102 protein-coding genes, 1 tRNA gene and 1 pseudogene (1 of these 104 running past the window's edge) are annotated in these 115,343 nt (G+C 66.0%); 33 read left to right on the top strand and 71 right to left on the bottom strand.

Going from position 1 to position 115,343, the window contains the following annotated elements:
• Positions 1-945, bottom strand: the start of a protein-coding gene (locus tag J7I89_RS22805; protein WP_214975271.1) for a S41 family peptidase. Its footprint begins 2,568 nt before the window's first position; 945 of the gene's 3,513 nt are visible here — the first part of the coding sequence; the start codon lies at positions 943-945; its stop codon lies beyond the left edge, outside the window.
• Between the two features lie 74 nt (positions 946-1,019).
• On the opposite strand from J7I89_RS22805, the gene J7I89_RS22800 reads away from it, so the two are divergent.
• A complete protein-coding gene (locus J7I89_RS22800) occupies positions 1,020-1,913 on the top strand; it encodes a TIGR01777 family oxidoreductase (protein ID WP_214975268.1) in 894 nt (297 codons plus the stop codon).
• Between the two features lie 35 nt (positions 1,914-1,948).
• On the opposite strand, the gene J7I89_RS22795 is transcribed toward J7I89_RS22800, so the two are convergent.
• Complete coding sequence (locus J7I89_RS22795; protein ID WP_214975265.1) at positions 1,949-3,730, bottom strand: serine/threonine-protein kinase; 1,782 nt, start codon at positions 3,728-3,730, stop codon at positions 1,949-1,951.
• A 130-nt stretch (positions 3,731-3,860) separates the two neighbouring features.
• Here J7I89_RS22795 and lipB point away from each other — a divergent pair, with 130 nt between their 5' ends.
• The 4 genes from lipB (at position 3,861) to J7I89_RS22775 (ending at position 6,877) form a co-directional block, all read left to right on the top strand.
• A complete protein-coding gene (gene lipB / locus J7I89_RS22790; RefSeq protein ID WP_214975250.1) occupies positions 3,861-4,529 on the top strand; it encodes a lipoyl(octanoyl) transferase LipB in 669 nt (222 codons plus the stop codon).
• On the top strand, positions 4,526-5,533 hold the full coding sequence (lipA, locus tag J7I89_RS22785; RefSeq protein WP_214975247.1) for a lipoyl synthase: 1,008 nt from the start codon (positions 4,526-4,528) through the stop codon (positions 5,531-5,533). Before lipB ends, lipA begins: the two co-directional genes overlap by 4 nt.
• Positions 5,534-5,622: 89 nt before the next feature.
• A complete protein-coding gene (locus J7I89_RS22780; RefSeq protein ID WP_214975244.1) occupies positions 5,623-6,369 on the top strand; it encodes a DUF4191 domain-containing protein in 747 nt (248 codons plus the stop codon).
• Positions 6,370-6,475: 106 nt separating this feature from the next.
• Positions 6,476-6,877 (top strand): DUF3817 domain-containing protein, encoded by a 402-nt coding sequence (locus J7I89_RS22775; protein ID WP_214975241.1) that lies wholly within the window; start codon positions 6,476-6,478, stop codon positions 6,875-6,877.
• 13 nt (positions 6,878-6,890) lie between these two features.
• On the opposite strand, the gene J7I89_RS22770 is transcribed toward J7I89_RS22775, so the two are convergent.
• Positions 6,891-7,328, bottom strand: coding sequence for an RDD family protein (locus tag J7I89_RS22770; protein ID WP_214975238.1), 438 nt, complete (start codon positions 7,326-7,328; stop codon positions 6,891-6,893).
• Positions 7,329-7,603: 275 nt separating this feature from the next.
• Here J7I89_RS22770 and glnA (J7I89_RS22765) point away from each other — a divergent pair, with 275 nt between their 5' ends.
• Positions 7,604-9,028, top strand: a complete 1,425-nt coding sequence (glnA, locus tag J7I89_RS22765) for a type I glutamate--ammonia ligase (RefSeq protein ID WP_214975235.1) — start codon at positions 7,604-7,606, stop codon at positions 9,026-9,028.
• A 153-nt stretch (positions 9,029-9,181) separates the two neighbouring features.
• Here glnA (J7I89_RS22765) and J7I89_RS22760 read toward each other — a convergent pair whose 3' ends face one another.
• From J7I89_RS22760 to glnA (J7I89_RS22740), 5 genes are all read right to left on the bottom strand, one after another.
• Positions 9,182-9,763, bottom strand: a complete 582-nt coding sequence (locus tag J7I89_RS22760; RefSeq protein WP_214975232.1) for a hypothetical protein — start codon at positions 9,761-9,763, stop codon at positions 9,182-9,184.
• A 246-nt stretch (positions 9,764-10,009) separates the two neighbouring features.
• Entirely contained in the window at positions 10,010-10,525 is a 516-nt protein-coding gene (locus tag J7I89_RS22755; RefSeq protein ID WP_214975229.1) for a GNAT family N-acetyltransferase, read from the bottom strand.
• A gap of 31 nt (positions 10,526-10,556) precedes the next feature.
• Entirely contained in the window at positions 10,557-10,985 is a 429-nt protein-coding gene (locus tag J7I89_RS22750; protein ID WP_214975226.1) for a VOC family protein, read from the bottom strand.
• A 75-nt stretch (positions 10,986-11,060) separates the two neighbouring features.
• Positions 11,061-14,072, bottom strand: coding sequence for a bifunctional [glutamine synthetase] adenylyltransferase/[glutamine synthetase]-adenylyl-L-tyrosine phosphorylase (locus J7I89_RS22745; protein ID WP_214975223.1), 3,012 nt, complete (start codon positions 14,070-14,072; stop codon positions 11,061-11,063).
• Positions 14,073-14,081: 9 nt separating this feature from the next.
• Positions 14,082-15,422, bottom strand: a complete 1,341-nt coding sequence (gene glnA / locus J7I89_RS22740) for a type I glutamate--ammonia ligase (protein WP_078028948.1) — start codon at positions 15,420-15,422, stop codon at positions 14,082-14,084.
• 266 nt (positions 15,423-15,688) lie between these two features.
• On the opposite strand from glnA (J7I89_RS22740), the gene panB reads away from it, so the two are divergent.
• Positions 15,689-16,594 carry a 3-methyl-2-oxobutanoate hydroxymethyltransferase gene (panB, locus tag J7I89_RS22735; RefSeq protein ID WP_214975210.1) on the top strand — a complete coding sequence of 302 codons (906 nt, stop codon included), beginning with the start codon at positions 15,689-15,691 and terminating at the stop codon, positions 16,592-16,594.
• An 8-nt stretch (positions 16,595-16,602) separates the two neighbouring features.
• On the opposite strand, the gene J7I89_RS22730 is transcribed toward panB, so the two are convergent.
• Positions 16,603-16,767, bottom strand: a complete 165-nt coding sequence (locus tag J7I89_RS22730) for an SPOR domain-containing protein (RefSeq protein ID WP_214975207.1) — start codon at positions 16,765-16,767, stop codon at positions 16,603-16,605.
• 126 nt (positions 16,768-16,893) lie between these two features.
• Between J7I89_RS22730 and map the strand changes: the two genes are divergently transcribed.
• Both map and ppgK read left to right on the top strand, forming a co-directional pair.
• On the top strand, positions 16,894-17,772 hold the full coding sequence (map, locus tag J7I89_RS22725; protein WP_214975186.1) for a type I methionyl aminopeptidase: 879 nt from the start codon (positions 16,894-16,896) through the stop codon (positions 17,770-17,772).
• 85 nt (positions 17,773-17,857) lie between these two features.
• On the top strand, positions 17,858-18,661 hold the full coding sequence (ppgK, locus tag J7I89_RS22720) for a polyphosphate--glucose phosphotransferase (protein ID WP_214975183.1): 804 nt from the start codon (positions 17,858-17,860) through the stop codon (positions 18,659-18,661).
• A 132-nt stretch (positions 18,662-18,793) separates the two neighbouring features.
• On the opposite strand, the gene nrdR is transcribed toward ppgK, so the two are convergent.
• The 3 genes from nrdR to J7I89_RS22705 form a co-directional block, all read right to left on the bottom strand.
• On the bottom strand, positions 18,794-19,306 hold the full coding sequence (nrdR, locus tag J7I89_RS22715; protein WP_214975180.1) for a transcriptional regulator NrdR: 513 nt from the start codon (positions 19,304-19,306) through the stop codon (positions 18,794-18,796).
• A 119-nt stretch (positions 19,307-19,425) separates the two neighbouring features.
• A complete protein-coding gene (hisD, locus tag J7I89_RS22710) occupies positions 19,426-20,832 on the bottom strand; it encodes a histidinol dehydrogenase (RefSeq protein WP_214975177.1) in 1,407 nt (468 codons plus the stop codon).
• A gap of 81 nt (positions 20,833-20,913) precedes the next feature.
• Positions 20,914-21,477 carry a hypothetical protein gene (locus J7I89_RS22705; RefSeq protein WP_214975175.1) on the bottom strand — a complete coding sequence of 188 codons (564 nt, stop codon included), beginning with the start codon at positions 21,475-21,477 and terminating at the stop codon, positions 20,914-20,916.
• 180 nt (positions 21,478-21,657) lie between these two features.
• Between J7I89_RS22705 and J7I89_RS22700 the strand changes: the two genes are divergently transcribed.
• Entirely contained in the window at positions 21,658-22,116 is a 459-nt protein-coding gene (locus J7I89_RS22700; RefSeq protein WP_251045741.1) for a flavin reductase family protein, read from the top strand.
• Between the two features lie 9 nt (positions 22,117-22,125).
• On the opposite strand, the gene dnaE is transcribed toward J7I89_RS22700, so the two are convergent.
• The 23 genes from dnaE to dinB form a co-directional block, all read right to left on the bottom strand.
• A complete protein-coding gene (dnaE, locus tag J7I89_RS22695; RefSeq protein WP_214975169.1) occupies positions 22,126-25,683 on the bottom strand; it encodes a DNA polymerase III subunit alpha in 3,558 nt (1,185 codons plus the stop codon).
• A gap of 50 nt (positions 25,684-25,733) precedes the next feature.
• Complete coding sequence (locus J7I89_RS22690) at positions 25,734-26,660, bottom strand: RluA family pseudouridine synthase (RefSeq protein WP_214975166.1); 927 nt, start codon at positions 26,658-26,660, stop codon at positions 25,734-25,736.
• Positions 26,653-27,225 carry a signal peptidase II gene (gene lspA / locus J7I89_RS22685; protein ID WP_214975164.1) on the bottom strand — a complete coding sequence of 191 codons (573 nt, stop codon included), beginning with the start codon at positions 27,223-27,225 and terminating at the stop codon, positions 26,653-26,655. Before lspA ends, J7I89_RS22690 begins: the two co-directional genes overlap by 8 nt.
• An 81-nt stretch (positions 27,226-27,306) precedes the next feature.
• A complete protein-coding gene (locus J7I89_RS22680) occupies positions 27,307-27,993 on the bottom strand; it encodes a DivIVA domain-containing protein (protein WP_214975162.1) in 687 nt (228 codons plus the stop codon).
• 171 nt (positions 27,994-28,164) lie between these two features.
• Positions 28,165-28,452, bottom strand: a complete 288-nt coding sequence (locus tag J7I89_RS22675) for a YggT family protein (protein WP_214975159.1) — start codon at positions 28,450-28,452, stop codon at positions 28,165-28,167.
• 130 nt (positions 28,453-28,582) lie between these two features.
• Complete coding sequence (locus J7I89_RS22670) at positions 28,583-29,113, bottom strand: cell division protein SepF (RefSeq protein WP_214975156.1); 531 nt, start codon at positions 29,111-29,113, stop codon at positions 28,583-28,585.
• An 89-nt stretch (positions 29,114-29,202) separates the two neighbouring features.
• Positions 29,203-29,943 (bottom strand): YggS family pyridoxal phosphate-dependent enzyme, encoded by a 741-nt coding sequence (locus J7I89_RS22665; protein WP_214975144.1) that lies wholly within the window; start codon positions 29,941-29,943, stop codon positions 29,203-29,205.
• A complete protein-coding gene (locus J7I89_RS22660) occupies positions 29,936-30,625 on the bottom strand; it encodes a polyphenol oxidase family protein (protein ID WP_214975143.1) in 690 nt (229 codons plus the stop codon). Before J7I89_RS22660 ends, J7I89_RS22665 begins: the two co-directional genes overlap by 8 nt.
• Positions 30,626-30,694: 69 nt before the next feature.
• A complete protein-coding gene (gene ftsZ, locus J7I89_RS22655) occupies positions 30,695-31,927 on the bottom strand; it encodes a cell division protein FtsZ (protein ID WP_214975141.1) in 1,233 nt (410 codons plus the stop codon).
• 189 nt (positions 31,928-32,116) lie between these two features.
• On the bottom strand, positions 32,117-33,094 hold the full coding sequence (locus tag J7I89_RS22650) for an FtsQ-type POTRA domain-containing protein (protein WP_308160011.1): 978 nt from the start codon (positions 33,092-33,094) through the stop codon (positions 32,117-32,119).
• Positions 33,087-34,466 carry a UDP-N-acetylmuramate--L-alanine ligase gene (gene murC / locus J7I89_RS22645; protein WP_214975139.1) on the bottom strand — a complete coding sequence of 460 codons (1,380 nt, stop codon included), beginning with the start codon at positions 34,464-34,466 and terminating at the stop codon, positions 33,087-33,089. Before murC ends, J7I89_RS22650 begins: the two co-directional genes overlap by 8 nt.
• Positions 34,463-35,563, bottom strand: a complete 1,101-nt coding sequence (murG, locus tag J7I89_RS22640) for an undecaprenyldiphospho-muramoylpentapeptide beta-N-acetylglucosaminyltransferase (RefSeq protein ID WP_214975136.1) — start codon at positions 35,561-35,563, stop codon at positions 34,463-34,465. Before murG ends, murC begins: the two co-directional genes overlap by 4 nt.
• 10 nt (positions 35,564-35,573) lie before the next feature.
• A complete protein-coding gene (ftsW, locus tag J7I89_RS22635; protein WP_214975133.1) occupies positions 35,574-36,914 on the bottom strand; it encodes a putative lipid II flippase FtsW in 1,341 nt (446 codons plus the stop codon).
• Positions 36,915-36,916: 2 nt separating this feature from the next.
• A complete protein-coding gene (gene murD / locus J7I89_RS22630) occupies positions 36,917-38,506 on the bottom strand; it encodes a UDP-N-acetylmuramoyl-L-alanine--D-glutamate ligase (RefSeq protein ID WP_214975130.1) in 1,590 nt (529 codons plus the stop codon).
• Positions 38,488-39,597 carry a phospho-N-acetylmuramoyl-pentapeptide-transferase gene (gene mraY / locus J7I89_RS22625; RefSeq protein WP_214975127.1) on the bottom strand — a complete coding sequence of 370 codons (1,110 nt, stop codon included), beginning with the start codon at positions 39,595-39,597 and terminating at the stop codon, positions 38,488-38,490. Before mraY ends, murD begins: the two co-directional genes overlap by 19 nt.
• Positions 39,594-41,063 (bottom strand): UDP-N-acetylmuramoyl-tripeptide--D-alanyl-D-alanine ligase, encoded by a 1,470-nt coding sequence (gene murF, locus J7I89_RS22620; protein ID WP_214975125.1) that lies wholly within the window; start codon positions 41,061-41,063, stop codon positions 39,594-39,596. Before murF ends, mraY begins: the two co-directional genes overlap by 4 nt.
• Before the next feature lie 6 nt (positions 41,064-41,069).
• Positions 41,070-42,740 carry a UDP-N-acetylmuramoyl-L-alanyl-D-glutamate--2,6-diaminopimelate ligase gene (locus J7I89_RS22615; RefSeq protein WP_214975122.1) on the bottom strand — a complete coding sequence of 557 codons (1,671 nt, stop codon included), beginning with the start codon at positions 42,738-42,740 and terminating at the stop codon, positions 41,070-41,072.
• Positions 42,741-42,824: 84 nt separating this feature from the next.
• On the bottom strand, positions 42,825-44,633 hold the full coding sequence (locus J7I89_RS22610) for a penicillin-binding protein 2 (protein ID WP_251045725.1): 1,809 nt from the start codon (positions 44,631-44,633) through the stop codon (positions 42,825-42,827).
• Between the two features lie 44 nt (positions 44,634-44,677).
• Entirely contained in the window at positions 44,678-45,328 is a 651-nt protein-coding gene (locus J7I89_RS22605; RefSeq protein ID WP_214975116.1) for a hypothetical protein, read from the bottom strand.
• Positions 45,325-46,323: a 16S rRNA (cytosine(1402)-N(4))-methyltransferase RsmH gene (gene rsmH, locus J7I89_RS22600; protein ID WP_214975113.1), complete on the bottom strand. Its 999-nt coding sequence runs from the start codon at positions 46,321-46,323 to the stop codon at positions 45,325-45,327. Before rsmH ends, J7I89_RS22605 begins: the two co-directional genes overlap by 4 nt.
• Before the next feature lie 165 nt (positions 46,324-46,488).
• Positions 46,489-46,917 (bottom strand): division/cell wall cluster transcriptional repressor MraZ, encoded by a 429-nt coding sequence (gene mraZ, locus J7I89_RS22595; protein ID WP_078028973.1) that lies wholly within the window; start codon positions 46,915-46,917, stop codon positions 46,489-46,491.
• 347 nt (positions 46,918-47,264) lie between these two features.
• Positions 47,265-47,636 carry a DUF3040 domain-containing protein gene (locus J7I89_RS22590; protein ID WP_214975110.1) on the bottom strand — a complete coding sequence of 124 codons (372 nt, stop codon included), beginning with the start codon at positions 47,634-47,636 and terminating at the stop codon, positions 47,265-47,267.
• A gap of 298 nt (positions 47,637-47,934) precedes the next feature.
• Positions 47,935-49,161, bottom strand: a complete 1,227-nt coding sequence (gene dinB, locus J7I89_RS22585) for a DNA polymerase IV (RefSeq protein ID WP_308160010.1) — start codon at positions 49,159-49,161, stop codon at positions 47,935-47,937.
• Positions 49,162-49,235: 74 nt separating this feature from the next.
• Here dinB and J7I89_RS22580 point away from each other — a divergent pair, with 74 nt between their 5' ends.
• Together J7I89_RS22580 and J7I89_RS22575 are read left to right on the top strand one after the other, a co-directional pair.
• A complete protein-coding gene (locus J7I89_RS22580; protein WP_214975107.1) occupies positions 49,236-49,769 on the top strand; it encodes a hypothetical protein in 534 nt (177 codons plus the stop codon).
• On the top strand, positions 49,766-50,860 hold the full coding sequence (locus tag J7I89_RS22575) for a polyprenyl synthetase family protein (protein ID WP_214975105.1): 1,095 nt from the start codon (positions 49,766-49,768) through the stop codon (positions 50,858-50,860). The genes J7I89_RS22580 and J7I89_RS22575 overlap by 4 nt, the downstream gene beginning before the upstream one ends.
• A gap of 123 nt (positions 50,861-50,983) precedes the next feature.
• Here J7I89_RS22575 and J7I89_RS22570 read toward each other — a convergent pair whose 3' ends face one another.
• On the bottom strand, positions 50,984-51,337 hold the full coding sequence (locus J7I89_RS22570) for an Rv2175c family DNA-binding protein (protein ID WP_214975103.1): 354 nt from the start codon (positions 51,335-51,337) through the stop codon (positions 50,984-50,986).
• Positions 51,338-51,591: 254 nt separating this feature from the next.
• On the opposite strand from J7I89_RS22570, the gene J7I89_RS22565 reads away from it, so the two are divergent.
• Complete coding sequence (locus tag J7I89_RS22565) at positions 51,592-52,908, top strand: lytic transglycosylase domain-containing protein (RefSeq protein ID WP_214975101.1); 1,317 nt, start codon at positions 51,592-51,594, stop codon at positions 52,906-52,908.
• Between the two features lie 115 nt (positions 52,909-53,023).
• Here J7I89_RS22565 and J7I89_RS22560 read toward each other — a convergent pair whose 3' ends face one another.
• Positions 53,024-53,947 (bottom strand): LysR family transcriptional regulator, encoded by a 924-nt coding sequence (locus J7I89_RS22560; RefSeq protein ID WP_214975099.1) that lies wholly within the window; start codon positions 53,945-53,947, stop codon positions 53,024-53,026.
• A gap of 205 nt (positions 53,948-54,152) precedes the next feature.
• On the opposite strand from J7I89_RS22560, the gene J7I89_RS22555 reads away from it, so the two are divergent.
• From J7I89_RS22555 to J7I89_RS22545, 3 genes are all read left to right on the top strand, one after another.
• Positions 54,153-55,193 carry a nitronate monooxygenase gene (locus J7I89_RS22555; RefSeq protein ID WP_214975096.1) on the top strand — a complete coding sequence of 347 codons (1,041 nt, stop codon included), beginning with the start codon at positions 54,153-54,155 and terminating at the stop codon, positions 55,191-55,193.
• 70 nt (positions 55,194-55,263) lie between these two features.
• Positions 55,264-55,563, top strand: a complete 300-nt coding sequence (locus tag J7I89_RS22550; RefSeq protein ID WP_214975093.1) for a muconolactone Delta-isomerase family protein — start codon at positions 55,264-55,266, stop codon at positions 55,561-55,563.
• A gap of 68 nt (positions 55,564-55,631) precedes the next feature.
• On the top strand, positions 55,632-56,216 hold the full coding sequence (locus J7I89_RS22545) for a mismatch-specific DNA-glycosylase (RefSeq protein ID WP_214975091.1): 585 nt from the start codon (positions 55,632-55,634) through the stop codon (positions 56,214-56,216).
• Positions 56,217-56,258: 42 nt separating this feature from the next.
• On the opposite strand, the gene J7I89_RS22540 is transcribed toward J7I89_RS22545, so the two are convergent.
• Positions 56,259-56,816, bottom strand: a complete 558-nt coding sequence (locus tag J7I89_RS22540; protein WP_214975089.1) for a TetR/AcrR family transcriptional regulator — start codon at positions 56,814-56,816, stop codon at positions 56,259-56,261.
• Positions 56,817-56,991: 175 nt separating this feature from the next.
• Between J7I89_RS22540 and J7I89_RS22535 the strand changes: the two genes are divergently transcribed.
• The 3 genes from J7I89_RS22535 to J7I89_RS22525 all read left to right on the top strand — a co-directional run bounded on the left by J7I89_RS22535 (position 56,992) and on the right by J7I89_RS22525 (position 60,883).
• Positions 56,992-57,951, top strand: coding sequence for a transporter (locus tag J7I89_RS22535; protein ID WP_214975086.1), 960 nt, complete (start codon positions 56,992-56,994; stop codon positions 57,949-57,951).
• A gap of 264 nt (positions 57,952-58,215) precedes the next feature.
• Positions 58,216-58,356, top strand: coding sequence for a hypothetical protein (locus J7I89_RS22530; protein ID WP_374102038.1), 141 nt, complete (start codon positions 58,216-58,218; stop codon positions 58,354-58,356).
• A gap of 319 nt (positions 58,357-58,675) precedes the next feature.
• Entirely contained in the window at positions 58,676-60,883 is a 2,208-nt protein-coding gene (locus J7I89_RS22525; RefSeq protein ID WP_214975083.1) for a Stk1 family PASTA domain-containing Ser/Thr kinase, read from the top strand.
• A gap of 76 nt (positions 60,884-60,959) precedes the next feature.
• Here J7I89_RS22525 and J7I89_RS22520 read toward each other — a convergent pair whose 3' ends face one another.
• A complete protein-coding gene (locus J7I89_RS22520; protein WP_214975067.1) occupies positions 60,960-62,351 on the bottom strand; it encodes a class II 3-deoxy-7-phosphoheptulonate synthase in 1,392 nt (463 codons plus the stop codon).
• Positions 62,352-62,767: 416 nt separating this feature from the next.
• A pseudogene (locus tag J7I89_RS22515) lies at positions 62,768-63,455 on the bottom strand (lysophospholipid acyltransferase family protein); the annotation flags it as partial.
• Positions 63,456-63,566: 111 nt separating this feature from the next.
• Between J7I89_RS22515 and J7I89_RS22510 the strand changes: the two are divergent.
• The 3 genes from J7I89_RS22510 to J7I89_RS22500 are packed head-to-tail and all read left to right on the top strand — an operon-like array spanning position 63,567 to position 65,762.
• A complete protein-coding gene (locus tag J7I89_RS22510; protein ID WP_214975053.1) occupies positions 63,567-64,355 on the top strand; it encodes a carboxylesterase in 789 nt (262 codons plus the stop codon).
• Positions 64,352-65,161 (top strand): carboxylesterase, encoded by an 810-nt coding sequence (locus J7I89_RS22505; RefSeq protein ID WP_214975050.1) that lies wholly within the window; start codon positions 64,352-64,354, stop codon positions 65,159-65,161. The genes J7I89_RS22510 and J7I89_RS22505 overlap by 4 nt, the downstream gene beginning before the upstream one ends.
• Positions 65,154-65,762 carry a hypothetical protein gene (locus J7I89_RS22500; protein WP_214975048.1) on the top strand — a complete coding sequence of 203 codons (609 nt, stop codon included), beginning with the start codon at positions 65,154-65,156 and terminating at the stop codon, positions 65,760-65,762. Before J7I89_RS22505 ends, J7I89_RS22500 begins: the two co-directional genes overlap by 8 nt.
• 28 nt (positions 65,763-65,790) lie before the next feature.
• On the opposite strand, the gene J7I89_RS22495 is transcribed toward J7I89_RS22500, so the two are convergent.
• Entirely contained in the window at positions 65,791-66,792 is a 1,002-nt protein-coding gene (locus tag J7I89_RS22495; protein WP_214975388.1) for an ROK family glucokinase, read from the bottom strand.
• A 288-nt stretch (positions 66,793-67,080) separates the two neighbouring features.
• Between J7I89_RS22495 and J7I89_RS22490 the strand changes: the two genes are divergently transcribed.
• A complete protein-coding gene (locus J7I89_RS22490; RefSeq protein ID WP_214975045.1) occupies positions 67,081-68,901 on the top strand; it encodes a long-chain fatty acid--CoA ligase in 1,821 nt (606 codons plus the stop codon).
• A 74-nt stretch (positions 68,902-68,975) separates the two neighbouring features.
• Here the strand turns inward: J7I89_RS22490 and J7I89_RS25850 are convergent, their stop codons facing one another.
• The gene (locus J7I89_RS25850; protein WP_308160009.1) at positions 68,976-70,361 is read right to left on the bottom strand and encodes a MinD/ParA family protein; all 1,386 of its coding nucleotides are present in this window, start codon (positions 70,359-70,361) and stop codon (positions 68,976-68,978) included.
• Between the two features lie 226 nt (positions 70,362-70,587).
• Positions 70,588-73,980, bottom strand: coding sequence for a pyruvate carboxylase (locus J7I89_RS22480; RefSeq protein ID WP_214975042.1), 3,393 nt, complete (start codon positions 73,978-73,980; stop codon positions 70,588-70,590).
• A 305-nt stretch (positions 73,981-74,285) separates the two neighbouring features.
• Between J7I89_RS22480 and J7I89_RS22475 the strand changes: the two genes are divergently transcribed.
• On the top strand, positions 74,286-75,107 hold the full coding sequence (locus J7I89_RS22475) for a ParA family protein (RefSeq protein WP_214975040.1): 822 nt from the start codon (positions 74,286-74,288) through the stop codon (positions 75,105-75,107).
• 106 nt (positions 75,108-75,213) lie between these two features.
• On the opposite strand, the gene J7I89_RS22470 is transcribed toward J7I89_RS22475, so the two are convergent.
• From J7I89_RS22470 to gcvH, 5 genes are all read right to left on the bottom strand, one after another.
• Complete coding sequence (locus J7I89_RS22470; protein ID WP_003801807.1) at positions 75,214-75,810, bottom strand: MerR family transcriptional regulator; 597 nt, start codon at positions 75,808-75,810, stop codon at positions 75,214-75,216.
• 242 nt (positions 75,811-76,052) lie between these two features.
• Complete coding sequence (locus J7I89_RS22465) at positions 76,053-76,565, bottom strand: bifunctional nuclease family protein (protein ID WP_214975038.1); 513 nt, start codon at positions 76,563-76,565, stop codon at positions 76,053-76,055.
• On the bottom strand, positions 76,565-77,281 hold the full coding sequence (locus J7I89_RS22460) for a MerR family transcriptional regulator (protein ID WP_214975035.1): 717 nt from the start codon (positions 77,279-77,281) through the stop codon (positions 76,565-76,567). The genes J7I89_RS22465 and J7I89_RS22460 overlap by 1 nt, the downstream gene beginning before the upstream one ends.
• Before the next feature lie 22 nt (positions 77,282-77,303).
• Positions 77,304-77,780 (bottom strand): FHA domain-containing protein, encoded by a 477-nt coding sequence (locus tag J7I89_RS22455; protein ID WP_214975032.1) that lies wholly within the window; start codon positions 77,778-77,780, stop codon positions 77,304-77,306.
• 133 nt (positions 77,781-77,913) lie between these two features.
• Positions 77,914-78,300, bottom strand: coding sequence for a glycine cleavage system protein GcvH (gene gcvH, locus J7I89_RS22450; RefSeq protein WP_214975029.1), 387 nt, complete (start codon positions 78,298-78,300; stop codon positions 77,914-77,916).
• A 141-nt stretch (positions 78,301-78,441) separates the two neighbouring features.
• Here gcvH and J7I89_RS22445 point away from each other — a divergent pair, with 141 nt between their 5' ends.
• Positions 78,442-79,314 (top strand): Fpg/Nei family DNA glycosylase, encoded by an 873-nt coding sequence (locus J7I89_RS22445; protein WP_214975026.1) that lies wholly within the window; start codon positions 78,442-78,444, stop codon positions 79,312-79,314.
• Between the two features lie 89 nt (positions 79,315-79,403).
• Here the strand turns inward: J7I89_RS22445 and J7I89_RS22440 are convergent.
• The 10 genes from J7I89_RS22440 to J7I89_RS22395 form a co-directional block, all read right to left on the bottom strand.
• Positions 79,404-79,477, bottom strand: a tRNA-Pro gene (locus J7I89_RS22440).
• 139 nt (positions 79,478-79,616) lie between these two features.
• Complete coding sequence (der, locus tag J7I89_RS22435; protein WP_214975024.1) at positions 79,617-81,167, bottom strand: ribosome biogenesis GTPase Der; 1,551 nt, start codon at positions 81,165-81,167, stop codon at positions 79,617-79,619.
• A 10-nt stretch (positions 81,168-81,177) separates the two neighbouring features.
• Positions 81,178-81,861 carry a 1-acyl-sn-glycerol-3-phosphate acyltransferase gene (locus tag J7I89_RS22430; RefSeq protein ID WP_214975384.1) on the bottom strand — a complete coding sequence of 228 codons (684 nt, stop codon included), beginning with the start codon at positions 81,859-81,861 and terminating at the stop codon, positions 81,178-81,180.
• 58 nt (positions 81,862-81,919) lie between these two features.
• Positions 81,920-82,633, bottom strand: a complete 714-nt coding sequence (cmk, locus tag J7I89_RS22425) for a (d)CMP kinase (protein WP_214975022.1) — start codon at positions 82,631-82,633, stop codon at positions 81,920-81,922.
• Entirely contained in the window at positions 82,634-83,743 is a 1,110-nt protein-coding gene (locus tag J7I89_RS22420) for a prephenate dehydrogenase (RefSeq protein WP_214974995.1), read from the bottom strand. It abuts the gene before it with no gap.
• A gap of 3 nt (positions 83,744-83,746) precedes the next feature.
• Complete coding sequence (locus tag J7I89_RS22415) at positions 83,747-84,973, bottom strand: pseudouridine synthase (protein WP_214974993.1); 1,227 nt, start codon at positions 84,971-84,973, stop codon at positions 83,747-83,749.
• 107 nt (positions 84,974-85,080) lie between these two features.
• Positions 85,081-85,650, bottom strand: a complete 570-nt coding sequence (locus J7I89_RS22410) for an SMC-Scp complex subunit ScpB (RefSeq protein ID WP_251045730.1) — start codon at positions 85,648-85,650, stop codon at positions 85,081-85,083.
• Positions 85,651-85,751: 101 nt separating this feature from the next.
• The gene (locus J7I89_RS22405) at positions 85,752-86,654 is read right to left on the bottom strand and encodes a ScpA family protein (RefSeq protein WP_214974977.1); all 903 of its coding nucleotides are present in this window, start codon (positions 86,652-86,654) and stop codon (positions 85,752-85,754) included.
• 5 nt (positions 86,655-86,659) lie between these two features.
• Positions 86,660-87,559, bottom strand: a complete 900-nt coding sequence (locus J7I89_RS22400; protein WP_078028999.1) for a ParA family protein — start codon at positions 87,557-87,559, stop codon at positions 86,660-86,662.
• A 262-nt stretch (positions 87,560-87,821) separates the two neighbouring features.
• A complete protein-coding gene (locus J7I89_RS22395) occupies positions 87,822-89,171 on the bottom strand; it encodes a cation:dicarboxylate symporter family transporter (protein WP_214974974.1) in 1,350 nt (449 codons plus the stop codon).
• 140 nt (positions 89,172-89,311) lie between these two features.
• Between J7I89_RS22395 and J7I89_RS22390 the strand changes: the two genes are divergently transcribed.
• Positions 89,312-90,958, top strand: coding sequence for a sensor histidine kinase (locus tag J7I89_RS22390; RefSeq protein WP_214974972.1), 1,647 nt, complete (start codon positions 89,312-89,314; stop codon positions 90,956-90,958).
• Entirely contained in the window at positions 90,955-91,668 is a 714-nt protein-coding gene (locus J7I89_RS22385; protein ID WP_214974969.1) for a response regulator, read from the top strand. The genes J7I89_RS22390 and J7I89_RS22385 overlap by 4 nt, the downstream gene beginning before the upstream one ends.
• 13 nt (positions 91,669-91,681) lie before the next feature.
• Here the strand turns inward: J7I89_RS22385 and J7I89_RS22380 are convergent, their stop codons facing one another.
• Positions 91,682-93,589, bottom strand: a complete 1,908-nt coding sequence (locus tag J7I89_RS22380; RefSeq protein ID WP_214974966.1) for an AMP-binding protein — start codon at positions 93,587-93,589, stop codon at positions 91,682-91,684.
• A gap of 173 nt (positions 93,590-93,762) precedes the next feature.
• Between J7I89_RS22380 and J7I89_RS22375 the strand changes: the two genes are divergently transcribed.
• The 4 genes from J7I89_RS22375 (at position 93,763) to J7I89_RS22360 (ending at position 98,049) form a co-directional block, all read left to right on the top strand.
• The gene (locus J7I89_RS22375; protein ID WP_214974953.1) at positions 93,763-94,404 is read left to right on the top strand and encodes a GntR family transcriptional regulator; all 642 of its coding nucleotides are present in this window, start codon (positions 93,763-93,765) and stop codon (positions 94,402-94,404) included.
• Between the two features lie 12 nt (positions 94,405-94,416).
• A complete protein-coding gene (locus J7I89_RS22370) occupies positions 94,417-95,937 on the top strand; it encodes an MmgE/PrpD family protein (protein ID WP_214974950.1) in 1,521 nt (506 codons plus the stop codon).
• Positions 95,938-96,843 (top strand): methylisocitrate lyase, encoded by a 906-nt coding sequence (gene prpB / locus J7I89_RS22365; RefSeq protein WP_214974948.1) that lies wholly within the window; start codon positions 95,938-95,940, stop codon positions 96,841-96,843.
• 66 nt (positions 96,844-96,909) lie between these two features.
• Positions 96,910-98,049 carry a bifunctional 2-methylcitrate synthase/citrate synthase gene (locus J7I89_RS22360; protein WP_214974946.1) on the top strand — a complete coding sequence of 380 codons (1,140 nt, stop codon included), beginning with the start codon at positions 96,910-96,912 and terminating at the stop codon, positions 98,047-98,049.
• A 78-nt stretch (positions 98,050-98,127) separates the two neighbouring features.
• Here the strand turns inward: J7I89_RS22360 and J7I89_RS22355 are convergent, their stop codons facing one another.
• The 12 genes from J7I89_RS22355 to J7I89_RS22300 form a co-directional block, all read right to left on the bottom strand.
• Positions 98,128-99,075, bottom strand: a complete 948-nt coding sequence (locus tag J7I89_RS22355) for a hypothetical protein (RefSeq protein WP_214974943.1) — start codon at positions 99,073-99,075, stop codon at positions 98,128-98,130.
• Between the two features lies 1 nt (position 99,076).
• A complete protein-coding gene (locus tag J7I89_RS22350; RefSeq protein WP_214974941.1) occupies positions 99,077-99,586 on the bottom strand; it encodes an RNA polymerase sigma factor in 510 nt (169 codons plus the stop codon).
• Positions 99,587-99,660: 74 nt separating this feature from the next.
• Positions 99,661-100,152, bottom strand: a complete 492-nt coding sequence (locus J7I89_RS22345; RefSeq protein WP_214974939.1) for an 8-oxo-dGTP diphosphatase — start codon at positions 100,150-100,152, stop codon at positions 99,661-99,663.
• Between the two features lie 99 nt (positions 100,153-100,251).
• On the bottom strand, positions 100,252-101,292 hold the full coding sequence (gene xerD / locus J7I89_RS22340) for a site-specific tyrosine recombinase XerD (protein WP_214974937.1): 1,041 nt from the start codon (positions 101,290-101,292) through the stop codon (positions 100,252-100,254).
• Positions 101,292-101,954, bottom strand: a complete 663-nt coding sequence (locus tag J7I89_RS22335) for an NUDIX hydrolase (protein WP_214974935.1) — start codon at positions 101,952-101,954, stop codon at positions 101,292-101,294. Before J7I89_RS22335 ends, xerD begins: the two co-directional genes overlap by 1 nt.
• Positions 101,955-101,981: 27 nt before the next feature.
• Positions 101,982-103,805 carry a CTP synthase gene (locus tag J7I89_RS22330; protein ID WP_214974933.1) on the bottom strand — a complete coding sequence of 608 codons (1,824 nt, stop codon included), beginning with the start codon at positions 103,803-103,805 and terminating at the stop codon, positions 101,982-101,984.
• A 140-nt stretch (positions 103,806-103,945) separates the two neighbouring features.
• Positions 103,946-105,685 (bottom strand): DNA repair protein RecN, encoded by a 1,740-nt coding sequence (gene recN, locus J7I89_RS22325; RefSeq protein ID WP_214974923.1) that lies wholly within the window; start codon positions 105,683-105,685, stop codon positions 103,946-103,948.
• Between the two features lie 3 nt (positions 105,686-105,688).
• Positions 105,689-106,714, bottom strand: coding sequence for an NAD kinase (locus J7I89_RS22320; protein ID WP_214974920.1), 1,026 nt, complete (start codon positions 106,712-106,714; stop codon positions 105,689-105,691).
• A gap of 12 nt (positions 106,715-106,726) precedes the next feature.
• Positions 106,727-107,539: a TlyA family RNA methyltransferase gene (locus J7I89_RS22315; protein ID WP_214974918.1), complete on the bottom strand. Its 813-nt coding sequence runs from the start codon at positions 107,537-107,539 to the stop codon at positions 106,727-106,729.
• A 2-nt stretch (positions 107,540-107,541) separates the two neighbouring features.
• Complete coding sequence (locus J7I89_RS22310; RefSeq protein ID WP_214974916.1) at positions 107,542-107,814, bottom strand: hypothetical protein; 273 nt, start codon at positions 107,812-107,814, stop codon at positions 107,542-107,544.
• A gap of 9 nt (positions 107,815-107,823) precedes the next feature.
• A complete protein-coding gene (locus J7I89_RS22305) occupies positions 107,824-108,813 on the bottom strand; it encodes an HAD-IIA family hydrolase (RefSeq protein ID WP_214974914.1) in 990 nt (329 codons plus the stop codon).
• A 6-nt stretch (positions 108,814-108,819) separates the two neighbouring features.
• Positions 108,820-110,463, bottom strand: coding sequence for a hypothetical protein (locus J7I89_RS22300; RefSeq protein WP_214974912.1), 1,644 nt, complete (start codon positions 110,461-110,463; stop codon positions 108,820-108,822).
• 331 nt (positions 110,464-110,794) lie between these two features.
• Between J7I89_RS22300 and J7I89_RS22295 the strand changes: the two genes are divergently transcribed.
• Positions 110,795-112,699, top strand: coding sequence for a cytochrome c oxidase assembly protein (locus tag J7I89_RS22295; protein ID WP_214974910.1), 1,905 nt, complete (start codon positions 110,795-110,797; stop codon positions 112,697-112,699).
• 194 nt (positions 112,700-112,893) lie between these two features.
• Positions 112,894-114,894, top strand: a complete 2,001-nt coding sequence (locus J7I89_RS22290) for a multicopper oxidase family protein (protein WP_214974908.1) — start codon at positions 112,894-112,896, stop codon at positions 114,892-114,894.
• Positions 114,895-115,343 lie beyond the last annotated feature (449 nt).

The following is a 115,343-nucleotide window of genomic DNA, read 5'->3' as shown; positions in this document are numbered from 1 at the left end:
CCGCAGCCAGTGGACGGTGCCGTGGGCCTCGACGGCGGCGGCGGCTCCGGTGTTGTCCGGGCGGACGTCGCCGAGGTGCTTGGTGGCCTGGAGCATGGCGGGACGCCGGCCCTGCGAGGCGGACCCGAGCTTTATTTCCAGCCGGACGGCCTCGGATGCCAGGTCAGGCAGGATCCACAGCTCGCCGGCGGATTCAAAAATGACACGCTTGCCGTCGGTGGACGCGTGGCGCACGTAGAAGTCTTCGTGGTCAGTGTGGCGCCGGAGGTCTGCGCCGCCGGGCAGCACCGAGTAGAGGTTGCCGTACCCTTCGTGGTCCGAAAGGAACGCGATCCGCCCGTCGACCCACATGGGGTCGGCCAGGTTGCCGTCAAGGTCCGGGAGCAGCCGTTCAAACTCGCCGTTGCCGTCGGCGTCGATCCACAGCTTCCCGGCAGTGCCGCCGCGGTAGCGCTTCCACCAGGCTGGTTCGCGGGACAGGACGCTGCCCACCACCACCGGCTTTTCATCCCCGACTTCAGGTCCGAAGGCCACCGATTCAACCGGCCCGAACGGGAGTTCCTCGGCCCAGCCGCCGTCGGTGGACAGCCGGTAGGCATGGGTGTGGCGGCTCTCCGCCTGCCGGAACGCGCTGGTGACCACGATGTCCCCCGCCGGCGTGAAGCCCTTTACCCTCGTGGTGCTGTGGCCAAAGAAGGTCAGCTGGCGGTATCCGCCACCGTCGACGTCGGCGATGACAACTTCGGGGGCGGTTCCCTGTACGACCGTCCAGACCAGCCGCTTGCCGTCCGGGGTGAACCGGGGATTGCGGGCCGGCAGCTGAAGCGAGGAGACGCGCCAGGCGCGGCCGCCGTCGAGCGGCGCGATCCAGACGTCGTCCTCGGCCACAAACGTGACCAGATCGCCGTGAACATGCGGGAATCGGAAGTAGCTCGAAGAGGTCATCGTTCGATCATAGTCAAAGTCAACAGAGGCTTCCGGGAGGTGCCGTCCCGTGCCGGGGCATGGTGAGATGGATCATGCGAATCGTCATGGCCGGCTCCTCGGGGCTCATCGGATCCGATCTCTCCTCACGCCTCGTCTCGGACGGACATGATGTCTCCCGGCTGGTCCGGAGGCCGCCCAGATCCGCGGCCGAGGTCCGGTGGGATCCGGCCGCCGGCGGCCTTGACCCGGCCTGCATTGAGGGTGCCGACGCCGTCATCAACCTCTGCGGGGCCGGCATCGGCGACAGGCCGTGGACGCGCCGCCGGATCGACGAGCTTTTCCGCTCACGGCTCGATCCCACCCGGACGCTCGCGGCCGCCATGCGCCACCTCGACGCTCCGCCGAAGGTCTTCATCAGCCAGTCGGGCGCCGGGTATTACGGCGACGCCGGCCAGGCCTTTGTCACGGAGGAGTCACCCGCCGGTGCCGGCATCATGGCACGGATCTGCCTTGAGTGGGAGGCCGCGGCCCGGGAGGCGCCGCCGGGCGTCCGGGTGGTGACGCCGCGCTCGGCCGTGGTGCTGAGCAGGTCCGGCGGTGCGCTGGGCCGGCTCCTGCCGCTGCTGCGGGCGGGCCTCGGCGGACCCCTCGGCAACGGCCGTCAGTATTGGCCGTGGATCACGCTTCCGGACATTTCCTCCGCCTTCGCTTTCCTCCTGACGTCCCGCCTTACCGGCCCGGTCAACGTCGCAGCGCCGGAAGCCGCGAATGTGAATACCCTCGTGGCCGGGCTCGCCGCAGCACTGCACCGGCCTGCACTGCTCCGCGCGCCGGCGCCCGCGCTGCGGCTGGTCATGGGCAAGCTGGCTGATGAGCTCCTGCTTGCCAGCCAGCGGATGGAGCCCGCACTGCTGAAGGGTGACGGGTTCACCTGGCAGCATCCGTCGGTCCGGGATGCAGCCCGCTGGGTGGCCGGCCGCTCCTGACCGCAGGTCCGCCGTCATCCCGCCGCGACCCGTCGTCATGCCGCCGGCAGAATGTCGGCAATCCGCCAGGTGCCGTTCACAGGCACCAGGACCAGCCGCAACTCTTGCCCTTGCAGCGGACCGCTCACGGCAATCACCGTGCCGTTGGCCAGCCGTTCCTCGTATCCGGACGTCGCCGACGTCACCGCAACCACCGCTCTCGCCCCCGTGCTTTCCGGCAGGGTCCGGACCGACGTGAGGTTTGTGGTGAACCCGGCAAGGACGCTCCCGGAATCCTGCAGCCGTGCGCTGATCTTGCCGTCGGCCTCCGCCGCCGGGGAGTTGCCCGCATTGACCTCGGCCAGCAGCTCCGGCTTTCCGTCCCTGAAGGCCATCGAGCGCAGCCAGGCCAGGCCCCTGACAGCTTCATCCGGATTTTTCGCGCGGAGCTGGTTCCGGACGGCGTCGGGAACTGCGGCGGGTCCGGGGGCCGGAGCTCCCTGCGCCGCTGGCGGGTGGCCGGTCTGGCTTCCCACGGAATCGTTCGACGACTGCGCCCACGGCACCAGCAGGAACGCTCCGGCAATAGCCGGAGCAGTGAGAATGCCGGCCATGGCTGCTGTGCGACGACGGCGGCGGGCCGGACTGGCAGTTACGGCCCGCCGGGAGGAGCGGTGCTGACTGTCCGTCACGGCCCGCCGGGCACGGTGGCGCGGCGCGGCGGGCGGCTCCGGGCCCGTCACTGCGGCGACCGCGTCGGCGGCAGGCTCGGCGGCCGGGAGGCCAGCGGCTGCTGCCGACCGGCTCCGGAACCTAAGCGACGGCGCAACGCCGCCGCCACCGCCGCGTCGCTGCCCGACGGCGAGGAACAACCGGGATGTGGACAGGCGCCGCCACCAGGCCAGGACCCGTTCCCGGTGCGGGCCGCGGGGCGGCATGCCCTGCCGGCGCGTCAGGAGCTCGGGCAGCACGGTCGTGTGCACGGAGCGGGACAGGTCTACCGGGGTTGCGCAGGCGCTGCGGTACACGGCAGTGGCCAGCTCCGCGGCGGCCGGCCGCTGCCTCCGGTCTTCGCTCAGGCCCGCCTCCAGGGCCGCGGCCAGTTCGGCCGGAACTTCCGGAACGAGCGCCGAAAGCGGAGGCCTGTCGGCCGCCGGCAGGGGTGGCTCGCCGGTGAGGCAGTACCAGCCGACCGCGGCCGCAGCATAGACGTCGCGTTCCGGCTGGAGCCCTGCCCGGACGGCATCCACCGGTGCAGGATCCGTGAAGCCCGCTGTACCAAGGTCCGGAACACCGGAGGGATCCCCCACCATCCGCGCCACGCCGAGGTCTGCGAGCAGCGGCTTGCCGTGCGCGGAGAACAGCACGTTTCCGGGCGAGACATCCGAATGGGTGAATCCCCTGCCGTGGAGGTAGCCGAGAACCTGCGCGACGGGCGTCAGGACGGTCACCGTCTCGCCGACACTGAGCCTGCCACGGGCGCGGATGAGCTGGCCCAGTGAACCGCCGGGGGCATAGTCCATGAGCAGCCCCCACCCGTTGGCTCCGGGTTCGCCGGTCCGAACGACGTCGTGCGCCCTAATCAGGTGCTCATGGTCAAGGACGGACATGATCAGGATCTCCCGGCGGAGGTCTCCCTCAAGAACGCCGCTTGTCCCGGCAGCTCGACTGCCCGCGCCTGCGCCCAGGCACTTCAGGGCAAGCGTGCGTCCGGTTGCCTCCTCCGTCACCAGCCACACCCCGGCGCTCCCGCCGCGGCCCAGCCATCGGCAAACCTGGTAGCCGGCGACCCTCGGTTCGCCGGCGTAATGCTCCGTTTCCCGCCCCGCCTCGTCCATGGGTTAACCACTACCGGAAACGGAAGCATCCTGCAGAAGTTATCCACAGGGCGCCGCAGGAGTGAACGGCCGGATGAGAGCTTGGGCACAGTCGCGGGCAGGATTGCGCGCGGGGTCTAAGCTGGATGCCATGACTCTTGAGTTCACACAGCTGGGTCTCGCCCCGGAATTTGTGGATTACACGCACGCCTGGGACCTCCAGCGCGAAATCCACGAGAACGTCCTGGCCGGCAAGGCCCCCAGCACAGTACTCCTGCTCGAACACGCCGCCGTTTACACCGCAGGTAAACGCACGGAAGACCATGAGCGCCCCTTCGACGGCACCCCGGTGGTGGCAGTGGACCGCGGCGGCAAGCTGACGTGGCACGGCCCCGGCCAGCTCGTGGGCTACCCCATCATCAAGCTGAAGAACAAAGCCGGAATCCGGGACTACGTCGAACGGCTGGAGGCCGTGATCATCGCCGTCCTCGCCGATTACGGCATCACCGCTGTCCGGATCAAGGGCCGCGCCGGCGTCTGGATCACCGAGGACGACAAAGGCCCCGCCCGCAAGATCGCGGCCATCGGCATCCGGGTGACCGAGGGCGTGACCATGCACGGATTCGCCATCAACTGCAACAACGACCTGGCCCCGTACGGACAGATCATCGCCTGCGGAATCACCGATGCCGGTGTAACCACCATTGCCCGGGAGACCGGCCGCGACGTGGCCCCCGCCGACCTCGTTTCGCGGATCATCGAAGAACTGCGCAAGAATGAAGACGCCCTAGTTGCAACCCCCGAAGGAGCTCTACTGTGACACTGGCACCAGAAGGCCGGAAGATGCTGCGTATCGAGCAGCGCAATGCGGCCACCCCGGTGGAGCGCAAGCCGGAATGGATCAAGGCCAAGGTCCAGATGGGCCCGGAGTTCGTCCAGCTCAAGAACCTCGTCAAAAAGGAAGGCCTCCACACCGTGTGTGAGGAGGCCGGCTGCCCCAACATCTTCGAATGCTGGGAAGACAAGGAAGCCACGTTCCTGATCGGCGGCTCCGAATGCACCCGCCGCTGCGACTTCTGCCAGATCGACACCGGCAAGCCCTCCCCGGTGGACATGTTCGAACCCACCAAGGTGGCCCGCTCGGTCCAGGCGATGCAGCTGCGCTACGCCACCGTCACCGGCGTGGCCCGGGACGACCTCGCCGACGAGGGCGTCTGGCTCTACGCCGAAACGGTCCGCAAGATCCACGAACTGAACCCGGGCACCGGCGTCGAACTCCTGATCCCGGACTTCTCCGGCAAGCCCGAACACATCCAGGCGATCTGCGACTCCAAGCCCGAGGTCTTCGCGCACAACGTCGAGACCGTGCCGCGGATCTTCAAGCGCATCCGCCCCGCCTTCCGCTACGACCGCTCGCTGGATGTCATCACCCAGGGCCGGAACCTGGGCATGGTCACCAAGTCCAACCTGATCCTGGGCATGGGCGAAACCCGCGAGGAAATCTCCGAGGCCCTGCGCGACCTGCACCAGGCCGGCTGTGACCTGATCACCATCACCCAGTACCTGCGCCCGTCCGAACGCCACCTCCCGGTGGACCGCTGGGTCAAGCCGCAGGAATTCGTGGACCTGCAGCAGGAAGCGGACGAGATCGGCTTCCTCGGCGTCATGTCCGGCCCGCTCGTGCGGTCCTCCTACCGTGCCGGCCGGCTCTGGGCCACCGCCATGCGCAAGAAGGGCTGGGAAATCCCGGCCGAACTCGCGCACATCGAAAGCTCCGGCAGCACCCGACAGGAAGCCAGCTCACTGCTCGCGGCGCACTCCTAAAGAAACATATCTTTTCCTTGGCCGGGGGCCGGGGCCGGATCACTCCGGCGTCCGGCCCTTTGTCGTGGATCACGTAGAATTAAGGCACTATGGCGAAATCCCCTGATTCCAGCAATTCACCGGCAGCTGACGCTCCCAAGCGCGGCCTCTTCTCGCGCAAGCCCAAAGAGGCAAAGGTCAAGAAGCCCAGCCGGCTCAAGCAGATCGGCGAAGTCTTCAACATGACCCGCCGCCACGATCCCATGGTTCCGTGGCTCATGCTGCTGGCGTTCCTGGGCGTCGTCGCCGTAAGCCTCGTTATTGGCCTGCTGCTGGAAAACTGGATCACCGCCCTGATCATCGGCATCCCGCTCGGCTTCCTTGCCGCCACCCTGATCCTGTCACGGCGGGCCGAGCGTGCGGCATTCGCCCAGATCGAGAACCAGCCGGGAGCATCGGGCGCCGCCCTGAGCACGCTCAAGCGGGGCTGGATCACCGAGGAGCAGCCGGTCGCCGTCAACCCGCGCACGCAGGATGCGGTGTTCCGCGCCATCGGGCGTCCCGGCGTCGTCCTCGTCTCGGAAGGACCGACGCACCGTGTGAGGCCCCTGGTGGAAGCCGAGCGGAAGAAGCTCGTCCGGATCCTGCCCAACGTCACGATCCACGTCATTGAAAGCGGCCGCGGAGAGGGCCAGGTCCCGATCAGCCAGGTCGCGAAGAAGATGAACAAGCTGAACAAGGAACTCACCAAGACCGAGGTCAGTGCCGTTTCGAAGCGCATCTCGTCGCTGGGCGGCCGGCTTCCCATCCCCAAGGGCATCGATCCCTACAAGGCCCGCCCGCAGCGCGGACGCTGAGACACACCTGAACCGCCCCGGGGCCGCCGCATCAGCGCCGGCCCCGGGGCGCTTTTGTCAGATTTGCCATGCCAGCCCAGCGACACCAACTGAAGCCGGAGCCCCCGTGAAATACCCGTCAACGTCCGCCATCATCCGCGTCTTCCGGCTTCTGGCAATAGCCGAAGCCTTCAGCTGGGCTGCCCTGCTGACCGGAATGTACTTCAAGTGGATCGCCCGGACCACCGAACTCGGCGTGGAGATTGCCGGGCCGGTGCACGGCGCACTGTTCATCGGCTACGGCATTGCCGCCCTGGCCCTGTGGCGGCTGCAGCGCTGGCCGTTCCCCGTGGCGCTGTCCGCCGGGCTGTCGGCCGTCTTCCCCTTTGCCACCGTGCTGTTTGAACGCTGGGCGGACCGCCGGGGGCACCTGTCAGCCGCTGTGCCTGCCTCCGATATGTCGGCGGCCGGCAGGCGCGGAGAGACTCAGGCTCAGGAACCCGCCGTCGAAGAAACCGCGGCCCGTTAGCGCCGGAACGCTGTCACATCCGTACGAGAACGGTGTTCATGGCTTTGTCGTGCAGCCCGCGCTGGTCGGGGTCGAAAATGACCGCCGGGACCACCAGGCAGAGCAGCAGAGTGCGGACGAGCGCCGCGACGGGTCCGGCCGGCGTGCCGCCCAGCCGTACCACGTGGATGCCCAACGCCCGGTGTCCGATGCTGTAGCCCAGCGTGCCGATCAGCAGGATCTGCTCGGCGGCGAAGACAGCGAGCGTGGCCCAGGGGTTGCCGGCGAGGAAAAAGTTGCTGATCAGCAGAGCGATGGTCCAGTCGATGGTGATCGCCAGGATTCTGCGTCCCGCCCGGGCGATGGACGCCGGGCCTGATTCGGGTAGGCCGAGGCGCTCCCCCGGGTACTTCGAAATGCCGGAAGTGTCCGGCCCACTGAGCCAGGAGCCGATGTCTCTGCGATCTACCACCGTCCCAGTTTAGCGAGCCGCCCGCCCCGCCACAGACGCTCACACTGTGGATGCGGATGGACCACAGTGTGGACTCCGTATAGCGTTCAGTTATCAGGCCGTTCTGTAACCTGCCGGAAACAATGCGGACACGGACGAGAAATCCCGTATCCCTAGGGTGTTAACAGTTGCTAGCGAGCTGGGAGCGGGGGCACTTTTTTGTGTTTTCGCCCCTTCGGATTGCGCTGGGCCACATGGCTTTCCAGCCAGTTATTACATATGCGTAAGGAGCATAGATGTTCAAGACTGCGGACGAAGTCCTCAAGTTCATCAAAGACGAAGATATTAAGTTCGTCGATATCCGCTTCACCGATCTTCCTGGCGTTCAGCAGCACTTCAACGTGCCCGCCAAGAGCGTGGACGCTGATTTCTTCGTCAACGGCCAGCTCTTCGACGGATCTTCCATCCGCGGCTTCCAGGGCATCGCAGAGTCCGACATGCAGCTCATTCCGGATGTCACCACCGCATTCCTGGACACGTTCCGCATGGAGAAGACCCTTGCGCTGAACTTCTCCATCGTGAACCCCCGCACCGGTGACCCCTACCACCGCGACCCCCGTGGCGTTGCCGAGAAGGCTGAAGCCTACCTCGCCTCCACCGGCATCGCTGACACCGCGTTCTTCGCCCCCGAAGCAGAGTTCTTCGTGTTCGACAACGTCCAGTACCAGTCCTCCCCGCAGGGCAGCTTCTACAAGATCGACTCCGAAGAGGCTCACTGGAACACCGGCCGCGAAGAAGAAGGCGGAAACCTCGGCTACAAGACCCCCGTCAAGGGCGGCTACTTCCCGGTTTCCCCCACCGACAAGCAGGCCGACCTGCGCGACGCCATGTGTGTTGCGCTGGACGAGGCCGGCCTTGAGGTCGAGCGCAGCCACCACGAGGTCGGTTCCGCCGGCCAGGCTGAAATCAACTACAAGTTCACCACGCTGACCCACGCGGCTGATGACCTGCAGAAGTTCAAGTACGTCGTCAAGAACACCGCCGACGCCTGGGGCAAGTCCGTCACGTTCATGCCGAAGCCGGTCTTCGGTGACAACGGCTCGGGCATGCACTGCCACCAGTCGCTCTGGACCGGCGGCGAGCCGCTGTTCTACGACGAAAAGGGCTACGCAGGCCTGTCCGACACGGCCCGCTGGTACATCGGCGGCCTGCTGAAGCACTCCTCGGCTGTGCTGGCGTTCACCAACCCGACGGTCAACTCCTACCGCCGCCTCGTCAAGGGCTTCGAAGCCCCGGTCAACATGGTTTACTCGCAGGGCAACCGCTCCGCCGGTATCCGCATCCCGATCACGGGCTCCAACCCGAAGGCCAAGCGCATCGAGTTCCGCGCTCCGGACCCCTCGTCCAACCCGTACCTGGCCTTCGCTGCCCAGCTGATGGCCGGCATCGACGGCATCCGCAACCGCATCGAGCCCCCGGCTCCCATCGACAAGGACCTCTACGAGCTCCCCGCCGAGGAAGCCAAGGACATCCCCAAGGCTCCGGGCACGCTTGAGGAAGCCCTGGAAGCACTGGCCGAGGACAACGAGTTCCTCCAGGCCGGCGGCGTGTTCACCCAGGACCTGATCGACACCTGGATCGAGTACAAGTACGAGAACGAGATCCGCCCGCTGTCCCTGCGCCCGAACCCCTACGAGTTCGAGCTCTACTACGGCGTCTAGTCAGACCACGCGGCTAAATCAGCTTTAGTCGGCAGGCAGTCCGCACGACTCCTGACACCGCAAGGGCGGCCATCGGTTACGAAACCGGTGGCCGCCCTTTGCCATTGCTGTCTGTATTGCTGGGGGACCTGCGGGGCGTGCGGGCCGAGAGCATCAAACTTCCCGGCAGGGCTCCTCCGCGTAGAGTCCCCACAGCGACTCGGGTCCGGCACCGCCAAACGCCTCCCTGTCTCCCTCCAGGGCACGGCACAGGATGATCGATTCGGCGAAACTTCGCCTGATATAGGCCTCCCAGTCGGCCCGCTCAGAGGTGAAGGCCTGCGTTCCCATCTGGTATTTCAAGTGGGCAAAGTGATCCAGTATCCGGTGGGCCGTGGCTTCAGACCTGGCGGCCAGTCGCTGTGCCTCCCGCCTCGCGGCAGGATCGTGGATAGCGGCAGGATCAGGCAGTTCCTGGCGACGCCAAAAGTACGGCTGAAGGTCCACATTTTCCACGAAAATCTTGTCGATCTCCTGCTGCTGGGCATACAACGACGCTGCGGTACTGCTTTCCAGTGTGCTCCTGATGCCGAAGTACTGGTACGCCGCTGCGATAAGGGTGGCAGCCACACCCGCCCCGATGAGCAGCAGTTCGACTCTCCTGAGCTTGCTGGCGGGGGTGCTGCTTTTCACTGGCGCCCGGGCATGGTCTTTGTCCTGGCTGCTTGGTACGCCTTCCGGTTCGCCGAATTCCATTTCCGCACTCCGTGGTGGTCACACTGCGGTCCTGCTGACTGCGCCGGATAGAACGCCGAAAGCTGGCTCCAGGCGTGCTGAGACCATGGAGCCAGCCTTTTCCGGCGAGTGTCCCCGAGATGAAGACTCTTTCAAGCCTTCCCCCCAACAAGGTTTGAAGAACACTGCCAAGACACAGACTAGGCACGCAACGGGTACCGTGCAATGGTTTGACGCCCCTCAACCGGTGTTGACGGACGCGCGGGCTCAGAAGGCGGTGTACATGATCCTCTGCGGCCCGGCATCGCCGCCCAGATATCTGCCGGCATCCTCAAATCCCGCTTTGCGGTAGGCGGCCTGCCCTGCGACGTTGCGTTCGTTGACGGAAAGCACGACGCCGGCCTGGCCGCTTCCCGTCCTCGCCGTCAGTCTCGCGGCGGTCGCCACCGCCGCGGCAGCCGCCGCCGTCCCCAGGCCTGCGCCCTGGCGGCGCCGGTCAATCAGGAATCCCCGGAGCAGCCACACGGAATCATCGTCCGGCCATCCGGCAAGCCGGGCGGCTCCCGACTGGAGCGTCAGCACCCCCACGGCCTCCCCGCCCGCTTCAATGACATAGGGCCTGCGGGACTCTTCCTCCAGCCCCACAAGCATCATGCGCAGGGGATCGCCCACGAAGTCCTCCTGGCCGGGTCCCACTTCCATCCCCGCCACTTCGCCGAGGTGGATGGCCCGGGCATCAGCGTCAAGGTCCGTCAGGGAAATCAGCCATACGGTGGAAAGCATGAACTGAGCCTACCCGCGCGCGGCTCAACCACTATCCGGCGGGCGGCGCCGGGGCATCCGCCGGAGGTCCGGCCGGATCCATCCACATCACTTCCCACAGGTGGCCGTCCAGGTCCTGGAAGCTGTGGCTGTACATGAAGCCGTAGTCCTGGACCGGCTGGGACTCCGCGCCCCCTGCGGCGATCGCCTTCCGGTACATGTCGTCCACACCCTCGCGGCTGTCCACGGAGAAGGCCATGATCGCTTCGGTGCTGCTGGTGGCGTCCGCGATGCTCTTGGACGTGAAGGTCTTGAAGAAACCCTCGACAAGGAGCATGACGTAGGCGTCGTCGTTGATGATCATGCAGGTGGCATTCTCGTCCGTGAAATCCGGGTTGAACGAGAACCCCAGGGCCGTGAAGAACTCGACCGACCTGTCGAGGTCCTTGACGGGCAGATTCAGGTAGATTTGGGTAGCCATGCGCCCCAACCTAGCACTTGGCCCACCACGTGTCAGCCCACCGCGGCCGCCGGAATTCCTTCCTCCGTTGGGCACTTACTGCCCGTAGAAGACCTTCTCAAAGACGCCCCGTGCACGCCGGCTGACCCGCAGGTAGTCTTCCTCGAAAGCCGCGGCCATCCCTTCCTCGTAGCCGCACCACCGGGCCACCGCCTCCAGGTCGCGCCGGGAGGAGGGCAGCAGGTCCGACGCGCGGCCAGTCCAGATCACATTCGCGGAGCGGATCCGGCTGGCCAGCCGCCACGCGTCGGCGAGCAGCCCGGCGTCGGCTGCGTCGAGCAGCCTCAGGGACGCCGCGGCGTCGATCGCCTTCAGCGTTGACGTCGTGCGCAGCTCAGGATGTTTTCCGGCATGCTGGAGCTGGAGGAGCTGAACCAGCCATTCGACGTCGCTGAGCCCGCCGCGGCCGAGCTTGAGGTGCCGGGCAGGATCCGCGCCGCGCGGCAGCCGTTCGGATTCCACCCGCGCCTTGACCCGCCGGATTTCACGGACGTCAGCGTCGGAGAGCGATTCCGGGTACCGGATCGGGTCAATCAGCCTGCGGAAATCCGCGGCGAGCTGGTCATCGCCGGCGATCGGCCGGGCCCGCAGGAGGGCCTGCGCTTCCCAGACCAGTGACCATCGCCGGTAGTACTCCGCGTACGACTCCAATGATCGGACCATGGCGCCGCTCTTGCCCTCGGGCCGCAGGTCGGCGTCGACCGCAAGGACACGTTCGGCCATGATGGCCGGTTTTAGGGGCTGCGTCAGCAGGCTCGAGAGATGCCCCACGATCTTCGCCGCCTGCTGCTGGGCTTCGTCGTCCGAGGCGCCCGGCAGCGCGCGGTGGACGTACAGGACATCGGCATCGGAGCCGTAGCCGATCTCGCGTCCGCCCTGCCGGCCCATGGCCACCACAAGCACGGACGTCTTCAGCGGACCGGACGCGGCGACGATGTTCTCGGCAGCACGCAGGGCGCCGCAGATGGCCGCCCTGTCGGTCTCGGCGAGGGCGGCCCCCACCTCGTCTTGCGCGAGCAGGCCGGCGCCGTCGGCTATGGCGATGCGCAGGATTTCCCGGCGGCGGATCAGCCGGATGAGCCTCATGCCGCTTTCCGGGTCCGCGTGCCGGGACATCTTGGACGCAATTTCCTGCCATTGGGCCTCGAAGCTGAGCGGCGCCAACTCCTTGTCGGTCCCCAGCCACGCCACGGATTCCGGTGACACCTCAAGCAGGTCGGCTATGAGCCGCGAGTTGGACAGCATGTGGCAGAGCCGCTCCGCCGCCGCGGCGGAATCCCGCAGCATGCCGAGATACCAGTGCGTGGTGCCCAGCGCCTCGCTGACCCGGCGGAAGGCGAGCAGACCGGCGTCGGGATCCACGCCTTCGGCGAGCCAGCCCAACAGGATGGGCAGCAGCTGCCGTTGCAGGGCGGCGCGCCGGCTGACGCCCGCGGTCAGCGCCTCGATGTGCCGCATGGCGCCCTGCGGATCCCGGTACCCCAGCGCCGCGAGCCTGCCCTGCGCAGCCTCCGGCGTCAGGCGGGCATCCTCGCTGCTGAGCTTGGCCGCAGTGTTCAGGAGCGGGCGGTAGAAGATCCTGTCGTGGAGTTCCCGGACGGAGCGCTTCGTTTTCTGCCAGGCGGCCATGAGCGCGTCCGGGTGCGGCCGTTCGCTGGAGAACGGACCCAGCACAGCCTTGGCCAGGGCACGGAGCGAGTCCTCCTTTACCGGCATGAGGTGGGTCCGGCGCAGCTGAAAAAGCTGGATGCGGTGCTCGAGCAGCCGCAGGTAGCGGTAGGCGTGATCGAACGCGGCCGCGTCGGCGCGGCCGATGTAGCCGCCCGTGGACAGGGCCGCGATCGCCGATGTGGTGTCGCGGCGGCGCAGTGTTTCGTCGGACTTCCCGTGGACCAGCTGGAGGAGCTGCACCGTGAATTCGACGTCCCGGAGCCCGCCCCTGCCGAGCTTGATCTGGCGCTGTTCCTCCGCCGCGGGAATGTGTTCGGTGACGCGGCGGCGCATGGCCTGCACGGATTCAACGAACCCCTCCCGGCTCGCCGAGGTCCAGACCAGCGGCGAGACCGCGTCCTCATACCGCTTGCCGAGGTCGGCGTCGCCGGCGATGGTCCGTGCCTTGAGCAGGGCCTGGAATTCCCAGCTCTCGGCCCAGCGCGCGTAGTAGCTCTGGTGCGAAGCCAGTGTCCGGACCAGGGGCCCGGACTTTCCTTCGGGCCGGAGGTTGGCGTCCACTTCCCACAGGCCGGGTTCCCGCGCCGGAGACGAAATGGCGCGCGAGATGCCCGAAGCCAAAGCCGTGCCGATGGTGTTCGCCCGGGCGTCGTCCGGCTGCCCCGCCTCCACCACGTAGATGACGTCGACGTCGGAAATGTAATTCAGTTCACGGGCCCCGCACTTGCCCATGCCGATCACGGCCAGTGCGACGTCGGCGACCTCGGCGGGGTCGAACTGCGCCGCCGCTTCGGCCCGGGACACGGCGAGTGCTGCCTCGATGGCGGCCCCGGCCAAATCGGCAAGCTCGGCTCCGACGGCCGGCATGAAGTCGAGCGGATCGGCGGCGCAAAGGTCCTTGACGGCCAGGTCCACCACGCCCCGGCGGTACGCCGTCCGCAGCGCCTCGTAGGCTTCGGGGCCGGAGATCCCCGCCACCGGACGGGAGGCCTTCGGGTCCGCGCGCACCGCCCTGAGCAGCTGGGCCCGCAACTCGTCCCGTGCCGCCTGGAGCGGCTCCGGGCTGGCCCTCACCTCGAAGGCGTCCAGATGCTCGGGGTGGCGGATGAGGAATTCGCCCAGCGCCTCGCTGGCGCCGAGGACACGGTAGAGCGGCTCGCTCGTGTCAGTGTCCGCCGCCGCCAGCTTTCTCAGGTCCGGGTGCTTCTCGATGAGCCGGACCAAGGACTGAAGGGCGGCATCCGGGTTCGCGGCAAGCTGGAGTCCGGCGAACAGCACGTCCTGGTCAATGCCCTCAAGCTCCCGGGCAGCCAGGAACCGTTCACCCTTTTCCAGGTCACTGAAGCCGGCCGATATAAGACGGCGGGCAAGGCTCACCGCAGCCGCCTAAAGGATGGCGAGGTTGCGTTGCAGCTCATAGGGCGTCACCTGGAGGCGGTAGTCCTGCCACTCAGCCCGCTTGTTGCGCAGGAAGTGTTCAAAGACCTGCTCGCCGAGGATCTGCGGCATGAGTTCCGAGTCCTCCATGGCGCGGATGGCGTCATGCAGGCTCGCGGGGAGGGGATCATGGCCCATGGCCCGCCGCTCCGCCGAGCTCAGCGACCAGATGTCGTCCTCCGCCGCGGCGGGAAGCTGGTAGCCTTCCTCGATTCCCTTCAGTCCGGCACCCAGGAGCACCGCGTAGGCGAGGTAGGGGTTGGCCGCCGAGTCGATCCCGCGGTACTCGATGCGGGCGGACTGTCCCTTGCCCGGCTTGTACAGCGGAACACGGACCAGGGCCGAGCGGTTGTTATGGCCCCAGCTCAGGTAGCTGGGCGCCTCTCCCCCGCCCCAAAGGCGCTTGTACGAGTTCACGAACTGGTTGGTCACGGCGGTGAATTCCGGGGCGTGCTTGAGGATGCCGGCGATGAACTGACGGGCGGTTTCCGAGAGCTGGAACTCGGCACCGGCCTCGTAGAACGCGTTGGTGTCGCCCTCAAAGAGCGAGAAGTGCGTGTGCATGCCGGAGCCCGGGTGCGCCGTGAACGGCTTAGGCATGAAAGTGGCGTACGTGCCCTGCTGGAGCGCTACTTCCTTGATGACGGTCCGGAACGTCATGATGTTGTCCGCCGTCTGGAGGGCGTCCGCGTAGCGAAGGTCGATTTCGTTCTGCCCCGGTCCGGCCTCGTGGTGGCTGAACTCCACGGAGATGCCCACGGACTCGAGCATGGTTACCGCGGTGCGGCGGAAGTCCTGTGCCACGCCGCCGGGGACGTGGTCGAAGTAGCCGCCCTCATCCACCGGAATGGGTGAACCGTCGGGACCGGGCTCCTGGGACTTGAGGAGGTAGAACTCGATTTCCGGGTGCGTGTAGCACGTGAAGCCCATGTCCGCGGCCTTGGCCAGCGTGCGCTTCAGGACGTTGCGCGGATCGGCGGCCGACGGCTCGCCGTCGGGCGTCAGGATGTCGCAGAACATCCGGGACGTCTGCTCCGTTTCGCCGCGCCACGGCAGGATCTGGAACGTGGACGGATCCGGCTGGGCCAGCATGTCCGATTCGAAGACACGGGCCAGTCCTTCGATGGCCGAGCCGTCGAAGCCCAGGCCCTCCTCAAAGGCACCCTCAACTTCTGCCGGCGCCAGCGCCACGGACTTGAGTGAACCCACGACGTCGGTGAACCACAGACGCACGAACCGTACGTCACGCTCTTCGATCGTGCGCAGGACAAACTCTTGTTGGCGGTCCATGAAGGCCTCTTCTCCGGGTCAACGTCCATGCCCCGGGTCCGTTGATGACGAAGCCGCGGCAGCTCACGAATCACTTTACTAAGCATTTCGGCGCGATGCTGGCGCAGCTGCGGCGCGTAACACAGCGTTAACACGATAAGCGTGCCCCACCGGTGTCCGGCAGGACCCCGCGCGGCGCGTGCGGACGGCCGGGTTGTGACGCGAATCACCGGTAGGCCCCTGCCGCCCGGTAGCTAGGACCGCGCGTCTCGCACTACGCTCTAGCCATGGCCTCAAGCAGCAGTTCCGACTCAAGCATGTCCGCGGAAGTACCGGCACCTTACGGCAACGGACCCGCAGAGGTTGCGGCGCCGCCGTCGGAAACTCCCAAGAAGGCCGTGTCCCGAATCCGCACGCACCACCTGCAGCAGGCAAAAACCAACGGTGAACGCTTCGCGATGCTGACCGCCTACGAGCAATACTCGGCCGAGATCTTCGACCAGGCCGGCATCGAGGTCCTGCTGGTGGGTGATTCGGCGTCAAACAATGTGTTCGGCAACGAGACCAGCCTCCCTGTCACCGTCGATGAACTGCTGCCGCTGTGCCGCGCCGTCTCGCGTTCGGCCAAGCGGGCGCTCGTGGTGGCGGACCTTCCCTTCGGCAGCTACGAGGTATCGCCGCAGCAGGGGGTTGCCACCGGCGTCCGATTCCTCAAGGAGGGCCTGGCGCACGCGGTCAAGATCGAGGGCGGCAAGTTCTACGCCGAAACGGTCAAGGCCATGGTGCAGGCGGGCATTCCCGTCATGGCGCACATCGGCTTCACACCGCAGAGCGAGCATTCCCTCGGCGGCTACCGCGTGCAGGGCCGCGGCGATGACGCGGCACGGCTGATCGAGGATGCCGCGGCCCTCGCCGACGCCGGCGCATTCTGCATCCTCATGGAAATGGTTCCCGCCGAGACGGCAGCGGCCGTGGACGCGGCAGTGCAGGTGCCCACGATCGGCATCGGGGCCGGCAACGTGACCACCGGCCAGGTCCTGGTGTGGCAGGACATGGCGGGGCTCCGCGGTGGCAAGATGGCCAAGTTCGTCAAGCAGTACGCGGATCTGCGGACAGTGCTGAGCGATGCCGCCAGGGCGTACGGCGACGACGTCCGCTCGGGCCAGTTCCCGGGTCCGGAGCACTCCTTCTAGGACGCCCGTCAGTCCTCGTCGCCCTTTTCCCAGGCTTCGTTGCGTGCCTTGACCTTCTCGAGGGCGTGTTCGGCCTCTTCCCTGGTCTTGTAGGGGCCGATGAGTTGGGTCCAGTCCGACAATGCGTCCTCTTCCACCTCATGGGTCTTCACGTTGTACCAGTACTCGGGCATCGACGTTCCTCGCTTCCGGTTGGCAACCGGCCCCCGCCGGCGTGATCCACGTAACGTAAACCGCAACCGGGCCGGGAGGCCGCATTAATTTACATGGCATTCTGCGCTGCCTTATATGATCAATCTATGCCTTCCTTAGCCTCGACCGCACCCACCGGCACGCTCACCCCGGGATCTGTCAGCCCGCAGCGGCCTGTATCCGCGTCGATCCCGCGGCCCGAGTACGTCGGCAAGCCCGGACCGGAGAAATTCACCGGCTCTGAGGTGAAGTCGGCCGAAACCATCGAGAAGGTCCGCGTCGCGGGCCGGATAGCGGCACAGGCGATCGTGGAAGTGGGAAAGCACATCGCGCCGGGCGTCACCACTGACGAACTGGACCGGATCGGCCACGAGTTCCTGCTGGACCACAACGCCTATCCCTCCACGCTCGGGTACCGCGGCTTCCCGAAGTCCCTGTGCTCCTCGCTCAACGAAGTCATCTGCCACGGCATTCCGGACAGCACGGTGGTTCAGGACGGTGACATCCTCAATATCGACATCACGGCGTTCATCGGCGGAGTGCACGGCGACACCAACCACACCTTCCTGGTCGGGGACGTGGATGAGGAATCGCGCCTTCTCGTGGAGCGGACGAAGGAATCCCTCAACCGGGCCATCAAGGCGGTGGCTCCAGGGCGGCAGATCAACGTGATCGGCCGCGCCATCGAGTCCTATGCCAAGCGCTTCGGCTACGGGGTGGTCCGCGATTTCACCGGGCACGGCGTCGGAGAGGCGTTCCACACCGGCCTCATCATTCCGCACTACGACGCCGCGCCGGCCTACAACACCGTGATCGAAACGGGCATGGTGTTCACCATTGAGCCCATGCTGACCCTCGGCACCATCGAATGGGACATGTGGGCCGACGACTGGACGGTGGTCACCAAGGACCGCAAGCGCACCGCCCAGTTCGAACACACGCTCCTGGTCACCGAATCAGGCGCCGAAATCCTCACGCTTCCCTGACGCCCGCCGGTCCCCCGCCGGCCCCGATCCGGCAAGCCACCCTTGCCCCTCCCGAGCCCCTTACCCTGCCACGAACGGAACCCCATTGGCCAAGAAGGACGAAAAGACCCGCAAGAACGCACCGCTGATTGGCATCGACATCGGCGGAACCGGAATCAAGGGCGGCATCGTCGACCTGAAGAAGGGCAAACTGATCGGCGACCGGTTCCGGCTGGCAACGCCCCAGCCCGCCACGCCGGCAGCCGTGGTGGAAGTCGTGGCCCAGGTGGTTGAAGAGCTGTCGGCGCGCCCTGACGCCCCCGACGCTGACAGCCCGGTTGGCGTGACGTTCCCCGGCATCATCCAGCACGGCGTGGTCCACTCCGCCGCCAACGTGGACAAGAGCTGGATCGACACCGACATCGACGCGCTGCTGACGGCACGGCTGGGCCGCCCGGTGGAGGTCATTAATGACGCCGACGCCGCCGGCCTCGCGGAAGCCCGTTACGGCGCAGGCGCCGGAATTGGCGGCACGGTCCTCGTCATCACGCTCGGCACGGGCATCGGCTCGGCGTTCATTTTCAATGGACAATTGGTGCCCAACGCTGAACTCGGCCACCTGGAGATCGACGGCTTCGATGCCGAAAGCAAGGCCTCAGCCGTGGCGCGGGAACGGGACGGACTCAGCTGGGAAGAGTACAGCGTGCTCCTCCAGCGCTACTTCTCCCACGTTGAGTTCCTCTTCTCCCCCGAGCTGTTCATCGTCGGAGGGGGCATCTCCAAGCGTGCGGACGAATACCTGCCGCGCCTGAAGCTGCGCACGCCGATCGTTCCCGCCGAGCTGAAGAACGAGGCCGGAATCGTCGGCGCCGCCATCGAAATTGCACTGCACCACGACCTGGTGAAGTAGCTCCGGTAGCGAAGGCTGCAACAGCACCGGACCGGCAGCGCAGAAGGCGGCAGACACAATGTCTGCCGCCTTCTCTTGTCCTTCTGGAGCCGGTGGCAGCTGCGGCTTCCCCTCCGCTGCCGCCACCGGAGCTTAGAGCGGGCTCTTTTCGGAGCTCTTGCCTTCGGAACGCTTGGCGTCCGCACCCTTGGCTTCCACTTCGGCCTCGTGGCGAAGCAGCGCAATGGCGGACTCGAAGTCTTCCAGCGATTCGAAGGCCTGGTAAACGCTGGCGAAACGGAGATACGCCACCTTGTCCAGCTTCTGCAGCGGGCCGAGGATGATCAGGCCCACCTCGTGGGCATCGATCTCGGCCGCACCGGAAGCCCGGATGTTTTCTTCGACCTCCTGCGCCAGCATGGCGAGGTCATCCTCACTGACCGGCCGGCCCTGGCAGGCCTTCCGAACGCCGTTGATGACCTTGCTGCGGCTAAAGGGCTCGCCCACGCCGGAACGCTTGATCACCGAGAGGCTGGTGGTTTCGACAGTGGTGAAGCGGCGCCCGCATTCGGGGCATTGCCGGCGGCGCCGGATGGCGGAGCCGTCGTCCGCCATGCGGCTGTCCACCACGCGGGAGTCGGGGTTACGGCAAAACGGACAGTACACGCTGTTCCTTCCCCGGTGCGTATGGCGCTGCCGGCAACAGAAGAGCCGGAGTTTGTTCCGGATCCAGTTTACGGCTACATGTAGCTGAATAACAAGCCTGTAATTACTACATGTAGTGGTTAGCGATCGTTCCTGAAGCGGGCTGTCACAGCGTCTCCGTGTGCCGGGAGGTCTTCCGCCCCGGACAGGCTGACGATGTGCCCGCTGACCTGTTCCAAAGCGGACTCCGTGTAGTTGATGACCTGGATGGCGCGCAGGAAGGTGGTCACGTTCAGCCCTGATGAGAATGCCGCCGTCCCGCTGGTGGGCAGCACATGGTTTGAGCCTGCGCAGTAATCGCCGAGGCTCACGGGGCTGTAGTCCCCGACGAAAATGGCGCCGGCATTCCGGATCCGCGACGCCACCGCGGCGGCGTCCGCCGTCATGATCTCAAGGTGTTCTGCGGCGTAGGCGTCACAGGCGGCAATCCCCTGCTCGAGGTCGTCCACGAGGACGACGCCGGACTGCGGCCCGGACAGGGCTTCGCGCACGCGCTGGCTGTGCTTGGTGGAAGCTGCCTGAAGCTCGAGTTCCTCCCGCACGTCCGCGGCGAGCTGGAGTGAGTCCGTGATCAGGACGGACGCGGCCTTCGGATCGTGTTCTGCCTGGCTGATCAGGTCCGCGGCTACGAATGCGGCCCGGGCCGTGGCATCCGCCAGAATGGCAATTTCCGTGGTGCCCGCCTCGGAATCGATGCCCACGACGCCCTTGACGAGCCGCTTGGCGGTGGCCACGAAGATGTTCCCGGGTCCGGTCACGACGTCCACCGGTTCCAGGGCCGCCTCGCCCTCCGCACCCGGAACGCCGTAGGCGAACGCGGCGATGGCCTGGGCCCCGCCGATCGCGTAGACCTCGTCGATGCCAAGCAGCGCGGCGGCGGCCAGGATGGTGGGGTGCGGGAGCCCGCCGAAGTCCTTCTGCGGCGGCGACGCCAGTGCGATGGACTCCACCCCTGCGGCCAGGGCGGGAACCACGTTCATGATGACCGACGACGGGTAGACGGCAAGGCCGCCGGGAACGTACAGGCCCACGCGGGCCACGGGAACCCACTTTTGGCTCACCACGGCCCCGTCGCCGAGGGCGACGTCGACGTCGGCGGGCCGCTGGCCGTCCGCGAACCGCCGGGCCCGGCTGATGGATTCCTCAAGCGCGGACCGCACGGCCGGGTCCAGGCCGTCCAGTGCTGACCGGAGCGCCTCCGCCGGAACGCGCGGATGCGCCTGCTCCACGCCGTCGAACGCGCGTGCAAAGTCAGCGAGGGCAGCAAACCCGCGCTGGCGGACGGCGGCAATGATGTCCGTGACTTTCTGCTCTGCATCGGCCACCGTCTGGTGCCGTGCCCGCGGCACCGCCTCCCGGAGTTCCGCGAGGCTCAGGCGACGGCCCCGCAGATCAACGGTGCGGAATTCGACACTGCGGAATTCGACACTCCGGAGTTCGGCGGCGGGGGAAGTGGGGCGTACGGAGCGGTCCGGAGAAGTGGTCACCCGTTCATTTTACGCGCCGCGGCGCCAGCCCTTGCGGTGTTACGGAATGCCGTCCAGTCAGCCTGCCGGACGGCTGCGCTGTCAGTAACCCTGCCGTGCGTCTTGCCCCGCGGCAGCATCCTCGGACTTGCCCAGCAGGCTGATCACGCGAAGGGCGAAATAGCCGGCCGCGACGGCGGCCGGCCACAGCACCAGGACCGTGTGGGATCTCAGCGAGAATGCGACGCTGGCATTGGCGGACGTGTCCTGGGGCTGGCCCAGCCAGAGGCCCGCCAGCACTCCGGTCTGCCAGGCGAGGACGGCTGCCGCCCCGCCGGCGGCCACCGAGAGCACAAGCATCCGGCGCGTTCCGCCGTCCTTGCGTCCGGACAGCAGCACGGCCACGAGGCATCCGGCGAAGACAAAAAGCCCGGCCAGGACCAGGTCCCGCGGGAGCCAGCCCTCGGTGTTGGTGCCGGACGCCAGCGCGGCTTTACCGGAGAGGAGGTTCATTCCGCCGGGAGCCAGGAACCACCACAGCAGTCCTGCAGGGATGCCTGCCCCGATGATGCCCGCGACCCACGGCCAGCTCGGCCGGATGCTTACCGGGGCCCCATCCGGCTGGTCGTGGTCGCGGACCGGAGGTGCAGTTGCGGGCTGTGTCATGAAGAAACGTTAACAAATGTTGGTCCGCGTTGCGGAAACCGGACTGCGCTGCGGCCGAATGATGCAACGCCCGGGAAGCCCAATAGTCTTGTAGTAGAGACACCATCACCAACAGGTTCAGCAGGGAGATCGATCACAGTGGCCTCAGATGACACCGCCTTCGAGGGCACGTTCAAGGAAATGTTCCGGCGCCACGCAGCGGGAGTGGCCATTATCACCGTGAACTACGACGGGGTGCCCTACGGGTTCACGGCAACCTCGGTGGCATCCCTGTCCGCCAAGCCGCCGCGCTTCACTTTCAACATGGCCCGCAGCTCCAGCTCATGGCCGGCCGTCGCCAACACGACGTACATAGGCGTCCACATGCTGGGGCTGGACAACCAGGAGCTGGCCGACCGCTTTGCGCGCACGAAGGAGCGGTTCGCCGGGGACCACTGGGCCCTCGGGCCCCATGATGTGCCCGTACTCAAGGATGTGGCCGGGTGGTTGATCGGAAAGATCCAGATGCGGCTTTCCTTCGAAAACAACGCCGTGGTGGTGGTGGAGGTCGTTGAGGGCGAAGTGGGCGAAGACGGCACACCGCTGCTGTACCACTCCGGAGCCTACGGGCAGCCGGTCCCGCTCGATTACGAAATCTAGGCCGGCCCCCTAGGCGTCCAGGCAGGCAGGACCGAGCAGCACTTTCAGGTCTCCGAAGAGCGACGGGTTGGGGTTGACCCGCAGGTGCACGGGCAGGCCCATGACCTCCACGCGGGCGTCGCCCTGCAGGTGGACCCGGACCTCCGAGTTTCCCCTGTGGTTGCGCAGCACGTCCCCCAGTTCGGTGACCACTGCTTCCGTGGCCTTGTGCGTCGGCATTGTGATCACGATGGGCCCGTTGGTACCCTCGCTGAGGTCGGGCACGGACAGTTCCATGCAGTTCAAGGTGATGGCGCCGTCGTCGCGACGCTGCAGCCGGCCCTTGACCACCACGATCAGGTCCTCGGCGAGGACCGACGCGATGGGCCCGTACACCTGGCCGAAGAACATCACTTCCATGGAACCGCCGAGGTCCTCGATCTCCGCCCGGGCGTAGGCGTTGCCGCTGGCCTTGGCGATCCTGCGGCTGAGCGAGGTGATCATGCCCGCAATGGTGACAATCGCGCCGTCGTGCGGGCCGTCCTCGGCGATGATCGAGGTGATGGACTGGTCGGCGTGCTGGCTCAGCAGCCCTTCGAGCCCCTGCAGCGGGTGGTCCGAGACGTAAAGCCCGAGCATGTCGCGCTCGAACGAGAGCTTGTCCTTCTTTTCCCATTCGGGAAGGTCGGGGATCTCGATGCTCAGCGATGCCTCGGATTCGGCTTCTTCGAAGCCGGCGAAGAGGTCGAACTGGCCGATCGCCTCGTTGCGCTTGAGCGTGATCACGGAGTCGATGGCCTCTTCGTGGATCATGGCCAGGGCTCGCCTGTGGTGGTTCAGGGAGTCGAACGCGCCCGCCTTGATCAGGGATTCGATGGTGCGCTTGTTGCAGACCACCGCCGGGACCTTCATGAGGTAGTCCTTGAAGGACGTATAGGCCCCTTCTTTTTCGCGCGCCGCCACCATGGCTTCGACGGCGTTCACGCCGACGTTGCGGATGGCGCCCATGCCGAAGCGGATGTCGTTGCCGACAGGGGTGAAATTGAGGGCCGACTCATTGACGTCGGGCGGCAGCACCGTGATGCCCATCCGCCGGCATTCGTTGAGGTAGATCGCCGACTTGTCCTTGTCGTCGCCCACCGAGGTCAGCAGGGCGGCCATGTACTCCGGCGCATAGTGCGCCTTCAGGTAGGCCGTCCAGTAGGAGATCACGCCGTAGGCGGCCGAGTGCGCCTTGTTGAAGGCGTAGTCGGAGAACGGCAGCAGGATGTCCCAGAGGGTCTTGACCGCGGCCATGGAATAGCCGTTGTCCTGCATGCCCTGCGAGAAGCCGGCGAACTGCTTGTCCAGCTCGGATTTCTTCTTCTTGCCCATGGCACGGCGCAGGATGTCGGCCTGGCCGAGGGTGTAGCCGGCGAGCTTCTGCGCCACGGCCATGACCTGCTCCTGGTACACGATCAGGCCGTAGGTCCCGCCCAGGATTTCGGAGAGCGGCTCCTCGAGCTCCGGGTGGATCGGGATGACTTCCTGGATCTTGTTCTTGCGCAGCGCGTAGTCAGTGTGCGCGTTGGCGCCCATCGGTCCGGGCCGGTAGAGGGCCAGCACCGCGGAGATGTCTTCGAAGTTGTCAGGCTTCATGAGCTTGAGCAGGGAGCGCATGGGGCCGCCGTCGAGCTGGAACACGCCCAGGGTGTCGCCCCTGGCCAGCAGCTCGTAGGACGCGGTGTCGTCAAGGGCCAGGGTTTCGAGGTCCAGGTCGATGCCGCGGTTCATTTTGATGTTTTCCAGGGCATCCGAAATGATCGTCAGGTTTCGCAACCCGAGGAAGTCCATCTTGATCAGGCCGAGGCCCTCGGACGTCGGATAGTCGAACTGGGTGATGACCTGGCCGTCCTGGAAGCGGCGCATGATGGGAATGACGTCGATGATGGGGTCCGACGACATGATGACGCCGGCGGCGTGCACGCCCCATTGCCGCTTCAGGCCCTCGATGCCCAGTGCCGTCTCGAAAACCTTGGCGGCCTCGGGGTCGGTGCTGATCAGCTGGCGGAAGTCACCGGCTTCGCTGTAGCGCTTGGCTTCCTTGTTCTGGATGTCGGCCAGCGGAATGTCCTTGGCCATCACGGCCGGCGGCAGCGCCTTGGTCAGCTGCTCGCCCATGCTGAACGGGTAGCCCAGGACGCGCGAAGAGTCTTTGAGGGCCTGCTTGGTCTTGATGGTGCCGTAGGTGACGATCATGGCCACGCGCTCGTCGCCGTATTTGCGCGTGACGTAGTCGATCACTTCCGAGCGGCGCCGGTCATCGAAGTCGACGTCGAAGTCAGGCATGGAGACGCGGTCCGGGTTGAGGAAGCGCTCGAAGATCAGGCCGTGGTGCAGCGGGTCAAGGTCGGTGATGCGCATGGCATACGCCACCATGGAGCCTGCACCGGAGCCACGTCCGGGACCTACCCGGATGCCGTTGTTCTTGGCCCAGTTGATGAAGTCGGCGACCACGAGGAAGTAGCCGGGGAAGCCCATGGAGGTGATGACTTCCAGCTCATAGTCGGCCTGCTTGCGGACCTTGTCCGGGATGCCCTGGGGATAGCGGTAATGGAGCCCCTTGTCGACTTCCTTGACCAGCCAGGATGTTTCGTCCTCGCCTTCCGGGCAGGGGAACCGGGGCATGTAGTTGGCGCCGGTGTTGAACGAAACTTCGCAGCGCTCGGCGATCAGGAGCGTGTTGTCGCACGCCTCGGGGTGGTCGCGGAACAGTTCACGCATTTCCTGCGGTGACTTCAGGTAGTAGCCGCTGCCGGAGAAGGCGAACCGCGAACCGCCGTTGTCGTACGTCGGCTCCAGGAGGGTGGAGCCCGACTGGATGGCCAGCAGGGCCTCATGCGCCTTCGCGTCGTGCTCGTGCGTGTAGTGCAGGTCGTTGGTGGCCACCAGCGGCAGGTTCAGGTCCTTGGCCAGGCGTAGCAGATCGCCCGTGACACGCCGCTCGATGTCCAGGCCGTGGTCCATGAGTTCGCAGAAGTAGTTCTCCGCGCCAAAGATGTCGCGGAACTCCGCAGCAGCCTCAAGCGCTTCGCGGTACTGGCCGAGCCGCAGCCGGGTCTGGACCTCACCGGACGGGCAGCCGGTGGTGGCGATGAGCCCTTCCGAGTAGGTGTTCAGCAGCTCACGGTCCAGCCGGGGCCATTTGCCGAAGACCGAGTCCAGGGAGGCGATCGAGGAGGCGCGGAAGAGGTTCCGCATGCCCACGTTGTTGTAGCTCAGCAGGGTCATGTGGGTGTAGGAACCACCGCCGGAGACGTCGTCCTTGCGCTGGTTTTCCTCGCCCCAGCGGACCCGGCTCTTGTCACCGCGGGCGGTTCCGGGAGTCACATAGGCTTCGACGCCGATGATCGGCTTGATGCCTTTGTCGGTGGCCTTGCGCCAGAAATCGAACGCGCCGAACAGATAGCCGTGGTCCGTCGTGGCCAGGGCGGGCATCCCCAGGCGTTCGGTTTCGTCGAACAGCTCCCCCAGGCGGGCCGCACCATCCAGCATGGAGTATTCGGTATGGGTGTGCAGGTGGACGAACGAGTCATTGCTGGAAGTCACCGGACCATTCTAGTGCCGCCCGCCGACATTCTCCGCGACCACGCCGCCGGTCAGGCCTTGCCCGACTCCAGGACTTCCAGTGCGTATGCCAGGTCCTCGGGGTAGTCGCTGGTGACCGTCACGCGCTCCCCCGTCCGCGGGTGGTCGAAGCCGAGCTGGCGGGCGTGCAGCCATTGGCGGGTGAGGCCGAGGGTGGCGGCGAGCCGGGGGTCGGCCCCGTAGGTCAGGTCCCCGGCACACGGGTGCCGGAGCGCGGCGAAGTGGACCCTGATCTGGTGGGTCCGGCCCGTCTCCAGGTGCACCTCCACGAGGGTCGCTTTCCCGAAGGCCTCGAGGACCTCATAGTGCGTGACCGACGGGCGGCCGTCCTCGATGACGGCGAAGCGCCAGTCGTGGCCAGGATGCCGGCCGATGGGTGCGTCGATGGTTCCCTGCAGGGGGTCCGGCAGGCCCTGGACAACGGCGTGATACACCTTGTCCACGGTGCGTTCCTTGAAGGCCCGTTTGAGCGCCGTGTACGCCTGTTCCGATTTGGCCACCACCATGACGCCGGATGTTCCGACGTCGAGCCGGTGGACGATGCCCACCCGCTCCGGGGAGCCGGAGGTGGAGATGCGGTATCCGGCGCCGGCAAGTCCGCCGACCACTGTCGGCCCCACCCAGCCGGGAGACGGATGGGCCGCAACCCCTACCGGCTTGTCGACAACCACAAAGTCGTCGTCGTCCAGCAGAATCTTCAGGCCTTCCACTACTTCCTCCACTACTTCCAGGGGGTCCCGCCGCTCCGGGACCGTCACGTGCAGCACAGCGCCGGACGTGAGTTTGGCGGACTTCCCCACGGGCTTGCCGCCGCTGAGAACGTTCCCTTCGGCGATCAGCGTGGCCGCGAGGGACCGCGACATGCCCATGAGCTTGGCCAGGCCGGCGTCCACCCGGCTGCCGTCAAGCTCGTCGGGCACTACGACGCGCTCAGACATCCTTGGCTCCGTCAGCTTTGGCGACGCCGTGGTGCGACCCGTCAAGGGCAATGCCCCGCAGCGTCAGGAGGCAGATGATGACCACCGACGAGACAACCGCCGAATCCGCGATATTGAAGATCGCGAAGTTGGGCAGCTGAATGAAGTCGACGACGTGCCCCATGGCGAAGGACGGCTGCCGGAAGAGACGGTCGGTCAGGTTCCCCAGCGCGCCGCCGAGCAGGAGGCCAAGGGCAAGGGCCCACCAGGCCGAACCGAGCTTGCGGAGCTGGAACAGGATGGCGATGGCGACACCCACCATGATGATCGTAAACACCCAGGTCACGTTCTCGCCGATGGAAAAAGCGGCCCCGGAGTTCCGGATGAAGTACCAGTGCAGCACCGGAGGGAGCACGGGGATCCGTTCGCCTTCGACCATGTTGGACGTGACCCACAGCTTGGTGAGCTGGTCAAAGACGTACGCGAACGCCGCGAAGCCTGCGAACAGGGACAACAGCACCGCGCGCCGTGGCCGTGGTGAAGAGGAGGCTGGGTGCGCTGCGTCAGCGGCAAGTTCGTCAGTCATGGTGCTTTCATTCGGGAACCGTTGTTAATCACAAAAGCCGGTGGCCGAGGAATCCTCAGCCACCGGCTTTCAGAATACGTGCTAAACGGCAGCGCTGCTTTCGCCGACCTCGGGGGCAGCGACAGAACCGCGGGCGTCCAGGTCGCGCAGCTGGCCTTCGATGTAGGCCTTCAGGCGTGAGCGGTAGTCGCGCTCGAAGCCGCGGAGCTGCTCCACCTTGCGCTCCAGGACGGACCGCTGCTGCTCCAGGGCGCCGAGGATCTTGCGGGACTTCTCCTGGGCGTCGTTGACGAGGCTGCTTGCCTCGATCTGCGCTTCGGCAATGATTTTGTCGCGCTGCTCCTGGCCGTCCGCAACGTGGCGGTCGTGCATCTGCTGCGCCATGGCCAGCAGGCCGGCAGCAGACTGGGAGGCGTCCTGGCCCGAGGCAGCGGGTGCCTGGACGGCGGCGGCCTGCTCGGCTTCCTTCTTCTTGGCCAGTTCGGCGGCTTTGGCCTCAGCCTCGGCCTTGGCACGCGCTTCGTCCTTGTCGGCCTTGGCGGGCGCCGGGACCTTTTCAACCACCGGTGCGACCGCTGCGGTGGCGGCGGGCGATCCCGAACCGCCTTCGGAGAGCTTCTTGCGAAGTTCGTCGTTCTCCTGGTTCAGGCGCCGCAGTTCGACGACGATTTCGTCCAGGAAGTCATCAACTTCGTCCTGGTCGTAGCCTTCGCGGAACTTGGTCGGCTGAAAGCGCTTGTTGACAACGTCTTCTGGCGTCAAAGCCATCTGGTCACCTCGTTGGTCTAGTTAGTCAGTAGGCCTTCCGGCCGTCAAAACTACGGTACCTAAATATGGTCTGGTTCCTCTAATTCAACACGGTGATGTCAAACCAGAGATTCTCCGCGCTGGCGGCGTTCCCTTTCGGGAACGGCCGCTGCGCTGCAAGCTGATATGAAACTATGCGAATGACTTGGTGAAGGCCATAGCCACGCTGAGGGCAATGAACAGCACCAGGAAACCAAGGTCAAGCGAGACGCCCCCGAGCCGCAACGGCGGAATGAGCCGACGAAGGACTTTCAGCGGCGGGTCCGTGACGGAGTACACCGCGTGGGCCGCCACCAAGGCCATGCCGCGGGGACGCCATTCGCGGGCGAACATCTGGACCCAGTCAAAGACCAGGCGGACAATCAGGGCCACGAAGATGAACAGCAGCACGATATAGACGAGCCCGAATACTATTCCCATGAGCTAACCAATATCTCCATGATTCATTCCGGATACCGCGGTGTCCTGTGGATCTTGCCTGTTGTGTGCTTCCACTATTTCAGCACGGATGCCAGGCAGGTGTCCCCTGCCTGGCATCCTGACAGCCGTTTTAGCTTTGGTTGAAGAAGCTGGCGGTGGTCTCACTGGCCTTCTTGTCGTCGCCGATGACCTCGATGTACGACGGCGACAGCAGGAACACCTTGTTGGTGACGCGCTCGATGCTTCCGCGCAGGCCGAATACGAGGCCGGCGGAGAAGTCGACGAGGCGCTTGGCGTCGGCCTCACCCATGTCGGTGACGTTCATGATGACGGGGATGCCGTCCCTGAAGCTTTCACCGATGAGTTTGGCGTCGTTGTAGGACCGCGGGTGGATCGTGGTGATCTGCCGCAGGCCGGTGGTCTCTTCGCGGCTCGAAGCCGCACGCTTAATGGGTGTCACGGGTGCGCGGTATTCCTCTTCGGCAGCTGGTGGCACTTCACGGACGACCTCGCGGACCGGCGCCGGTGCGCGGCGTTCCTCACGGTCATGATCCATTGAGTGGTCCTCGTCTTTTCGCTGGGTGGAAAGCTCAGACTCGTAGTGTTCATCGCCATCGGCGAGCCCAAGATAGATCATTGTCTTGCGCAGAGCGCCGGCCATGGTCGACTCCTAATCGTGTCCGTAAGCGGGCCGCCCAAAGGTCCTGACAGCATTGAAAGTGCCCGCCATTCACTTCCAATACTCAGACGCTACCGCACGGCCGGGCGTGAACCGAGAATATCCGAGCCAATTCTGAGGTGTGTCGCACCGTACCGTACGGCCGCTTCGAGATCCTGGCTCATGCCGGCGGAAATCCCCGTCGCGCCGGGGTATTCGCCCCTCAACCGGGCTGAAATCGCCGAGAGTTTCTGAAACGCCCGGTCCGGATCGGCGCCCAGGGGCGCAACGGCCATGATGCCGGCGAGCCGCAGGCCGCCGGCTCCTTCCAGCTGTTCAGCCAGCAGCGGAACGTCAGCCGGGGCCGCGCCGCCCCGGTGGGCGCCGGCGTCGTCGTCGAGGCTGACCTGGATGAAGCAGTCGAGGCTGCCCCGCCCGGAAGTTTCCTGTTCGGCGGCCATCGCCTTTTCAAGCGCCGTCACGAGCTGCGGCCGGTCCACGGAGTGGACGGCATGGGCATACCGGACCACGGTCTTGGCTTTTTTGCTCTGGAGCTGGCCGACAAAGTGCCACCTGAGGTCCAGTTCCTGGAGCAGGGCGGCCTTCTCCGAGGCCTCCTGGTCGCGGTTCTCGCCGAAGTCCGTGACTCCTAGCCCGGCCAGCCTGCGGACATCCTCGGCGGGGTGGAACTTGCTGACAACAATCAGCCGCGGAGGATCGTCACTGCGGTCCGCTGCCGCCGCTGCCTGGGAGATCCGCCGCCTGACGGCCTCCAGGCGCTGCCGGAGCTGGGCCGTCCGCGGATCTTCGCGCACCTCGTCCGACTCAGTCATGTGTCCATACCAGCCCGGCGAAGCGCCCCGAACGGTTATCCCTGCGGTAGCTGAACAGGGCGTCGTTTTCGAGCGTGCACGGGCCCCGGTAGTCGATGGGCACGCCCACTGATTCGAGCTGGCTCGCAGCGCCAGCGGGCAGGTCGAGCGCAGGGGTTCCCCAGGAAGTGGTTGACCAGGCGGAAGGCACGACGGCGGCAACCTCCGCGCGCAGTTCCGGCGGCACCTCGTAACACCGTCCGCAAACGGACGGCCCGAGCCAGGCACGGACTTCCGTGGCCCCCGCGGCGCGCATCTGTTCCACGGCGGCCGGGATGACCCCGGCGGAAACCCCCGGACGTCCCGCGTGAACAACGCCAAGCACGTGGCCGGCAGCGCCGGCGCCGACCAGAACCAGGGGAATGCAGTCAGCCACCATCACCGCCAGCGGCAGGCTGCGGGACACCATGGCATCCGCCGTCGGCGCCTCACAATTTCCTTCAACGACGGAGACGTGGTTTCCGTGCACCTGGTTCATGTACTGGAACCGGCGGGGCGCGATGCCCGCGGCGTGCTCCAGCTCCTCCCGGCGGCGGATGACCGACGGCCCGTCATCACCCACGTGCAATGCGAGGTTGCCCGCCCCGGTGTCCGTGAACGCCACAGACACACCGGGCAGGACTTCAGCACGCCACAGAAACAATCAAAACACCGACAATCAGGACAGCAACAGGCAGGGGATACGGGATCGGCGACGCCGGCCGGCGGCCTCCTACTTCAGGAAGTCCGGGACATCCAGGTCGTCCGAGCGGCTGCCGGACAGGTCAGGCTCAACAACCGACGGAAGATCGACGTCGAATCCCGAGTCTGCGGGAACCGCCGACTGGCGATGCTGTCCCCAGTTGCTGAGGCCGGCGGCGCCAACTCCGGCATGCACGGGCTGGACATGGACCTGCTGGCTGTTCGACGGCGCAGAGCTCGCCGGCGCGCTTGCCGGCACGGCCGGGCGCTGCGGCGCCGACTGCGGCAGTGACTGGTCCATGGACGGCGAGGTCGCCTTGACGTCGTCGAAGCCCGCTGCGATCACGGTCACCCGGGCCTCGTCGCCGAGGGCGTCGTCGATCACGGCGCCGAAGATGATGTTGGCCTCGGGGTGGGCAACTTCCTGCACCAGGCGGGCTGCCTCATTGATCTCGAACAGGCCCAGGTCGGAACCGCCCTGGATGGACAGCAGGACGCCGTGGGCGCCGTCAATGGAAGCCTCCAGCAGCGGCGAGGCGATGGCGAGCTCTGCGGCCTTGACCGCCCGGTCTTCGCCCCGCGCCGAACCGATGCCCATGAGTGCGGATCCCGCACCCTGCATGACCGACTTCACGTCGGCAAAGTCGAGGTTGATGAGGCCCGGCGTGGTGATGAGATCCGTGATGCCCTGGACACCGGACAGCAGGACCTGGTCAGCGGAGCGGAACGCATCCAGGACAGAGACGTTGCGGTCACTGATGGACAGCAGGCGGTCGTTGGGGATGACGATCAGCGTGTCCACTTCGTCGCGCAAGGCGTCAATGCCTGCCTCGGCGGAGCCTGCGCGGCGCCTGCCTTCGAAAGTGAACGGGCGCGTCACCACGCCGATGGTCAGCGCCCCGAGGGAACGTGCGATGCGGGCAACGACCGGCGCGCCGCCCGTTCCCGTTCCGCCGCCCTCGCCGGCCGTCACGAACACCATGTCGGCTCCGCGGAGGACTTCCTCGATCTCGTCGGCGTGGTCCTCGGCGGCCTGCTTGCCGACCTCGGGGTTCGCCCCGGCACCAAGGCCGCGCGTCAGTTCGCGTCCGACGTCAAGCTTCACGTCGGCATCGCTCATCAGCAGGGCCTGCGCATCGGTGTTAATGGCGATGAATTCGACACCGCGGAGACCCACCTCGATCATGCGGTTGACTGCGTTCACGCCACCGCCGCCGATGCCGACGACCTTGATGACGGCCAAGTAATTCTGCGGAGCTGCCACGTTACGTGTCCCTTGTTCGTGTCCTATTGCGAAAACTGATGGAGTCGAGCTTGAAGTTCCGAACCTTAACCTTCGAGTTGAAGGTTATAGTTATGTCAAGTAACTCATGTCTGTGACGCTATTTCCTATGCTTCGTACATTCAATAACCGACGCCGCGTGTCGTACTAATCACCGCGAAATAGAGCGGTTCAGCGCGTCACCGGATGCCTCGGCACGCTGACGTCGTAGATGTTGACGGGATTGGCCGGATCGGCCGGGACCTTCAATAGCGCCTCAAGCACACGCGCCTTCAGCTCCTTCTCCCCCGCGTTGCCCCAAATGATCGTCTGGCCGTCCACGAGCTTCAGTTCCACGGCGTCGACGGACTTGGCGGAAGCGTTGGAGAGCTTGGCCAGGACATTCGCGGGAAGCGCGCCTAGAACGGCGGCGGTCGCCTGGAACAGGTCTTTGCCGATCGTGCCGGCTCCGCCGTCGATGACCGGCAGCTTCACCGATTCCGGAGCGGCCGTGGCCCCGAGCCGCACGCCGTCCACATCCACCAGCAGGTACTCCTTGCCGCGCTTGACCAGTGCCACGGGCACCCGCTCATGCACCTGGACCACGAGGACGGAAGGCGGGTGCGCCTGCGTGGTCACCGATTTGATCTGGACGAGCGGCTTCAGCAGCGCGTTGACGTCCTCATCGCTCACCTGCGGCAGCGGCGTGCCCAGCAGCGGCTTGAGCGCCGCCTGGACCTGGGCCGGCTTGAGCAGCTTCGTGCCGCTGACCGCCACTGTCTGGACGGCGAGCACCGGGGAGTAGACCGCGGCCAGCAGCAGGCCCGCAATGAGGGCGGCGATGATGCACGAGGCCACGATGACATTGCGCCTGAGGCGTTTGCCCTTGGGCTCGGGAAAGGTGAGAACGTTGCCCGGTTCGGCTTTCCCGCCGTCCGGCTGCTCCGGCAGCTGCATTTTCGGCGGCTGCTTCCCGGACGGCTTTGTCCCGGACGCCTGTTTCCCGGACACCTGTTTCCCGCGCTGGCTGTCCTGCGGGGCGGGAGGGGATGCGGGTGCGCTCTTGGACGCCGAGATCACGCCCGGCTGCGTTGCTTCACGCGGTTCCTGCGCCTTGTCCCGGCTCCCCGGACGTACGGGCTTGTAGGTGGGACGGCGGCTGCTAGCCACTGAGGGACTCCACGATGAGGGGACCGTAGGCGGTCACGTCACCGGCCCCCGCCGTGAGGATGATGTCCCCCGGCTGCGCGGCTGAGGTGAGCGCGTCCACGGCCGGTGCGCCGGCTTCGACCAGGCGCCCGCCGGGACCCAGGTGCTGGGCGATGAGGCCGCTGCTCACACCGGGGATGGGATCTTCCCGGGCGGGGTAGATGTCCAGCACCAGGGCGGTGTCGGCGGCGTTGAGGGCGTCGGCGAAGTCCGCGGCGAATTCCCTCGTCCTGGAGAACAGGTGCGGCTGGAAGAGCACGTGCACCTTGTGGCTGCCGGCGACGGAGCGGGCGGCCGCAAGTGCCGCGCGGACCTCCGTGGGGTGATGGGCGTAGTCGTCGTAGACCCGCACTCCCCTGCACTCTCCCTTGAACTCAAACCGCCGGGACGCGCCAGAGAATCCCGCCAGGGCGGCCGCGGCGGAGCCTGCCTCGACGCCCAGCTCAAGGGCCACGGCCATCGCCGCCGCGGCGTTGAGCGCGTTATGCCGGCCCGGCACCTGCAGGGTGAGGGGAAACTGTCCGGTCGCCGTCGAAATCGCGACGTTGCCGGGGCCGCCGTCGTGCAGCCTGAGGTCGGCGGCATCAGAGGTGCCGTAAAGGACAACGCGGGTGTTTCCGCGTTCGCGCGTGCGGAGGGCCAGCGCCAGCGCGCCGGGGTCGTCCGCGCACGCCACCAGCACGCCTTCCGGGGGCAGCAGCGCCGTGAAGCGGTCGAACGATTCGTACACCGCCTCGGCCGTGCCGTAATGGTCCAGGTGGTCCGGTTCAACGTTCGTGACGACGGCGATCCGCGGGCGGTAGTTCAGGAACGACCCGTCGGATTCGTCGGCCTCGGCCACGAACACCTTGGAGCTGCCGTTCGCGGCGTTAACGCCGAGCGCCGGGACATTGGCGCCGATGGCGAAGGAGGGATCCAGGCCCGCGCCCTGCAGCAGCACGGTGATCATGGACGTCGTGGTGGACTTCCCGTGCGTGCCGGCCACGGTGACCACGAGGTCGTCTGCCATGGTGGCCGCCAAGGCCTCGGAGCGGTGCAGGACGGGAAGGCCGGCGGCCCGCGCGGCGGCCAGTTCCGGGTTGTCAGCGCGGATGGCGGAACCCGCCACGACCGTCTGGGCGTCCCCGAGGTTGGCCGCCGCGTACCCGACCGAAACCTTCGCTCCGGCTGCCGCGAGGTCAGCCATTACCGGCAGGTCCTTGGCATCTGATCCGCTCACGGGCACGCCGCGTGCCACCATGATCCTGGCCACGGCGGACATGCCCACCCCGCCGATGCCGATGAAATGCACGCGGCCAAGCGCGTCCTGGTGAAGTGGGCCGTTGCTGGTCATTTGGATACCGCTTCCAGTACAAGATCGGCCATGAGCCGATCGGCATCCCTGATGCCGAGGTTTTCGGAGTTCGCCGCCATGGAGCCGAGCCTGGCCCGGTTCGTCAGCAGCGGAATGAGCTGGGTGCGGACCCAGCCGGGGGTGAAGTCCCGGTCCGCCACCATCAGAGCGCCCCCTGCCTTCACGAGTCCGTCCGCGTTCAGTGCCTGCTCGCCGTTGCCGATGGGCAACGGCACGAAGACTGCGGGAACGCCGACGGCGGCCACCTCACTGACTGTGGCTGCTCCGGCCCGGGCGAGCAGCAGGTCCGCTGCGGCGTAGACCGTCTCCATGCCGTCCACGTATTCGCGTTGCCGGTATCCGGCGGCCTGAAGCGTGTTGCCTGCCGCGTCCTCAACCGATTTTCCGCGTCCCGTGATGTGAAGCGTCTGAATTCCGGCGTCCGCCAGGTCCTGGAGGGAGGCGGCCACGGTCCGGTTGATGCTCTGGGCTCCGGATGAGCCGCCTGTCACGATCAGCACCGGTTTGTCCGGCTGCAGGCCCAGCGCGCCGAGGGCGTTCTCGCGCGCCGTGGCCCGGACCAGGGCGGAGATTTCACGGCGCATCGGCATGCCGACATGCCTGGCGTTGCGCAGCGGTGTGCCGGCGAAGGCCACGGCCACATGCTTGCTCAGCCGCGCACCCACCCTGTTGGCCAGGCCGGGCCGGGTGTTGGCTTCGTGGATGACGATCGGGATCTTGCGCCGCCAGGCGGCCACGTACATCGGCGTGCAGACGTAGCCCCCGACTCCCACGAGGACGTCCGCGCCGGCGTCATCGAGGATCCGCCCGGCCTGCTTCACGGCACCGGCCAGGCGGCCGGGCAGGCGCAGCAGGTCCACGGATGGCCGGCGCGGGAACGGGACGCGGTCAATGGTGGCGAGCTCCAGGCCCGCGGCCGGAACCAGCCGGGTCTCCATGCCCGTTGAAGTTCCCACGGCCAGGAGCCGGGCATCGGGACGCGCGTCACGGATGGCGGCGCCGATGGCCAGTAGCGGATTGATATGGCCTGCCGTTCCGCCGCCGGCGAGGACCACGGACAATGACTCGGTTTTCATCAGGTGCTGTTTACGCTTTCGTACGGGGTTTCTTGCGTCCGGGCTTCCGGAGCGGGCCCAGCAGTTTCCGGGGCCGGAGGTTGGGCGCCATCTGGACCCGGGCCAGTGACAACACTACGCCGATTGCGCAGAGCGACATGAGCAGGGCCGATCCGCCGTAGGAAATGAACGGCAGCGGCACACCGATCACCGGGACGAGTCCCGTGACCACTGCCATGTTGACCGTTGCCTGGCCCAGCAGCCACACCATGATGGTGCCTGCGAGGACCCGGTGGAACATGTCCTCCTGCGCCACCACCACGCGGTAGATCGCGGCGCCGAGGATGGCGAAGAGGATCAGTACGACGACGGTCCCCACCAGCCCGAGTTCCTCGCCGATGATGGCGAAGATGAAGTCGTTGTGGGCTTCCGGGATCCAGCTGTACTTCTGCCGGCTCTGCCCCAGCCCGACGCCGAACCAGCCGCCGGAGGCCAGCCCGTACAGTCCGTTGGTTGACTGGTAGTTGGCGTCCGTGCCGTCACCGCAGGACTGTCCCGTCCACCACGAGGTGATGCGGCACATGCGGTTTGAGCTGGTCATGGCCATGGCGGCCGTGGCTGCCATGCCGGCGATCGCGGCGAAGCCGAACAGATACAGGCGGACCCCGGCGAAAAACAGGGCGGCGGCCATGATCATCATGATGATCATGCCGGTGCCAAGGTCGTTGCCGGCAAGAACCAGTCCGATGACGCCCAGCGCGAGCGGGACCACCGGTATGACGGCATGCTGCCAGCGCTGCAGCAGCCGGCCTTTCTTGGCCAGCACCGTGGCCATCCACAGCGCCAGGGCAAGCTTGGCAGCCTCGGACGGCTGCAGGGTGAAGAACGGGCCGACCTCGATCCAGTTCTTGTTGCCGTTGACGCTGGTGCCGATCAGCAGGACCAGCCCGAGCAGGCCGTAGGCAAGGAAGATGCCCGGCCATGCGAGGCGCTTCAGCCAGACCACGTTGATCCGGGACAGCATGAACATCAGGAAGATGCCGATCCCCGCGAAAAGGCCCTGCTTGAGGGCTGCCGTGTAGGGAGACTCCCCTGCCGCAATCGCCTCCACGCTCGACGCTGAGAGCACCATCATGATGCCGATGGCCGTCAGGGCGAGGGTGGTGCCCAGGATGAGGTAATACGTGGAGCCGTTGCGCGACTTCCCGGTTCCCTCAAGGGCTGACCAGAAAGTGCGGTACCAGCGCAACAGCCTGGCAAGCACAGCAGGCTTCGGCCCCGGGTCTTTGCCGGCAGTCTTAACGGCAGCCCCACGAGCCGTGTCCGCGGTTCGCGTCCTGGCGGCCGCGGGACGTGTGGGCGTGCTGACCATTCTTACTCCTTGCCGGTCTGGGCCTGCCCTTCCACGAGCTCGCGGACTGCTTCGATGAAGGCGTCGCCACGGTGAGCATAGGAAGAGAACTGATCCATGGAGGCAGCCGCCGGGGCCATAAGCACTGTGTCACCCGAGGTGGCAAGCTGCGCCGCCGAAGCGACAGCCCGTGCCATCACTTCCTCACCGGTCTCTGGTGAAGCCGGCGTGGCGTCATGTCCGGTTCCGGCAGACTGCACCATTTCAGTGTGGCCCGTGGCCGGCCGTATGACGGGGACATCGGGAGCGTGTCGCCGCAGGGAGTCCTCCAGTGCTGCGGTGTCGGTGCCGATGAGCACCACACTCTTGAGCCGGCCGGAGTTGTCGCGCACGAGGTCGTCGTAATTGACGCCTTTGGACAGGCCGCCGGCGATCCAGATCACGGGGTCGAAGGCAGACAGTGAGGCGGCTGCGGCGTGCGGATTCGTGGCTTTTGAGTCATTGATCCAGAGCACACCGTTCTGCTTGGCCACGGGCTGGATGCGGTGGCTTCCCGGAATGTAGGTCCTCAGCCCCTGCCTGACGTGCTCGGGCTTGAGCCCATAGGCCAGCACCAGCCCGGCGGCCGCCAGCGCGTTGGCCACCATGTGGCGCGGCGCCACTGGTCCGAGGTCCAACATCGACGCCAGCTCGGCAGCGCTGTCCTTGCGCGCGGCGATGAACGCCCGGTCCACCAGCAGGCCTTCAACGACGCCCAGCATGCTAATGGCCGGAGTAAGGGTGGTGAAGCCGACGGCGCGGCAGCCCTCCACGACGTCGGCGTCCTCCACCATGCGTTCGGTTTCGATCTGCTCGGCGTTGTAGATGCAGGCTTTCTGGGTGTGCTCGTAGATCTTTGCCTTGTCGGCGAGATACGACGTGTACGAGCCGTGCCAGTCCACGTGGTCCTCGGCCACGTTGAGGCAGACACTCGCCACGGCGGACACGGATTCGCACCAGTGCAGTTGGAAGCTGGAAAGCTCCACCGCCAGGACGTCGTATTCGACCGGATCCCGAAGGGCGTCAAGGATGGGGGTTCCCACGTTTCCGACCGCCAAAGCCTTGAGCCCGGCCGCGCGCAGCATCGATTCGGTCAGGCCGACCGTCGTCGTCTTTCCGTTCGTGCCCGTGATCGTCAGCCAGTCCGCCGTCTTGCGGCCCTCGCGGACACGCACCCGCCAGGCGAGTTCGACGTCGCCCCACACCGGGATGTGCGCCCGCTTGGCGGCGGCCAGCAGGGCTTGGTCCGGCCGCCAGCCCGGCGACGTCACGATCAGGTCCGGCTTCATTCCGTCGATCTTCGGCACGGAGCGGACAGCGCTTTCGCCCAGGAGCACATCCACGGCTCCGACGATCCTGAGGGTATCCGCCTTGGCGTTGGCGATGTCGGTCGCGGAGGCATCCACCACCACCACCCGGGCTCCCAGCTCAATCAGCGTGTCCGCGGCGGCGAAGCCTGAGACGCCGATTCCGGTGACCACCACGCGCAGGCCGGCCCAGTCGGAGTCCCAGCTGACGAGGTCCTTGAGCCTGTCGACGGCGGTTTCGTTGCTGCTCACAGCAGGACCACCCATTCTGCGTAGAAGATGCCCAGGCCCGCGGCCACGAAAAGTCCGGCCAGTATCCAGAACCGGACAACCACGGTGACTTCCGCCCAGCCCTTGAGTTCGAAGTGGTGCTGCAACGGGGCCATCTTGAAGAATCTCTTGCCCTTGGTGATCTTGAAGTAGCCCACCTGGATGATGACCGAGAGCGTAATGAGCACGAACAGGCCGCCGATGAAGGCGAGCAGCAGTTCGGTGCGCGACAGGATGGCGAACCCGGCGATGGCCCCGCCGATGGCCAGGGATCCGGTGTCGCCCATGAAGATCTTGGCTGGCGACGTGTTCCACCACAGGAAGCCGACCAGCGCCGCGCTCATGATGGCGGCAAGCAGGGCGAGGTCCAGCGGGTCCCGCACGGAGTAACAGCCGCTGCCGGCCTGGCGGGGCGAACCACACGCCTGGTTGCTCTGCCAGATGCCCATCAGCGTGTACGCTCCGAAGACCATCACCGCAGCGCCCGCGGCCAGTCCGTCCAGCCCGTCGGTCAGGTTGACGCCGTTCGTGGCGGCGGTGACGATCAGGTTGGACCAGAGCACGAAGAGGATCGCGCCGAGCACGGAGCCCCCGAAGGCGAGGTCAAGCCAGGGGATGTCGCGGACCAGGGAAACCTTGGTGGACGCCGGGGTGAGGCCGTCCGAGTCCGGGAAGTACAGCGCCAGCACCGCGAAGATGATGCCTACGGCGGCCTGCAGGATCAGCTTGGCCTTGGCGTTCAGGCCGAGGCTGCGCTGGCGTGAGATCTTGATGAAGTCGTCCAGGAAGCCGACCAGGCCCATGCCCACCATGAGGAACAGCAGCAGCAGGGCCGACGCCGACGGGCCCGCCGATCTGGGGTTCAGGAGCCACATGATGAGGTGCGTCAGTCCGTAGCTGGCCAGGACCGACCCGACCACGATTGCGCCGCCCATGGTGGGCGTGCCGCGCTTGGTGTGGTGCGACGTGGGGCCGTCGTCCCGGATGAACTGGCCGTAGCCTTTGCGGACCAGCAGACGGATGAACAGCGGAGTTCCGACCAATGCCATCAGCAGGGCCAGGCCAGCGCCGATAAGTAGTGCAATCACAGCAGCTCGCTCCCTTCGTTGGCAGTTGCGGGGTTTTGTGGGGGTAATGCTATCCGATCGCCCAAATGGCGAAGTCCGATGCTGTTCGAGGATTTGAACAGCACCAGGTCGCCGGGTTCGAGCTGTTCCTGGAGCAGGTCATAGGCTTCGTCTGCGGTCTCGGCGAAGATGCATTCGTCGCCCCAGGACCCCTCCTGGACGGCTGACACGTACAGCGAACGTGCCTCGCGCCCCACCACCACCAGGCGTGAGATGTTGAGCCGGACTACCTGGGTGCCCACGGCGGTGTGTTCCCGGATGGAATCCTCGCCAAGTTCGAGCATCGCTCCGAGGACGGCCCAGGTCCGGCGCCCCTGGCCGAGGTCGGCCAGGGTCCGGAGTGCTGCCCTCATGGATTCCGGGTTGGCGTTGTAGGCGTCGTTGATGACGGTGACGCCGTCAGGCCGCTCGGTCCGTTCCATGCGCCAGCGGCTGGCGGCTGACTGTGAGCTGAGTGAAGCGCCGATGTGGGCGGCCGGGATGCCGGCAGCGTGTGCGGCAGCTGCTGCGGCCAGCAGGTTTGAGACGTGGTGTTCTCCGATGAGCCTGCTGCTCACCCGGACAGGCGCCTCCCCCGGCAGTTCGAGGTCGAACTCGGGGTGGCCGGACGCGTTCGTGTCCAGGTGTTCTGCACGGACAGCGGGTCCCTTGGCTGCGGCCTGCCGGGCAGAGAAGCCGAGCACAGTGGCGGGCGTGCGCTCCGCCATCGCCGCAACCCGCGGATCGTCCAGGTTCAACACCGCGGTGCCGGTGGGGTGCAGGGCTTCGACGAGTTCGCCCTTGGCGGTGGCAATGTTCTCAACGCCGCCGAATTCGCCGGCATGTGCTGTTCCGACGCCCAGCACGACGCCTATCTCCGGGGCGACCATATCGGCCAGGTACCGGATGTGCCCGATGCCCGTGGCGCCCATTTCGATGACGAGGTACCGGGTGTCGAAGCCGGCCTGGAACACGGTGAGGGGCACTCCCACTTCACCGTTGTAGGAGCCCTGGGGCGCTACGGTGTTGGCCTCCGTCGAGAGGATCCCTGCCAGCAGGTCCTTCGTGGTGGTTTTGCCTGCCGAACCGGTGATGCCGATGACGGTGAGCTGTTCGCCGGAGGCCTCGCGGCGGGCCCGGATCCGGCGGACCTGCTCCGCCGCCAGGGCGCCCATGGCCAGGACGGCATCGTCGACGATCACCGACGGATATGTGCGGCCGTCGGCATCGGCGATTTCGCGTTCGGCAAGGGCCAGCACAGCTCCTTTGTCGAATGCCGCGCCCACGAACGCGTGCCCGTCGGCGTTTTCGCCCGGCTTGGCCACGTACAGCGAACCGCTGATGGCCTCGCGCGAGTCGGTCACCACGGATCCCGGAGTGACGTCGGGGTCGGCAAGCAGCTGGCCGTTGGTGATTTCGGCGATTTCCGCCGCAGTTAGTGCAATCATGTCGGTCTAGGACTCTATCCGGTCATCTTCAAGAACGGTGAATCCTCGTGCCGTCAAGGCGTTCCGGAGCTCCACCCTGTCGTCGAGGGCAAGGTTGACTCCCTTGACCTCCTGCCATACTTCGTGCCCGCGCCCGGCTATGAGGATGGTGTCCTCCGGGGCCGCCAGTTCGACTGCCTCGCGGATGGCGGCGTCGCGGGGGAAAACCTCCATGATCCGGCAGTCGAGCTGTTCTGCCTCTTTGGCGTCTGTGGCTCCCACCAGTACGTCCGCACGGATCGCCGCCGCGTCCTCGTCGTGGGGGTCGTCATCGCTGATGATCACGATGTCCGCGAGCCTGGCCGCGATGGCTCCCATGGCCGGCCGCTTCCCCTGGTCACGCTGCCCGGTGGCACCGAAGACAACGATGACCTTGGAGGCGGGATCCGGAGACCTGACGGCCTCGAGGGCACGCGCCAGGGCATCCGGATTGTGCGCAAAGTCCACCACGGCTGCGGGCTTTGCAGAAACGAGCTGCATCCTGCCCGGCACGGCGACGGTGAAGGGGTCGCTGGAGTCCAGCGCCGCCTGCACTTCTGCCGCATCCGCACCGCCTGCGAGCACCATGGCGAGGGCCAGCGCGGCGTTGGAGACATTGAAGGCGCCGGGCAGCCCCGTGTGGACGCGCAGCTCCGTCCCGGTCCTGCCGCGGAGGGTGAACTCCGTACCAAGGCCCCGGGGCCGCGGATCGGCCACTGTCCAGTCGGCGTCGGCGGGCGCCCCGATGGTGCCCGCCTGCCTGCCGGCCGGCTGAAGCGTGGCGAGGGTGGTGACCGGGAGCCCCGCCTCGGCGGCGAGCCGGCGTCCCCATTCGTCGTCAACCGTCACGACGGCGGCACGGGCGCGCTCCGGTGTGAAGAGCTCCGCCTTGGTCCGGAAGTAGTCGTCCATGGTGCCGTGCAGGTCCAGGTGGTCCTGCGTCAGGTTGGTGAATCCGACGACGTCAAAGACCACTGCGTCCACGCGGCGGAACGACACGGCGTGCGAGGACACTTCCATCGACGCCGCATCCAGGCCCCGCTCGCGCATGAGGGCAAGCAAGGCATGGACGTCGGTGGACTCAGGCGTGGTGAGCAGGCTGGGAATCGGTTTGCCGCCTGCCACGATCTCGATGGTGCCGATCAGCCCGGTCCGCTTGCCCAGTGCCTGCAGCAGGGCGTTGACGAAGTACGTCGTGGTCGTCTTGCCATTGGTGCCCGTGACGCCGAAGAGCGCGGGGGACGAGCTGTCAGCGGCCTGGCTCCGGTAAATCAGTGCGGAAAGCTTTCCCACCACGGTTCGTGGCTCGTCAACTACGAGCACCGGCACGGCGATGTCGGGCGACAACGCGAGAAGGCGGGCGCCGGCGTCGTCTGTCAGGACGGCAACCGCACCGGCCTCGATCGCCGGGGTGGCGAAGTCGGCGCCGTGGCGGGCCGCGCCGGGTAGCGCCACGTACAGGTCCCCCCGCTCCACCGTGCGCGAATTGAGCGAGATACCGGTAACGGGGACTGACGCCGAGGCGCCGGCCACGGTGACGCCGACCGACTGGCCGATGGCGCCCAGCTCGACTGCGGCGACAGCCGTGGGCCGGAATCCGCTGCGGGACTCGTCTCCGTCCGGGGCATCGGCAGTGCCGGGGGCATTGTGCTCTGACAAGTGGATCTCCGTTGGTACTAGTGGACCAACGGACACGACAGAACGATTTGTTCAGGTGCACCGCGGTCTTTGTTAGCGGGCGTGCTACTTGGCGTACTGCGGCAGTCTGGCCGGTTCACCGGTGGACGGCGGAACGTTGTACGTCCGCAGTACCTGGCTCATGACCGAGCGGAACACAGGCCCGTTGGTGATTCCATAAATGGATCCCTTGGGCCGCTGCAGGACCACCTCAACAATAAACCGCGGATCGTCCATCGGCGCCATCCCCACCATTGACGCGGTGTAGCCGCAGAAGCCCGCGGTCCCGTCATCGCAGGGCGACTGCGAGGTTCCGGTTTTGGCGCCCACACGGTAGCCGTCAATGGCGGCTTCCTTGATCTGGCCTTCCGTGACGGCGCTTTCGAGGATGTCGCGGACCTGTTTGGCCGTCTCCTTGGACACGATCCTCCGGGAGGGCTGGGCCGGGACTTTTTCCTCGGTTCCGTCGGGACTGATGTAGCTGTCGATGAGCCTTGGCTGCAGCATCACGCCGCCATTGGCGATGGACTGGTAGGCACGGACGGTCTGAAGGGTGGACTGCGAGACGCCCTGGCCAAAGAGCACGGTGTACTCCTGGCGGCCGTCCCACTGGTCGGCCGGCGTCAGGATGCCTTTGGCCTCTGCCGGCAGTCCGATGTTCGGGGCTTCGCCAATCCCGAACTTCTGGAGCCAGTCGTGGCGCTGATCCTTGGTGAGCCGTTGTCCGGCCATGACCGTGCCCGTGTTCATGGACCAGCCGAGGATGCCGGCCAGCGTCCGTTTCTCGGTGCCGTGGGAGAAGGAGTCGTCAAACTGCTGGCCGTCGACGACATAGGAAGGTGGAATGACGAACGTATCCAGGGGGTGGGCCTTGCCTTCTTCGATCACGGCGGCAGCGGTGATCATCTTTTCCACGGATCCTGGCTCGTAGGCGGCCGTGACCGAGCGCACGCCGCGGTCCTGCGCCGCCACCTTGCCGGGATCGTTGGGATCGGGAGCGTTGGTATCCGCCATGGCAATGATGTTGCCGGTTTTCACGTCGGAAACGATGATGACGCCCCATTCGGCGCTGAGCTTGTCCGACTGGCTCTGGATCGCCTGCTGGGCGAAGTACTGGATATCGGAGTTCAGGGTGAGTTTGACGTCCTTGCCGTCCTGCGCCGGTGTCAGCTGGTCGACTCCCACCGGGATGCGGAGGCCGTCGGCGCCGATCTCAAACAGGCGCTTGCCGGGAGTTCCCCTCAGGATCTCGTCCTGGGTCTGCTCCAGTCCGGCCTGGCCGGTGGTGCCGTTTTCCAGGAAGCCCACAATGCCGCCGGCCACCGAACCGTTGGGGTAGACGCGCTTGCTGGTTCCTTCGGAGAAGATGCCGGGGATCTGCAGTTTGGAGACGCGGTCCTCGACGTCGGGCTTCAGGTCCTTTGCCACGACATAGTAGGTCCGCTCACCCGTGACGGCGTTCCGGACGTCCTGGGTGTCCATGCCGAGGACGGTGGCGAGCTCGGAAATCCCCTGGTCCCGGGAAACCGTGACGAGCTCTTCCTTGCCGTTCACCCTTTCAATCCGCTTGAAGGATTCCGTTTTGGTGTTGACGGCCTGGTCAACCGTGATGTTGTAGCGGATGACGCTGTTGGCCAGCACCGTGCCGTTTTCATCGACAATGCTGCCGCGTTCCGCAGGCAGCACGGTGGGACGCAGCCGGTTATCGAGGGCCGCTTCAGCCATGCCGCCGACGTCGAGGCCCTGGACCAGGAACAGCTTCCCGCCGACCACGAGGAGCAGGGCCAGCATGATGCTCAGGCCGAGGCGGAGCCTCTTCGTGGCGTTCGGGACTTTTGGCCCGCCTGCCTTGCCGGTGCGTTGCGCCACGATCATCCCTTACTGCCTGCCTTGCCGGCTTGTCGCCGCATCCGTCCCAGTTACTGCCCCGGCGTTTTTTGTTCCGGCGCCGGTATGGTGCCGCCGTTGAGGACCGCCGCCGGCTTCGCTGCGGCCGCAGGGGCCTTGGCCTTCTTGCTGTCCGCGGACTTCTTGCTGTCCTCGGGCTTCTTGCTGTCCGCCGGCTTCCTGCTTTCCAGCGGATCGGCGGTGCTCGCCGGCGGGACAACATTCAGCTGGCCCGGTACGGCCGGAGCGGCAATCACGGCACCTGCGGAGTCGCCCTTGGCCGCCGGCTTGGCCTTTCCGCTGACAGTCAACGTGGACAGATCAATCTGGCCCTTGCCGGTGGAAGCAACCATGCCCAATTCTGAGGCCTTGGCTGCGAGATTCTGGGGAGCCTCGAAGTTTTGGACCTGCTGTGTCAGATCCTGGTTCTGCTTCGTGAGCGCCGTCTGCTCGCTGCGGAGCTTCACGAGCTGATACTGGGCAGTGGACACGGAGATGTTGAGGACCAGGACCGCCAAGAGCGCCACTGCAAGCATCCCGAAGCAGAGAACCACGAAGGGGGCACGGCGTTTCTTGGGCATCGAGCGGACCAGCGACAGCGGGGTCCGCACCTTGCGTGCGCTCTCCTCCTGAACGCCGCGGCCGGACGTGAGGGTGAGGTTCTTGACAGCTGCGGTGCTCATGCGGCTCTCCTGGCTCTGATGCGTTCCACGGCGCGCAGCCGGGCTGAAGCTGCGCGCGGATTCTCAGCGATCTCGACGGCGGTGGGCACCTCGGTGCCCTTGGTCAGGGTCTTGAGTTCGGCTTTGTGCTCTTCGAGCTCCACCGGGAATCCGAGCGGAGCGGACGACTTGGAACGCGCCTGGAAGACGCTCTTGACGATCTTGTCCTCCAGGGAGTGATACGACATGACCACAATCCGACCGCCCAGGGCGATGGCGTCCACTGCCGCCGGGACCGCACGCTCAAGAACCTCGAGTTCTTCGTTGACCTCGATCCGGAGCGCCTGGAACGTCCGCTTCGCGGGGTGCCCGCCGGACTTGGCAGCCCCCGCCGGAACAACCGCCCGGATTTGTTCCACCAATTCACCGGTGGTGGCGAAAGGCTTCACGGCGCGGGCCGCGACAATCCGGTTGGCAATGCGGCCGGCGAACTTCTCCTCGCCCCACTTGCGGATGATCCTGACCAGGTCCTCTTCGCTGTAGTTGTTGACCACGTCCGCTGCGGTCTGTCCGCGGCTGGTATCCATCCGCATGTCCAGGGGCGCGTCGAAGGAGTAGGCAAAGCCACGTTCGCGCTCATCGAGCTGCAGGGAGGAAACGCCGAGGTCCATCAGGATGCCGTGGACCTCCGCTATGCCGAGGTCCGCCAAGACATCGGCGATTTCGTCATAGACGGCATGGACAAGGTCCGTGCGGGCGGCGAAAGGCTTGAGGCGCTCACCGGCCAGGGCCAGCGCTTCTTCGTCCCGGTCAATGCCGATCAGGTGGAGGTCCGGGAAGCGCTGGAGCATCGCCTCCGAATGTCCGCCCATTCCCAGGGTGGCATCGATGGCCACCGGGGTCTCGCCCCGCTGGCGTGCTGCCTCGAATCCCGGCGCCAACAGATTAATGCACCGGTCCTTGAGGACCGGCACATGGCGTTCGGACGTAGGTTTGGCCTGGTCGTGTTCGTTCATACCTTCGTCCTTCCTTGAGCGCCTCGCGTGGTTTCTTGGGCCAGATCCCCATCCGCGCCTATCCTCATGACGGCCTGGCTCCGGGGAAGTGAGCCAGGAAGTCGATTGGATGGGCGGCTGGAGATCTCGTCCAAGAAACAGGATGGGATGTTTCGTGCCGGCATCTTAGAGAATGCCGGCGATGGGGTTGTCGGTCTCGGAGAAGGAGGTTTCCTTCTCCGCCAGGTACACATTCCAGGCCTGGGCGTCCCAGATCTCAGCGCGGGTGCCGGCACCTATCACAGCCAGCTCCCTGCCAAGCCCTGCATACTCCCGGAGCGCGGGAGGGATAGTCACGCGCCCCTGCTTGTCAGGCACCTCGTCCGAGGCTCCAGAGAGAAAGACCCGGATGTAGTCACGAGCTTGCTTGTTGGATATGGGAGCCTCCCGGATCTGCTCGTGAACCCTCGCGAATTCCTGCTCGCTGAAGACGTAGATGCAGCGCTCCTGGCCTCGCGTGAGTACAAGTCCGCCGGCAAGCTCCTCACGGAACTTGGCAGGAAGAATGATCCGCCCCTTTTCGTCAAGACGCGGCGAGTGTGTCCCCAGGAACACATCCCCACCGCCCGTCTGCCGTCAGAAGCCGAACAACCCCCGCGCTGCCACTACCCTCTTACGCGCTCCACTTTACTCCACTTCGCCCCACAGTCAACGCAACACGGGCATTTCTCTGCCGCTTGGACAAACTTTCTTCCGCTAGATATCGCGGGTTTTGCGCGGGGGTGGGAAGTGGAGGGAAAATCGCGGCGCCAGGATTAAAAACAAAAGACCCGCCGGAAGCGGGTCTTTGTTCGGGCCTGGTCGTGAACCGGTGGCGCTAAGTGGAGGCGGCGCAGAATCGGGGTGGTGCGAAGTGGGCGTGGTGCACCGTCTACGTGGTGCAAAGTGGAGTGCCTGAAAGCTCAGGACTCCCCGCGGCGCCTTTCGTCCCAGCGCTCTTCGAGGCTGTTCATGAAGGAACTCTTGCCTTTGGACTTCTTGCCATGTCCGGAGGTCTTTGCCTTGCCGGCCGCAGCGCTGCGCATCGTGGCAAAGTACACCCCGGCTCCCATGACGATAAAGCCGAAGACACCGACGAAGATGTTCTGCAGGGAAACCCCCACGAGGAGGAGCAAAACTCCTGCCAGCGTGGCCAGTACGCCAATCACAATGTGCCGGGTAGACCATGTGCGGCCCGGATCCGAGCCCATGGAATTGGCAAACTTGGGATCGTCCTCATGCAGTTGCCTCTCGAGTTGCTCGAGCAGCTTCTGTTCGTGCTCCGAGAGCGGCATCACGACCTCCTTAAGTAGGCCAACGTCCGGACTGGTCGGGACCAGTTCTTTCTGCCACGTCAACGACCGGCATGCTGTACAGGTTCCCGGCCTCCCGACATTGGCAGATCCATGGATCCAAGCATACGGACGCGGGCGGGTCAGGTGATCCACACATGTCCAGACGTTCGAAATCTTTGTATATCTAAGGATAGTTTGTTGGGCGCTGTTCTGAAAGACGCTGTTCACGGACCGCAACCCGATTTGACCGTGAATTTCCGGTAAAAATCGCTGTTCGTGGACCCTGCCCGGAACCGCCTCAGCGCGTGCCGCTCCCAGGGTCCAGAAGGCGCGCCGGCAGCACCGATTTACTGCCGAATTTCTCCGTCACCCTGTCGAGCGCCTGCTCCGCTGCCCGCCAATTGTCGTCACGCCGGTCAAAGCTCAACTGGAGCGAGGTCTGGGCTGCCGCCTCGAGATGCTCGGCACGCACGCCTACGAGCCGGACGGTCATGGACCGGTCCCCCAGCGACTCCAGCAATTGCACAGCCACAGCGTAGAGGAGCTGCGCACTGTCCAGCGGCGCGTGGACCGTCCGGCTCCGCGTAACGGTTGAAAAATCGGCATAGCGCAGCTTGAGGGCAACGGTGCGTGCCACCAGACCGGACGCGCGCAGGCGTTCGGCAGTCCTGTGGCACAGGCGCAGCAGCTCCCGGTGGAGCAGGGCGTCGTCGGCTGTGTCCACCGCGAACGTTTCCTCGGCTCCGATGCTTTTTTCAAGCCTTACGGGAGTCACCGCCCGTGGATCGATCCCCCACGCGAGCCGGTGAACGTGTTCGCCGCTGGCGCCAAGTACCTTCTTGAGTGACGAGACTGGCGTCGCCGCGACATCGGCCACGGTGCGGATTCCCATCCTTGCAAGTACGTCCGCGGTCTTGGCACCCACGCCCCAGAGCGCGTTGACGGGGAGGCTGTGCAGGTACGGTACGGTCTGCTCGGGCCGGATCAGCAACAGGCCGTCCGGTTTGCACCGGGTGGAGGCGATCTTGGCCACGAACTTGCTGGCCGCGATCCCCACGGAGGCCGTGATTCCCAGTTCCTTGGAGACCCTGGTCCGGACCAGCTCCCCGATCTGCAGCGGCGGACCGAGGCGTCGGATCGCTCCGCCGACATCGAGGAACGCCTCATCCACGCTGAGGGGCTCAACGAGCTCGGTGATTGACTCAAAAATGGACATCAGCTGGCCGGAGACTTCGTAGTAGAGCTTATGCCGGGGTTCGATGATCACAGCCTGGGGGCACATGCGGTGGGCAACCACCATCGGCATCGCGGACTTTACGCCGAAGGCGCGCGCTTCATAGGAGGCCGACAGCACTACGGAGCGGTCCGCCGGAAACCCCACGATGACCGGTTTGCCGCGCAGTTCGGGGCGTCCCCGCAGTTCGACGGAGACGAAGAAGGCGTCCATGTCCACGTGCATAATGCTGCTGCGCCGGAGGTCTCGAAGACGCGCTTCGATTTGCTCTTTGTCCTGGTCCGGCCCCACATCTGCAATCCTATGCCCTGCGACTGACTAAACTGGAGGCTGAATCCGGCATCAACCCCAGGAGGAATCCACCTGTGAAGGTCATTGGAACGCCCACGCCTGCACGCCTCGGCCTGCTTGCCGCCGGAACGGTATTGATGGCGGTGTCGGCGTGCAGCGCGCCATCGCCCGGCTCCGCTCCGTCCCCCGAAGGTTCGGTTTCCACCTCGGCATCAGCCCAGGCCAGCACTACGGCGCCTCCAAGTCCGTCGGCCTCGCCGGGCACCTCGGCAGCAGTGGGAGCGCTCGTCGCGGGATTCCCGCAGAAACTCCTCCCGGTCATGCCTGGGGCCAAGGTCGTCGCCAGCAGTTTCGACAAGTCGTCCTCGCCGGCCACAGTCGCCCTGGTGGGTTCCATCGCTGCCAAGCCGGCCGCCGTCGTCGCTTATTACACCAAAGCGCTTGAGGCGCAGGGCTTCAAGGCCGTTCCGGGCAATACGGTTGGCACGGTGGCCTCCAAGGACTTTGTCCGCGCCGGAAACGAAACCGTCAACATCGCGGTTCCGGAGGTTGCCGGAGTATCCACCTTTACGATCGGCGCCAACGTGGCTCCAGAGTCCGTCAAGTGACCGTGGCAGAGCAGCTGCGCGTCGAGCAGACAGCCTTTGTCGCTGCTGTTGCCGGAAGGCTCACCGATTTCCTGACCACGAGGCAGTTGGTCATGGCCTCAATCTCCCCTGACATCGACCCCATCATGGGTTCGATCTCCAACCTTGTCACCGGAGGCAAAAGGCTCCGCGCCCTCATGTGCTACTGGGGATGGCGCGGTGCCGGCGGACCGGCGTCGGCCGACGACGTCGTGACCGCGGGGGCGGCGCTTGAGCTCTTCCAGGCCGCCGCCCTGATCCACGACGACATCATTGACCGGTCCGACACACGGCGGGGCGGCCCGAGCGTCCACCGCAGGTTCATGCAGCTCCACGAGGCGCAGGGCTGGGCATTGGACAGCGAACGGTTCGGCCACGCTGCTGCCATTCTTGCCGGCGACCTGTGCCTGTCCTTCAGCGAAGAGGCCTTTACGGAGATCGGCGAGCATGCCGCATCCGGGAGCAGGGCGAGGCTAATCTTCAACCTCATGCGGGCCGAGGTCATGGCCGGGCAGTACCTTGACATCCTGGAAGAGGTGGCAGGCCCGGTGCGGGACCGCGCCGGCGCCGTCAGCCGGGCCCAGTCGATTATCCGCTTCAAGTCCGCCAAGTATTCCACCGAGCACCCCCTCGCACTCGGCGGTGCGCTGGGCGGAGCCTCGGACGAACTGCTTCGTGGCTACTCGGCTTTCGCTCTTCCGCTGGGAGAAGCCTTCCAGCTTCGCGATGACGTCCTGGGCGTTTTCGGCGATCCCGTCACCACAGGGAAGCCCGCCGGCGACGACCTCCGCGAAGGCAAACGCACCGTCCTGGTAGCGTTCGCGCTGGACCTGTCCTCCGCCGAGGAGTCCGCCTTCATCGATTCCAGGCTGGGCAGTCCCGACCTGAGCGACGAGGACGTGGCGGAGATCCGCAGGATCATTGCGGACTGCGGGGCGCTGCAGGCAACGGAAGCACTCATCGAGGAATTCGGCGCAGCCGCGTTTGCCGCCCTCGAGCTCCTTCCTTTGGAAGACCTCCCGAAGACGGCACTGCGCAAGCTCGCCGAAGCAACGGTGAGCCGGGCCGCCTGAGCGGCGAGCCGGTGCCGGCCCGCGCGGGTGTGCCACGCGGGGCCGGCCGGAACGGCTTACCAGAGGGTTTGCCAGGCAGGATTGCCCGGGAGGGTTCATCTGGCAGGGTTTTACAGGCTGCGCCTACCAGGCCAGGGACTGGGCCCTTCGCCGGATTTCGGTCTTCCGGCCCTCCCGCAGGGCGTCAATTGGCCGCCCGCGGAGTGATTCATCAGGGGTGAAGAGCCAGGTGATGAGTTCTTCGTCGGAATAGCCGGCGTCAGCCAGCACCACAATCGTGCCCTTCAGGCTTTCCACGACGTGCCCGTCCTGGATGAAGTCCGCCGGGATTGACCTGATGCGGCGTTCGCCAACCCTCAGTGCTGCCAGCGCCCGCTCATCGAGCAGTCCGTGGACTTTGGTAATGGAAACATCCAGCAATTGGGCGACGTCGGGCAGCGGCAACCAGTCGCCAACAAGGCTCTCTACAGTACTCACGGGTCAAGGTTGCCACGCCGGGCGCCCGCGCGCCTAGTCAGACTGGCACCCCGGCGCGATTCAGCCGCTATCCGGGCGCGACACACCCGAATACCCTGACTTTCTGCACGTCTGTCAATTCTTGTGCTATTTGCGAAATCGTGAGAGATTCTCATAGGTCACATTTGTAACAGGATTATCTCAAGTAACATTGGTACCAATAGTCACACTGGCCTGACCGACAGCATTTCGCCGCTGAGAAGAGGATCTTTCCCATGACGACGACCCGCTCACCCAAGCAGCCTCCCCGGCCGAGCTTGCCCATGATTGCGGCGACGACGGCAACACTGCCCGCCGTCATGCTCTCCTCCCTTGCTGTGGCCCAGCCCGCGGCAGCGGAGTCCCGGCCCAGTGCCATTCCTGCGACGCTCGCCGCCGCCATCGAGGCACAAGCCGCCGCCGTCATGGCCGGCATCATTCCCCCCGCATCCGTACCTGCCGCGATTCCCGCCGGCCTGCAGCCGGCACGCGTGGCTCCGGCCGCCCACACGGTTGTCCGGGGCGACACGGTCAGCGGCATTGCCGGGCGTTACGGCCTCAGCACCACGGCGGTGCTCAAGCTCAACAACCTGAAATCGACCTCCGTGATCTACCCGGGCCAGCGGATCAAGCTGACCGGCTCGGCGGCGACGAAGGCGGCGGCCACCGCTGCTCCTGCCGGCACGAGCAGCAGGACCTACACCGTGAAGTCCGGGGACACCCTGGGCGGCATCGCTGCGCGGCACGGCGTCAAGCTCTCCCAGCTCCTCAGCTGGAACCGCCTGAAGCTGTCCTCCATCATCTACCCGGGCCAGAAGATCCGCATCGGATCGGGCGTGGCAGCGTCACCGGCCGTCAAACCGGCAGCATCTGCTGCCCCGCGCTCGGGCTCGTATGTCATCAAAGCCGGGGATACGTTGTCCGGCATCGCGTCGAGGCACGGCGTGCGGCTGGCCGATGTCCTGTCGGCGAACCGGCTCAAATTGACCAGCGTTATTTACCCTGGGCACAAGCTCGTCATTCCAGGAAAGGCGTCGGCCGTCCAGCCGGCGTCGAGCGTGACACCTCTGGTGCCCAGTTCCTTCCTCGGGTTCACGTACCCGGCCGCCGTGGTCAGCTCCGCCAACAAGAACAAGGCACTGCTGAACGCCTCGCCGGTCCCGTCGCTGGCGCAGATGCAGTCCATCGTGGCTGACACGGCCCGCCGGATGGGAGTGGATCCCGCGCTTGCCCAGGCCTTCGCCTACCAGGAGTCCGGATTCAACCAGCGCGCGGTGTCCCCGGCGAACGCCATCGGGACGATGCAGGTCATCCCGTCCTCCGGCGAGTGGGCATCCGATCTTGTGGGACGCAAGCTGAACCTGCTTGACCCGTATGACAACGCGACCGCCGGCGTAGCCATCATCCGGCAGCTGATCCGGACCAGCAAGAACCTGGACTACGCGATCGCCGGTTACTACCAGGGCCAGTACTCCGTCAGCAAGCACGGCATGTATTCCGATACTAAGAGCTACGTCGCAGCCATCAAGGCGCACCGAAAGAACTTCAGCTAGCCTCGCGGGCCCGGCATCCAACGCGACAGTTTTGTCCGGCTGCTAGCCGCTGACAGTCCGGCCTCATTTTCGGCCTGGTGCCGACAGGTAAACGCCTGGGTCCTTACGGGTACTACTACATACTCCCAGCCCCCGCCGGGCGCCAGGGCGCCGTGGCTTTGAGGACTTCGTCGATGACCTGGCGGACTGCAAGCCGGGAGGCCTTCTCGTGCCTGGACAGAAGAGCAACCTGTCGCTGAGCAGTACCCCCGGTCAAGGGCCGGAGAACAAAGCGCCCGGCTTGGGACGCACGAGTCGTGTAGCTAGGTAGAGCTGCGATACCTAGCCCAGCGGCAACAAGCTGTTCTGTGATGCTGAAATCGGAGAAGCGCTGCAGGACGCGTGCCGGCGAACCAGTAACTGCCTGCACCTCAGCAATAACACCGTGGTAGGGAAAGCCCTCCGGCACACCAATCCAAGTCTCGCCCGCGAGATCTGCGGGTTCGATGGACTCTGAATGGGCCAGCGGGTGATTGAGCGGTAGGGCTATATCAAACGGTTCCGTGAACAAGGAGAATATGGCCAGGTCCGCTCCCTGCCAGGCCGGTGACAGCTGGTTCGAGTGTGCGATGACTACATCGAAATCGGTGGTCAAGCCGATAAATTCATCTTCCTGGGCGATCCGGTCCTGGCAAAGGACACGGAGTTCTGGCCTCTTCGCCAGGGATAGCAGTAGTGGGGGAAGAATGAGCCGGGCGGCCGACGGGAAGCTGAGCAGTGTCACGGTGCCTGTCGGGCGGTGTCTGAATTCATCCCACATTGCCTGGGATTCAGCCATCGCCACGATGACTCTGTCCGCGCTGACGGCGAGGGCGCGGCCGGCATCGGTTAGCCTCACTCCCCGGCCGACGCGTTCGGTAAGGGGGACTCCAGATTCACGTTCCAGCAGCTTGAGTTGCTGGGAGACAGATGAGGTGCTGCGATTTGTCGCCTCGGCAACTGCACGAACGCTCCCCCGATCCCTGAGCTCGCGAAGAAGCTCCAACCGCCGGATGTCCATCCACAAATAATAAACTATGTGTCCGGAATTATTCGCTTGTTCCGGATGGTGTCGGCTGCTTCACTGAATAGGTGGCTCCCCAAACACACCTTCTCGGGCGGTACTACGTGCAGTCGTACTGACATCCGGATTCTGTGCTTCAGGACGCCTTCTCGAGACATCTCCCTCAGCCAAAGTCGAACGTTCAAGGAAAGCGAATATAAGAATGTCCTCCTCCACGAACTTCGGTCACCCGATTGACTATCGCTCTTTGGAACGGCCAATTCTCCAGGCCCCAATGGCAGGCGGCCCATCTACCCCGGAACTAGCCGCCGCCGTGAGTTCGGGCGGAGGCGTTGGATTCCTGGCCGCAGGATACAAGACCGCGGAGCAGGTGGAGAGTGAGATGAAACGGACACGCGAACTCACGTCGGCGCCATTTGGCGTCAATCTTTTCGTGCCCCAGGCATCATTCGCCGACCCTGCAGGATTGAGTGATTATGCTGCAGAGCTTGGTCTGGACGCCCGGCGATACGGGGTTGATGTCGGCCATCCGAAGTTTGACGACGACGACTGGGACAACAAGCTCGACGTCGTCCAAAGCCTCGCTCCCGCCGTCGTTTCCTTCACTTTTGACGTCCCGGAGGCGTCGGTCGTCAAAAGGCTGCAGGAGTCAGGAATTTCCGTCCTCATGACAGTCACGACGGTGGCCGAAGCCGTTGCGGCAGCGGAAGCGGGTGCCGACGCTCTCTGCGTGCAAGGTCCCGAAGCCGGAGGACACCGCGGCACCTTCCAAGCAACAGCGCCCATCGATGAGACTCCGCTTGGTCCCCTGCTGGAACAGGTCCTTAAAGCGGTAGAGCTTCCTGTCATTGCAGCAGGCGGCATCGCCACAAGCGCCGAAGTCGCTCGTTTGCTCGCGAACGGGGCCATAGCTGTCCAAGCCGGAACTGCCTTCCTGCGGGCGGCTGAAGCCGGCACCCGCCCTGTCCACCGGGCAGCGCTTTCCGCTCCTGAATTCACCACAACGCGGATGACCAGGGCATTTTCGGGAAGGTACGCCCGCGGCCTTTACAACGCGTTCATGAAGGACCACGATCCGTCGGCACCTGCAGGGTATCCGGAGGTTCATCACATGACGACACCCATCCGGGCGGCGGCGGCTAAAGCCGGCGATCCTCACCGAGTCAATCTTTGGGCCGGAACAGGCTATGACCGAACCATCGAAGGAACAGCGATGCAGATACTACAAACCCTCACCCCTTAGACGGCAACGACTCCCGACCGCCAACCACGCCGACACCAACACCACCCGTTTGGCAAGAAAGAAGAAGGACATGGAATTCCTGACCACCCTCATTACCAACGTTCCCGACGGAACACCGGATGAAACCGTAGACGACACCAGGTCACGGGAAGCCATCAGGGCTGCACAACTGGCGGAGCACGGTCACCTTCTGCGCCTGTGGAAGCCTCCCGTCGAGCCGGGTGAGTGGCGAACTCTTGGCCTCTGGAGGGCAGATAGCGAGAGCGAGTTAAGGAGCATCCTCACAACCTTGCCTCTTCACATCTGGATGACCGTCGAAATCACACCGCTCAATCCCCACCCGAATGACCCGGCGGGCAAGCGCGCCTAGGGCCGCAAGCGGGGCAGGCCTAGCTGACTGCCCCGTCTTCGACCACAGAATCGAAAAGAAGAGACACTGTGCGATTTAGTCGGTCTGCGCTTGATTCGTTCCGAGGCCAGGGCCTGCCGGACCTGCTCGGGGATCACACGCGACTTCTGTTCGTCGGCATCAATCCCGGTCTGCGCGCAGTCGCAGTGCAGGCGCATTTCGGCGGCGGCGGGAGTAACCGCTTCTATCCGGCTCTCTACCGGGCAGGCATCGTTGATCGGCGGATAGATGCGTCCGCGGGCTTCCGTCCCGAAGACCTCGCGCATCTGCATGAGCGTGGCCTCGGCATCACCTCTCTCGTTGCGGGAGCGTCGGCGCGCGCGGACGAACTCACCGCAGATCAACTCATCACTGGGGCCGAAGCGCTGTCCGAGCGCGTTGAACGCATCGCTCCAACAGTGGTGGCGGTATTGGGAATCACCGCCTACCGGACTGCCTTCGCCCGGCCGCAGGCGAGGGTCGGACGTCAGCCGGATCCCCTCGGCGGCGCCGCCGTCTGGGTGGTGCCGAACCCGAGCGGCTTGAACAAACACGCGAGCCTCGCTGACCTGGCAAACGCCTACGCAGAAGTCGCAATCGCGTCCGGCATCGCACTCTTCACAGCATCGGCATGACCTGCCGCGCCCGCAAGGTCTGATGGTGGATTCTCTTCGGCGTCACAATCCGTCGACGATGCCGTCGACGACGGCGCCGAACTTCCCTGACGGCCCACCTGCCTTGACGAGCACGCTAAGCCCGACCACAGAGGCAAGCAGCTGACTAGCGGCGGTCGCGGCATCCCGATCCATGCTGAATTCTCCGGACTCTCGTCCCTGCGCGATTGCTTGGCGAAACACCGCTTCGATCTGTGTGAAGAGGTCGTCCGCGAGGCGATTCACGTCGTCGTCGGCGGTGCCGAGCTCCGCGGCAGCATTGACCATGACGCACCCCCGCTGGTGCTCGCCTACGCCGGCAAGGACAGTCATCGCCCCTTTGAGACGAGGCCGGATCGGCCCTGGCGCTGAGAACAGGTCGGTCAGGTACTCGAGTCGTCTCTCGCTGTAGCGCCGGAGGGCACGCATAAACAGCGCGTGCTTGCTCTCAAACGTGTTGTAAAGACTGCCTTTGCCGATCCCCAGCTCACTGGCCAACTCCTGCGGCGTCGTCCCGGCGTACCCCTGGCGCCAGAACAGGTCCATCGCCCTGTCGACGGCCGTGTCCGTTTCAAACTGCATCGGTCTACCCATGAGAAAAGCGTAACTTGCATGGTATTGTACTTCAAGGTCAAAAACTGACGATGACCACTCGCCGGGGCCCCGCTGCCCCCTTTTTTAGGAAGGCATTCCTTTGTCTGCTCAACTCACCACGGCGAACCTCGCCCCTGCGACACACGCGCGCCAGCGTGTCCCCTTGAACACGCTCGCCATCCCACTGGGCCTGGCTGGCCTCGCCCAAGTCTGGTCCGTGGCGACTTCTGCGCTCGGCCTCCCGGTCGAGCTCAGGCAAGCATTCTGGCTGATCGCTGCGATCGCCTGGATATGGACCCTCGCAGTGCACCTGCATCGCGGCACGCGCAGCGACCAACCGCTCTCCCATCAGCTCATGCACTTCGCTCAGGGTCCGCTTGCGGCAATACTTCCCATCGCCGCCATGCTGCTCGGCGCAGGCCTTCACCGCACGATTCCGATTGCCGGAACCGTGCTGACATTGATCTCCATTGCCGCCGCAGTCGCGTTCGCCGCATGGATTCTCAGCTTCTGGATGCGCGGGGAGATGCCACTCGAATCCGTTCATGGCGGCTACTTCCTGCCCATCAGTGCAGCCGGTTTAGTCGGTGCACTCACCGCCGCTGAAACGGGACTCGACTGGCTTGCCGTCGGAAGCTTCGCCGTCGGCATCTTCTTCTGGCTAGTGATCTCCGTGTTCTTCCTGCTGCGGCTCGCGCTCCGTCCCGCCATGCCCGCACCACTCGTCCCGACGCTCGCGATCATGGTCGCTCCCCCGGCCGTCGCATCAGCAGCGTGGCTTACGATCTCAGGCGGCCAACCGAATCATCTGTTCGAGGGGTTGACGGCGATGACGGCATTCATGGTGCTAATCCAGCTAATGCTGTTGCCGCGCTACGGCACACTGCCGTTCTCGCTCGGCTTCTGGTCATTCACCTTCCCCGCGGCGAGCGTCGCTGCGCTTGCAATCACGTGGCTGCACCTACTCCAACCGTTTGCCTGGCAGGCCATCACAGTTGGAGTGCTCGCCGCCGTTACGATCCTCGTCGTGTCGATCGCGACGAAGTCGATCCTCTGGCTCATCGCCACCAGCCGCGCGGGACGGCGACAGCGGTCAGCGGCCGAGAAGCAGACGATTGGCTGACCATGAGCAGGAATAGTCACACCGCCTATTCGAAATCAAGCCTGCGGATCTGAACGCATCGCTTCCCTTGGTCCAGTTCCTACTGCAGGACCTGCTCGTCCGCCTTGGTGCCCACTATGTCGCCGACTCCCCCTTCACAAACTACGTCTCGATCTATGGGCGATTGATCACGGGGCAGAATCCGCAGGCGGCGCGAACTGTCGCCCGCCCTCATTAGCAGCCCAACATTAGGCGACCAACTATGAACGAATCACAAGCCGACGAATGATGAACCAAACCTTCGTCGTCACCAAAGAGCACCGCCGCTTCACCGAATTCGCCAACGCAGTCCGGAAAGAAGGAACCATCGGGATCTGCCACGGCGACGCCGGAGTGGGCAAAAACAATCTCCGCCCGCCGCTATGAAGCCCTCTGCCGCCCCAAGACGCCCATGGACGAGATCCACCGCTGCCAGGTCAGAGTCCGCGCTTGCGTCGACGAACACCTGCACAGATTTGACCCAACAACACCCCGCAAGATGAACGGAATCACCAAACTCGTGGAGCTGCTCATCATCATCGAAGCCGCCGCGCATCCTCGTCATCGGCAACCAGCGACACGAATCGAACACGGAACGCCGCCATTTAGCGGTAAAACCCACACTGATGCCGGGCCGAGGATAACGATACGGGTCCGGATCCCATGTTGGTCCGGACCTGTTTCCGTGCAGCATTAGTATCTTAAGGTGCAGGAAAACGTGTCGGACGGTCTCGTTGGCTCCCTGGTAGACAATCGCTACCAGGTCAATTCGAGGTTGGCGAGGGGCGGAATGTCCACCGTCTACCTCGCCACGGACCTGAGGCTGGACCGGGATGTGGCCCTGAAGGTGCTCCACCCGCACCTGGTCAACGACGGCAACTTCCTGGACCGCCTGGGCCGCGAGGCGCGGGCTGCAGCGAAGCTCTCCCACCCCCACGTGGTGGGCGTCCTCGACCAGGGGCACGACGGCGGCACGGCCTACCTTGTGATGGAGTACATCAAAGGCCACACGCTCCGGGACGTCATCAACGCCAAGGGGGCACTGTCTCCCCGGCTCGCCCTCGCACTTATTGACCCGGTGGTTGAAGGGCTGGGTGCCGCCCACGCGGCCGGCCTCATCCACCGGGACGTGAAGCCCGAAAACGTCCTCATCGCCGACGACGGCCGGATCAAGATCGGCGACTTCGGCCTGGCGCGGGCGGTGACCACGAACACGACTACCGGTGCCCTGATCGGTACGGTGGGGTACCTCTCGCCTGAGCTGGTGCTTGGCAAACCCGCCGACGCACGCAGCGACATCTATTCCACCGGAATCATGCTGTTCGAAATGCTGACTGGCCGGCAGCCCTTTGATGGCGAAGTCCCCATTCAAGTCGCCTACCAGCACGTCAATTCAACGGTCGGACCGCCCTCCGGACTGGTTCCCGGGCTGGCGGACGAAGTGGACGAGCTGGTGCAGTGGTGCACCGCCAACGACCCCGAAAAGCGCCCGGTGGACGGAAATGCGCTCCTGGCGGAGCTGCGGCACATCCGGACGAACCTTTCTGACGCCGAGCTCGACCTGCAGCCTCCAGCGGCCGTGGGCCCCGCCAGCGCGGGCGCTGGCGGGGCCGTAGCCGGGGCCGGGGCCGGCGGAGCGGGCCCCGCGCCTGCGGCACGGAGCACGGAGGCGCGTCCCGTGCCGGACCGTATGCCCTCCCCCGGGAACCACACCGAGCTGCTGTCCCCTGTTCACATGCCCGGCGCACAAGCGGCCGGTGTACAAGGACCCGGTGTACAAATGCCCACGGCGCAAGGTCCCGCAGCGCAGCGGCCCACGGAAATCATCTCGCACACGAGCAACCCCACAGCGGTGTTCCCGCACGCCCGGCAGCTGCCCCCCGGGTTCGCGTTCGAACCGGCCGGCGCGGACGACGCCGCTCCCGCCGCCCTGAGCAAGCGGGAACTCCGGAAGCTTGACCGCGAGGAGCAAAAGGCCAGGGCGCGAGCCGCATCCACTCCGGTCCGCTCGCTGCGGGAGGGCAATTCCAGGCGCCGCGGCGCTCTTTGGATTGTGATCCTGATCATCGCGGCGCTCCTGGCCACGGGTGCCGGCTGGTTCTTCGGCATGGGGCCCGGCTCCCCCGGCACGGTGCCGTCGGTGGCCAACAGGACCGTCGCGGAGGCCCAGGCGCTCCTCCGGTCCGCCGGTTTCCAGTCCAGCACGCAGGATGTGTTTGACGACGACGTCAGGGCCGGCCTGGTGGTGGGTTCTGAACCCGCGGCGGGGACGGAGATCAGGAAATTCCAGCCGGTTTCGCTGTTCGTGTCCAAGGGCCCCCAGCTTTTCCCACTGCCGCAGCTGTCTGGGAAGACCCTCGATGCCGCCAAGAGTGAACTAAACCGCGCCGAGATGGCCCTGGGCAAAATCACGGAGCGATTCGACGAACAGGCGGCTGCCGGTACGGTCCTGAGCCAGACGCCGGCCTCGGGGACCGCGGTCAAGCACGGCACTCCCGTCGCCCTGACGGTGTCCAAGGGCCCTCAACCCATTCCGGTTCCGGATGTCCGCGGCGAGGAGCAGAGCGCGGCTGTCAGGGCGATTGAGGCAGCCGGGCTGAAAGCAGTGGTGGCGGACAAAACCGTCAATGACAGGAACGTCCCCAAGGGCGCCGTCGTGTCGCAGGAGCCGGCTTCCGGAACGCTGACCCGGGGAGAGACCGTCACGCTGACGATTTCCGAGGGACCGAAGCTTGTGAAGGTGCCGAATTACATCGGCAAGCAGGTGAAGGACGCCCGTGAGGCCCTCGAGAAACGCGGCTTCGAGGTCCGGGTGAACAACATCCTGGGCGGATTCTTCGGCACGGTGCGTGACCAGGATCCCGTGGACACCGAGGTGCCCGAAGGGTCCGTCGTCACGCTCACGGTCGTATAGCCAGGCCGACGAAAAACCGGCGCAGGGGAAGTCCCCGGCGCCGGTTTTTTCTGTGTGCCCTTGGTGGGGTCCTGCGCTAGCGCCGTGAAAGGGCCCCGGCCACGAGGAAGGCCATCTCCAGCGACTGCATGTGGTTCAGCCGGGGGTCGCACACCGACTCGTAGCGGTCCAGGAACGCCTCCTGGTCGATGGGGTCGGCGCCGCCGAGGCACTCCGCGACGTCATCCCCGGTCATCTCGACATGGAGGCCGCCCGGCACGGTCCCGAGGGCGTGGTGCACCTCGAAGAACCCGCGGACCTCGTCAATGACGTCGTCGAAATTACGGGTCTTGTAGCCGTTGGGCGAGGTGACCGTGTTGCCGTGCATCGGGTCGGTGACCCAGAGGACCTGTGCGCCGGAAGCGGTGACCTTTTCCACGACGGCGGGAAGCTTTTCGCGGATGTTGCCCGCACCCATGCGGGTGATGAAGGTGAGCCTGCCGGGCTCCCGTTCCGGATCCAGCTTGTCGATCAGCCGCAGGGCGTCGTCCCCGGACGTGGTCGGGCCCAGCTTGACGCCGATCGGGTTGCGGACGCGGGACAGGAAGTCGACGTGCGCGTGGTCCAGCTCGCGGGTCCGTTCGCCGATCCAGAGAAAGTGAGCGGATGTGTCATAGGGGAATCCGGTGCGCGAGTCGATGCGGGTCAGGGCCCGTTCGTAGTCGAGCAGCAGCGCCTCGTGGCTGGCATAGAACTCCACGCGCTTCAGCGCCTCGAAATCCGCGCCGCAGGACGCCATGAACTTGATGGCGCGGTCGATGTCCCGTGCCAGCGATTCGTAGCGAGCGTGGGCGGGGTTTTCCGTGAAGCCCTTGTTCCACTGGTGGACGAGCCGAAGATCCGCGAAGCCGCCCTGGGTGAAGGCACGGATCAGGTTCAGCGTGGAGGCGGACGTGTGATAGGCCCGGAGCATCCGGCTGGCATCGTGGCCGCGGGATTCGGGAGTGAAATCGTAGCCGTTGACGATGTCGCCGCGGTACGCGGGCAGCGTCACGCCGTCGCGGGTCTCTTCATTTGACGAACGCGGCTTGGCGAACTGCCCTGCCATCCGGCCCATCTTGATGACCGGCATCGCGGCGCCGTATGTCAGGACAACCGCCATCTGCAGGATGGTCTTCACGCGTGCGCTGATCTTGTCCGCGGTCGCGTCGCCGAATGTTTCGGCACAGTCACCGCCCTGGAGCAGGAACGCCTTGCCCTGGGCTGCAGCAGCGAGGCGCTCCCGGAGTATATCGACCTCACCGGCAAACACGAGGGGAGGAAGCACCGAAAGTTCCTTGACGGAGGCGTCGAAAACATCCCTGTCCTGCCAGCTCGGCTGCTGGGAAACCGGAAGGTCCCGCCAGTTGTCCAGTCCCGGATAGTTGGCTGCACCGCTCTGTGAGGTGCTGGTCAGGGAAGAGGCAGGTTTTGCAGATAGCTCAGTCACACTCTAAGAGTAGTTGCCGCACCCGGCATCCGGACACCCGATCTGTCATCGACCCCGGGCAATACGTCACAGAGGTATCCTGCGCCGGCCTGGGTGTACTGCTCAGGCAGACCGGGAGGAACCGACGTCGTTGCCGTCGCCGGAGTCCCGCCCGGATTCCTTACCGGGCCCTGTCCCGGGCAATTCCCCAGGCCCCGCGGGCGAATCGTCGGGTCCGACTCCGGGCTGGACCGTACCAGGTCCGGGCTCGGCCGCCCCCGGTGCCGGCTCGGCCGGACGGGGCTCGGCCGGGGCACCTCCGGGCTCGGCTGCCCCCGGGGCCGGCTCGGCCGGACGGGGCTCGGCCGGGGCACCTCCGGGCTCGGCCGCCCCCGGGGCCGGCTCGGCCGGGGCCTCTGCGGAGTCGGCCGGTGCGGCAGTGGCCTTCCCCGCCAGCTGCAGCTTGACGACGGCGGCGTACTCGTCGACGTATTCCTGGCCGGAGAGCCGCATGAGCTCATACATGATTTCGTCGGCCACGGATCGCTGGATCAGCCGGTCTTCCGCCATGCCGTGATAGCGGCTGAAATCCATCGGTTCGCCGAAGATCATGCCGATGCGGCGGATGTTGGGCAGCCGTTTCCCGATCGGCTGGACCTTGTCGGTTCCGATCATCGCCACGGGAATGACCGGAACGCCGGCCGCAAGCGCAAGCCGGGCTACGCCCACCTTTCCACGGTAGAGGCGCCCGTCGGGGCTGCGCGTGCCCTCGGGATAGATTCCCAGCAGTCCGCCGGAGGTCAGCACGTCCATGCCAGCCTCCAGTGACGCAGCGGAGGCCGCACCGCCGGAGCGGTCCATGGGGAGCTGGTTGGTGAGCCGGAAAAACATGGCGGTCAGCCGGCCTTTGAGGCCGGTGCCGGTGAAGTACTCCGACTTGGCGAGGAAGATGACGGGCCGCGGCACCATGAGCGGCATGAATATGGAATCCGAGAACGACAGGTGGTTCGACGCGATGATCGCCGCGCCTTCAGCCGGAACGTTGTCCAGTCCCTTGACCCATGGCCGGAAGAGAGTGCGGAGCACCGGCCCCAGGAAGATCCTTTTCATGACCCAATAGAACACGTGTCGTACCCCTCCGGAAGGCAACTGGCAGGCGCTCCAAAGGGCACGGCCAGCACTGCAATGCAACCCTACTCTAGTGAGAATTGTCCGGAACAGTGACACGATGGTCTCATGACAGAGAGCAGCGCCCGGACTACGCCCGCCGCTTTCAGCTACCCGGGCCACGGACCCAATGCGCGCATCGGAATAGCCATTTGCCACGGCTTCACGGGCAGCCCGTTGAGCATCCTCCCGTGGGCCGAGTTCCTTGCCGGGCACGGCTTCGCCGTATCGGTGCCGCTGCTCCCGGGGCACGGGACCCGCTGGCAGGATCTGGCCCGCACGGGATGGCGGGAGTGGCACAGCGCCTTTGAAGAGGCATATCTGGACCTCGCCGCCAAGACGGACGACTGCTACGTGGCGGGCCTGTCCATGGGCGGTGCCGTCGCGCTGCTGACCGCCGCCCGCCACAGCGTGTCCGGTGTGGCGGTGGTGAACCCGGGCCTGAGCTTCTACGACCGCCGGGTCCGGGTCATCGGCCTGCTCAAGTACTTCCAGCGGACCACCAGTCCCATCGAAGAAGAAAACCCGACGTCGGCCCCCACCGAAGACGGCGACTACTCCCTCACGCCGTTGGCAGCTGTCCATCAGCTGAAAAGGCTCTTCGCGGCCGCAGCCCGCGGACTTCCGCGCGTCACCGCGCCGGTCCTGGTCTTCAAGTCCCGCAACGACATCGTGGTGCCACCCACATCCCTGGCACTGATCAGGAAGCGGCTGGGATCGACAACCCTGGACGTTGTACCGCTGAAAAACAGCGGGCATGTGGCAACGCTTGATGTCGATGCCGCGGAAATTTTCGAAGCCTCGGCGCGGTTCTTCCAGGAGCACGCGCGAAGCAACATATCGTCGGAGAAGTCATGAGCATAGTTCCGGACCACAGTCCGTTCAGTAGCCCGTTCTCCGGCGAAGGTCCCCGCGTCGGCGTGGCCCTGTCCCACGGATTCACCGGCAGCCCGTACGGAGTCCGGGCCTGGGCCGCGGCACTGGCCGCCGCCGGCTTCGCGGTCCGCATGCCACTGCTCCCGGGCCACGGCACCACGTGGCAGGAGCTGTCACGCAGCCGCTGGACCGAATGGCACGAAGCCATGGATGCCGCCTATCTTGAACTCGAAGCCGAGTGTGACCATGTCTTCTCCGCCGGCCTGTCCATGGGAGGCGCCCTGGCGCTGCGCATCGCCGCCACGCGTCCCGTTGCCGGAGCCATCCTGGTCAATCCCGGCCTGGTCATCGATGATCCCCGCGCTCCGCTGGCCGGCATCCTCAAGCTGGTGCTCAAGAGCACCCCGGCCATAGCCAACGACATCCTCAAGCCCGGCATGGACGAAGGCGCTTACGCCCGGACGCCGGTGGCGGCGGCACACCAGCTGAACAAGATGTTCAAGGACACGCTCAGGCTGCTCCCGCGCGTCACCGCGCCGGTGCGGGTCTTCCGCTCCACCGTGGACCACGTTGTTTCCGACTCCAGCATCGTGGCGCTCCGCCGGGGATTGACTCACGCCCCGCTGCAGGTCAGCAGGCTGGAGAACAGCTACCACGTCGCCACGCTAGACAACGACGCCGAGGAAATTTTCAGCGGCTCGGTGGACTTCATCCGCGTGGTTGCGGAATCCCGCCAGGCTCAGAACCAGTCCGCGACCGCCAGCCAGAAGGGCACGCCCGATGAATAGGCCCGATTCAAACCCGTCCGATCCGAGCGCCAACCAGGACGACGCCGTCTGGCTTGACCTCGTGGCCAGGCTCCAGGGCGACACGCCAGCTCCCGGCACCGGTGCGGGGCCCGACGACGGTGCCGGTTCAGAAGCGGGCGGCGGGGCCGGGCCGGCGACCGATCGCGAACCTGGCGCCGGACCGGAACCCGGCCAGGCCAAGCGCTTCACGGACTTTGATCCACTGGGGCTCGCCCCCAGGGCTCCGACGGAGTTGTCGGCCGCGGAACGCCAGGCCGCGGCCCGGCAGCGGGACGCAGAAACCGGAGAACCCGCCGGGCCGCCCGCTGCCGAGGGGCCGCGGGACTACGGCGTCGAAGACGACGACGCCTTCGTGCCGGAGGAACCTCCCCGGCTTTCGGCCACGGACCCGCTGACCATGCTGGCATGGCTTGGCGCTGTGGGCGCGCCAGTGGCGCTCGTGCTGTCGTCGATGTTCTGGCGTTCAGCACCGCTGCTGGCAATCCTGGGCATGGTGGCCACCTTCATCGGAGCGGTGGTGTACCTGATCATGAAGCTGCCCCAGGAAAAGGACGAAAACGACGACGGCGCGCGCGTCTGAAGGCGTCTGACCTGCTGCGCAGGCCTGGTCAGACGTGCGTTCGACTGCTCACGCGGGACAGGTCCGCGGCGCCGATCAACCCTGCATTCGGCCCGAGGGCAGCAAGGTCGATTTCCGCGGCAGGACGGAACCCGCGCCCGGTCAGGTTCCGGGCAAAGGCCTTCCGCGCCGGTGCCACGAGCAGCTCTCCGGCCGCGCAAAGCCCTCCGCCGATCACGAATTTACCCGGGTCAAGGGCAGCGGCCAGGTTGGCCAGCCCCAGTCCCAGCCAGTCGCCCACGTCCTCCAGGAGCTCCCTGGAGGCTGCGTCGCCGGAGATGGCCAGCTCGGTCACGGTAGCGCCGGTGATGCGGTCCGCCTGGCCGTCGACCGCCTTCAGCAGTTCCTGGGCCACCGGGGAATTGGCCGAAGCCAGTTCCCGGGCCTCCCTGCCAAGGGCGTTGCCGGAAGCGTACTGTTCCCAGCAGCCTCGGTTGCCGCATTCACACCGGTGACCGCCGGGCATGATGATCTGGTGCCCGAACTCGCCCGCGACGCCGAACCTGCCGCGTTCCACGCGCCCGTCCATCACCATGGCACCGCCGATGCCGGTCCCCAGCGTGATGCACACCAGACGGTCCTGGCCCTGCCCGGCGCCGAAGCGCCATTCCGCCCACGCCGCGGCGTCGGCATCATTGACCAGCATGACCGGGCGGCGAAGCAGTCGCTGCAGATTGTCCCGCAGCGGTTCGTTGCGCCAGGCGAGATGCGGGCTGAAGAGGACGGTGCCGCCGTCGAGGTCCATCCAGCCGGCAGCGCCAATGCCCACCGACCTGATGCGCGAACCCCGGCTCAGCTCCTCAACCAGCTCCACGATGACCTGCTCCACGGCGCGGGGATCGCTTCCTGGAGTGGAACGCCGGGCTTCGCGGAGAATCCTTCCCTCAGCATCCACCACGCCGGCCGCAACCTTGGTGCCGCCGATGTCGATGCCGATGGCCAGTCCGCGGCGCCGCAGCCGCAGCTGCTGCCGGAACATCCGGTGGTGCATCCCGCGGCCATGCTGTCCCAGCGGTCCCCGCTGCCACGCGCGGATTCCGTATTGCCCGGTTCCGCCGTGGCGACCGGTTTGGCTGGACTGTTCAGTGGGCGGGGGTGGCTGCATAATTTCCCATTCTAGGTGTCCCTGCGATCCACTCCTCCGGCGGCGACACAGTGGCGCTCGAAGGCATGCCGACGTAAAGTTACTGGCGAGTAGGTAAATTGCGCCTGCCCCGGCAAGACGGGGTACTAAGGTTAGGACTACCCGCTGCGGCCTACGGATAACAAAGGAGCTATCGTGCGCGAATTCACCGTTCCGCCCCTGGCAAACGTTCCCCCGGACACCAACATTACCGACCTCGTGCTGCGCCAAGCCTCGAAGGAGTCGAATCCTGCATTGTTTTCGCGGCTGGATTCCGGCGGCCAGTGGCAGGACATCACGGCCAAGGACTTCCTCGCGGACGTCTCCGTGCTGGCCAAGGGACTCATGGCCAGCGGCGTGGGCGCGGGCGACCGCGTGGGGATCATGTCCCGGACACGCTATGAGTGGGCCTTGATCGACTTCGCCATCTGGTTCGCAGGGGGCGTGTCCGTCCCGATCTATGAGACCTCCTCTCCCTCCCAGGTCGCCTGGAACCTGGGCGACTCCGGCGCGGTGGCGGCCTTCGGCGAGTCAGCCCATCACGAGAACATCATCAGGCAGGCAGCAGCGTCCGAGGGGCTCAGTGCACTGGCCCACGTGTGGAAGCTTGAAGGGAGCGGCCTCGACGCCGTCCGCGCGGCCGGAACCGGCGTCAGCGACGACGACCTCGAGGCACGGCGCCGGGCTGCCGGGCTCAGCGACCTCGCCACCATCATCTACACCTCCGGGACGACCGGCCGGCCCAAGGGCTGCGAACTCACCCACGGCAACTTCGTGGAACTGTCCGAGAACGCCCTGGCCACGTCGCTGGGCCAGATCGTCAACCAGGAGGCCAGGACCATCATGTTCCTCCCCCTGGCGCACGTGTTCGCGCGGTTCATCTCCGTCCTGTCCGTCGCGGCCGGGGTCACGGTTGCCCACACGCCCGACATCAAGCACCTGCTGCCCGATCTGCAGAGCTACAAGCCCACGTTCATCCTGGCCGTGCCCCGGGTGTTCGAAAAGGTGTACAACTCGGCCCTGACCAAGGCAGAGGACGGCGGAAAGGGAGCAATCTTCCACAAGGCCGCGGATACGGCCATCGCCTATTCCCGCGCCCGGCAGGACGGCGGCGTCGGATTCGGCCTCAAGATCAAGCATGCGATCTTCGACAGGCTCGTTTACAGCAAGCTCCGGGCGGCCATGGGCGGCCAGGTGGCCCATGCCGTGTCCGGCGGAGGTCCGCTGGGCGAACGGCTGGGCCACTTTTTCCAGGGAATCGGGCTGCAGATCCTGGAGGGCTACGGCCTCACCGAGACCACGGCGCCGGTCAGCGTCAACACGCCCGAAAGGATCAAGATCGGCACGGTCGGCGCGCCGATTCCCGGCAATACCGTCAAGATTGCCGACGACGGCGAGATCCTCACCAGGGGCACGTGTGTCATGCGCGGCTACTACAAGCGTGATGACCTGACGGCGGAGGCGTTCCTGGACGGCTGGTTCCGCACCGGGGACATCGGCCAGCTAGACGGAGACGGCTTCCTGACCATCACCGGCCGGAAAAAGGAAATTATTGTGACAGCCGGGGGCAAGAACGTGGCGCCCGCCCAGCTCGAGGACCAGATCCGGGCAGATGCGCTGGTTTCACAGGTGCTTGTGGTGGGCGACAACCGCCCCTTCATCGGCGCACTGGTGACACTTGATGAGGAAGCCCTTCCCGGGTGGCTGCAGCGTCACGGACTGCCGGCGGAGACCACCGTTACTGATGCGGCAGGCAACGCCGCGGTCAAGGCCGCGGTGCAGGAGCTCATCAACCATGCGAACCAGTCCGTGTCGCAGGCGGAGGCCATCAAGGCATTCAGGATCGTGCCCAGCGACTTCACTGAAGCGTCCGGCCACCTGACCCCGTCCATGAAGGTCAAGCGGGCGCAGGTCATGACGGACTTCGAGAACGTGATCGACGAGATGTACAAGTCACCGAAGCCCGCCCCAGCCTAACCATCATCCCAAAGCACACCATCCGCAGTGCAGAAGGGCCCCGCCGGACTTCCGGCGGGGCCCTTCTGTCATGGTCAGGCCTGCTGGAGCTCGTCCATTACCAACGCGGCAAGCTCCACGGCGGCACCCCGTGTTGCGGGCCTGAGCTGGCTCAACTGGATCCGCGAACCCTCGGCAAGGTGCCGGTCGTGCGGAATCCGGACCACATTCTTGACCCGGGACAGGAAGTGCTGCTCGATTTCATCGATGTTCACCAGCGTGCGGTCGCCTGCCGCCATGTTGATGACCACCGTGGCCTTGGCCACCAGGTCCTGGCGGCCGTGGGCTTCCAGCCAGGACAGCGTCTCGGAGGCCAGCCGCGCTTCGTCCACGCTGCCGCCCGAGACGAGGACCACGGCGTCGGCCTTTTCGAGGGTGCCCTTCATAACGGAGTGCACCATGCCGGTGCCCGAATCTGTCAGCACGATTGAGTAGTAGCGGCCGAGGATGTCAGTGACGGCCCGGTAGTCGGCGTCGTCGAACGCATGGGCCACCATGGGATCGGTGTCCGAGGCCAGGACGTCGAGCCGCGAACCGTCCCGGGCGGTGTAATTGGACAGCTGCGCGAAGGAATTGACCGTGAACCTGTCCTTGACCAGCTGGCGGGCCGTGAAGTCCGCCCGGCCGGGAGAACGGTCTGACAGGGTTCCGCGGTCAGGATTGGCGTCCATGGCGATGACGCGGTCCTCGCGCAGGTCCGCGAGGACCATGCCCAGCAGGGTGGTGACCGTGGTCTTTCCGACGCCGCCCTTGCGGGACAGGACCGGCACGTACCGGGTCCGCTCCCCCAGGCGCATGGCGATCCGGTGCTCCATGGCGCGCTGGATCCGGATCCGGTCCGGGTCGCCCAGGTTCACGTAGCCGAAGGTCGCCTGGAACAGCCACCGGCGCCAGCCCTCGACGGGCGGGGCTGCGGTTTTGTTCAGCAGGCGGTCGGCGGTCAGTGCCGCAGCGGGCTCCGGCCCTTCGGCGCGTTCCCGGCGTTCGCTGACGTGTTCAGGTGCCTCGGCCGCTGCCGCATCTGCCGGTGCCTGGGCAGCGGCCTGCCCATGATCGCCGACGCCGGCCGGGAACCCGTCGGTGCCGGACTCCCCCGGTCCCGTGACAAGGCCGGGCCCGGAAGTGACCGTCGGCAGTGCTGTTGCCGCAGCGGGCTGCGGAATGCCGTTGACGGCCGACAGCGACCCGGCAGACGTGCGGTCCTGGGCGTCGGACACGGTCACGACGCTGATGTCGCCGGACGTCGGAACGTCAGGCGAGCCGTCTGTGTGAACCCCGTCTGTGTGAACCGCGTCTTCGTCAACGGCGTCTTCGGGAGCCGCGCTTGCGGTTGCATCGGGAGTTGGCGCCTCCGGTGCGGCTGCATTCGGAGCGGCTGCATTCGTCGGCCCTGGGCTCACCTGGGCTGGGTTCGCATCCACTGGGCTCAGCCGGTCGGGCGTCGGACCTTCAGCACCGGGACTCCGGTCAGGCCGCGCGGGCGTTGGCGTATTCGTCTGCGTCATGGCTCCCGCTCAGTGTGTTCGTCTCGGTATGCAAAGGCTGTGGGGGCGGCTAATGCCGTCCCCACAACCTTCACTCAGGATTCCAGCCTACCGGTATGGCTTCGCGGGGCGCAGAAGTACCGCCCCGCAGCGGAACCTTTGGCTACTCAACCACGAGCAGCAGGTCCCCTCCCTGTACCTGTTCCACGGCGGAAATCGCCAGGCGCGTCACCTTGCCGCCCACCGGCGTCGTGATGGATGCCTCCATCTTCATCGCCTCAATGGTGGCAACGGTGTCGCCCGCCTTGACGGTGTCGCCCGCCTTGACGGTGACCGTCACTGCTCCGGCGAACGGGGCGGCGACGTGGCCCGGCTGGGCGGGGTCGGCCTTCTCCGCGGCTTTCACGTTGCTGACCACGGACTTGTCGCGCACCAGGACCGGCCGGGACTGGCCGTTGAGCGTGCACATGACCGAGCGCATGCCCTTCTCGTCCGGTTCCGAGACGGCCTCCAGCGATGCGATGAGGCGGACGCCCTTCTCCAGCTGGATAACGTGCTCCGCGCCGCGCTGCAGGCCGTAGAGGTAGTCACGCGTGTCCAGGACAGACACGTTGCCGTACGTTTCCACGCTCTTCTGGTAGTCCTTCGTGGGACCGGCAAAGAGCAGCCGGTTCAGGGTCTGCTGCCGGGTCTTCGAATCGCCCCGGAGCGCTGCGCTGTCTTCGGCGCTGAGCTCGGCATCGCGGACCTTGATGCTCCTGCCCTGCAGGGCCTTCGTGCGGAACGGCTCCGGCCAGCCGCCCGGAGGATCGCCGAGCTCGCCGGACAGGAAGCCGATGACCGAGTCCGGGATGTCGTAGTTCTGCGGATTCTCGTTGAAGTCGGCCGGGTCGGCATTCAGCCCCACGAGGTGCAGGGCGAGGTCGCCCACCACCTTGGAGGACGGCGTGACCTTCACCAGGCGGCCCAGGATGCGGTCCGCTGCGGTGTACATGTCCTCGATCGCCTCGAACCGCTCGCCCAGGCCCAGGGCCATGGCCTGCTGCCGGAGGTTCGAGAGCTGCCCGCCCGGGATTTCGTGCTGGTACACGCGGCCTGTGGGCCCCGGAAGGCCGGACTCGAAGGGAGCGTAGACCCGGCGCACTGCCTCCCAGTAGGGCTCCAGCGAACAGACGTTGGCCAGGCTCAGCCCGGTGTCCCGCTCGGTGTGGGCCAGCGCCGCCACCAGCGCGGAAGCCGACGGCTGGCTGGTGGTCCCGGCAAGGGACGCCGAGGCGACGTCCACGGCGTCCACGCCCGCATCAACCGCGGCGAGCAGCGTGGCAAGCTGTCCGCCGGCGGTGTCGTGGGTGTGCAGGTGGACGGGAAGGTCGAACCGTTCCCGGAGCGCCGTGACAAGCTTTGCCGCGGCGGCCGGGCGCAAGAGTCCGGCCATGTCCTTGATCGCGAGAATGTGGGCGCCGGCGTCGACGATCTTCTGCGCCAGCTCCAGGTAGTAATCCAGCGTGTAGAGCTTCTCGTCCGGGTCCAGCATGTCGGCCGTGTAGCAGAGTGCGACTTCGGCGACGGCCGTTCCGGTGGCCCGGACGGCGCGGATCGCAGGCGCCATCTGGTTGACGTCGTTCAGGGCGTCGAAGATCCGGAAAATGTCGATGCCGGTGGCGGCCGCCTCGTTCACGAACGCCTCCGTGACCTCTTCCGGGTACGGCGTGTAGCCCACGGTGTTCCGGCCCCGGAGCAGCATCTGCAGGCAGATGTTCGGCAGGGCCTTCCGCAGTGCCGCGAGGCGGTCCCAGGGGTCCTCGCCCAGGAAGCGCAGGGCGACGTCGTAGGTGGCGCCGCCCCATGCCTCCACAGAGAGCAGCCCGGGCAGCAGCGAGGACACGGCGGGTCCGGCGGCAACCAGGTCCCTGGTGCGGACGCGGGTGGCCAGCAGCGACTGGTGGGCGTCCCGGAAGGTGGTGTCGGTGACTGCTACGGCAGTCTGCTCCCGCAGGGCGCGGGCGAACCCTTCCGGCCCGAGCTCCTGCAGCCGCTGGCGTGAGCCTGCCTGCGGCTCGCGACCCACTGCCGGCAGCTTCGCGGCCGGATCGGAATGGACGGTGAGCTCGCCGTTGGGCTTGTTGACAGTGACCTCGGCGAGCCACGTCAGCAGTTTGGTGCCGCGGTCGGCGGAAACCCGGGCCTTCAGCAGCTCTGGACGCTCGTCGATGAAATTGGTGGCCACATTGCCGGCGATGAAGTCGGCGTCGTCGAGCACGGCCTGCAGGAAGGAGATGTTCGTGGACACGCCACGGATGCGGAACTCAGCCAGCGCGCGACGGGCGCGGGCGACCGCTGCAGGGTAGTCCCGGCCGCGGCAGGTCAGCTTCACGAGCATCGAGTCGAAGTGCGGGCTGATTTCGGCACCCGAGTAGACGGTGCCGCCGTCGAGCCTTACGCCGGCGCCGCCGGCCGAGCGGTAGCCGGTGATCTTTCCGACGTCCGGGCGGAAGCCGTTGGCCGGGTCCTCGGTGGTGATGCGGCACTGCAGCGCCGCGCCCTTGAGGAATACCGTCTCCTGCGACAAGCCCAGGTCGGCCAGGGTTTCGCCGGAGGCAATCCGCATCTGCGCCTGCACCAGGTCCACGTCGGTGACCTCTTCGGTGACGGTGTGCTCGACCTGGATGCGCGGGTTCATTTCGATGAAGACGTGCTGGCCGGCGCGCTCCCCCACGGTGTCCACGAGGAATTCGACGGTTCCGGCGTTGACGTAGTTGAGGGCCTTGGCGAACTTCACAGCGTCGCGGTACAGGGCCTGGCGGATGCCCTCGTCGAGGTTGGGCGCCGGAGCGATCTCGATGACCTTCTGGTGGCGGCGCTGGATGGAGCAGTCACGCTCGAAGAGATGCATGACATTGCCCTCGGCGTCGGCCAGGATCTGCACTTCGATGTGCCGGGGACGGAGCACGGCCTGCTCAAGGAACATCGTGGGATCGCCGAACGCGGCGTCGGCCTCGCGCATGGCTGACTGCAGGGCTTCGGGCAGTGCCTCGCGGGTGTCCACCCGGCGCATGCCGCGCCCGCCGCCGCCGGCCACGGCCTTGGCGAAGATCGGGAAGCCGATCTCGTCCGCGGCGGCGATCAGCTCATCCAGGTCCTTCGAGGGCTGGCTGGACTTGAGGACGGGGACGCCGGCCTTGCGGGCAGCCTCCAAGGCGGCGACCTTGTTGCCCGCGAGCTCGAGGACCTCGGCAGGCGGCCCGACGAAGGTGATGCCGGCCGCTTTCGCGGCCCGGGCAAGGTCCGGATTTTCGGAAAGGAAGCCGTAGCCGGGGTAGATGGCGTCCGCCCCGGACTCCTTGGCCACACGCACCACTTCGTCGACGTCCAGGTAGGCGCGGACGGGGTGGCCCTCTTCACCAATCAGATACGCCTCGTCGGCCTTCTGGCGGTGGATCGAGTTACGGTCCTCGTTGGGGAACACGGCGACGGTTTTTGCGCCGAGCTCATAGCCCGCGCGGAAAGCGCGGATAGCGATTTCGCCGCGGTTGGCCACCAGAATCTTGGAAAACATACTTCTCCTGCATCATTGCGGGTGTATCGGTAAGTGGTCACAGTGTGTAAGACGGGTGCAGTGAAACACAAATCATTGTGTCTACCATCACAGAATTATCCGTCATGTCGGGACCAGATTCACTCCTGCGCTCCGCTGGCGCCGGAGCTGCTAAGCGATGAGCCATGCCCGGGCCGGATAAGGAGGGTTTCGGGGCGGGGTCAACATATGATGAATGGGGCGGCGGAAGCCTGTCCCCGGTTCCGGCAGTACCGGAACGGAAACTACCCCAACTCGGCAACCGGCGTTAGGTATTGGTTTTTCAAGTGCAAGTAGTCAGCATCAGCAGCCTCAAAGGCGGTGTCGGCAAGACATCGGTCACAACCGGATTGGCGTCTGCGGCATTGGCCGCAGGCATTCCCACGCTCGTGGTGGACCTCGATCCGCACGCCGACGCCAGCACTGCCCTCGGAGTTCAGCCAAGCGACAAGCTGGATATCGGCAGGATGCTCCGGAACCCGCGCAAGGCCCGGCTTCCTGAGAATGTCCTCCCCAGCGGCTGGATCGGGCGTGCGGAAAGCAACGGCTCCGGCCCCGCCGTGCTCGATGTGGCCGTGGGATCTGCCTACACCGGAATCTACGACCGCCCCGATCTCGGCAAAAGGGACCTGCGCAGGCTCTCCGCCGTCCTGGCCGGCGCGGAAAAGTACGAGCTGGTCCTGGTGGACTGCCCGCCGTCCCTGAACGGCCTGACCCGCATGGCGTGGTCGGCCAGCAACAAGGTGGCCCTGGTTGCCGAGCCGGGACTGTTCTCGGTGGCCGGCACGGAGCGCACCATGCGCGCCATCCAGCTGTTCCGGCAGGAGTTCGCCCCCAATCTTTCCCCTGCGGGCATCGTGGCCAACCGGGTCCGGACCGGATCCTCCGAGCATGCGTTCCGGCTCGCAGAAATGAAGTCCATGTTCGGCGACCTCCTGCTGACGCCGTACATCCCGGAACAGGCCAACTGGCAGCAGATCCAGGGTGCAGCACACTCCGTGCATCACTGGCCCGGCGACTCCGCCAAGTCCGCGGCCGGCATCTACGACACGCTGCTCGGCAATCTGATGTCCCTGAACAAGGGCAGCCGCAGCCGCAGCCACCGCTAACGGCATCCGGTAAGGGACGTCCGGGCTCCCGGCAGACTGAAATGGACGAAGGCCGCCTCCCCGGCAGGGAGGCGGCCTTCGCCGTATGCGCTGGATTCCGGAGCGCCTAGCCGATCTTCCGGGCTGCCCGGCGCTTGCTCAGTTCGTCGTCGGGAAACGTCTGCTCGCCTGCGTGCTCACTGGGCAGGGACGCCAGGCTTCCTTCAACTTCGCGCCACACGCGGCCCACGGCAATGCCAAACACGCCCTGTCCGCCCTGGACGAGGTCAATGACCTCATCGGCGGAGGTACATTCGTAGACGCTCGCGCCATCGCTCATGAGGGTGATCTGGGCCAGATCTTCCACTCCGCGCTCGCGCAGGTGTTCCACCGCGGAGCGGATCTGCTGCAGCGAGACGCCGGTGTCCAGGAGCCGCTTGACGACCTTCAGCACGAGGATGTCACGGAAGCCGTAGAGCCGCTGCGAACCCGAGCCGGCGGCGCCGCGCACGGCGGGTTCCACCAGTCCGGTGCGGGCCCAGTAGTCGAGCTGCCGGTACGTGATACCGGCTGCTTTGCAGGCCGTGGGGCCGCGGTAGCCGGCGTCCTCGTCAAGGACGGGGAGGTCCTCAGTGAAGAGAAGGCCCTGAGCGCCGCTCGCGGGCACAGCTACGCCGGCCGTGGAGGGCTGCTTCAGCTCGCCTGCTTCGCCTTTCGGACTCACGTGGATCCTCCTTGTCATGAGCTCCCCTGGGGAACTTGCCGCAACAGCTTCTACAGGCATGAAGATCACGCATGTAATTTGGCCGGAGTAGCACTTTCCAGTGTGACTTGCGCGGCTGTTGTATGCAATGGGAACTTGGTATCTTCGACGTTAGGCCTGCCGCGGCCCAAGGTCAAAGACGTTCGGGTCATTGTTGGGGCGTGTCGAAAGTTTCAGCCTCAACTTTAACCTTAACGTGACCTTCAGCCGTCGAAGTCCTCGGGTTCCACGTCATCCAGGAACTCACGGAACCTGCGCAGCTCACGTTCTTCGTCCACTGTGGGGCCGGTGGGGCCGGGCTCGGTGTCCTCGCCGTCGTCGTGTTCGGTGATCCTCACGCCGGCCTCATCCATGACGGAGTCGGCGCACCAGATGCGGCATTTTGCCCGCAGGGCAATGGCCAGCGCGTCCGAGGCCCTGGAACTGACGGTGGCGCCGTTGTCGAACTGGAGCTGGCCGTAGAAGATGTTGTCTTCCACCGCCACGATGTTCACGCTGACGACGGCGTGCCCCAGGGTTTCCACGACGTCGACAAGGAGGTCATGGGTCATGGGCCGCGGCGGCACCACGCCTTGCTGTGCCAGGGCGATCGCACTTGCCTCCGGCGTGCCGATCCAGATCGGCACGTGCCGTTCGCCGTGGATCTCCCGAAGCAGAACCAGGGGCTGGTTGGAGGGCAACTCGATCCGTACGCCCACAATCTCTACTTCGATCATCAGATTTCCATCCGCGAAATACGGTCCTGGACCAGCGCCCGGTGCAGTGTCAGGCAGAGGTCGCTGATTTCACGGGCCGCCTCGGCTGCCCGTGCCTGCGAAGCCGCGTCCTTGCGCGACGTCAGCGTGGCCACGGCGCGTTCCACCAGGCCGAACTCCCGCTCGGCAGCCGCCTGGAAGGGGCGCAGGTGCCGGGGCTCCAGGCCGTGTCCCTCCAGTTGGACGCATGCGCGGGCCACCTGCAGGGCGTGTTCGTCGAACTTGCCGTTGGTGTGGCCGATCAGGCCGAAGCTCAGCAGGGACTGCAGGAGCGGCACGCTGGCACCTGACTCCGCCCGCAGCTGTTCCTCGCTCAGCTTGCGGGCCTTGTTCTGCAGTTCGGCGGCGAGCTCATCGGACACGATCCGCGGGGACACCGTCACGCCGGGCGGAAGGTTTTCGGGGCGCTCCCCCCGGTCTATCGCGTCAAGGTAGTCCTTGATCACCTTCAGCGGCAGGTACTGGTCCCGCTGGAGCGACAGGACGAAACGGAGGCGCTCGACGTCGCTGTCCGAATACTGGCGGTATCCCGCAGGGGTGCGCCGCGGATTGATGAGCCCCTTTTCCTCAAGGAACCTGATTTTGGACGCCGTCATGCTCGGAAAGTCATCGCTCAATTGAGCGAGCACTTCCCCGATGTTCAGGACCAGGGGTCCCCGGCGCTCCGGTTGTGCCATTGCCACAGGCAGCCGCTCCGAATCAGACGCGTCCTGCTGCGCGGGCAGGGCTCAGGTAGAAGGTGAGTCGGAATTTGCCGATCTGGACTTCGTTTCCGGACTTCAGTTCCACGCTGTCCACGCGGTCGTGGTTAACGTATGTGCCGTTCAGGCTGCCGGTGTCCACCACCTCGAAGCTCCGTGCCGTGCGCCGGAATTCAACGTGGCGGCGGGAAACCGTCACGTCATCGAGGAAGATGTCGGCGTCCGGGTGCCGCCCGGCCGTGGTGACGTCGGAGTCAAGCAGGAATCGGGCACCCGAGTTTGGCCCGCTGTGGGCCACGAGCAGCGCGGAGCCGGAAGGCAGCGCTTCAACCGCGGCGCGTTCCTCCGGAGAGAGCTTGGGTACGATCGTGGGCTCTTCATGAACGGGAGTGAGGTTGATCGAGGTTGTCTCCGAAGCCCTGCCCACGCCCGTGCCGTAATCGCTGTTGGTGTGGTTCTGTTCGCCGCCAACCATGGATTCCTCCTCCTTCGTTGCAGATGTCCCCCTGCAATCAACGCATACCGTCCGGAAATGCCTGGCAGATCCGGTATACCGCCCGCTGGCCAGCCACTGGACTCCAATGGCCGGTCAGCGGGACCGGTTAGCTTTAGCCTACCTGCTGTTCGTACTCGGATGCACTGAGCAGGGAGTCCACCGCGTCAGGTTCGGCGAGCTTGACCTCGATGAGCCAGCCGTCGCCGTAGGGATCGGAGTTGATCAGGGCCGAATCGGTGTCCAGGGAGTCATTCCGGGCAACGATCTCGCCCGAGACGGGGGCATAAATATCGCTGACGCTCTTGGTGGATTCAACCTCGCCAATCACGTCATTTGCCTTAACCGTGGTTCCGACTTCCGGCATCTGGGCGTAAACGACGTCCCCGAGTGCATCCTGGGCGAAGTCGGTGATCCCCACGCGGACCACACCGTCAGCATTCGGAGCGGACACCCATTCGTGCTCGGCGGTGTAGGACAGATCAGAGGGAATGTTGCTCATCAGGGGCCTTTCATCGGGTCTATCACAGATGTCAACGGAGGCGTAGGGAACAGCCACCGCTGAAAGTATAGGCACAAGTGCCCGGCCGCCGGACGCGGCCGAAACGGCCAAACCGCCGTCCGGCTGTGGCAAAGTGGTGCCATGCCAGAACTACCGGAAGTGGCCGGTCTGACGTCCTTCCTGAGCGGGCGCCTGCGGGGTGCGGTGCTGGAGAAGCTCCAGGTGCTGTCTGTGGCCGTGCTCAAGACGGCCGACCCGCCCTACACGGCCCTGGTGGGCCGCACAGTCACCGGCGTGGAACGATTCGGCAAATTCATCAGCATCGACGCCGACGGCCTGCACCTCGTCTTTCACCTCGCCAGGGCGGGGTGGGTCCGCTACACCGAATCCCCCTCGGCGGCTCCGCTCCGTCCGGGAAAGGGCCCCATTGCCGCGCGGATCGGGTTCGCCGCAGCGGACGGCCAGCATATCGGCGTCGATCTGACAGAAGCCGGGACCAAGAAAAGCCTGGCCGTCTATGTGGTGGGCGATCCCCGCGACGTTCCGGGCATTGCCGGGCTAGGTCCCGATCCGCTGGACCCCGGATTCGGCCCCGGGGAGTTCGCGGAGATTCTCGCGTCGCATTCGCAGCAGATCAAAGGCGTGCTGCGAAGCCAGGGCGTCATGGCCGGCATCGGCAACGCCTACAGCGACGAAATCCTGCACGCCGCAAAAATCTCGCCGTTTGCCATCGCCAGTTCGCTGGACCAGGACAGCGTGCAGGTTCTGTACGACGCCATCCACAGTGTCCTGGGAGCGGCGGTGAAGGAGGCCACGGGCAAGGCGCCCGGCGATCTGAAGGATGCGAAGCGGAGTGCAATGAGCGTTCACGGCCGCACCGGCCTGCCGTGCCCGGTCTGCGGCGACACCGTGCGTGAGGTGTCCTTCGCCGACTCCGCGCTTCAGTACTGCCCCACGTGCCAGACCAAGGGCAAGATCCTGGCCGACCGCAGGACCTCCCGCTTCCTCAAATAAGGCGAGTTCCGGACCGCGCCGGCGAAGCGGATTCCGGACAACAAAAAACCCCGCCGATCCGTTACCGGATTGGCGGGGTTTTTGGTCGGTCGGGCTGACAGGATTTGAACCTGCGACCCCTTGACCCCCAGTCAAGTGCGCTACCAAGCTGCGCTACAGCCCGTCAGTTCTGCCGTTCTCCGCTTCAGTGATGTTCCGAAGAATTTCACCTAAGCAGTCCGGCCGAACCACCTCCAAAAGCTTACACGATTCCGGAGGGTGCCCGTGACATTTTCACCCGCCACGGGCCCGGTGTTTCCTAATTAACGCTTCTTGCCCCGTTTTTCGCGGACACGCATGTTGACTTCGATGGGCGTGCCTTCGAAACCGAACGTTTCGCGCAGCCGGCGGGTGATGAACCGGCGGTATCCCGGGTCCAGGAAGCCTGTGGTGAACAGGACAAACTTCGGCGGCCGGCTGGAGGCCTGGGTGCCGAAGAGGATTCGGGGCTGCTTGCCGCCGCGGACCGGGTGCGGATGGGCCGCCACGAGCTCGCCCAGGAACGCGTTGAGCCTGCCGGTGGGGATGCGCTTGTCCCAGTTTTCGAGGGCAAGGTCCAGTGCGGGCACGAGGCGGTCCTTGTGCCAGCCGGTCTTGGCCGAGATGTTGACCCGCGGCGCCCAGGCTACGTGGGCCAGGTCCTGCTCGATTTCGCGCTCCAGGTACGTCCGGCGTTCGTCGTCCAGCAGGTCCCACTTGTTGAACGCCAGGACCAGGGCGCGTCCGGATTCGATGGTCAGCTGGAGGATGCGGACATCCTGCTCGCTGAGGACCTCGTCCACCGCGAGGAGCACGACGGCGACCTCCGCCTTTTCGAGCGCACTCTGGGTCCGCAGGGAGGCGTAGAAGTCGGCGCCCTGGGCCATGTGCTGGCGGCGCCGGATACCGGCGGTGTCGACGAAGCGCCACGTGCGGCCGCCGAGCTCGATGAACTCATCCACCGGGTCACGCGTGGTGCCGGCAGTGTTGTCCACCACGACACGCTCGGAACCGGCCAGCTTGTTCAGGAGGGATGACTTGCCCACGTTCGGGCGGCCGATCAGGGCCACACGCCGGGGGCCGCCGGAGCGTTCCAGGCCCTCGATGGTCGAGAATTCCGGCAGCGTGTCCATGACATGGTCCAGAAGATCGGCCACGCCGCGGCCGTGCAGGGCGGACACGGGGTAGGGCTCGCCGAATCCCAGGCCCCAGAGCGTGGCGGAATCGGCCTCCTGCGCGAAGTCATCCACCTTGTTGGCCACCATGATGACCGGCTTCTTGCTTTTGCGCAGCATCTTCATGACGCCTTCGTCCGTGGCAGTTGCGCCCACGGCGGAATCAACGACGAACAGCACGGCGTCGGCCAGCTCCACGGCCATTTCGGCCTGTTCCGCCACCCGGGCGTGGATGCCGCGGGCATCGTGCTCCCAGCCACCGGTGTCCACCACGGTAAAGTTACGGCCGTTCCAGTGGGCGGAGTACATCACGCGGTCGCGGGTAACGCCCGGAGTGTCCTCCACGACGGCCTCGCGGCGGCCCAGGATGCGGTTGACCAGCGTGGACTTGCCCACGTTCGGGCGGCCGATGATCGCCAGCACGGGATCAAGCTTGACCGGCCCTGCAAAGTCCTCGTCGTCGTAGCGGCCGCTGAGCAGCGCTGCGTCTTCCTCGTCGAGTTCGTAGTCGTCCAGCCCGGCCCGAAGTGAGGCCGCGCGGAGCTCCGCCTCGTCATCGTCCAGGGCTGCGAGATGCTCAGCCACCTGGTCGGTGCCGGTGGGCGTGTATTCGTCTTCACCGGCGCCCGAGAGGCCGGAGGTTTGAGTCGTATCGCTCATTGCACTTTCCTTAGTGGTGATCTGCCGGCGACCCGGCTACTGCGTTGGAACGTTCTTGCGGGAATTCCGCGTCGGGCAAAGGCTGCCCGCTCAGGTAAATGGTGTCCTGGACGTGTTTCGCCAGCGCAGTGCGGATTTCCATTCCCGCCCTGTCCATTGAAGCACGCCCGGTTTCGTTGGGTTTTCGGCCGACGCTGATGGGCTCGCCGAAGCTGACGTGCAGCCTCCGGCCCGGCCGGGGAACCGTGTCCAGGTGTTCGCCGCCCTTCCGCGTGCCGAGGATGGCCACGGGGACCACCACTGCAGCGGAGTTCAGGGCAAGCCATGCCACTCCGTTGTTGATTCCGGAAGCCTTGCCGCTGCCCCGCGTACCTTCCGGAAGAATCCCGACGCAACGGCCGGCGTCGAGCACTGCCTTGCTGAGCTGAAGCGCGGACCGGTCCCCGGCGCGGTCCACCGGCAGCTGGCCGGAAGCCCTCAGCACGCGCCCCAGGAAGCCCTTGAACATCTCCTGTTTGACGAGGATGTGCATGGGACGCGGAGATGCGCCGAACATGACCGGACCGTCCAGGAAGCTGATGTGGTTGCCTGCGAAGATCACCGGGCCGTCGGCCGGCACGTTGGCGCGCCCGGTGACGGAGGTGCGGTATATGACGTGGTCCAGCAGCCAGCCAACGGGCCGGCTCCATCCCATGGTCCAGGCCGCCGGAACGCCGTTGCCCTTAACACCGCTGCCCGGAGCGCCGGAGGCGTCACTCATGGTTGATGACCTTGGTGACAATCCGCAGCGCCGCGGTCACGGTCTGCTCGAAGTCCAGCTCCGACGAATCCAAGGTGACCACACCGTCCGCGGCCTGGGTGAAGTTCACCACGGTTGAATCCCTGGCATCCCGCTGGGTCACCTGGGCGGCCAGCTCCTCCGCGCTTTGGGTGCCGCCAAGCTGGATGCCGCGCCGGCGCAGGCGGGCTTCCTCGCTTGCGGTCAGGAGCATGCGCACCTGTGCACCGGGCGCGACGACGGTGGTGATGTCCCTGCCTTCCACCACCATGCGGCGGTGGTGCTTTTCGATCAGCGCGCGCTGGCGCCGGATGAGTTCCGTCCTGGCGCCCAGCGTTGTAGCCACGGCGCTGACCGCGGAGGAGATCGACGGTTCCCGGATAGCTTCGGTGACGTCGGCGCCGTCCACCCGCACATACTCTTCGTGCGGAGTGGTGCTGATGTCGAGCGGCAGTTCCTCAGCCGCAAGCTCGACGGCGGCTGCGTCTGTGAGGTCGATGGCCCGGTCAAGGCAGAACCAGGTCAGCGCCCGGTACATGGCGCCCGTGTCCAGGTAGGCCAGCTTCAGCCGGCGTGCCACTTCCTTGCTGACGCTGGACTTTCCGGATCCGGACGGCCCGTCGATGGCGACAACGAGGGGCCGGCCCAGGCGCAGGGCAGGCAAGGTATCAATCAGTTCCTGTGTCATTTACTGGAGTACCCGCCATCCGCGGTCATTGAGGGCTTCGATCAGGAGATCGTGCCTGTTGGGGAGGACCGACAGTTCCACCATGCCGACGTTCTGGCCGGATGAATGGTCAAGCCGAAGATCCTCAACGTTAACGCCGATCTCACCGATCTCCGTCAGGAGCCTCGCGATCTGCCCCGGCTTGTCGTCCACGAGGACCGTCAGCCAGGAATACGCCTGCGGCGGCCCGCCGTGCTTGCCGGGGATCCGCGCCTGCCCTGCGTTGCCTTCACTGATCAGCTGGGCAAGGTCCAGGCGGGCTCCGGGAGCCGTAGGATCCTCCAGCGTGCCGATCAGCCTGTTCAGGTCTTCGCGGACTCCGTGCAGGATGCCAACGACTTTTTCTGCGTTGGCGCCAAGGATCTGCACCCAGAGCGTGGGATCGCTGGCGGCGATGCGCGTGACGTCCCGCAGCCCGTTCCCGGAGAGGGAAAGCGCGTGCAGCGGAGTGCCCTGCAGCCGGCTGGCCAGCAGCGACGACATGACCTGGGGCAGATGGGATACGAGCGCCACGGCTTCGTCGTGCTCGTCAGCGGTGAACTGCGAGACGACGGCGCCGAGGTCACCGGCCAGGGCACGCGCGGCCTGCACCGCCCCCGGAGTGGACACCTCGGAGGGGCACACCACCCAGGGCATGGAAGTGAACAGCTCGCCGCGGGCGGCAACAGGCCCGGACTTCTCGCGTCCTGCCATGGGGTGGGTCCCGACGTAGCGCGCCAGATCCACGCCCCGGCGGCGCAGTTCGTCCAGAATGGCCGCCTTGACGCTGGCGATGTCCACGACGGTGGCTTCCGGGTAGTCGGCCAGCGCACGTTCCACGACGTCCGCAGTCACGTCCGGCGGGGCCGCGACGACGACGAGTTCCGGCTGCTCCTGGCCGAGTGCCTCCAGCGGCAGGCCGGCGCCGATATCCACGGCAACGGCCTGGTTAGTGGGCGACGGGTCGGAAAGGTACACGGCGACACCCCGGCCACGGAGGCCGAGGCCGATGCTCGCGCCGAGCAACCCGGTGCCGATCACGGCCACCGGGCCGTTGAGGTGCCCGCGGCCGTGCGTGCGGAATGCAGACATGCCCTACAGCCCCACGGATGCCAGCAGGTGGCCGACTTCCTGCTTGCCGAGGTTGCGGATGCTCCCCTGGCGCTGGTCGCCCAGGCCGATGGGGCCCACCTTGACGCGCACCAGGCGCAGCACGGGGAATCCGACGGCGTCGAAAAGGCGGCGGACAATACGGTTCTTGCCCGAGTGCAGCACCACTTCAATGAGCACATGGCCGGGAGTCGAGTCGACGAGCCGGAACGAGTCCACCGAGGCGATGCCGTCCTCCAGTTCGACGCCGGCCTTCAGCTGTGCGCCGATGCCCTGCGGGAACGGACCCCGGACCTGGACCAGGTACGTCTTGGGAACCTCGTAGGAAGGGTGCGTCAGGCGGTTGGCCAGCTCGCCGTCGTTGGTCAGCAGCAGCAGGCCCTCGGTGGCGACGTCCAGGCGGCCGACGTGGAAGAGCCGCTCGCCATGGGTGTTGCGGACGAAATCGCTGATGCAGGGACGCCCGTCCGGGTCTTCCATGGTGGACACGACGCCCTTGGGCTTGTTGAAGACCATGTACACGAGGGACTCATCCAGCTGGATGCGGAGGCCGTCCACGTGAATAACGGATGTAGTGGGATCGACGCGCACACCGAGTTCGGTGACGACCTGGCCGTCGACCTCCACGCGGCCTTCGGCGATCATCTCTTCGCAGACACGCCGCGAAGCCACTCCGGCCTGGGCCATGACCTTCTGCAAGCGGACGCCGTCGGCGTCGTGCAGTTCGGACTGCGGCACGGGGCCGCTGGGGCCGCGCTTGCGCGAAGGCTTGCGGACGGCGCCGAGGCTCTGGCCGAACCGTTCGCCGCCGAACGCGCGCGTACCGAAGGTCTTGGCCGCAGCGGAGCGCGGCTTGGGCTTGAGCGCGCCGGGAGTGCCGGGCGTCTTTCCTGCCCCGGGCTTGCGTGCTCCGGGCTTCCGGGCTGCCGGCTTGGCGCCGGACTTCCAGTCGACTGCGGCAGGCCGCTCCGCCTGAGCGGCGGGCGCTTCGTCGGGATCGACAAAGCGCTCTTCCCGCGGCTTGGGCGCCTTCTTGTACGGGCGGTCGCCGTACGGGCGGTCGCCGCCCTTGGAGAAGTCCCGCTGGCCGGCGCCGAAGCCGCCGCCCCGCGGGCTGGGGGCACCGCGCCCTGCGCTGCCCGCTGAATTTCGTTCCGGACCTTTACGTCCTGAACTGTTACGTGGTGAACCCTGGCGTCCCGCCTGTGTCATGACCCGTCCTTCGTTATGTTGACCGGCAACGGTTGTCCTAGGACAACACTAGCCAGCCGCGCAGATTAAATCTGCCCTGGTGAATACTGTTGCGCAGGCAAAACTGCCTACATTCTTCCGGCGTCGTAGAACTCTTCAATTCCTTCAAGCCCCGGAAGGTGCGGTGAAAGCTGAGGCAACTCAGCCACCGAGCCGATTCCCATGCGTTCAAGGAAATACGACGTCGTGCAGTACAGGACAGCGCCTGACTCCGGATCCGTTCCGGAGTCCTCGATCAGTCCCCGCTGGGTGAGCGTCCGCACGACAGAGTCAACATTGACCCCACGAATTGCAGACACCCTGGCCCGGGAAACGGGCTGCCGGTATGCGATGACGGCGAGCGTTTCGAGCGCCGCCTGCGTCAGCCTGGCCGTCTGTCCCTCCAGGACGAACGCACCGACGACGTCGGCGAATTCTGCCCTGGAGTAGATGCGCCAGCCGCCGGCGACATTCCGCAATTCAAAACCCCGGGGGCTGGAGGTGAAGCCAGCGTTACTGGCAATTTCCATATCCGGGGCTTTAACAGTATAGCCGTCATACTCGCGCTGCAGTTCCAGCAGCAATTCCTCCACGGCGGCCACTGTCAGGTTGAGTCCGGCGGCGAGGTCCGTGGCTGACGCTGGCTGGTCCAGCACCATCAGCACGGCCTCAAGCGCAGCGCGTGCTCCGCCCGGCAGCGCCGTAACATCGGTGCCGCCGCTGGCGGTGTCCTCCGACGACGGTTCCTGCCCGGGTTTCGTCACGGCTGCTCCTCATATTCTTCGGTCAGGTGGTCGCTGCTCCACTCGGCGCCAGGCGCCGTCCAGCGGACGGTGAGGTCACCCAGCGGCGCAAGCTGGTTGAAGGCCACCACCTGGTCGCGGAAGAGCTCAAGCAGCGCCAGGAAACGGGCAACCACCACCAGCGTGGATTCTGCATCTGCAATCAGCGCGCGGAACGACAGGGGCCTGCCCTGCTGCAGGCGCAGTCCGATCAGCTCCGCCTGTTCCTTGACGCTGACAGGACTGCCGTGGAGGTGGGCCAGCCCCACTTCCGTGGGCGCGGGGATCCTGGGTTTCAGTGCCGTCTCGGCAAGGGCGGCGAACTGCTGCGGAGTGTGCTTCCAGACGAGCTCCGGCAGCATGGCGGCAAAGTGCTCCTCCAGCGCCACCTGCCGCGGGTACCGCCGCGCCTCCAGCTCGAGCGTTGCATCCAGCAGGGCGGCCACCTGCTTGAACGCCTTGTATTGCAGCAGCCGCGCAAAGAGCAGGTCCCGCGCCTCCAGCAGGGCAATGTCGTCATCGTCCTCGACCTCGCCGGCCGGAAGCAGGCGGGCGGCCTTCAGGTCCAGCAGGGTGGCAGCGATGACGAGGAACTCGCTGGCCTCATCGAGCGCCCACTCCTCCCCCAGTTTCTGCAGGTTCCGGATGTACTTGATGAACTCATCGGTCACCGTGGCGAGTGCCACCTCGGTGATGTCCAGCTGGTGCTTGGAGATCAGGCCGAGAAGCAGGTCGAACGGTCCGGTGAAGTTGGCCAGCCGCACTTCGAAGCCGGGCTTCTTCGCGTCAGGTGCGCCACCCGCCTCCGGCGGGGCCCCGCCGTCGTCCTCGTCCGTCCGCTGGCCGCGCTGTGCGAGCGGCGTTGCCGACTCAGCCGACATCCAGGCTAAGGCGCGCCGCCGCGCGAGATGAGTTCCTTGGCGAGGCGGCGGTAGGCGTCGGCGCCGATGTGGTTGCCGGCGTAGCTGGTGATGGGTTCGGCGGCCACGGTGGCATCGGCGAATTTGATGGAACGCTTGATGACGGTCTCGAAGACCTTGTCGCCGAAGGCCTCGACGAGGCGCGTGATGACCTCACGGCTGTGGAGGGTGCGGGCATCATACATGGTGGCGAGCACGCCGTCCACCTGCAGCCGCGGGTTGAGGCGGTCCTGGACTTTGTCGATGGTCTCGACCAGGAGGGCCACGGCCCGCAGCGCGAAGAATTCGCAGATCAGCGGGATGATGACGCCGTGGGCGGCCGTGAGCGCGTTGACGGTGAGCAGCCCGAGGGACGGCTGGCAGTCGATCAGGACGACGTCGTAATCGTCTTCAACCTTTTTCAGCGCCCGGTCCAGCACCTGTTCGCGGGCAACCTCATTGACCAGCTGGACCTCGGCAGCGGAAAGGTCGATGTTGGCCGGCAAGAGGTCAACGTTTTCCACGCCGGTCTGGTGGATGGCATCGCGGATGTCCACCTTGCGGTCCATGAGGACGTTGTAGACCGTGAGATCCAGTTCGTGGGGGTTGACTCCCAGCCCGGCGGACAATGCCCCCTGGGGGTCGAAGTCCACGAGGAGGACACGGCGGCCATATTCTGCCAGCGCTGCCGCGAGATTGATGGTGGACGTGGTCTTACCCACGCCGCCCTTCTGGTTGACCATGGCAATCACGCGCGCCGGCCCATGGGAGGACAGCGGCGCGGGCTCCGGAAATTCGCGGTAGGGACGTCCTGTGGGACCCATCACGGCGTCTTCCAGGTCGAGTTCCGTGCCTTCCAGAGTTGCTGAACCCTGTTCGCTGCTCACGTATCTATCCACACTTTCGATGACGGTGATTGTTCTCTGCCGCTGAATGCCCGGGCCGCTAAATGCCCAGCGCCCATGCTGCTTCCACCCAAGGCTACAGCGCCCGACACGGCATTCCGTGGAACTTGACTTTTGATGGCGCTTGAGCCTTGACCTTTTACCTGAGGTCGAAGGTTGATGTTTCGCCCATGCAAACCGCCCGCACAGGCTAGGCCTGTGCGGGCGGTTTGCCGGCGCCGGAGCGCCTTTGGTATTCGGGACTTTAGGCGTGGGCCGGAACGGGCTGCACCGGGGCCTCGCGGACCTCGGGGACCTCGTGGTGCCCGGCGATCATGGTCTGCTCGTCGAAGGGCTCTTGGCCGGAGAGGACGCGGCCGACCTGCTCGCCGTCGATCTCCTTGACCCAGGTTCCGATCAGGACCGTGGCCACGGCGTTGCCGGTGAAGTTGGTCAGGGCGCGGGCCTCGGACATGAAGCGGTCGATGCCGACGATCATGCCGACGCCGCCCAGGAGTTCGGGCTTGTGGGCCTGCAGGCCGGCGGCCAGCGTGGCCAGGCCCGCACCGGTGACACCGGCGGCGCCCTTGGAAGCGATGATCATGAAGATCAGCAGGGACACCTGCGCACCGAGGTCCAGCGGGGTTCCCATAGCGTTGGCCACGAACAGCGAGGCCATGGTGAGGTAGATGGCGGTGCCGTCGAGGTTGAACGAGTAGCCCGTGGGGACGGTGACGCCGACGACCGGCTTGGAGACGCCCAGGTGTTCCATCTTGGCAATCAGGCGGGGCAGCGCAGCCTCGGAGGAGGAGGTGGAGAAGATCAGGAGGTACTCACGGGCCAGGTACTTCATGAGCTTGAAGATGTTCACGCCGGCCACCACCTGCAGGAGGCCGCCCAGGATCACGACGATGAAGAGGGCGCAGGTGATGTAGAACGCGACCATCAGGGTGAACATGCTCACGATTGCCTGGAAGCCGGTGGCACCGACAACCGCGGCGATGGCACCGAAGGCGCCGACCGGAGCCAGCCACATGATCATGATGAGGATCCGGAACACGACCGCCTGGCCGTGGCCGATGGCCTTGAGCACCGGAGCACCCTGCGGGCCCATCTTCTGCAGTGCGAAGCCTACGAGGATGGCGGCGAGAAGGGTGGGGAGAACCGGGATGTCGCCGGGAATAATGCCGAGGAGGAACTCCACGGTGCTGTCCGTTGCGGCCTTCTTGCTGGGGTCGTACGGCGCGAGCTTCAGGCCTTCACCCGGGTGGATGAGGTTGCCGACCACGAGGCCGATGGCGAGTGCGAAAGTCGACATGAGGACGAAGTACCCGAGGGCCAGGCCGCCGACCTTGCCGACTGTCGCGGCCTTGGCGATGGAGCCGATGCCCAAAACGATGGTGCAGAAGATGATGGGGGCGATCATCATCTTGATGAGCTTGATGAACCCGTCGCCCAGCGGCTTCAGCGATTTGCCGACCTCCGGGAACAGCAGCCCCACCAGTGCGCCCAGGATGACGGCCGCGATGACGGCGATGTAAAGGTAGTGGGACTTGTCCAGTCCCTTGCGGCCGGCCTTGGCCGGGGCAGCGGACTCTCCTCGTTGAGAAGCCATGATGTGTCTCCTTATGGATAATCTGGTAGACGCTTCGGCACAGTCTCTGGGCTCTTCGCGTCGGTCCTTATGTGATCTCCATCATTGGCCATGGAGTGACTTGGCTCACCGTTGCGTTCATATTGGTCATAGGAGGTGTTGTGATCCACCGTTGGAGCATTGCCAGGCGGCTATTCGTGGCGAACCTGCTGTTCGTGCTGGCGCTCACCGCAGTCGTGGGGACGGCCGCCTTCATCGATGCCCGGGACCGCACCTACGACGAAACCGGACGCCGGATGGCGGCCCTGGCCGTCTCCGTTGCGGATAACCCGCTGGTGCTCCAGGCCGCGGAGTCCCCTGATCCGTCGGCGCGGCTCCAGCCGTACGCGCTCAAGGTCATGGGCGACGCCGACGCCGATTTCATCACCATCATGGCGCCGGACCGGACACGGTGGACGCACCCCCGGAACGAGGAGCTTGGCCAGCCATACATCGGCTCAATCTCCGATGCCCTTGAGGGGCGCGTGTTCACGGAAATCACGGCCGGCACCCTGGGCCCCTCCGTACGAACCATTGCCCCGGTCAAGGACGCCGGCGGCTCGGTGAAGGCCCTGGTGGCGGCCGGCGTAACTGTCAGGACCATCGACGTTGCAGTAGCCGGCAGGATCCCGGCCCTGCTGGCTATCTCGGGCGCCCTCCTCGCGGCCGGCTCACTGGCCTCCTGGCTGCTCGGAGGCTATCTCCGGCGGGTAACCCGGGGCTGGGGGCCCGAGCAGCTTGCCCAGCTCTTTGCCTACTACGAATCCGTGCTCCACTCGGTCCGCGAAGGCGTCATCCTGATCGACCCCAAGGGTCGCGTGGTGATGTACAACGACCAGGCGGCCGAACTGCTGGGGCTGGAGCCGCGGGACTCGGGCGATGATCCGGCGAACGCGCCGTTCCTGGCCGACCTTCCGCTGGCGCCAAGCCTGAAAAACCTGTTTGAATCGGGCCGCACCGCCCACGACGAGATCCACCTGACTGACTCCGGCGTCCTGGTGGTGAACCAGGGCCCGGCGATGGGTCCGGACTCCCCTGCCGGGCGCCAGGCAGCGATGTTCGGAACAGTGGCCACCATTCGGGACCGCACCGAAATCGAGTCCCTGGGAAGCGAGCTCGAGACCATGCGGACGCTTTCCGACGCACTGCGGGCCCAGACCCACGAGCACGCAAACCGGCTCCACACCATGGTTTCGCTCTTGGAGCTCGGCCGTACCGGAGAAGCGCTTGACTTCGCCACCCAGGATCTCGAGCTGAGCCAGCAGCTGACAGACGACATGGTCAGTTCCGTTCAAGAGCCCGTGCTGAGCGCCCTGGTCATGGGCAAGGCGGCGGAGGCCCATGAACGCGGTGTGGAGCTTGTGGTGCAGGCATCCGGTGCGGCCGGCGCGGCGGGCATCGCCGTCCAGGACCTCGTCACCATCCTTGGCAACCTGCTCGATAACGCCATCGACGCCGCCACGGACGCCCCCGGGCCGAGGCGGGTGGAACTGCACGTGGAGTCAGACGGCGGCGGGCTGGACATCACGGTCCAGGATTCCGGAAAGGGCATTGAACCGGACGCAGTCGACGATATCTTCCGGTACGGCTTCAGCACCAAGGAGGCCGGCCCCTTCGGCCGCGGCCTCGGGCTGGCGCTCGTGAAGCAGGCCGTTCAGCGTCGGGCCGGTACGATGACGATCACAAACTCCGGCGGCACCGGCGGTGCACGTTTCCACATCGTGCTGCCCGCGCCGGACCCGCACAGCCTCCCGGAGGAACAAGCGTGACAGACATCCGAGTCCTCGTCGTCGAGGACGAGCCGATTGCTTCGGCGGCCCATGCCGCCTACGTGGGCAGGCTGGAGGGCTTCACTTTGGCGGGAACCGCTCCTGACGGACAGTCGGCGCTGCGGATGCTCAGCGAATTCGCTGCTGCCGGCAGCCCGGTTGAACTGGTGCTCCTGGACATGAACCTCCCGGACCTGCACGGACTCGATATCGCTCGCCGGATGCGCTCCTCCGGCCACTTTGCCGACATCATCGCCATCACGGCGGTCAGGGAGCTTGCGATCGTCCGCAACGCCGTGTCAATCGGCGTCGTGCAGTACCTCATCAAGCCATTCACGTTTGCCACGTTCGCGGACAAGCTGGACAGCTACCGTCAGTTCCGCGAGCAGCTTGCCACCCCCGGGGCAGGATCGGCCAAAGCCGGCGCCTCGCAGAGCGATGTCGACCAAGCTTTTGCCAGCCTGAGGGCGCCGTCGGAACTGCCCCTTCCGAAGGGCCTGGCGCCCTCGACTCTCGACGCCGTCCGCGACTTCATGAGACAGCAGCCGGGGGCGGTCTCGGCCACCGAAGTCATGACGGCGCTCGGCATGTCCCGCGTGACGGCCCGGCGCTACCTGGAGTACCTGGCCGACGCCGGCACGGTCTCCAGAACCGCCCGCTACGGCGCGCCCGGCCGTCCCGAAAACGAATACCGCTGGTCCCGAGCCTGAGGTTTTGACAGGCTCAACCGGCCCCGCCGGCGGCCGCGGGCCGCAGTGTTCCGATCAGCCGGTCGAGCACGTCGGCATCTTCAATGGTGGACGGGACGACGTACTCTTCGCCGTCCGCAATTTGCCGCATGGTCTTCCGAAGGATCTTTCCGGACCTGGTCTTGGGCAGCGCCTCCACCACGGCAACCTGCTTGAAATCGGCCACCGCCCCGATGTCCCGCCGGACCAGTGCAATAAGCTCCCGCACCAGAACGGCTTCCGGCACGTCAACCCCGGCCTTGAGCACCACATAGCCGCTGGCGCGCTGGCCCTTCAGGGGGTCCGCCACACCGATAACGGCGCACTCCGCCACCGCCGGGTGCTGCCCGATGACCTGCTCCATCGATCCCGTGGACAGCCGGTGTCCGGCTACGTTAATGACGTCGTCGGTGCGCCCCATGACGAAGACATAGCCGTCCTCGTCCCGGTATCCGGAGTCACCGGTGGCGTAGCAGCCCTCAAAAGCCAGGAGGTAGGAGGAGACATACCGGTCATCGTCTCCCCATAGCGTGGTGAGGGTCCCCGGCGGCAGCGGAAGGCCCAGCACAATGTTGCCTTCCTCGCCGGCCTCCACCGTTTCGCCACTGGCATCCACGATGCTGAGGTTGAAGCCGGGCATCGGCACCGAGGGTGAACCGGGCTTGATGGGAAGGGAATCCAGGCCCCGGGGATTAGCGCAAATTGCCCAGCCTGTTTCGGTCTGCCACCAGTGGTCCACGACCGGGACGCCCAGCGCTTCAGCGGCCCAGTAGTAGGTGTCAGTGTCCAGGCGCTCACCCGCGACGAAAAGCGACTTTAGGCTGGAGGTGTCGTAGCCGGCCAGCAGGGCGGCGTCGGGATCCGCCTTGCGGATGGCACGCAGTGCAGTGGGCGCCGTGAACAACACGTTGACTTGGTGGTCCCTGATGACGCGCCAGAAAGCCCCGGCGTCGGGGGTTCCCACGGGCTTGCCCTCGTACAGCACGGTGGTGGCCCCGGCCATGAGGGGACCGTACACGATGTAGGAATGGCCCACCACCCACCCGACGTCGGACGCGGTCCACATCACGTCCCCCGGGCCGACGTCGTAGATGTTCTCCATGGTCCAGCTGAGGGCCACTGCGTGCCCGCCGTTGTCGCGGACCACACCCTTGGGACTCCCCGTGGTGCCCGAGGTGTACAGGATGTAGAGCGGGTCCGTGGCGGCGACGTCGACCGGCGCAGCTGGTTCCGCCCCGGCCATTTCACTATCCCAATCCAGCCAGCCGGGAAAGTCGGTGCGCCGGGCCTCGAAGCCGTCCCGTTCCTTGACCAGGACCGGGGTGCCTTCCACTCCGGCGATCGCGAGGGCTTCCGCGACCGCCGGAAGGTACTCCACGCGGCGGGACGGCTCTATCCCGCCGGAAGCGGTGACGACGGCCACGGGGGAAGCGTCCTTGATGCGGGCGGCCAGTTCCTTGGGGGCGAATCCGCCGAACACGACGGAGTGTATTGCGCCCAGCCGGGCCGTTGCCAGCATGGCGACGGCCGCCTCGGGAATCATGGGCATGTAGATCACCACGCGGTCCCCTTTGCCCACGCCCCGTGCCCTCAGGACGCCTGCGAACCTGGCCACGAGTCCGGTGAGCTCCGCGTAGCTGTACCGCCGCTGGCTGCCAAGCACGGCGGAATCATAGATGAGTGCGTCCTGGTCCCCGCGGCCGGCCAGGACGTGGCGGTCCAGCGCGTTGAAGGAAGTGTTGAGGACGCCGTCCGGGTACCAGCCGTAGAGCGGCGCGCGGGTCCTGTCCACGGCCTGTAGCGGGGCCCGCGACCAGGACACCCGCCCTGCGGTCTCCAGCCAGAACTCGTCCGGCTCCTCGAGGCATCGGCGGTAGGCGTCGCGGTAACTGTTGGTGACCATGAAAATTTCCTGTCCACTACGTTGTGATGCGGCCCATACTATCCCCGGCGCCGGGTGGCAGACAAGAGCTATGTATACACAGCTGGATGTTTATCGGCTATTTCTCGCCAAAAGCTAGGCTGTAAGTGGATTTATGTATACACTGAAGGCGTTCACCGACGAAGGGAGGCGAGATGCGCGCCAGCGACAGAGCGTATGCGGCACTGCGTGACGACATTATTGAATGGCGCCTCCGCCCCGGGACCGTCCTGGCGGAAGTAGAGCAGTCCGAGAGGCTGGGGATTTCCCGGACGCCCCTCCGCGAGGCCCTGAGCAGGCTAACGGCCGAAGGACTCACGACGACGGCCGGCGGCCGCGGCGTCGTCGTCACCGACATCTCACTGGAGGACATCGACGAACTCTTCGAACTCCGCGAAACGCTCGAGGGAAAGGCTGCCGCGCTGGCCGCAGAGCGGGGCGACGCCGCACTCTTCCTCCAGCTCCAGAAGGAGCTGCTCGAAGCGCCGGACCTGATCAGCGGCGCTGATCCTGCCCGCCACGAATACTACGAGCTGGTCGGCCGGCTCGATGAGGCGATCGATGCGGCCATCTCCAACTCCTACCTGGCGCAGGCCATGCGGAGCCTGCGGGTGCACCTGGTGCGCGTCCGGCGGCTGGCCGCCGACGACGCCGCCCGGCTCACCGCAGCAGCGGCCGAGCACGCGGCCATCGCCGAAGCGATAGCCGCCCGCAACCCGCGCCTGGCCGAAGCTGCCACCACCGTGCACCTGCACCGCAGTCTTTCCCACGTCAAAGCCACCCATACACCTCATTAACAAGGAGCCCCCATGGTGAAAGAACACCACGTCCGCGTGTACAAGAGCGAGGAAAACCTGCCGCGCGAGGACCAGCTGGCCCACAAGATCGCCGTGGTGGCAGCCGACCCCGTGGCAGTCACGGACGAGGTCACCGACATGGTGATCAACCGCATCATCGACAACGCCTCCGTAGCGATCGCCTCGCTGAACCGTGCCCCGATCATCGCCGCGCGGGCACAGGCCCTGACCCATGGCCCCTCGACCAACGGCAAGGGCTCGAAGGTCTTCGGCATCGGCGAGCGCGTTTCCCCCGAATGGGCGGCGTGGGCCAACGGGGTGGCGGTCCGCGAGCTGGACTACCACGACACCTTCCTGGCTGCCGACTACTCCCACCCCGGCGACAACATCCCGCCCATCCTGGCCGTGGCGCAGCACGTGGGCTCCAGCGGCCAGGACCTCATCCGCGGCATCGCCACCGGCTATGAGATCCAGGTCAACCTGGTCAAGGCCATCTGCCTGCACAAGCACAAGATTGACCACGTGGCGCACCTTGGCCCGTCGGCCGCCGCCGGCATCGGCACGCTGCTGGGGCTCGACGTCGAAACGATCTTCCAGTCGGTGGGGCAGGCACTGCATACCACCACGGCAACCCGTCAGTCCCGCAAGGGCGAGATTTCCACGTGGAAGGCCCACGCGCCGGCGTTTGCCGGCAAGATGGCGGTCGAAGCGGTTGACAGGTCCATGCGCGGCCAGACGTCCCCGGTGCCGATCTACGAGGGCGAAGACGGTGTGATCGCCTGGATGCTGGACGGCCCGGACGCCTCCTACGTGATTCCGCTCCCTGAAGCCGGCGAGGCCAAGCGCGCCATCCTGGACACCTACACCAAGGAACACTCCGCCGAGTACCAGGCCCAGGCCTGGATCGACCTGGCCCGGAAACTCCACAAGGAACACCCGGAAGCCACAGACCCGGCCAACGTGAAGTCCGTGCTGATCAGGACGAGCCACCACACGCACTACGTCATCGGCTCCGGCGCGAACGATCCGCAGAAGTACAGCCCCACCGCCAGCCGCGAAACGCTGGACCACTCCATCCCCTACATCTTCACCGTGGCCCTGCAGGACGGCTCCTGGCACCACGTGGACTCCTACTCGCCCGAACGCGCCGGCCGTCCGGACACCGTGGAGCTGTGGCAGAAGGTGTCCACGGTGGAGGATCCGGAGTGGACCCGCCGCTACCACTCCCTGGACATCTCGGAGAAGGCCTTCGGCGGCTCCGTGGAGATCACGCTGGCCGACGGCACCGTCATCACCGACGAGATTGCCGTGGCGGACGCCCACCCGCTGGGCGCCCGGCCGTTCACCCGCGAGCAGTACGTGAACAAGTTCCGCACGCTCGCAGCCGGATTGGTGGAGGACGAGGAGATAGACCGGTTCCTCGACGCCGCTGCCCGGCTTCCGCAGCTGGTCGCCGGCGAGCTGGACCAGCTGAACATCACCGCCGCACCCGGCGTCATCGACTTCAACGCCGCGCCCAAGGGGCTGTTCTAGATGCTGTATTCCAAGACCACTCCGGAGCAGAAACGCATCCGCTTCCGTGAGCTGCTCGCGTCCGGGACCATCCAGCAGTTCCCGGGAGCCTTCAATCCGCTCTCGGCCCGGCTGATCGAGGAGAAGGGTTTCGCTGGCGTCTACATCTCGGGCGCCGTGCTGGCGAACGACCTCGGCCTTCCGGACATCGGCCTCACCACCCTCACCGAGGTGGCCACCCGTGCAGGGCAGATCGCGCGCATGACCGACCTGCCCTCCATCGTGGATGCCGATACCGGCTTCGGCGAGCCGATGAACGTCGCCCGCAGTGTCCAGGAACTGGAGAACGCCGGCCTGGCCGGCTGCCACATCGAGGACCAGTTCAACCCGAAGCGTTGCGGCCACCTGGACGGCAAGAACGTGGTGGACCTGGACACCGCCACGAAACGGATCCGGGCCGCGGCAGACGCACGCCGCGATCCGAACTTCCTGATCATGGCCCGCACGGACATCCGTGCTGTGGACGGGCTCGAAGCAACGCAGGAACGGGCCAAGGCCCTGGTAGAGGCCGGCGCCGACGCCATCTTCCCGGAGGCGATGAGCGACCTCAGCGAATTCCAGGCCATCCGGGACGCGGTTGACGTGCCGATCTTGGCCAACATGACCGAGTTTGGCAAGAGCGCGCTGTTCACGGTGGACCAGCTGCAGGGCGTGGGCGTGAACATGGTGATATATCCCGTGACCCTGCTCCGTAGTGCCATGGGCGCTGCGGAGCGTACGCTGGAATCGATCAGGTCCGACGGCACCCAGGAGGCACAGGTAGAGAGCATGCTGACCCGTGCGCGGCTGTATGACCTCGTGGACTATGAGGCGTACAACCGCTTTGATACCGGAGTCTTCAATTTCAAGATTCCAGGTACCCACTGACCCCCAACCATCCCGGACTTCCGGCTTCGGCCGGCACACAGGCACAAGGAACGAAGGAGTTTCAGCATGGCTGAAAATGAGATCAAAAAGGGCCTCGCCGGCGTCGTGGTGGACTACACCGCGGTGTCCAAGGTCAATTCAGACACGAACTCGCTGCTCTACCGCGGCTACCCGGTCCAGGAACTCGCCGCCAGGTGCAGCTTCGAGGAAGTGGCCTACCTGCTCTGGAACGGCGAACTGCCCACGTCGGAGCAGCTGGCCGAGTTCACGGCAAGGGAACGGGCCGGACGTCGGCTGGATCCGGTGGTCAAACAGGTGATCGACGCCCTGCCCACCAGCTCCCACCCTATGGATGTCTGCCGGACGGCGGCGTCAGTGATGGGCGCACGGCATGAACTCGCCGAGGACTCCTCGCGCGAAGCCAACCTGGCCAAGGCCATTGATCTGTTCGCCGCGATGCCGGCCGTCGTTGCCTATGACCAGCGCCGCCGCCACGGCCAGGACCTGGTTGAGCCCCGCGACGATCTGGGTTACGACGCCAACTTCCTCTGGATGACGTTCGGCGAGGAGGCTGTCCCCGAAGTAGTCGACGCATTCAATGTCTCAATGATTTTGTACGCCGAGCACTCCTTCAACGCTTCCACGTTCACGGCACGCGTGATCACGTCCACTCTTTCGGACCTGCATTCGGCCGTGACCGGCGCCATCGGCGCCCTCAAGGGCGAGCTCCATGGCGGCGCCAACGAAGCCGTGATGCACACCTTCGACGAGATCGGCATCCGGCCGGAGGAATCCCTGGAGGACGCCGCCGCCCGGGCCAAGGTCTGGATGGAGGACGCCCTGGCCCACAAGAAGAAGGTCATGGGCTTCGGCCACCGGGTCTACAAACACGGCGACTCGCGCGTCCCCACCATGAAAGCCGCGCTGGACAAGATGATCGCCTACTACGGCCGTCCGGAACTCCTGGGTCTCTACAGCGGGCTGGAAACCGCCATGGACGAGGCCAAAGGAATCAAGCCGAACCTCGACTACCCCACCGGCCCCACCTACCACCTGATGGGCTTCGACACCGCTACCTTCACTCCTCTGTTCGTCGCCAGCCGGATCACCGGCTGGACCGCGCACATCATGGAGCAGCTGGATTCAAACTCCCTCATCCGTCCGTTGAGCGAGTACAACGGCGCGGAGGAACGGCACGTCCCGTAGCTTCCACTTCCGCAGAACACACGACGCCGGGCCGGTCGCCTTATCGGGTGCCCGGCCCGCCGTCGCCTTAATGGGGCGCTACTTCGATGGCCGCAGCTCCAGCGAGACGAGCATCCGTTTTACGTCCTGATACTCCTGCGTCTGCATATAGGCCTTCGCTTCGGCAACCGAATCGAAGGTGAGCGCCGCCGCCCGGCCGCTGGCCTCGAGCCACAACGAGTCCCCGAAGTGTGCGAAGGGAACATTGTCGGGGGCGAGGATGGTGTTGTCCAGCCCGCATGTTACGGTGCCGGGATCGAGGGGGATGTCACTCAGCGCCATTGAACCGTACACCTTGTCTGATTCGATGACCCTGAACACAAAGGCCGACGGACCGCGGGGAAACTCCCTGAGCTTCGAAGCCTTCTGCGGAATGTCCAGGACGACGGAGTCGAGTGTGGAGAACGGCTTGGGTTCCGGGCAGGCCGGACCTCCCGCGCCGTCGTAAACCAAGGACAGAGTTGCCATTGTTTTGCCGGCAGGATTCTTCACCTCAACAGTGTTGAATGCACCCAGTTGGGTCTTCTGAGGAGATTCAGATATGGTCCAGCCGGCTGGGTGTTCAAAGGTCGCCTGGCCCGTGCCGTCGGTGAAGGACGTCCACGCAACTGCTGCCGCCGGCCGGGTCGGCGTCGGAGTCGATGGCGCCGTCCGTGATGCTGCCGGCGTCGGCGATACTGCCGGTGTCGTTTCCGAAGCGGTCGGCGCAACGGGGCCGGCAGGAGCCGGCGCCGACGTCACGGGCCCGAGGTTCGTTGCCACCAGGACGCCGGCTGTCATCGCGGCCGCGGCCAGCGCAAGCCCTCCGGCTAACCGCGCCCGACGCCGCCTCCGCTCCTCGAACGGCACCAAATTGGCTGGCAGGCTGTCACTGAACAGAGGGGGCCCGGCGAGCACTCCGCGCAGGGCCGTGTCAGCGTCGGGGGCCTCCGCAGTATCGTAACGGAGCGGGTCGGCCCCGGAAATCAGCTTCTGGATCGGATCCATCTCATGCTCCCGTCTTCTGCGTGATCGACCCGGCCGCCGCCGGCATCTGCTTGCGAAATGCGGCCCGTGCACGGTGCAGGCGGACTCTCGCGGCGGATTCGCTGCACCCAAGCACACCGGCGATTTCCGCCATGCTCATCTCGTCCCAATAGGCCAGCTGAAGGATGTCGCGCTCATTCTCACGCAGTGCAGCCATCACGTCGTGGACCACCAGGTCCGCGGACTCTCCGCCCGTGCGGAGTTCCGAGGCTGACCGGAGTTTCTCCTGCAGCGCCAGCTGCCGGTCACGGCTCCGGTAAGCATTTCCGATCAGATTCCGGGCCACCGTAAAAAGCCAGGCGGTGTCCGTCCGAGCCCCGTCACCCCACTTCTGCCACGCCACGCGGAAGACGTCCGCTGCGAGCTCCTCAGCAACTTCCGCAGACTCCACGCGCCGCCGCACGAATCTGTAAACCCGCGGATAGCTTTCCTTATGAACGGCGATGAACGCCAGTTCGCGTTCCGATCCCACGCATCCCCCAAACGAAAGAAGTACGGTCCTGGTCTGGCAGGCTAAACGTATTGTTTCCGCCAGAGGACCGGCTGTTACACACCCCGCGAAGAATATTCAGCTGAGGCCACCGTCTCGTTGTCCTCGTTCAGGGTGATGACGGCCTCAACGACTCCCCCATCCACGGCAGCGGGCAGCCAGTGCTCTGCGTCCTGCCACATGCGCTCCAAAGGAAGAGCGGAGGCCGGGAACCATTCCGGAACAATCTCGGAACTCTCCACGGGGTCGCCGGCCCACCGACGAGTCGTGAAGAGCCGGGTGGACATGTTCCATTCCGGCCGGGAGGGAAAGACGAATTCGATCAGTCCGGCGTCGCGAAGGTCTTCCTCCAGAACGGTGATACCGGCTTCCTCAAAGACCTCACGGCAGGCGGCCTCGGCGTCCGTCTCCCCCGCTTCCACGTGCCCGCCCAGGCCGACGATCTTCCCGGTTCCGAATCCGGTCTTTTTCAGGCCCAGCAGAACGTCGGTTCCTTCATCCGGGCGCTCCCGGAGGAGGAAGCACAGGGTGACGGGCACAGAGGTCATGCAGACCAGCCTAGCCGCGGAACTGCTGTCACGCGGCAATCCGGAGCGACCTGTGTGCAGCTGCGGGGCGCATCGGGGCCGGCGAAGTGCCCGAAGCGCCTAGCCCAGGGCCCGGGGGTGGGCGGCGACGTAGATTTCGCGCAGCGTGTCGGCCGTCACCAAGGTGTAGACCTGTGTGGTGGTCACGGACGCGTGGCCGAGGAGCTCCTGGACCACGCGCACATCCGCCCCGCCCTCGAGCAGGTGGGTGGCGAAGGAGTGGCGAAGCGTGTGGGGGGAAACGTCCTTGGTGATGTTGGCCTTGTCCGCGGCGGCCTTCAGGATGGTCCACGCGCTTTGCCTGCTGATGCGACCTCCCCTGGCGTTAAGGAAAAGTGCCGGCGTGCCCTTGCCTTTGGCAGCCAGCAGGGGGCGGCCGCGGACCAGGTAGGCGTCTAGCGCCCGGGCTCCGTACGAACCCAGCGGAACGAGCCGCTCCTTGGAGCCCTTGCCGAACAGGCGCACGATCGCGGGCCCGTGCTCGGCATGCTGCAGCGAGATGTCGTCCACGTCCAGACCCACGGCTTCGCTGATGCGGGCACCGGTGGAGTAGAGGAATTCGAGCAGTGCCCGGTCCCGCAGGCCGGTGGCGGTGTCCGTGCCGGCCGCTTCCAAAATCCTGGTGACTTCATCCACCGTGATGGCTTTGGGCAGCCTTTTCCCGGGCATGGGCGGGTGGACATCGCTGGCCGGATCCGCCGTCGTGGTGCCTTCCAGTGCCCAGAACTTGTGCAGTCCGCGGACGGCAACCACCGTCCGGGCCGCGGACCGCACCCCGAGGGGCGTCCCGCCGTCGGAGCCGTCGGACAGTGCCTGCACGAAGCCCGTCACATGGTGGCGGGTCACATCGCCCGGGCGGCTGACGCCCTCGACGGCGAGGTAGTTCGAGTAGCGGGCCAGGTCACGGCGGTAGGCGGCGAGCGTGTTGGCGGCCAGTCCGCGTTCGACGCCCATGTGCTGGAGGTAATCCGTCACGGCACGGTCGATTGCTGTCCGCGGGCGTTCCGGGCGCGCAGGCTGCCGTGGTGCGGTTTCTCCCTGCGGTTGATCCTCTGGAGCGCCTGCCGATGGCTTCTCTGCTGCTGCCGTGCCCGCAGTCATCAGCGCTGGCTTGGATGGGCGGGCCAGGGCGCGTTCGCCGGGCGGAGGCCGCCGAAGTTCTCGGCCTTCGCCGCGGCGGCGGCGAGGATCCCGACGACGGCCGACGGGTTGTGCAGGCGGCCGTCCAGCACCGCCGCAACGGCGTCCTCGAGCGGAATCCAGTGCAGTTCGATCTCCGCTTCCTCGTCCGTGCGCACGTGGAGCTCGTGATGCGGCACCTCGCTGAGCCCGCGGGCCAGGTAGATGCGGATGGCCTCGCTGGAGGACCCGGGCGAATTGAAAAAATCCACCAGGACGTTCCACGTGCCGGCCACGAGGTCCGCCTCCTCGGCGAGTTCCCGTGCGGCGCCCGCCACGAAGTCTTCACCCTCGACGTCCAGCAGGCCCGCCGGGATTTCCCAGAGATCCATGCCCACCGGATGCCGGTACTGCTTGATCAGCAGCACCTCGCCGGCGTCGTTCATGGGCAGCACGGCGACCGCCCCCGGGTGGTCGATGTAGTCCCGGACCAGGGCATCGCCGTCGTCAGTGAGCTTGAAGCTGTCACTGACGACGTCCCAGATCCGTCCCTCGTAGACCTTTTCCGTAGACAACAGACGGCGCGGGCTCGGCGCATCCGAAACCTGCCGTGCAGCAGGGATGTTTTCAGACTTACCGGGCATCGCGCCGTCCTTACGTTGTTGCTCTGTCTACTTTGCGGTTACCGTGCGGGCGGACTGGCCGTCAGCGGCCCCGGCCTCCGCAGTTGCTGCGTCACCGGCTGTTGTCCCCGTGGGCACTGTTGTCTCGGTGGGCAGGGTGCCGTTGTCAGCGCTGCCGCTCTGGTGATCCAGGGCGGCCTTGACCAGGCCGGCGAACAGCGGGTGCGGCCGGGTGGGCCGTGAGCTCAGCTCCGGGTGGGCCTGCGTTGCCACGTAGTACGGGTGCACCTCGCGCGGCAGCTCCACGTATTCCACGAGCTTGCCGTCGGGGGACGTTCCGGAGAACACCAGGCCCTGGGCGGCAATCTGCTCGCGGTACTTGTTGTTGACCTCGTAGCGGTGGCGGTGGCGTTCGCTGACCGTGGTGGTGCCGTAGGTTTCGGCAATGACGGAACCTTCATCGAGCTTGGCTTCGTAGAGGCCCAGGCGCATGGTGCCGCCCAGGTCGCCCTTACCTTCAACGATGTCCAGCTGCTCTTCCATCGTGGCGATCACCGGATACTTGGAGTCCGGCTCGAACTCGCTCGAGGAGGCTCCCTCGAGGCCCACCACGTTGCGGGCGTACTCAATGACCATGCACTGCAGGCCCAGGCAAAGGCCCAGCACCGGCAGGCGGGATTCACGGGCGAACTTCAGCGCGCCCAGTTTGCCTTCCAGGCCGCGGATGCCGAAACCACCCGGCACGCAGATGGCGTCAACGCCCTCCAGCGACCTGACGGCGCCCTCGTGGGTTTCGCATTCGTCCGAGGGGACCCAGCGGATCTTGACCTTGGTGTCGTTGGCGAAACCGCCGGCGCGCAGCGCCTCCGTGACGGACAGGTAGGCGTCCGGCAGGTCGATGTACTTGCCCACGAGCGCGATCTCAACCTCGTGCTTGGGGTTGTGGACGGCTTCGAGCAGCTTGTCCCAGCTGGTCCAGTCAACGTCCTTGAACGGCAGATCAAGAGCGCGGACGATGTAGGAGTCCAGCCCCTGGGAGTGCAGGGTCTTGGGGATGTCGTAGATGCTGGGCGCATCGGCGGCGTTCACCACGGCGTCGATGTCGACGTCGCACATGCGGCCGATCTTTTCACGCATGGCGTCGGGGACTTCGCGGTCCGAGCGGATCACGATCGCCTCCGGCTGGATGCCGATCGAACGCAGGGCGGCAACGGAGTGCTGCGTGGGCTTGGTCTTCAGTTCCTGGGACGGGCCGATGTAGGGAACCAGGGAGACGTGCAGGAAGAAGACGTTGCCGCGGCCGACGTCCTGGCGGACCTGGCGGGCTGATTCGAGGAACGGCTGCGACTCGATGTCGCCCACAGTGCCGCCGATTTCCGTGATGATCACGTCCGGCGCGTTCTTGCCCTCGGCGGGAAGGCGCATGCGCCGCTTGATTTCGTCCGTGATGTGAGGGATGACCTGAACGGTGTCTCCCAGGTACTCGCCGCGGCGTTCCTTGGCGATAACAGTGGAGTAGATCTGGCCGGTTGTGACGTTGGCCGAACCTTCGAGGTTTTCGTCGAGAAAGCGCTCGTAATGGCCGATGTCGAGGTCCGTCTCGGCGCCGTCGTCAGTGACAAAGACCTCGCCGTGCTGGAAGGGGTTCATCGTGCCCGGATCCACGTTCAGATATGGATCGAGCTTCTGCATAGTTACAGACAAACCGCGTGCCCGCAGCAGGTGGCCGAGGCTCGAAGCCGTCAGTCCCTTGCCTAGCGAGGACGCCACACCGCCGGTGACGAAGATGTGTTTGGTCGTCTTGGACGAGCCCGGGAACCGGGAATTTACACGGGAATTTGATCGCTGCACCACGGAATTCGAGCCTATCATCAATTGAGCCTTCCACGGATCGGATAACGCATCCCCAAATGCTTCAGTCTCCCGTGTCCGCACGCCATGGGCAAGGGCGGGCACCAAACAGGCGGCCGAATCAGGCAGGCAATCAGGCGGCCGAACCAGGCGGTCAGGGATCAGGCGCGCTGCGGCAGCAGCTTGGCGTCGTCCAGCAGTTCCTGGGCGTGGGCCTGGGCCGTTTCGGAGTCCTCCTGGCCTGCGAGCATCCGGGCCAGTTCCCTGACCCGTTCCGCCTCGTCCAGGAGTTGAACATCACTGGAGGTGAATCCGGTGGCGGTGCCGCCGTCGGAGCCCCGTACGGAGGTCTTGGTCACGCGGATGTGCTGATCGGCGAAGGCCGCGACTTGGGGCAGGTGTGTGACCACCAGGACTTGCACATGCCGTGCCAGCATGGCCAGCCGCCGGCCGATCTCGACGGCGGCACGCCCGCCCACCCCGGCGTCCACCTCGTCGAAGACGAACGTGGGCACCGGATCAACGGCAGCCAGCACCACCTCGATGGCGAGCATGACGCGGGAAAGTTCACCGCCGGAGGCACCCTTGCCCAGCGGCCGCGCGGGCGCGCCGGAGTGCGGCCGGAGCAGGAAGGAAATCTCGTCCGCGCCGTGGGGCCCCAGCTGTCCCGCGGCTTCGATGGTGATCACCAGCGTGGCGTCCGCCATGGCAAGGGCCTTCAGCTCCGCACTGACCCGTGCCGACAGCTCCTTGGCCGCCTTGGCCCGGATCTTGCTGATGGCCGCTGCCTGCTTCGTAAGTTCAGCTTCGGCCCGCACCACTTCGGCGTCCAGGCTCTCGATCCGGGTGGAATCATCCTGGAGTTCGTCGAAGCGGACGCGGGCGTTTTCCGCCCAGACCAGGACCTCGTCGATGCTCGGCGCGTACTTGCGGACCAGCTTGGCCAGGGCTGCCCGCCGGTCTTCGATCTCGGCCAGCCGCTCCGGCCCCTCCGAATCCAGCCCGGCCTGGTAGCTGGCCAGTTCCGTGGCGATGTCGTTGAGCAGGAAGCCCACTTCGGCGAGGCGCGCTGCGGCCGCGCCGAGCTCCTCATCATGCTCGGCCACGTGCTCCAGCGTCCGCTTGGCCGCGTCCACGAGGGAGGTGGCATCGCCGGTCTCTGAGAAGTCTTCGGCAATGATGGCCTGATGCGCCGTGGTGGCGGCGATCCGAAGTTCCTCAACGTTGGCGAGCTTCACGGCCTCGGCCTTGAGTGCCTCGTCCTCACCGGGCTGCGGGTCCACGGCATCAATTTCCGCCAGCGCCGCCTCCAGCGACTCCGCCTCGCGCAGCCGGTCCCTGGCGGCGCTGCGGAGCGATTCGAGCTCGGCCCGGCTGGACTTCCACGAGCCGTACAGTTCCTGGAAGCTGCCCAGCGTGGCGGCGAGGTTATCCCCCGCGAACCTGTCGAGGGCTTCACGCTGCGCCGCGGATCCCTTGAGCCGGATCTGGTCCGATTGCCCGTGCACCACCACGAGCGATTCGCCGATTTCGGCCAGCACGCCCACGGGCGCGCCCCGGCCGCCCAGGAATGCCCGGCTGCGTCCGTCCGCGCCCAGGCGCCGTGCCAGCAGCAGTTCCGCGCCGCCGTCGAACTCCTCGATCTCGGCGCCAGCGTCCCGGGCGCGTGCCAGGGCGAAGTGCCCGGCGTCAAGCCGCACCACGGCTTCGGCGGAGGCGCTCTTGGCTCCGCTGCGCACGGCGCCCGCATCCGAACGCGCGCCGAGCAGCAGCCCGACGGCGGTGACCACCATGGTCTTGCCGGCACCGGTCTCGCCGGTGACCACGCTGAGCCCGGGGCCCAGCGGCAGCGTGGCGTCCGCGATGACGCCCAGATCTCGGATTCTCAGTTCTTCAAGCATGGTTCACTTCTCCGTCGGAGGATCGGATTCGTCGTCGGACGCTGCAGGGTGCTGCGCGGAGGGCGGCGTCATGGGCCGGGGCGTGCGCACTATGGGCACCGGGCCGGTATTGATGGCCTCTGACTGGGGCACGGGTCCGCGCCAGCCATGGATGGGCAGTTCAAACTTGCGGACCAGCCGCGCCGAAAACGGCGTCTGGTGGGTGCGCGCCAGCCGGACCGGGGTGGCGGACCTGGTGACTTCAACGCGGGCGCCGGGCGGCAGGTCCACCGAGCGCCGGCCGTCGCACCACAGCACGCCCTGGGCGTCCGTCCGGTTCAGCACCTCCACCGCCAGCCGGGACCGGGGCGACACCACCAAGGGCTTGGCGAACAGGGCATGGGCGCTGATGGGGACGATCAGCAGGGCTTCCACTTCCGGCCACACCACCGGGCCGCCGGCGGAGAAGGCGTAGGCGGTGGAGCCCGTGGGAGTTGCCAGCACCACGCCGTCGCAGCCGAAGGACGTCAGCGGACGCTCGTCCACTTCGGTGACCACTTCAAGCATCCGCTCCCGGTTGCCTTTTTCGATGGCGGCTTCGTTGAGGGCCCAGGTGTGCCAGATCTTGTGGCCGCGGACCCAGACCTGGACGTCGATGGTCATCCGCTCCTCCACCGTGTATTCACGGCTGGCGATCCATTCGACCGTCTGGGCGAGGTCCGCACGCTCGCTTTCGGCCAGGAAGCCGACATGGCCAAGGTTCACGCCCAGCAGCGGCACGTCCACTTCCCGCACCAGTTCCGCGGCGCGCAGGATGGTGCCGTCCCCTCCGAGCACCATGACCAGTTCGACGTCGGGCAACTGAATGTGGTCGTGCAGGATCTCGACCGGCTGCTCCAGCCGGCCGAAAAACCCTTCCATGTCGCCCAGTTCCGACTTCTGCATCACGGGGATGATGCCAAAGGCATGCAGCTGGGCGCACGCCTCCCAGGCAGCCTTCAGGGATTCTTCGCGGCCGGTGTGGGCAAGTACCAGTACACGCCTGCTCATCGGTTCCGCTCTCTAATGGTTCGGCCAGATATTTCCCAGCAACGCAGCCACGGCTGCATCCCGCTCTTCGATCTTAGGCAAGTCTTGGGCAATTCTTCGTTTTATCCACAGGAAGTATTCGACATTTCCGTCCTGCCCGGGCAAGGGGCTGGTGGCCAGTCCGCGCAGTTCAAGGCCTGCGTCGATGGCGGCTCCCGCCACTTTACCGACTGCCATCCGCCGTTCGCGCTCCGACGTGACTACGCCGGTGCGTCCCAGCCGGTCCTTGCCGATCTCGAACTGCGGCTTGACCATGAGCACGAGGTCGCCGCCGCGGCTGGTGCACGCTGCCAGGGGCGCCAGCACCAGCGTCAGGGAAATGAAGGACAGGTCCGCCACGGTCAGCTCCGCCGTGCCGCCGATCTGGTCCGGGTCCATGTAGCGGACGTTCAGCCCTTCGTGGACGGTCACGCGCGGGTCGCTTCGGAGCTGCGGCACCAGCTGGCCGTGCCCGACGTCGACCGCCACCACGTGCGCGGCGCCCCGCCGCAGCAGGACATCAGTGAAACCTCCGGTGGACGCACCCGCGTCCAGGCACCTTTTGCCGCCGACGGCGACGGCGGGGAACGCGTCAAGCGCCCCGGCAAGCTTGTGGCCGGCCCGGCTGACGTACACGTCCGTGGCGTCTTCCGCCACGGACAGCTCACGGTCATCGGCGACCTGCAGGGACGCCTTGGCGAGCACGTCGCCTGCCGACAAGACTTTGCCCTCGGCGATCAGCCGTGCGGCATGCGTCCGGGAACGCGCCAGTCCCCTGCTGACGAGCATCTGGTCAAGTCTGGCCATGGTCAGGCGGCACCGGACCCGGACGACGTGTCCTCGTTCAGCAATTCGAGCACGGCGTCATGCATGTCCGTGTAGGCGGCAGGGTGCTCGGAGACCGGGAGCCCCGGAACGTCCCTGACCCGCCGGAGGACTGCCTGGACTGCACTGTCCGATGCTGCGCTGCCGGACGGGTCGGAGTCCGGGACCGCGGCTTCTTCCGCTTCGGAGAGGAGCAGTTCGGGCCAGGCAACGTCCGGAGCGGCCTCTGGGAGGGCGTTCTGATTCAGCTCGGTCATGGCACCAGTCTATTGATCCAGCCACTCAAGCCCGGGAGCCGTCGGCTCCGCCGCATGCGGGTGGGCCGCCCACCACGCGGCGCACGCCGCACGCCACGAATCGAGGCTCGCCTTGTCACCCCTGACCCGGACGCCGTTGCCGTCCACGGACGCTGTCGCGTCGCCGCAACGGTACGTTCCGTCGTCGCCCTCCACATCCGGATAGGGCTCATACAGCCCAGTCAGGTCGTGAATGATGTACCCGGGCCGTTCGTCTGTCTTGGCGGCCAGGATGGTCTCCAAGGTGTCGACGCCGGTCAGGACCGCGACCGTGGCAAAGCCGGCCTTGTTGCCGCCCAGGATGTCCGTGTCCAGCCTGTCGCCCACCACGAGCGGCCGCTCCGCGGAAAGCCGCTTCGCAGCGGCATGGAAGAGCGGCGCCTCGGGTTTGCCTGCGACAAGGGGCCTCTGGCGTGTTGCCGCCGCGACGGCCGCCACGAGGGTGCCGTTGCCGGGCGCCATTCCGCGGGCCTGCGGAATGGACATGTCGGTGTTCGTGGCGACCCACAGAGCGCCGCCAGCCACAACATACGACGCTTCGGCCAGGTCCTTCCAGCCGATTCCCGGGTTGAAGCCTTGGACCACGGCCACCGGCTCGTCCTCGGCGCCGTGCACAGGCTTGAGCCCCACGAGCTCTATTTCGTGCGCCAGCGCCGGGCTGCCGGTGATCAGGACTGCGGCGCCCGCGGGGAGCAGCGATGCCAGCAGCTCCGCCGCGGCCTGCGAGGAGCTCACCACCTGGTGGTCTTCGGCGGGAGCGCCGAGCTCGCGCAGGTGCGCGGCCACCTGGGCCGGGGTGCGCGAGGCGTTGTTGGTCACGTAGCCGAGGCCCACGCCGATGCCGGCCAGCCGCTGCAGCGACTCGACTGCACCGGGGATGGCATGCGGGCCAGCGTAAACCACGCCGTCCAGGTCCGAGAGCAGTGCGTCGAACCGCGAAATCAGTTGAGCGTCAGTCATGGGCGCCTAGTCCTCCGAACCCTCGTGCCGGGGATCCTTGGCGGATGCCTCGCCGTCGGTGTCTTCGTCCTCATCCGGTTCCGCGGAGTCGGCGTCGGACTCGGCGTCGTCGGACTCAAAGTAGTCCGATTCGACGTCGTCGAGATTGTCATCGGTGGGCGTCCCGGCAGGCCGGTCGGGTGCCGTTTCCGCGGCCGGCGTGATGCCGGCGGCCTGTTCGGACGTGCTCCGGGCCTCCTGGGGAGCCGCATCTGCGGCGGCGTGGGCGATCAGCCGCTTGCGTTCGGCTTCCTCCCGGGCTTCCTCTTCCTCGTCCCAGCCGAGGTCGATGATGTCCGGCTCCCCGGAGAGGCCCATTCCGAGGGCCTCTTCGGCGACGGCAGCCTGCCGCTGCCACTTCTCGGATTCAGCTCCGCGGCCCACTGCCGCGAGGGCGTCCGCGTAGGCACGGAACAGGCGGGGGCTGTAGGAGAAGGCCCGGTTCATGTCCAGCTGCGGGATCTCAAGTTCGGCCACCGCGGCATCCAGCTGGCCAAGGTCGGACCGGGCGCCGGATGCGACGATTGCCAGCTCCACCTTGCCGGGAGCGTCCAGGTCCTGGGCTTCTTCCGAGCGGACGACGTCCAGGGCCCGGTCCGGGCGTCCCAGTCCGCGTTCGCAGTCCGCCATGACGGGCAGGTGGACGTTGGAGCCGCTGATCCTCCGGTACGTGCGGAACTCGCGCAGCGCCTCGCCGTAGTGTCCGGCGGCGTAGGCTGTCAGGCCCACGGCTTCGCGGACGGCGGAAAGGCGTCCGCCGCGACGGCTGGCGGCCAGTGCGTGCTGGAAGGCCAGCTCGGGCTCGTCATCGATGAGGCGGCCGGCCATGACCAGGTGGCGTGCCACCCATTCAGCGCTCTTGGCTTCGAGGGTCTTGATCTGGTGCTGCGTCGCCCGGTCCAGCTCCTTGCCTGTGACGTCCTCGTCAATTTCGGGAGAGCGTTCACGGTCCGGGCGGTTCGCGCTGCGGAGGTCGCGGGCGTTGGGCACCCGGACCGGGCGGTCTTCGGCCCTGTCGCGGCCGAACTGCCGCGGCCCTGAATCACTGCGGTCAAAACTGCGCTCGCTGCGGTCACTGCGGTCAAAACTGCGCGGGGCCCGGTCCTGCCGGTCGCCGAACGGCTTGCGGTTCTCGCCGCCGCCGAAGCTGCGGCGCTCCCCTTCGCCTTCACGGCGCGGACGGTCGCCAAAGGGCTTGCGGTCACGGTCACCGAATGGCTTACGCTCGCCGTCACGCTCGCCGCGCGGCCTGTCACCAAACGGCTTACGCTCACCCGCACCAAAGCTGCGGCGCTCACCCTCGCCATCACGACGCGGACGATCACCAAACGGCTTACGGTCACGATCGCCAAACGGCTTCTTCTCGCCGCTGTCAAAGCTGCGGCGCTCACCCTCGCCATCACGGCGCGGACGGTCACCAAACGGCATACGGTCGTCGCCGCCCGGAGCGCGGCGGGGACCGTCTGACCCGCGGCCGTCCTTGGCCCGGAATCCGCGGGGATCCCCGCCGGAGTTGTTGGTCCCCCTGAATGGGCCGCCCTGCGATCCGCGGTTACTGCCCGAGTATCCCCGGTCATTTCCTCCGCGGTTGCCGCCGTTGTGCTCAGCCATTGTGGATTCCTCCTGTAGTGAGCCGACCACTGGCGCAATTTGCAGCCGCTCTTGTCCGTGTTTTGTTGTCCTGCGCGACCCCGGGGTAAACCACCCGTCGTCCGCGTATCTTCTGCAATTCTAGGCGAGAGCAAGTCCCAGCCACTAACGGCGAGGCCGTTTGCGGGGCCGGCGTGTGAATCCTCACAACGGTTGCATGTGCAATCGGCTCCTGCATGCGATGTCCTGCCGACGGCCTCCTGGGAGCCAACTGCCGGCCCCGGTGTCCATAGGGAAATTCCAAGGAGTCGTGGCGAGACTTTCCCCCGACGGTAGCGGCTGAGGGAGAACCATGAATAAGTCACGCACAATGGCAGTGGCCGTCGCGGCGGTGGTCTTGGGAAGCGGGCTCCTTGCCCTGGTCATTTCGTATTTTGCCGAAGCCGGCGCCGGGGCGGGCTCCCTGGACCGGACAGGACCGGCGGTGGCATGGGGGCTGCCCATTACCAAACTGGTCTTCAACGCCTCGGCAGCCTGCACCGTTGGGGCGCTTGTACTGGCGCTCTTTGCGCTGCGGCCCAAGGAAAATGCGTTCCGGATGGCGCTGGACCTGGCCGGCATCTCCGCCGCGGTCTGGACGGCCGCTGCCTCGGTGATGAGCTTCCTGACATTCCACTCCCTGGCCAATCTCGAGCTGTTCTCGGACGGCTCAGGCGGCGCGTTCGTCAGTTTCCTGGCCGACGTCGACGCCGGGAGGCGGGGAGCCCTGACCATTCTGATGGCCGCGGCGGTGACGTGTCTGTGTTTCGCGGTACAGGGGCAGCGGTACGTGGCACTCGCCGCGGCGCTTGCCCTCGCCGCGTTCTTTCCCCTCGCTTTGAACTCCCATGCGGCGGGAAGCGGGACCCACCCGGACAGCACAGTCACCGTGGTGATGCACATGGGAGCCGCGGCCGTCTGGCTCGGCGGACTCACCGCCCTCGTCATACTGCGTCGGTCGCTAAGCCCGGACAGGGTCTCCACGGTGGTCCGGCGGTACTCAACCCTGGCCCTGAGTGCCTTCGTGGCACTGGCTATTACAGGGGTCCTGGCCGCGTGGGCGGGTGTTGGTTCGTTGGAAGGCCTGGCGTCGCCCTACGGAACCATCATCGCGGCCAAGTGCGTTGCCTTCGTCGTTCTGGGGGTAATGGGGGCGCTGCACCGACGGTGGGTCATCAACAGGCTGGACAGAAATCCTGCCGGGGGCGCGGTGACGTTCACTGTCCTGGCCGTCGCCGAGCTGGCGGTCATGGGTGCTGCGTCAGGAATGGCGACCGCCGTGGCCCGTACGCCGCCGCCCGCGGTCACGCGTACCGGCTTCCCGGAAGAGACACTGACGATTCCTTCGCTTGTTGATCCAGTCATCAGCTGGAAACCCGACCCGTTGTGGACGCTGGCCTGCGGTTCGGCGGTCTTCCTTTATATGGCCGGAACACGGCGGCTGCGTCAGCAGGGACGAACCTGGCCTCCGTACCGCTCAATCCTGTGGGTTCTAGGCATCGCCCTCCTCTTCACCGTTACAAGCGGAGGACTCCGCGTCCAACAGGAATACCTCATCAGCGCACACGTCTTGACTCAGATGGCCTTAATGACGGTCATTCCCCTCCTGCTGGTTCCGGCTTCGCCACTCACCTTGGCCAGCCAGGTCATTACCCGCAGGACTGACGGGACGGTCGGGGGCGCGGAAGTGCTCCGCTCCGCACTGCGGCCGTTTCTCGCCGCCACAGCGACCCCTTACGTTCCCGCCGTCGGGCTAGCTGCGGTGCTGACTGTCTTGTACTACACGCCCCTGCTGGAGTACTCATCACGCACCCAGCTCGGTTACGGAGCCATGTCCGTACTGGCGCTGCTGTCCGGTTGTCTCTTCATTGCTTCGCTGGCCGGCTCCTCCGGGGACAGCCCGGCTGCTGGCCTGGCACCCGGGCTCATGAGTATCGGCGGCGCAGCGGCCCTGTACGCCATTCATGGCTGGGCGCTGTCACAGCAGCCCGACCAACAGCCGGACAGCAGGAAGCAGGAGTGGCTGATTACGGTCCAGCAGCCATGGGACCTTTCCCTCATGGCGGCCCCGGAACCTGCCGGGGCCGCCATGTGGATCCTGGCGGCGGGCACACTGGGCGTCACGGCCCTGTTGGTCCTCCTCCAAGCACGCAGCCGCGCCATGGCGGGGCACGGGGGGCACCGTGCAATGGATCGTTCCCGGGAGCTGGTCCGATGATCAGACCGGTGGTGGTCGCCGGCGTTTGGCAGGGTTCCCAGGTTATGGGATCGCCCAAGAACGCCGCGGCCGGACGGTGCTGACCAGCCGTTCTTGGCTCCTCAGGGCCCATGTTTTCGCAAGGTTTTCGCAGGGTGGGACCTACAGTCTTCAACTAAATCAATTGGACTTTCATCAGTTCGCCGGAGGAAATCATGCCAGTTTCACGTCGTCAAGCGCTCCAGATCGGTGGGGTCGGAATTATCGGGGCCCTGGGACTCGCTGTGCCGCTGACATCGGTCAGCGCCAAGTCAGCGAGCCTGCTGGATCCGCGAAACATGCCCAAGCCCTACCAGCGGGCGCTCACCATTCCGCCGGTGCTCGCACCCAAGAGCACTGTTACCGGTGCCGACGGCAAGAAGACGCACCTCTATCAGATCGAGCAGACGGCCGGCATGGCCAGCATCGTTCCGGGTCTGAAGACGCCGATCCTGGGCTACAACGGTTCTTTCCCCGGTCCCACCATCAAGGTGAACCAGGGAGAACGGATCACGCTGGAAATGGATAACGTGCTGCCGCTCTTCCATCCGCAGTGGGGGTACCGCCTGGATACCTCGACCCACCTTCACGGTTCCGCGTCCCTGCCTCAGTTCGACGGGTACGCAAACGACATCATCGGCCGCGGGATGTGCAAGGACTACGAGTACCCCAACTTCCAGCCCGCGCGAACGCTGTGGTACCACGACCATGCCGTTCACAACACCGCACAAAGCGTGTACTCAGGCCTGGCCGGCCAGTACCACCTCCACGACGAGGTCGAGCGAAACCTGCTGCCACAGGGCCAGTTCGATGTGCCGCTGACCATTTCCGACGCCATGTTTGCCCGGAGCGGGGAGCTCGGCTACAACGACAACACCCACTCCGGGCTGTGGGGCGACGTTATCCTGGTCAACGGTGCGCCGTGGCCAGTCATGAAAGTCCAGCGCCGCATTTACCGCTTCCGCATCCTCAATGCGTCCATCTCACGCTCCTACCGGTTCCAGCTGAGCACCGGGGACCCGGTAACCATGGTTGCAACCGACGGTGGCCTGATGCCGTCCGCCCAGCAGGTCACGTCATGGCGGCAGGCAGGCGCCGAACGCTACGAGGTCCTCATTGATTTCTCCAAGTACCCCGCAGGCAAGCGCGTCGAGCTTCGGAACCTGTCGAACAAGAACAACGTCGATTACGACAACACCGGCAGGATCATGGCCTTCGACGTCACCGGCGATCCGGTCGACACGTCCGGTCCCGCCGCGAAGGTGATGCCGACGCTGCTCACCGGCAGCACGGCCATGAGCCTGACCCCGTCCCAGTCCGTCAAGACCCGCCGCATGCGCGTCAAGAGGGACAACGAAATCTGGACCATTGGCGACATGACCTGGGACGAAGTCGTCCAGAGCGGGTACAGAAAGGTCCTGGCTGACCCAGACCTCAACGACATTGAGATCTGGGAAATCGAGAACAGCTCGGGCGGATGGTTCCACCCCGTGCACATCCATTTGGTGGACTTCCAGATCCTCAGCCGCAACGGCCAGCCGCCCTTCCCCCACGAACGGGGCCCCAAGGACGTGGTGTATGTCGGTGAGGGCGAAACCGTGCGCCTTCTCATGCAGTTCGGTCCCCACCGGGGCCGGTACATGATCCACTGCCACAACCTGCCGCATGAGGACCATGACATGATGTCCCAGTTCAGCGTGGGCTATGACACCAATGATCCTGATCCCAACCATCCCATCGAAGCAGTGAAGCCGCACCCCATCGGACAGGTTCCGACGACGGGCGGGGGGACCACCCAGCCCACCGAGACTGCCGCGCCCGTGACAACGGAGCCGGCTGCACCCGTAACCACACAACCCAGCCAGACACCGGCACCGGTGACCACCGAGCCAACGACCCAAAAGGACGTTGTCACGATCACCACCGCCAGGCACCGGCTGAACAAGGACATCGCCTTCGCGGGAACGTCCACGTACACGGGCACAGCGACGGCTGCCAGCGTGGTGCTGTACGACGTCACTCCGGGCAGGGCGGCCTCCCGCATCGGGGCTGCAACGATCAACTCCCTGGGAATCTGGTCCTGGGCAACCAAGCCCGGGCCTTCGCGACAAATCACGGCAGTGAGGGCCGACTCAAGCCGCGGCGGCACAGCAACGAGCACGGTGCGCACCAGCTGAGCGTTAAATGCGGGAGAGCCCCAACCGTGTGGTTGGGGCTCTCGACCGTTTAATGGTTGTCCGGCGGTGACTGACTCTCCCAAGGCCTCGCTGCGGTGGCACCTGGCTGTGGGGGGCACGACGGCGGCCGGCCTGGTTTTCGGCGTGCGGCACGGGAGGGCGCTGGTTGAGCTTGGCCGAAACCCTCTCTCACCTTCCGCACTTTCCCACGGCGACGCTCTCTCACTTCCTGCCGGTTCATCACGGACGCTCTCTCACTTCCCGCGGGATTAGCGCGGACGCTCTCTCACTTCCTGCGGGATTATCGCGGACGCTCTCTCACTTCCCGCGGGATTTTCGCGGTCGCTCTCTCGGTTTGGCCGGTGGCGACGGCGGCGCGTTGGCGTGGGGTGCCCGGCCGGCGCCGGGGGAGGTGAGAGAGCGTGCCGTCCTGCGCGGCAGGTAGTGAG

Source organism: Arthrobacter sp. ISL-5 (assembly GCF_018613835.1).
Lineage (GTDB): Bacteria > Actinomycetota > Actinomycetes > Actinomycetales > Micrococcaceae > Arthrobacter.
The sequence above is the reverse complement of the archived record's forward strand: the minus strand, read 5'-3'. Positions and strand labels throughout refer to the sequence as shown.

Coding starts and splice junctions, on each gene's coding strand:
- J7I89_RS22300 (WP_214974912.1), bottom strand. CDS start 110,463: ATGGCTGAGCACAACGGCGGCAACCGCGGAGGAAATGACCGGGGATAC.
- J7I89_RS22750 (WP_214975226.1), bottom strand. CDS start 10,985: ATGGCTACCCAAATCTACCTGAATCTGCCCGTCAAGGACCTCGACAGG.
- J7I89_RS22530 (WP_374102038.1), top strand. CDS start 58,216: ATGATGAACCAAACCTTCGTCGTCACCAAAGAGCACCGCCGCTTCACC.
- der (WP_214975024.1), bottom strand. CDS start 81,167: ATGAGCGATACGACTCAAACCTCCGGCCTCTCGGGCGCCGGTGAAGAC.
- J7I89_RS22675 (WP_214975159.1), bottom strand. CDS start 28,452: ATGGGAATAGTATTCGGGCTCGTCTATATCGTGCTGCTGTTCATCTTC.
- J7I89_RS22320 (WP_214974920.1), bottom strand. CDS start 106,714: ATGAGCAGGCGTGTACTGGTACTTGCCCACACCGGCCGCGAAGAATCC.
- J7I89_RS22465 (WP_214975038.1), bottom strand. CDS start 76,565: ATGATCGAAGTAGAGATTGTGGGCGTACGGATCGAGTTGCCCTCCAAC.
- murF (WP_214975125.1), bottom strand. CDS start 41,063: ATGATTGCACTAACTGCGGCGGAAATCGCCGAAATCACCAACGGCCAG.
- J7I89_RS22590 (WP_214975110.1), bottom strand. CDS start 47,636: ATGCCGCTCTCGGAGCACGAACAGAAGCTGCTCGAGCAACTCGAGAGG.
- J7I89_RS22560 (WP_214975099.1), bottom strand. CDS start 53,947: ATGGACATCCGGCGGTTGGAGCTTCTTCGCGAGCTCAGGGATCGGGGG.
- J7I89_RS22500 (WP_214975048.1), top strand. CDS start 65,154: ATGAATAGGCCCGATTCAAACCCGTCCGATCCGAGCGCCAACCAGGAC.
- J7I89_RS22305 (WP_214974914.1), bottom strand. CDS start 108,813: ATGACTGACGCTCAACTGATTTCGCGGTTCGACGCACTGCTCTCGGAC.
- J7I89_RS22780 (WP_214975244.1), top strand. CDS start 5,623: ATGGCGAAATCCCCTGATTCCAGCAATTCACCGGCAGCTGACGCTCCC.
- rsmH (WP_214975113.1), bottom strand. CDS start 46,323: ATGAACGAACACGACCAGGCCAAACCTACGTCCGAACGCCATGTGCCG.
- J7I89_RS22510 (WP_214975053.1), top strand. CDS start 63,567: ATGACAGAGAGCAGCGCCCGGACTACGCCCGCCGCTTTCAGCTACCCG.
- prpB (WP_214974948.1), top strand. CDS start 95,938: ATGCTGTATTCCAAGACCACTCCGGAGCAGAAACGCATCCGCTTCCGT.
- J7I89_RS22800 (WP_214975268.1), top strand. CDS start 1,020: ATGCGAATCGTCATGGCCGGCTCCTCGGGGCTCATCGGATCCGATCTC.
- J7I89_RS22565 (WP_214975101.1), top strand. CDS start 51,592: ATGACGACGACCCGCTCACCCAAGCAGCCTCCCCGGCCGAGCTTGCCC.
- J7I89_RS22405 (WP_214974977.1), bottom strand. CDS start 86,654: ATGTCGGCTGAGTCGGCAACGCCGCTCGCACAGCGCGGCCAGCGGACG.
- J7I89_RS22445 (WP_214975026.1), top strand. CDS start 78,442: ATGCCAGAACTACCGGAAGTGGCCGGTCTGACGTCCTTCCTGAGCGGG.
- J7I89_RS22610 (WP_251045725.1), bottom strand. CDS start 44,633: ATGATCGTGGCGCAACGCACCGGCAAGGCAGGCGGGCCAAAAGTCCCG.
- lspA (WP_214975164.1), bottom strand. CDS start 27,225: ATGACTGACGAACTTGCCGCTGACGCAGCGCACCCAGCCTCCTCTTCA.
- J7I89_RS22295 (WP_214974910.1), top strand. CDS start 110,795: ATGAATAAGTCACGCACAATGGCAGTGGCCGTCGCGGCGGTGGTCTTG.
- J7I89_RS22430 (WP_214975384.1), bottom strand. CDS start 81,861: ATGGGATGGAGCCGGCCCGTTGGCTGGCTGCTGGACCACGTCATATAC.
- recN (WP_214974923.1), bottom strand. CDS start 105,685: ATGCTTGAAGAACTGAGAATCCGAGATCTGGGCGTCATCGCGGACGCC.
- J7I89_RS22415 (WP_214974993.1), bottom strand. CDS start 84,973: ATGACACAGGCGGGACGCCAGGGTTCACCACGTAACAGTTCAGGACGT.
- J7I89_RS22355 (WP_214974943.1), bottom strand. CDS start 99,075: ATGGATCCGATCCAGAAGCTGATTTCCGGGGCCGACCCGCTCCGTTAC.
- J7I89_RS22670 (WP_214975156.1), bottom strand. CDS start 29,113: ATGGCCGGCGCTCTGCGCAAGACAATGATCTATCTTGGGCTCGCCGAT.
- murD (WP_214975130.1), bottom strand. CDS start 38,506: ATGGGTGGTCCTGCTGTGAGCAGCAACGAAACCGCCGTCGACAGGCTC.
- glnA (WP_078028948.1), bottom strand. CDS start 15,422: ATGGACCGCCAACAAGAGTTTGTCCTGCGCACGATCGAAGAGCGTGAC.
- J7I89_RS22550 (WP_214975093.1), top strand. CDS start 55,264: ATGGAATTCCTGACCACCCTCATTACCAACGTTCCCGACGGAACACCG.
- J7I89_RS22730 (WP_214975207.1), bottom strand. CDS start 16,767: ATGCCCGAGTACTGGTACAACGTGAAGACCCATGAGGTGGAAGAGGAC.
- J7I89_RS22540 (WP_214975089.1), bottom strand. CDS start 56,816: ATGCAGTTTGAAACGGACACGGCCGTCGACAGGGCGATGGACCTGTTC.
- J7I89_RS22345 (WP_214974939.1), bottom strand. CDS start 100,152: ATGACCTCTGTGCCCGTCACCCTGTGCTTCCTCCTCCGGGAGCGCCCG.
- J7I89_RS22330 (WP_214974933.1), bottom strand. CDS start 103,805: ATGATAGGCTCGAATTCCGTGGTGCAGCGATCAAATTCCCGTGTAAAT.
- cmk (WP_214975022.1), bottom strand. CDS start 82,633: ATGACACAGGAACTGATTGATACCTTGCCTGCCCTGCGCCTGGGCCGG.
- map (WP_214975186.1), top strand. CDS start 16,894: ATGCCTTCCTTAGCCTCGACCGCACCCACCGGCACGCTCACCCCGGGA.
- J7I89_RS22335 (WP_214974935.1), bottom strand. CDS start 101,954: ATGCCCGGTAAGTCTGAAAACATCCCTGCTGCACGGCAGGTTTCGGAT.
- J7I89_RS22410 (WP_251045730.1), bottom strand. CDS start 85,650: ATGGTGCTGGACCAGCCAGCGTCAGCCACGGACCTCGCCGCCGGACTC.
- J7I89_RS22370 (WP_214974950.1), top strand. CDS start 94,417: ATGGTGAAAGAACACCACGTCCGCGTGTACAAGAGCGAGGAAAACCTG.
- J7I89_RS22420 (WP_214974995.1), bottom strand. CDS start 83,743: ATGTCTGCATTCCGCACGCACGGCCGCGGGCACCTCAACGGCCCGGTG.
- J7I89_RS22605 (WP_214975116.1), bottom strand. CDS start 45,328: ATGAGCACCGCAGCTGTCAAGAACCTCACCCTCACGTCCGGCCGCGGC.
- J7I89_RS22760 (WP_214975232.1), bottom strand. CDS start 9,763: ATGGAATTCGGCGAACCGGAAGGCGTACCAAGCAGCCAGGACAAAGAC.
- J7I89_RS22310 (WP_214974916.1), bottom strand. CDS start 107,814: ATGACCGAGCTGAATCAGAACGCCCTCCCAGAGGCCGCTCCGGACGTT.
- J7I89_RS22460 (WP_214975035.1), bottom strand. CDS start 77,281: ATGGCACAACCGGAGCGCCGGGGACCCCTGGTCCTGAACATCGGGGAA.
- J7I89_RS22690 (WP_214975166.1), bottom strand. CDS start 26,660: ATGTCTGAGCGCGTCGTAGTGCCCGACGAGCTTGACGGCAGCCGGGTG.
- J7I89_RS22700 (WP_251045741.1), top strand. CDS start 21,658: ATGTTCCGGCGCCACGCAGCGGGAGTGGCCATTATCACCGTGAACTAC.
- J7I89_RS22375 (WP_214974953.1), top strand. CDS start 93,763: ATGCGCGCCAGCGACAGAGCGTATGCGGCACTGCGTGACGACATTATT.
- J7I89_RS22380 (WP_214974966.1), bottom strand. CDS start 93,589: ATGGTCACCAACAGTTACCGCGACGCCTACCGCCGATGCCTCGAGGAG.
- xerD (WP_214974937.1), bottom strand. CDS start 101,292: ATGACTGCGGGCACGGCAGCAGCAGAGAAGCCATCGGCAGGCGCTCCA.
- murG (WP_214975136.1), bottom strand. CDS start 35,563: ATGAAAACCGAGTCATTGTCCGTGGTCCTCGCCGGCGGCGGAACGGCA.
- murC (WP_214975139.1), bottom strand. CDS start 34,466: ATGACCAGCAACGGCCCACTTCACCAGGACGCGCTTGGCCGCGTGCAT.
- ftsW (WP_214975133.1), bottom strand. CDS start 36,914: ATGGTCAGCACGCCCACACGTCCCGCGGCCGCCAGGACGCGAACCGCG.
- J7I89_RS22290 (WP_214974908.1), top strand. CDS start 112,894: ATGCCAGTTTCACGTCGTCAAGCGCTCCAGATCGGTGGGGTCGGAATT.
- J7I89_RS22480 (WP_214975042.1), bottom strand. CDS start 73,980: ATGTTTTCCAAGATTCTGGTGGCCAACCGCGGCGAAATCGCTATCCGC.
- J7I89_RS22360 (WP_214974946.1), top strand. CDS start 96,910: ATGGCTGAAAATGAGATCAAAAAGGGCCTCGCCGGCGTCGTGGTGGAC.
- J7I89_RS22755 (WP_214975229.1), bottom strand. CDS start 10,525: ATGCTTTCCACCGTATGGCTGATTTCCCTGACGGACCTTGACGCTGAT.
- J7I89_RS22315 (WP_214974918.1), bottom strand. CDS start 107,539: ATGGCCAGACTTGACCAGATGCTCGTCAGCAGGGGACTGGCGCGTTCC.
- J7I89_RS22705 (WP_214975175.1), bottom strand. CDS start 21,477: ATGACACAGCCCGCAACTGCACCTCCGGTCCGCGACCACGACCAGCCG.
- J7I89_RS22495 (WP_214975388.1), bottom strand. CDS start 66,792: ATGCACCACCGGATGTTCCGGCAGCAGCTGCGGCTGCGGCGCCGCGGA.
- J7I89_RS22395 (WP_214974974.1), bottom strand. CDS start 89,171: ATGGCTTCTCAACGAGGAGAGTCCGCTGCCCCGGCCAAGGCCGGCCGC.
- lipB (WP_214975250.1), top strand. CDS start 3,861: ATGACTCTTGAGTTCACACAGCTGGGTCTCGCCCCGGAATTTGTGGAT.
- glnA (WP_214975235.1), top strand. CDS start 7,604: ATGTTCAAGACTGCGGACGAAGTCCTCAAGTTCATCAAAGACGAAGAT.
- gcvH (WP_214975029.1), bottom strand. CDS start 78,300: ATGAGCAACATTCCCTCTGATCTGTCCTACACCGCCGAGCACGAATGG.
- J7I89_RS22680 (WP_214975162.1), bottom strand. CDS start 27,993: ATGGCTTTGACGCCAGAAGACGTTGTCAACAAGCGCTTTCAGCCGACC.
- J7I89_RS22665 (WP_214975144.1), bottom strand. CDS start 29,943: ATGACTGAGTCGGACGAGGTGCGCGAAGATCCGCGGACGGCCCAGCTC.
- J7I89_RS22505 (WP_214975050.1), top strand. CDS start 64,352: ATGAGCATAGTTCCGGACCACAGTCCGTTCAGTAGCCCGTTCTCCGGC.
- J7I89_RS22555 (WP_214975096.1), top strand. CDS start 54,153: ATGTCCTCCTCCACGAACTTCGGTCACCCGATTGACTATCGCTCTTTG.
- panB (WP_214975210.1), top strand. CDS start 15,689: ATGGCCTCAAGCAGCAGTTCCGACTCAAGCATGTCCGCGGAAGTACCG.
- J7I89_RS22795 (WP_214975265.1), bottom strand. CDS start 3,730: ATGGACGAGGCGGGGCGGGAAACGGAGCATTACGCCGGCGAACCGAGG.
- J7I89_RS22455 (WP_214975032.1), bottom strand. CDS start 77,780: ATGGTTGGCGGCGAACAGAACCACACCAACAGCGATTACGGCACGGGC.